104 protein-coding genes, 1 tRNA gene, 2 rRNA genes and 2 pseudogenes (2 of these 109 running past the window's edge) are annotated in these 107,012 nt (G+C 60.6%); 44 read left to right on the forward strand and 65 right to left on the reverse strand.

The genetic code is table 11. The features are described 5' to 3' along the window. A protein-coding gene (locus tag D1820_RS07030) for a YHS domain-containing (seleno)protein (protein WP_118068345.1) crosses the window boundary here: on the reverse strand, positions 1-224 show its start. 295 nt of this gene lie to the left of the window's left edge; 224 of the gene's 519 nt are visible here — the first part of the coding sequence; it begins with the start codon at positions 222-224; its stop codon lies beyond the left edge, outside the window. Between the two features lie 392 nt (positions 225-616). Here D1820_RS07030 and yghU point away from each other — a divergent pair, with 392 nt between their 5' ends. Then, positions 617-1,498, forward strand: a complete 882-nt coding sequence (gene yghU / locus D1820_RS07035) for a glutathione-dependent disulfide-bond oxidoreductase (RefSeq protein ID WP_118068346.1) — start codon at positions 617-619, stop codon at positions 1,496-1,498. A gap of 98 nt (positions 1,499-1,596) precedes the next feature. On the opposite strand, the gene D1820_RS07040 is transcribed toward yghU, so the two are convergent. Further along, positions 1,597-2,394, reverse strand: coding sequence for an SseB family protein (locus tag D1820_RS07040; protein WP_118068347.1), 798 nt, complete (start codon positions 2,392-2,394; stop codon positions 1,597-1,599). Continuing rightward, positions 2,391-2,984: a uracil-DNA glycosylase family protein gene (locus D1820_RS07045; RefSeq protein ID WP_118068348.1), complete on the reverse strand. Its 594-nt coding sequence runs from the start codon at positions 2,982-2,984 to the stop codon at positions 2,391-2,393. Before D1820_RS07045 ends, D1820_RS07040 begins: the two co-directional genes overlap by 4 nt. Before the next feature lie 279 nt (positions 2,985-3,263). On the opposite strand from D1820_RS07045, the gene D1820_RS07050 reads away from it, so the two are divergent. From D1820_RS07050 to D1820_RS07065, 4 genes are read left to right on the forward strand one after another with little or no spacing between them, the layout of a single operon-like run. Further along, positions 3,264-3,923: an ABC transporter ATP-binding protein gene (locus D1820_RS07050; protein WP_014875338.1), complete on the forward strand. Its 660-nt coding sequence runs from the start codon at positions 3,264-3,266 to the stop codon at positions 3,921-3,923. Then, entirely contained in the window at positions 3,901-5,607 is a 1,707-nt protein-coding gene (locus D1820_RS07055) for a capsule biosynthesis protein (RefSeq protein WP_118068349.1), read from the forward strand. The genes D1820_RS07050 and D1820_RS07055 overlap by 23 nt, the downstream gene beginning before the upstream one ends. A gap of 4 nt (positions 5,608-5,611) precedes the next feature. Continuing rightward, the gene (kdsA, locus tag D1820_RS07060; protein ID WP_118068350.1) at positions 5,612-6,445 is read left to right on the forward strand and encodes a 3-deoxy-8-phosphooctulonate synthase; all 834 of its coding nucleotides are present in this window, start codon (positions 5,612-5,614) and stop codon (positions 6,443-6,445) included. Between the two features lie 21 nt (positions 6,446-6,466). Next, a complete protein-coding gene (locus tag D1820_RS07065) occupies positions 6,467-7,963 on the forward strand; it encodes a phosphomannomutase/phosphoglucomutase (RefSeq protein ID WP_118068351.1) in 1,497 nt (498 codons plus the stop codon). A gap of 78 nt (positions 7,964-8,041) precedes the next feature. Here D1820_RS07065 and D1820_RS07070 read toward each other — a convergent pair whose 3' ends face one another. Continuing rightward, entirely contained in the window at positions 8,042-9,994 is a 1,953-nt protein-coding gene (locus tag D1820_RS07070) for an AsmA family protein (RefSeq protein ID WP_118068352.1), read from the reverse strand. Between the two features lie 411 nt (positions 9,995-10,405). Between D1820_RS07070 and rimO the strand changes: the two genes are divergently transcribed. Continuing rightward, the gene (gene rimO, locus D1820_RS07075; RefSeq protein ID WP_118068353.1) at positions 10,406-11,827 is read left to right on the forward strand and encodes a 30S ribosomal protein S12 methylthiotransferase RimO; all 1,422 of its coding nucleotides are present in this window, start codon (positions 10,406-10,408) and stop codon (positions 11,825-11,827) included. A gap of 19 nt (positions 11,828-11,846) precedes the next feature. Here the strand turns inward: rimO and D1820_RS07080 are convergent, their stop codons facing one another. Continuing rightward, complete coding sequence (locus tag D1820_RS07080) at positions 11,847-13,199, reverse strand: hypothetical protein (protein WP_254683374.1); 1,353 nt, start codon at positions 13,197-13,199, stop codon at positions 11,847-11,849. A gap of 296 nt (positions 13,200-13,495) precedes the next feature. On the opposite strand from D1820_RS07080, the gene D1820_RS07085 reads away from it, so the two are divergent. Beyond that, positions 13,496-13,885 (forward strand): thiol-disulfide oxidoreductase DCC family protein, encoded by a 390-nt coding sequence (locus tag D1820_RS07085; protein WP_118068355.1) that lies wholly within the window; start codon positions 13,496-13,498, stop codon positions 13,883-13,885. Here D1820_RS07085 and D1820_RS07090 read toward each other — a convergent pair. The 4 genes from D1820_RS07090 to D1820_RS07105 all read right to left on the reverse strand — a co-directional run bounded on the left by D1820_RS07090 (position 13,882) and on the right by D1820_RS07105 (position 15,797). Then, positions 13,882-14,148 (reverse strand): DUF6455 family protein, encoded by a 267-nt coding sequence (locus D1820_RS07090; protein WP_118068356.1) that lies wholly within the window; start codon positions 14,146-14,148, stop codon positions 13,882-13,884. The genes D1820_RS07085 and D1820_RS07090 overlap by 4 nt on opposite strands. 96 nt (positions 14,149-14,244) lie before the next feature. Continuing rightward, positions 14,245-14,526 carry a DUF6455 family protein gene (locus tag D1820_RS07095; RefSeq protein WP_052463921.1) on the reverse strand — a complete coding sequence of 94 codons (282 nt, stop codon included), beginning with the start codon at positions 14,524-14,526 and terminating at the stop codon, positions 14,245-14,247. A 162-nt stretch (positions 14,527-14,688) separates the two neighbouring features. Next, a complete protein-coding gene (locus tag D1820_RS07100) occupies positions 14,689-15,075 on the reverse strand; it encodes a YigZ family protein (protein WP_254683375.1) in 387 nt (128 codons plus the stop codon). Continuing rightward, the gene (locus D1820_RS07105; protein ID WP_096869186.1) at positions 15,072-15,797 is read right to left on the reverse strand and encodes a M48 family metalloprotease; all 726 of its coding nucleotides are present in this window, start codon (positions 15,795-15,797) and stop codon (positions 15,072-15,074) included. The genes D1820_RS07100 and D1820_RS07105 overlap by 4 nt, the downstream gene beginning before the upstream one ends. A gap of 149 nt (positions 15,798-15,946) precedes the next feature. Between D1820_RS07105 and D1820_RS07110 the strand changes: the two genes are divergently transcribed. Beyond that, positions 15,947-16,195 carry a hypothetical protein gene (locus tag D1820_RS07110; RefSeq protein ID WP_024096422.1) on the forward strand — a complete coding sequence of 83 codons (249 nt, stop codon included), beginning with the start codon at positions 15,947-15,949 and terminating at the stop codon, positions 16,193-16,195. Between the two features lie 64 nt (positions 16,196-16,259). Here the strand turns inward: D1820_RS07110 and D1820_RS07115 are convergent, their stop codons facing one another. Next, on the reverse strand, positions 16,260-16,556 hold the full coding sequence (locus tag D1820_RS07115) for a DUF167 domain-containing protein (RefSeq protein ID WP_102896583.1): 297 nt from the start codon (positions 16,554-16,556) through the stop codon (positions 16,260-16,262). Between the two features lie 213 nt (positions 16,557-16,769). Here D1820_RS07115 and D1820_RS07120 point away from each other — a divergent pair, with 213 nt between their 5' ends. Both D1820_RS07120 and D1820_RS07125 read left to right on the forward strand, forming a co-directional pair. Then, the gene (locus D1820_RS07120; protein WP_118068357.1) at positions 16,770-17,348 is read left to right on the forward strand and encodes a nitroreductase family protein; all 579 of its coding nucleotides are present in this window, start codon (positions 16,770-16,772) and stop codon (positions 17,346-17,348) included. Beyond that, on the forward strand, positions 17,345-18,049 hold the full coding sequence (locus D1820_RS07125) for an EI24 domain-containing protein (RefSeq protein WP_118068358.1): 705 nt from the start codon (positions 17,345-17,347) through the stop codon (positions 18,047-18,049). Before D1820_RS07120 ends, D1820_RS07125 begins: the two co-directional genes overlap by 4 nt. Before the next feature lie 91 nt (positions 18,050-18,140). Here D1820_RS07125 and D1820_RS07130 read toward each other — a convergent pair whose 3' ends face one another. Next, complete coding sequence (locus D1820_RS07130) at positions 18,141-18,416, reverse strand: DUF1467 family protein (RefSeq protein ID WP_014875353.1); 276 nt, start codon at positions 18,414-18,416, stop codon at positions 18,141-18,143. 57 nt (positions 18,417-18,473) lie between these two features. Further along, entirely contained in the window at positions 18,474-18,878 is a 405-nt protein-coding gene (gene mce, locus D1820_RS07135) for a methylmalonyl-CoA epimerase (protein ID WP_014875354.1), read from the reverse strand. 222 nt (positions 18,879-19,100) lie between these two features. Here mce and D1820_RS07140 point away from each other — a divergent pair, with 222 nt between their 5' ends. Together D1820_RS07140 and D1820_RS19100 are read left to right on the forward strand one after the other, a co-directional pair. Further along, positions 19,101-19,820 carry a response regulator gene (locus D1820_RS07140; RefSeq protein WP_118068359.1) on the forward strand — a complete coding sequence of 240 codons (720 nt, stop codon included), beginning with the start codon at positions 19,101-19,103 and terminating at the stop codon, positions 19,818-19,820. A gap of 1 nt (position 19,821) precedes the next feature. Continuing rightward, entirely contained in the window at positions 19,822-19,962 is a 141-nt protein-coding gene (locus D1820_RS19100) for a hypothetical protein (RefSeq protein WP_158524467.1), read from the forward strand. Between the two features lie 154 nt (positions 19,963-20,116). Here D1820_RS19100 and D1820_RS07145 read toward each other — a convergent pair whose 3' ends face one another. The 5 genes from D1820_RS07145 to D1820_RS07165 form a co-directional block, all read right to left on the reverse strand. Then, entirely contained in the window at positions 20,117-21,358 is a 1,242-nt protein-coding gene (locus D1820_RS07145) for a DUF1501 domain-containing protein (RefSeq protein WP_118068360.1), read from the reverse strand. 13 nt (positions 21,359-21,371) lie between these two features. Beyond that, entirely contained in the window at positions 21,372-22,769 is a 1,398-nt protein-coding gene (locus tag D1820_RS07150) for a DUF1800 domain-containing protein (RefSeq protein WP_118068361.1), read from the reverse strand. A 217-nt stretch (positions 22,770-22,986) separates the two neighbouring features. Beyond that, on the reverse strand, positions 22,987-24,765 hold the full coding sequence (gene aspS / locus D1820_RS07155; protein WP_118068362.1) for an aspartate--tRNA ligase: 1,779 nt from the start codon (positions 24,763-24,765) through the stop codon (positions 22,987-22,989). Positions 24,766-24,933: 168 nt separating this feature from the next. Further along, complete coding sequence (locus tag D1820_RS07160; RefSeq protein ID WP_118068363.1) at positions 24,934-25,587, reverse strand: aminotransferase class IV family protein; 654 nt, start codon at positions 25,585-25,587, stop codon at positions 24,934-24,936. Continuing rightward, the gene (locus tag D1820_RS07165; RefSeq protein WP_118068364.1) at positions 25,530-26,681 is read right to left on the reverse strand and encodes an aminodeoxychorismate synthase component I; all 1,152 of its coding nucleotides are present in this window, start codon (positions 26,679-26,681) and stop codon (positions 25,530-25,532) included. The genes D1820_RS07160 and D1820_RS07165 overlap by 58 nt, the downstream gene beginning before the upstream one ends. Positions 26,682-26,869: 188 nt before the next feature. On the opposite strand from D1820_RS07165, the gene carB reads away from it, so the two are divergent. Continuing rightward, the gene (carB, locus tag D1820_RS07170) at positions 26,870-30,229 is read left to right on the forward strand and encodes a carbamoyl-phosphate synthase large subunit (RefSeq protein ID WP_118068365.1); all 3,360 of its coding nucleotides are present in this window, start codon (positions 26,870-26,872) and stop codon (positions 30,227-30,229) included. Positions 30,230-30,311: 82 nt separating this feature from the next. On the opposite strand, the gene D1820_RS07175 is transcribed toward carB, so the two are convergent. Then, positions 30,312-31,193, reverse strand: coding sequence for a LysR substrate-binding domain-containing protein (locus tag D1820_RS07175; protein WP_118068366.1), 882 nt, complete (start codon positions 31,191-31,193; stop codon positions 30,312-30,314). A 118-nt stretch (positions 31,194-31,311) separates the two neighbouring features. Between D1820_RS07175 and glyA the strand changes: the two genes are divergently transcribed. Further along, positions 31,312-32,619, forward strand: a complete 1,308-nt coding sequence (gene glyA, locus D1820_RS07180) for a serine hydroxymethyltransferase (RefSeq protein WP_118070090.1) — start codon at positions 31,312-31,314, stop codon at positions 32,617-32,619. Positions 32,620-32,747: 128 nt separating this feature from the next. On the opposite strand, the gene D1820_RS07185 is transcribed toward glyA, so the two are convergent. The 4 genes from D1820_RS07185 to D1820_RS07200 form a co-directional block, all read right to left on the reverse strand. Next, positions 32,748-33,461 (reverse strand): serine protease, encoded by a 714-nt coding sequence (locus D1820_RS07185; protein ID WP_118068367.1) that lies wholly within the window; start codon positions 33,459-33,461, stop codon positions 32,748-32,750. Positions 33,462-34,051: 590 nt separating this feature from the next. Then, positions 34,052-37,096, reverse strand: a complete 3,045-nt coding sequence (locus D1820_RS07190) for an efflux RND transporter permease subunit (protein ID WP_118068368.1) — start codon at positions 37,094-37,096, stop codon at positions 34,052-34,054. Between the two features lie 11 nt (positions 37,097-37,107). Continuing rightward, positions 37,108-38,151: an efflux RND transporter periplasmic adaptor subunit gene (locus D1820_RS07195; RefSeq protein WP_118068369.1), complete on the reverse strand. Its 1,044-nt coding sequence runs from the start codon at positions 38,149-38,151 to the stop codon at positions 37,108-37,110. 3 nt (positions 38,152-38,154) lie between these two features. Further along, positions 38,155-38,652: a MarR family winged helix-turn-helix transcriptional regulator gene (locus tag D1820_RS07200; protein ID WP_118070092.1), complete on the reverse strand. Its 498-nt coding sequence runs from the start codon at positions 38,650-38,652 to the stop codon at positions 38,155-38,157. Between the two features lie 211 nt (positions 38,653-38,863). On the opposite strand from D1820_RS07200, the gene D1820_RS07205 reads away from it, so the two are divergent. Then, positions 38,864-39,988, forward strand: coding sequence for a beta-ketoacyl-ACP synthase III (locus tag D1820_RS07205; protein WP_118068370.1), 1,125 nt, complete (start codon positions 38,864-38,866; stop codon positions 39,986-39,988). Positions 39,989-40,087: 99 nt separating this feature from the next. On the opposite strand, the gene arsH is transcribed toward D1820_RS07205, so the two are convergent. Together arsH and D1820_RS07215 are read right to left on the reverse strand one after the other, a co-directional pair. Further along, positions 40,088-40,837: an arsenical resistance protein ArsH gene (gene arsH / locus D1820_RS07210; protein WP_118068371.1), complete on the reverse strand. Its 750-nt coding sequence runs from the start codon at positions 40,835-40,837 to the stop codon at positions 40,088-40,090. A gap of 1 nt (position 40,838) precedes the next feature. Next, positions 40,839-41,300 (reverse strand): hypothetical protein, encoded by a 462-nt coding sequence (locus D1820_RS07215; protein ID WP_040173954.1) that lies wholly within the window; start codon positions 41,298-41,300, stop codon positions 40,839-40,841. Between the two features lie 387 nt (positions 41,301-41,687). Here D1820_RS07215 and D1820_RS07220 point away from each other — a divergent pair, with 387 nt between their 5' ends. Next, positions 41,688-42,287 carry a thymidine kinase gene (locus D1820_RS07220; protein WP_118068372.1) on the forward strand — a complete coding sequence of 200 codons (600 nt, stop codon included), beginning with the start codon at positions 41,688-41,690 and terminating at the stop codon, positions 42,285-42,287. A 61-nt stretch (positions 42,288-42,348) separates the two neighbouring features. Here D1820_RS07220 and D1820_RS07225 read toward each other — a convergent pair whose 3' ends face one another. From D1820_RS07225 to D1820_RS07245, 5 genes are all read right to left on the reverse strand, one after another. Further along, positions 42,349-43,275: a D-glycerate dehydrogenase gene (locus D1820_RS07225; RefSeq protein WP_162894127.1), complete on the reverse strand. Its 927-nt coding sequence runs from the start codon at positions 43,273-43,275 to the stop codon at positions 42,349-42,351. Positions 43,276-43,301: 26 nt separating this feature from the next. Beyond that, positions 43,302-43,640, reverse strand: coding sequence for a tRNA-binding protein (locus tag D1820_RS07230; protein ID WP_040173948.1), 339 nt, complete (start codon positions 43,638-43,640; stop codon positions 43,302-43,304). Beyond that, entirely contained in the window at positions 43,633-44,460 is an 828-nt protein-coding gene (gene proC, locus D1820_RS07235) for a pyrroline-5-carboxylate reductase (protein WP_102896570.1), read from the reverse strand. The genes D1820_RS07230 and proC overlap by 8 nt, the downstream gene beginning before the upstream one ends. A gap of 57 nt (positions 44,461-44,517) precedes the next feature. Then, positions 44,518-45,018 carry a YbjN domain-containing protein gene (locus tag D1820_RS07240; RefSeq protein ID WP_014880732.1) on the reverse strand — a complete coding sequence of 167 codons (501 nt, stop codon included), beginning with the start codon at positions 45,016-45,018 and terminating at the stop codon, positions 44,518-44,520. A 374-nt stretch (positions 45,019-45,392) separates the two neighbouring features. Beyond that, a complete protein-coding gene (locus D1820_RS07245) occupies positions 45,393-45,641 on the reverse strand; it encodes an accessory factor UbiK family protein (protein ID WP_014875376.1) in 249 nt (82 codons plus the stop codon). Positions 45,642-45,737: 96 nt separating this feature from the next. On the opposite strand from D1820_RS07245, the gene lgt reads away from it, so the two are divergent. From lgt to D1820_RS07265, 5 genes are all read left to right on the forward strand, one after another. Beyond that, a complete protein-coding gene (gene lgt, locus D1820_RS07250) occupies positions 45,738-46,640 on the forward strand; it encodes a prolipoprotein diacylglyceryl transferase (RefSeq protein ID WP_040180228.1) in 903 nt (300 codons plus the stop codon). Next, entirely contained in the window at positions 46,637-47,704 is a 1,068-nt protein-coding gene (locus tag D1820_RS07255) for a class I SAM-dependent methyltransferase (protein ID WP_118068374.1), read from the forward strand. The genes lgt and D1820_RS07255 overlap by 4 nt, the downstream gene beginning before the upstream one ends. Then, positions 47,701-48,468 (forward strand): peptidoglycan editing factor PgeF, encoded by a 768-nt coding sequence (pgeF, locus tag D1820_RS07260; protein ID WP_118068375.1) that lies wholly within the window; start codon positions 47,701-47,703, stop codon positions 48,466-48,468. Before D1820_RS07255 ends, pgeF begins: the two co-directional genes overlap by 4 nt. Before the next feature lie 205 nt (positions 48,469-48,673). Further along, a complete protein-coding gene (locus D1820_RS19105; protein ID WP_162894080.1) occupies positions 48,674-48,826 on the forward strand; it encodes a hypothetical protein in 153 nt (50 codons plus the stop codon). Between the two features lie 251 nt (positions 48,827-49,077). Continuing rightward, positions 49,078-49,854: a Hint domain-containing protein gene (locus tag D1820_RS07265; protein ID WP_118068376.1), complete on the forward strand. Its 777-nt coding sequence runs from the start codon at positions 49,078-49,080 to the stop codon at positions 49,852-49,854. A gap of 98 nt (positions 49,855-49,952) precedes the next feature. Here D1820_RS07265 and D1820_RS07270 read toward each other — a convergent pair whose 3' ends face one another. After that, complete coding sequence (locus tag D1820_RS07270) at positions 49,953-50,453, reverse strand: Lrp/AsnC family transcriptional regulator (protein ID WP_024096392.1); 501 nt, start codon at positions 50,451-50,453, stop codon at positions 49,953-49,955. A gap of 242 nt (positions 50,454-50,695) precedes the next feature. Between D1820_RS07270 and trxB the strand changes: the two genes are divergently transcribed. The 3 genes from trxB to D1820_RS07285 all read left to right on the forward strand — a co-directional run bounded on the left by trxB (position 50,696) and on the right by D1820_RS07285 (position 54,238). Further along, complete coding sequence (gene trxB / locus D1820_RS07275; RefSeq protein ID WP_118068377.1) at positions 50,696-51,637, forward strand: thioredoxin-disulfide reductase; 942 nt, start codon at positions 50,696-50,698, stop codon at positions 51,635-51,637. Between the two features lie 5 nt (positions 51,638-51,642). Beyond that, a complete protein-coding gene (locus tag D1820_RS07280) occupies positions 51,643-51,978 on the forward strand; it encodes a ribonuclease E inhibitor RraB (RefSeq protein WP_118070094.1) in 336 nt (111 codons plus the stop codon). 184 nt (positions 51,979-52,162) lie between these two features. Beyond that, the gene (locus tag D1820_RS07285) at positions 52,163-54,238 is read left to right on the forward strand and encodes a bifunctional sulfate adenylyltransferase/adenylylsulfate kinase (RefSeq protein ID WP_040173937.1); all 2,076 of its coding nucleotides are present in this window, start codon (positions 52,163-52,165) and stop codon (positions 54,236-54,238) included. Between the two features lie 71 nt (positions 54,239-54,309). On the opposite strand, the gene D1820_RS07290 is transcribed toward D1820_RS07285, so the two are convergent. The 4 genes from D1820_RS07290 to D1820_RS07305 form a co-directional block, all read right to left on the reverse strand. Further along, positions 54,310-55,170, reverse strand: coding sequence for a hypothetical protein (locus tag D1820_RS07290; RefSeq protein ID WP_118068378.1), 861 nt, complete (start codon positions 55,168-55,170; stop codon positions 54,310-54,312). Positions 55,171-55,188: 18 nt separating this feature from the next. Then, on the reverse strand, positions 55,189-56,070 hold the full coding sequence (locus tag D1820_RS07295) for a PhzF family phenazine biosynthesis protein (protein ID WP_118068379.1): 882 nt from the start codon (positions 56,068-56,070) through the stop codon (positions 55,189-55,191). Positions 56,071-56,319: 249 nt separating this feature from the next. Then, positions 56,320-56,544, reverse strand: coding sequence for a DUF1150 family protein (locus tag D1820_RS07300; RefSeq protein WP_014875387.1), 225 nt, complete (start codon positions 56,542-56,544; stop codon positions 56,320-56,322). A 5-nt stretch (positions 56,545-56,549) separates the two neighbouring features. After that, complete coding sequence (locus D1820_RS07305) at positions 56,550-56,963, reverse strand: Hsp20 family protein (protein ID WP_024096385.1); 414 nt, start codon at positions 56,961-56,963, stop codon at positions 56,550-56,552. A 178-nt stretch (positions 56,964-57,141) separates the two neighbouring features. On the opposite strand from D1820_RS07305, the gene D1820_RS07310 reads away from it, so the two are divergent. From D1820_RS07310 to D1820_RS07320, 3 genes are all read left to right on the forward strand, one after another. After that, positions 57,142-57,366 (forward strand): YdcH family protein, encoded by a 225-nt coding sequence (locus tag D1820_RS07310; RefSeq protein WP_014875389.1) that lies wholly within the window; start codon positions 57,142-57,144, stop codon positions 57,364-57,366. A 129-nt stretch (positions 57,367-57,495) separates the two neighbouring features. Next, the gene (gene purE / locus D1820_RS07315) at positions 57,496-57,996 is read left to right on the forward strand and encodes a 5-(carboxyamino)imidazole ribonucleotide mutase (protein ID WP_118068380.1); all 501 of its coding nucleotides are present in this window, start codon (positions 57,496-57,498) and stop codon (positions 57,994-57,996) included. Next, positions 57,989-59,077 carry a 5-(carboxyamino)imidazole ribonucleotide synthase gene (locus tag D1820_RS07320; protein ID WP_118068381.1) on the forward strand — a complete coding sequence of 363 codons (1,089 nt, stop codon included), beginning with the start codon at positions 57,989-57,991 and terminating at the stop codon, positions 59,075-59,077. The genes purE and D1820_RS07320 overlap by 8 nt, the downstream gene beginning before the upstream one ends. Before the next feature lie 179 nt (positions 59,078-59,256). On the opposite strand, the gene D1820_RS07325 is transcribed toward D1820_RS07320, so the two are convergent. The 4 genes from D1820_RS07325 to D1820_RS07340 all read right to left on the reverse strand — a co-directional run bounded on the left by D1820_RS07325 (position 59,257) and on the right by D1820_RS07340 (position 63,040). Next, positions 59,257-60,405 carry an alpha-D-ribose 1-methylphosphonate 5-triphosphate diphosphatase gene (locus D1820_RS07325; RefSeq protein WP_118068382.1) on the reverse strand — a complete coding sequence of 383 codons (1,149 nt, stop codon included), beginning with the start codon at positions 60,403-60,405 and terminating at the stop codon, positions 59,257-59,259. Then, positions 60,402-61,220, reverse strand: a complete 819-nt coding sequence (locus D1820_RS07330; protein WP_118068383.1) for an alpha/beta hydrolase — start codon at positions 61,218-61,220, stop codon at positions 60,402-60,404. Before D1820_RS07330 ends, D1820_RS07325 begins: the two co-directional genes overlap by 4 nt. A gap of 102 nt (positions 61,221-61,322) precedes the next feature. Beyond that, complete coding sequence (locus D1820_RS07335) at positions 61,323-62,204, reverse strand: DMT family transporter (RefSeq protein ID WP_118068384.1); 882 nt, start codon at positions 62,202-62,204, stop codon at positions 61,323-61,325. A gap of 257 nt (positions 62,205-62,461) precedes the next feature. Next, the gene (locus tag D1820_RS07340; RefSeq protein ID WP_254683376.1) at positions 62,462-63,040 is read right to left on the reverse strand and encodes a GNAT family N-acetyltransferase; all 579 of its coding nucleotides are present in this window, start codon (positions 63,038-63,040) and stop codon (positions 62,462-62,464) included. Here D1820_RS07340 and D1820_RS07345 point away from each other — a divergent pair. Continuing rightward, positions 62,999-63,985 (forward strand): IS1595 family transposase, encoded by a 987-nt coding sequence (locus tag D1820_RS07345; protein WP_118068385.1) that lies wholly within the window; start codon positions 62,999-63,001, stop codon positions 63,983-63,985. The genes D1820_RS07340 and D1820_RS07345 overlap by 42 nt on opposite strands. Positions 63,986-64,113: 128 nt before the next feature. Then, positions 64,114-64,530: a hypothetical protein gene (locus D1820_RS07350; protein WP_118068386.1), complete on the forward strand. Its 417-nt coding sequence runs from the start codon at positions 64,114-64,116 to the stop codon at positions 64,528-64,530. A 300-nt stretch (positions 64,531-64,830) separates the two neighbouring features. On the opposite strand, the gene groL is transcribed toward D1820_RS07350, so the two are convergent. The 3 genes from groL to D1820_RS07365 form a co-directional block, all read right to left on the reverse strand. Continuing rightward, positions 64,831-66,483 carry a chaperonin GroEL gene (gene groL / locus D1820_RS07355; protein WP_102896556.1) on the reverse strand — a complete coding sequence of 551 codons (1,653 nt, stop codon included), beginning with the start codon at positions 66,481-66,483 and terminating at the stop codon, positions 64,831-64,833. Positions 66,484-66,558: 75 nt separating this feature from the next. Then, entirely contained in the window at positions 66,559-66,846 is a 288-nt protein-coding gene (locus D1820_RS07360; RefSeq protein WP_027234856.1) for a co-chaperone GroES, read from the reverse strand. 169 nt (positions 66,847-67,015) lie between these two features. After that, positions 67,016-67,726 (reverse strand): DUF2161 domain-containing phosphodiesterase, encoded by a 711-nt coding sequence (locus tag D1820_RS07365; protein WP_118068387.1) that lies wholly within the window; start codon positions 67,724-67,726, stop codon positions 67,016-67,018. 200 nt (positions 67,727-67,926) lie between these two features. Between D1820_RS07365 and D1820_RS07370 the strand changes: the two genes are divergently transcribed. Further along, the gene (locus D1820_RS07370; protein WP_118068388.1) at positions 67,927-68,847 is read left to right on the forward strand and encodes a manganese-dependent inorganic pyrophosphatase; all 921 of its coding nucleotides are present in this window, start codon (positions 67,927-67,929) and stop codon (positions 68,845-68,847) included. Between the two features lie 705 nt (positions 68,848-69,552). Here the strand turns inward: D1820_RS07370 and D1820_RS07375 are convergent. After that, a complete protein-coding gene (locus tag D1820_RS07375; protein WP_118068389.1) occupies positions 69,553-71,523 on the reverse strand; it encodes a methyl-accepting chemotaxis protein in 1,971 nt (656 codons plus the stop codon). Between the two features lie 139 nt (positions 71,524-71,662). Here D1820_RS07375 and D1820_RS07380 point away from each other — a divergent pair, with 139 nt between their 5' ends. The 5 genes from D1820_RS07380 to D1820_RS07400 all read left to right on the forward strand — a co-directional run bounded on the left by D1820_RS07380 (position 71,663) and on the right by D1820_RS07400 (position 75,641). Beyond that, positions 71,663-72,538, forward strand: coding sequence for a TIGR01459 family HAD-type hydrolase (locus D1820_RS07380; RefSeq protein WP_118068390.1), 876 nt, complete (start codon positions 71,663-71,665; stop codon positions 72,536-72,538). Between the two features lie 143 nt (positions 72,539-72,681). Continuing rightward, positions 72,682-73,125, forward strand: a complete 444-nt coding sequence (locus D1820_RS07385) for a MaoC family dehydratase (protein ID WP_024096372.1) — start codon at positions 72,682-72,684, stop codon at positions 73,123-73,125. Positions 73,126-73,206: 81 nt separating this feature from the next. Further along, the gene (locus tag D1820_RS07390) at positions 73,207-74,139 is read left to right on the forward strand and encodes a bifunctional riboflavin kinase/FAD synthetase (RefSeq protein ID WP_118068391.1); all 933 of its coding nucleotides are present in this window, start codon (positions 73,207-73,209) and stop codon (positions 74,137-74,139) included. Then, positions 74,136-74,606, forward strand: a complete 471-nt coding sequence (locus D1820_RS07395; RefSeq protein ID WP_040173908.1) for a YcgN family cysteine cluster protein — start codon at positions 74,136-74,138, stop codon at positions 74,604-74,606. The genes D1820_RS07390 and D1820_RS07395 overlap by 4 nt, the downstream gene beginning before the upstream one ends. Further along, positions 74,607-75,641: a low specificity L-threonine aldolase gene (locus tag D1820_RS07400; protein ID WP_118068392.1), complete on the forward strand. Its 1,035-nt coding sequence runs from the start codon at positions 74,607-74,609 to the stop codon at positions 75,639-75,641. Positions 75,642-75,677: 36 nt separating this feature from the next. On the opposite strand, the gene D1820_RS07405 is transcribed toward D1820_RS07400, so the two are convergent. Next, positions 75,678-76,553: a LysR family transcriptional regulator gene (locus D1820_RS07405; protein ID WP_118068393.1), complete on the reverse strand. Its 876-nt coding sequence runs from the start codon at positions 76,551-76,553 to the stop codon at positions 75,678-75,680. 91 nt (positions 76,554-76,644) lie between these two features. Between D1820_RS07405 and D1820_RS07410 the strand changes: the two genes are divergently transcribed. Beyond that, positions 76,645-77,079: a hypothetical protein gene (locus tag D1820_RS07410; RefSeq protein ID WP_024096368.1), complete on the forward strand. Its 435-nt coding sequence runs from the start codon at positions 76,645-76,647 to the stop codon at positions 77,077-77,079. Positions 77,080-77,180: 101 nt separating this feature from the next. On the opposite strand, the gene D1820_RS07415 is transcribed toward D1820_RS07410, so the two are convergent. Further along, positions 77,181-78,044, reverse strand: a complete 864-nt coding sequence (locus D1820_RS07415) for an alpha/beta fold hydrolase (RefSeq protein WP_118070096.1) — start codon at positions 78,042-78,044, stop codon at positions 77,181-77,183. Positions 78,045-78,259: 215 nt separating this feature from the next. Here D1820_RS07415 and D1820_RS07420 point away from each other — a divergent pair, with 215 nt between their 5' ends. Beyond that, positions 78,260-79,279 (forward strand): ribose-phosphate pyrophosphokinase, encoded by a 1,020-nt coding sequence (locus D1820_RS07420; RefSeq protein ID WP_040173904.1) that lies wholly within the window; start codon positions 78,260-78,262, stop codon positions 79,277-79,279. Between the two features lie 139 nt (positions 79,280-79,418). Further along, positions 79,419-79,814 carry a GFA family protein gene (locus D1820_RS07425; protein ID WP_118068394.1) on the forward strand — a complete coding sequence of 132 codons (396 nt, stop codon included), beginning with the start codon at positions 79,419-79,421 and terminating at the stop codon, positions 79,812-79,814. A 6-nt stretch (positions 79,815-79,820) separates the two neighbouring features. Here D1820_RS07425 and D1820_RS07430 read toward each other — a convergent pair whose 3' ends face one another. From D1820_RS07430 to D1820_RS07460, 7 genes are all read right to left on the reverse strand, one after another. Then, the gene (locus D1820_RS07430) at positions 79,821-80,171 is read right to left on the reverse strand and encodes an H-type lectin domain-containing protein (protein ID WP_118068395.1); all 351 of its coding nucleotides are present in this window, start codon (positions 80,169-80,171) and stop codon (positions 79,821-79,823) included. A 134-nt stretch (positions 80,172-80,305) separates the two neighbouring features. Then, the gene (locus D1820_RS07435) at positions 80,306-80,719 is read right to left on the reverse strand and encodes a F0F1 ATP synthase subunit epsilon (protein ID WP_024096363.1); all 414 of its coding nucleotides are present in this window, start codon (positions 80,717-80,719) and stop codon (positions 80,306-80,308) included. Positions 80,720-80,730: 11 nt separating this feature from the next. Further along, a complete protein-coding gene (gene atpD, locus D1820_RS07440; RefSeq protein WP_040173897.1) occupies positions 80,731-82,155 on the reverse strand; it encodes a F0F1 ATP synthase subunit beta in 1,425 nt (474 codons plus the stop codon). Positions 82,156-82,175: 20 nt separating this feature from the next. Further along, on the reverse strand, positions 82,176-83,057 hold the full coding sequence (locus D1820_RS07445) for a F0F1 ATP synthase subunit gamma (protein WP_118068396.1): 882 nt from the start codon (positions 83,055-83,057) through the stop codon (positions 82,176-82,178). A 14-nt stretch (positions 83,058-83,071) separates the two neighbouring features. Continuing rightward, a complete protein-coding gene (gene atpA, locus D1820_RS07450) occupies positions 83,072-84,610 on the reverse strand; it encodes a F0F1 ATP synthase subunit alpha (RefSeq protein WP_096871960.1) in 1,539 nt (512 codons plus the stop codon). Continuing rightward, positions 84,611-85,171, reverse strand: coding sequence for a F0F1 ATP synthase subunit delta (locus D1820_RS07455; protein WP_040173895.1), 561 nt, complete (start codon positions 85,169-85,171; stop codon positions 84,611-84,613). A 553-nt stretch (positions 85,172-85,724) separates the two neighbouring features. Beyond that, positions 85,725-86,471 (reverse strand): class I SAM-dependent methyltransferase, encoded by a 747-nt coding sequence (locus tag D1820_RS07460; RefSeq protein ID WP_040180261.1) that lies wholly within the window; start codon positions 86,469-86,471, stop codon positions 85,725-85,727. A 65-nt stretch (positions 86,472-86,536) separates the two neighbouring features. Between D1820_RS07460 and gloB the strand changes: the two genes are divergently transcribed. The 4 genes from gloB (at position 86,537) to D1820_RS07480 (ending at position 91,556) form a co-directional block, all read left to right on the forward strand. Continuing rightward, entirely contained in the window at positions 86,537-87,310 is a 774-nt protein-coding gene (gloB, locus tag D1820_RS07465; RefSeq protein WP_118068397.1) for a hydroxyacylglutathione hydrolase, read from the forward strand. 182 nt (positions 87,311-87,492) lie between these two features. After that, positions 87,493-89,814, forward strand: coding sequence for an ATP-dependent Clp protease ATP-binding subunit ClpA (clpA, locus tag D1820_RS07470; protein WP_024096356.1), 2,322 nt, complete (start codon positions 87,493-87,495; stop codon positions 89,812-89,814). Between the two features lie 4 nt (positions 89,815-89,818). After that, positions 89,819-90,784, forward strand: coding sequence for a M23 family metallopeptidase (locus D1820_RS07475; protein WP_118068398.1), 966 nt, complete (start codon positions 89,819-89,821; stop codon positions 90,782-90,784). 187 nt (positions 90,785-90,971) lie between these two features. Then, positions 90,972-91,556 (forward strand): DUF2087 domain-containing protein, encoded by a 585-nt coding sequence (locus D1820_RS07480; protein WP_102896543.1) that lies wholly within the window; start codon positions 90,972-90,974, stop codon positions 91,554-91,556. Positions 91,557-91,566: 10 nt separating this feature from the next. Here the strand turns inward: D1820_RS07480 and D1820_RS07485 are convergent, their stop codons facing one another. The 3 genes and pseudogenes from D1820_RS07485 to D1820_RS07495 form a co-directional block, all read right to left on the reverse strand. Further along, a complete protein-coding gene (locus D1820_RS07485; RefSeq protein WP_118068399.1) occupies positions 91,567-93,534 on the reverse strand; it encodes a peptidoglycan -binding protein in 1,968 nt (655 codons plus the stop codon). Positions 93,535-93,537: 3 nt separating this feature from the next. Beyond that, entirely contained in the window at positions 93,538-94,719 is a 1,182-nt protein-coding gene (locus D1820_RS07490; protein WP_096871971.1) for a biopolymer transporter ExbB, read from the reverse strand. A gap of 78 nt (positions 94,720-94,797) precedes the next feature. Next, positions 94,798-95,327, reverse strand: a pseudogene (locus tag D1820_RS07495) (gamma-glutamylcyclotransferase). A gap of 67 nt (positions 95,328-95,394) precedes the next feature. Here D1820_RS07495 and D1820_RS07500 point away from each other — a divergent pair. Next, entirely contained in the window at positions 95,395-96,396 is a 1,002-nt protein-coding gene (locus D1820_RS07500; RefSeq protein WP_254683377.1) for a DUF2125 domain-containing protein, read from the forward strand. Here the strand turns inward: D1820_RS07500 and D1820_RS07505 are convergent. Genes D1820_RS07505 through hisC form a run of 3 tightly spaced genes read right to left on the reverse strand, consistent with a single transcriptional unit; the run spans position 96,393 to position 99,255 of the window. After that, positions 96,393-97,256 (reverse strand): extensin family protein, encoded by an 864-nt coding sequence (locus D1820_RS07505; RefSeq protein WP_118068401.1) that lies wholly within the window; start codon positions 97,254-97,256, stop codon positions 96,393-96,395. The genes D1820_RS07500 and D1820_RS07505 overlap by 4 nt on opposite strands. After that, positions 97,253-98,173 carry a prephenate/arogenate dehydrogenase family protein gene (locus tag D1820_RS07510; protein WP_118068402.1) on the reverse strand — a complete coding sequence of 307 codons (921 nt, stop codon included), beginning with the start codon at positions 98,171-98,173 and terminating at the stop codon, positions 97,253-97,255. The genes D1820_RS07505 and D1820_RS07510 overlap by 4 nt, the downstream gene beginning before the upstream one ends. Then, positions 98,170-99,255, reverse strand: coding sequence for a histidinol-phosphate transaminase (gene hisC / locus D1820_RS07515; protein ID WP_118068403.1), 1,086 nt, complete (start codon positions 99,253-99,255; stop codon positions 98,170-98,172). Before hisC ends, D1820_RS07510 begins: the two co-directional genes overlap by 4 nt. 156 nt (positions 99,256-99,411) lie before the next feature. Between hisC and D1820_RS07520 the strand changes: the two genes are divergently transcribed. Further along, a complete protein-coding gene (locus tag D1820_RS07520) occupies positions 99,412-99,873 on the forward strand; it encodes an Lrp/AsnC family transcriptional regulator (protein ID WP_014875429.1) in 462 nt (153 codons plus the stop codon). A 42-nt stretch (positions 99,874-99,915) separates the two neighbouring features. Here D1820_RS07520 and D1820_RS07525 read toward each other — a convergent pair whose 3' ends face one another. The 8 genes and pseudogenes from D1820_RS07525 to D1820_RS07560 all read right to left on the reverse strand — a co-directional run. Further along, positions 99,916-100,488 (reverse strand): PA14 domain-containing protein, encoded by a 573-nt coding sequence (locus tag D1820_RS07525; RefSeq protein WP_118068404.1) that lies wholly within the window; start codon positions 100,486-100,488, stop codon positions 99,916-99,918. A 207-nt stretch (positions 100,489-100,695) separates the two neighbouring features. Continuing rightward, positions 100,696-101,316 carry a 30S ribosomal protein S4 gene (gene rpsD, locus D1820_RS07530; RefSeq protein WP_014875431.1) on the reverse strand — a complete coding sequence of 207 codons (621 nt, stop codon included), beginning with the start codon at positions 101,314-101,316 and terminating at the stop codon, positions 100,696-100,698. Positions 101,317-101,563: 247 nt separating this feature from the next. Further along, positions 101,564-102,640, reverse strand: coding sequence for a Hint domain-containing protein (locus D1820_RS07535; RefSeq protein ID WP_118068405.1), 1,077 nt, complete (start codon positions 102,638-102,640; stop codon positions 101,564-101,566). A gap of 135 nt (positions 102,641-102,775) precedes the next feature. Further along, positions 102,776-103,861, reverse strand: a pseudogene (locus D1820_RS07540) (IS3 family transposase). 52 nt (positions 103,862-103,913) lie between these two features. Beyond that, positions 103,914-105,040, reverse strand: a protein-coding gene (locus D1820_RS07545; RefSeq protein WP_118068317.1) for an IS3 family transposase whose coding sequence is annotated in 2 segments (ribosomal slippage) — positions 103,914-104,776 and positions 104,776-105,040 — 1,128 coding nt in all. Because the reading frame shifts where the segments join, the coding sequence is not laid out codon by codon here. Between the two features lie 262 nt (positions 105,041-105,302). Then, positions 105,303-105,379: transfer RNA gene (locus tag D1820_RS07550), tRNA-Met, on the reverse strand. Between the two features lie 146 nt (positions 105,380-105,525). Further along, positions 105,526-105,640 (reverse strand): 5S ribosomal RNA (gene rrf, locus D1820_RS07555). A gap of 118 nt (positions 105,641-105,758) precedes the next feature. Further along, positions 105,759-107,012, reverse strand: a 23S ribosomal RNA gene (locus tag D1820_RS07560); it runs 1,574 nt beyond the window's last position.

A 107,012-nucleotide genomic window follows, 5' to 3' on the forward strand; every position in this document is an offset into this window, starting at 1 on the left:
CTGGAGAAGGCGAAGGTGGCGCCGTTATGATCAGCCGTGTAGGCCGCATTGCCCGGTACCGCTGCGGGTTGGGCGCTGCCAACGGGGTTCTGCGCCAGATCGCGGTAGGCCACCACGTCATAGCCGGAGACCGCAAAGCCGGTGCTGTCGATATACTGATCCCCGGCAAACGCAGGCAAACCAAAAGAGGCAGCGGCAAGGGCGGCAAAGAGAACGCGTTTCATAGACTATCCTTTCAAGGGCATGGGTCGAAGGACCCCCAGGCAAAACTGGACACCGACCATAACAGCCGGGCTGGCTAGACAATATTCAGATCCGCCGCGATGCGAAGGGGGGCTCACGTCCCTGTGTCCGATACGGAGCCGCTGTGATCAGAGGCGCATGTTTTGTTACAGGCTGGTTCTGGATGAGGATATTTGCCGTGGCATCATGACATCAACGCCGCCTACTCTGCCCGGGGGTGGTCAACAAAAAGTGTAGGCCGCAGACCTTCCAGTCATTGGAATTTTGCGCGGCCTGCTTATGTTTTGCACAATGCCGCGTCGCCCCCTGCATCGGAGCGGCGCAACATGACCGCCTGACACATTCAAAAACCGTTTCAAAACAAGGCCAACAGATGAGTGACACAACTTACACCCCGCCAAAAGTCTGGACCTGGGAGCAGGAAAGCGGTGGCCGCTTTGCCTCGATCAACCGTCCTATTGCCGGGGCCACCCATGACAAAGAGCTGCCGGTGGGGGAACATCCCTATCAGCTCTATTCGCTGGCCACACCCAACGGGGTGAAGGTCACGGTGATGCTGGAGGAGCTGCTGGCCGCCGGCCACAGTGGCGCCGAATATGACGCCTGGCTAATCAATATCGGTGAGGGGGATCAGTTCGGATCCGGTTTCGTCGAGGTCAATCCCAACTCCAAGATCCCGGCATTGATGGACCGCAGCGGCGATGCGCCGGTGCGGGTGTTTGAATCCGGCTCAATCCTGATGCATCTGGCGGAAAAATTCGACGCCTTCCTGCCCAAGGAAGGAGCCGCCCGCGCCGAGGTGATGAACTGGCTGTTCTGGCAGATGGGCAGCGCGCCGTATCTGGGCGGCGGTTTTGGTCATTTCTATGCCTATGCGCCGGAGAAATACGAATATCCGATCAATCGCTTCTCGATGGAGGCCAAACGCCAATTGGATGTGCTGGACCGGCAACTGGCCGACAACCGCTATATCGCGGGAGAGGATTACTCCATCGCCGATATGGCGATCTGGGCCTGGTACGGCCAGCTGGTGCTGGGCCGTCTTTATGAGGCGGCAGAGTTCCTGGACGTGGAGAGCTACACCCATGTGCTGCGTTGGGCGAAGGAAATCGACGCGCGTCCGGCGGTGTCACGGGGCCGCATGGTCAACCGGGCCTTTGGTGAGCTGCACACCCAGCTGCGCGAACGTCACGATGCGTCCGATTTTGAGACCAAGACGCAGGACAAGCTGGAACCAGCTGACGCGGACAGCTGACCGCGTGCGGGGCCTGCCCCGCCTGTCACCACGGCTGAAAACACTGGACATCGCGGCCCCGAACAGGGCCGCGATGTTTCTGTTTGAGACCTACTGCCTCAGCTGAGCCGGGGCGGATTTTCCGGGTCGCGCCCGGGGGGCGACGGCAGCACCGGTTCCGCCGGTTGCGGCAGATCAAACCGCAGCCCGGCCTGCGCCAGACGCGCGGCCATGGCATCGCTGCTGGCAAAGAAGCCGACATCCAGCGCGCCCGCCTCAACCCCGGAGAAGGTCAGCGCCTCTCCCACTGCCTTGGCCAATGCGGATTGCGCAGCCTCCTTGGCATCAACAAACCCCAAAAGGTGGCCCTGCCCGCCGCCACGATAGTGCAGTCCCACCAGGTAGGCGGATTGTGCCAGCCCCACAGCCGTGGCGAGTTTCGTGTCAAGCGCCGTGATCAGCATCTCCGGCAGGCCCTTGGGCGCGGTGATCGCCTCAATCTCGGCATCGACCTCAGCCGGGGTCTGGCCCAGCGTGTCATGCAGCCAGGCCACCGCCTCAGCCGGGATCAAGATCGCGGACGGCGCCACATCAAGGTTAACACCAAGGCCAATTTTGGCCCCTGCCCCCTGCCCCGCCAGCATTTGCACCACGACCCGACCCGACAAAGCGGCATAAGGAACAATGCGCCCGGCGAATTCTGCCAGCCGGTCCTCGCGATCAAACACCAGTGCAAAGGTGCCATCGGAGGTCTCAAACAGCTCCGGCGCAATGGTGTCGCCCTCGGGTTCTTTGGTCAGCATCAGGAATAATTCGCTGTCCGCCAGCCGCTCGTAGAACCGCAGGCGGGCCGCATCGTCCTGGGGGGCGGCCAGCATTGCGGCGTGGCTGTGATCCAGAGGGGTGGCGTCAGTCATGATATCAGCTCCTGAACCCGGGCGCGCAGGACCGGCAGCAGATCGGTCTCAAACCAGGGATTGCGTTTCAGCCATGCGGTATTGCGCCAGGACGGATGTGGCAAGGGAAACTCTTGCGGCGCATGATCTCGCCAGCCCTCGACCCGCGCCTGCACCGACTGTTTGCCGCCCAGATGATAGCTGTGGGCATAGCCGCCAACCAGCACGCGCAGACCGATATTGGGCAGGCTGGCCATCACCCGATCATGCCAAGTGGTGCGACAGATCGCGGGGGGCGGCAGATCGGCCTTCTTCGCGGAGTATCCCGGAAAACAGAAGGCCATCGGTACGATTGCCACCAGCGACTGGTCATAGAATTGCGCCTCACTCAACCCCAACCACTCACGCAGGCGATCCCCGGACGGATCGGTGAAGGGGCGACCGCTGGCGTGAACGCGCGCGCCCGGTGCCTGACCGGCGATCAGGATACGCGCGGCACTGTCGAACCAGGCAACCGGGCGCGGGCTGTGCCGGGTCACGGTTGCGGCAAACCGTTCCGCACATAGCCGACAGGCGCGAATCTCCTGCCTCAGATGCTCGGTTGTGGTCATCTCTGCCCCCTGTTATCTGCCCGTTCGCAGCCTCGTGGCACCCTGTCCATTCACCTGCTACGCAGCCTGCAAGAACGCCGCCACGTGATCAAAGCCGCGTCATCTGGTTAACGGAGCGTTGATAAATCCCATAACAATTGGACATAATATGGTCCAAATAGCAGCCTATATCGTTAACACAAATCTGTTAGTGCAGGCATAAGGCCGTCGGGATCCGCCTGACGCATCATGAGGACCAGAGGCCCCTGAACGGGGCCGAGAGCAGCACCGGAACACGCGATGCTTGAGTTTGAAAACGTGAGCAAGTCCTTCTGGACCGGCACCCAGCGCAAGGTGATCCTTGACCGGGTGTCCTTTCGCGTTGATCTCGGCAAATCGATGGGGGTGCTGGCGCCCAATGGCACCGGCAAAACCACCCTTATCAATATGATGGCCGGGCTGGAGAAACCTGATGAGGGTGAAATTCGCCGCGGCTGCCGGATCTCGTTTCCGCTGGGGTTTATGGGCGGGGTGATCAACCGCCTGTCGGCGATGGCCAATGCCCGCTATATCGCCAATCTCTACGGGCTGGATCCTGATTACGTCGAAGCCTATTGTCGCTGGCTCTGTGGGTTGGGCGAGTATTTTGACCAACCTGTCGGCACCTATTCCTCCGGTATGCGGGCGCGGTTCAGTTTTGCGCTGATGCTGGCGCTGGATTTTGATATCTTCCTCATCGACGAGGGGATGCCCAGCACCACCGATGTGGAATTCAACAAGAAAGCCGGGTCAATCCTGCAGGAACGGCTTGAGACCACCACCATCATTATGGTGTCGCACCAGCCCAAGACGCTGGAGAAATTCGTCCGTTCTGCGGCTGTTCTGGTGGATGGCCAGTTGCATATGTTTGAAACCTTGGAAGAAGCGAAACAGCTCTATGACTACCAAACCCAAGGCTAAGAAATTCCGGGTCCGCCGCAGTGGTGGCGCCGCAACGCAGCCCGCGGCTGCACGCCCCGTCCCGCCGCCCAGCGCCGCTGACGCGGCCCAGGCTGTTCCGCCCATTGCATCGGCGACAGCTGCAGGCAAGACTCGCGCCGGAGAGGCAGGTTCCGGGGCGCCTGGCGGCGCTGGGACCTCACCTGCGGATGAGGCCATCTCCATCAAGGAGCCGTCAAAAGCAAAGACCGGCAAACCCTCCACCGATCTGGATGAGATCCGCAAGGAGGGGCTAACGGGACGCCAATTGCGGCTGGCCCGCCGTATCGCGCAGAAAAACAACCTGCCCGCCACCTCCGATTTTGATGCTGTGCGTCAGCTGCGACTGAAGGGGATCGACCCGTTCCAGCGCGCCAACATGCTGGAGCTGGTGGTGCAGCCCAACACGGCCCAGCCCGCGGGTGCGCCGCAGGCGCCGGGCAGCGTACAGCTGCCGCAAACGGTGCCGTCCGACAAGGTGTCCCTGCCCGCAACCGAGCTGAGCCCGGCGGAGCGGCGCAACCGCGAAATTCAGCAAATTCAGCGCGATATCGCCCGTCGCCGTCGTCGCAAGCTCTTGCTGCTCGGCGCGCGGCTGGCGTTTTTCGTGATGCTGCCAACGGCACTTACGGGCTATTATTTCTATGGCGTTGCGACGCCGATGTACGCCGCGAAATCGGAATTTCTGGTGCTCAAGGCCGACAGCGCCGGCGGCGGCGGCGGGCTGGGCGGGTTGTTGAGTGGCACGCAGTTTGCCACCAGTCAGGATTCGATCGCGGTGCAAAGCTACCTGCAATCGAAGGAGGCGATGCTGCGGCTGGATCGGGAGGTCGGGTTCAAATCCCATTTCACGCAGGAGTGGATCGACCCGATTCAACGGCTGGAAGACAACCCCACCAACGAGGAAGCCTATAAGACCTATTCACGCAACGTGAAGATTGGCTACGACCCGACGGAGGGTGTCGTCCGGATGGAGGTCACCGCCGCCGACCCGCAGGTCTCGGCCGAGTTTTCCCAAAAGCTGATCAGCTATGCGCAGGAAAAGGTGAACCAGTTGTCGGTGCAGAAACGCTCTGATCAGGTGGGCGATGCCGAAACCGCGCTGGAGATGGCGGAGGACAAACGCCGCAATGCCCAGGAACGGCTGGTCAAGCTGCAACAGCGTGGCACCGTGCTTGACCCAGAAGGCGTGATCATGTCGCTGCGCTCACAGATCAGCACCTTTGAACTGCAGCGTCAGGAAAAGGAGCTGGAGCTGGCTGCCCTGCTGGACAATGCCCGCCCCAACCAGGCCAAGGTGGATGGCGCGCGTGCAGACATTGCGCGGCTGAACAGTCTCATTCAGCGGCTGAATGACCGCATGATCGACGCCTCAGCCGGCGAAAACTCGCTCGCCAGCCTGACGGTGCAGATCCAGATGGCGCAGGCCGATCTGGCCACCCGTGACATGATGCTGCAATCGGCCCTGCAACAGGTGGAGCAGACCCGGATGGAGGCAAACCGTCAGGTGCGCTATCTGACGACAGCGGTGGAACCCGTCCCAAGTGAGGAAGCGTCCTATCCCCGCCGATTTGAAAATACGATTTTGGCATTCCTGATCTTTTCCGGTATCTACCTGATGTGCTCGCTTACTGCGTCCATCCTCCGAGAACAGGTTTCGTCATAACGCCATGAAAAATATCTCCGTCGCCGACCTCAGCATCGGCAATGACCGCCCGCTGACCCTCATTGCTGGCCCCTGCCAGCTGGAAAGCCTAGATCATGCGCGCATGATCGCGGGTCAGATGAAAGAGGCCTGCGCAAAATATGGCGCGCAATATGTGTTCAAGGCCTCCTACGACAAGGCCAACCGCACCTCGCTGTCCGGCAAACGTGGGCTGGGCGTGGATGAGGGGCTGAAGGTCCTGCAAACCATCGCCAAGGAATTTGACGTGCCTGTGCTGACCGATGTCCACACAGAGGCGCAATGTGCAGTGGCGGCCGAGGCCGTGGATATCCTGCAGATCCCGGCCTTCCTGTGCCGCCAGACCGATATGCTTCTGGCCGCAGGCAACACCGGCAAGGCCGTAAATATCAAGAAGGGTCAGTTCCTGGCCCCTTGGGATATGGCCAATGTCGTCGCCAAGGTGGAAAGCACCTGCAATAAGAACATCCTGCTGACCGAGCGCGGCACCTCATTTGGCTACAATACACTGGTCGCCGACATGCGGTCGCTGCCGCAGATGGCGCAGGGCGGCTACCCGGTGGTGATGGACGCCACCCATTCTGTCCAGCAACCCGGTGGCAAGGGCGGCTCCACTGGTGGACAGCGCGAATTTGCGCCGCTGATGGCGCGTGCGGCAGTGTCGCTGGGCATTGCATCGGTGTTTATTGAAACCCATGAAGACCCGGACAACGCGCCATCTGACGGGCCAAACATGATTTATCTGGACCAGATGCCAAAGCTGATCGAGAGCCTGATGCGCTTTGATGCGCTGGCCAAGGCCGACCCTATCCGCATCTGATCGACAAGAGAGCGTAATCCCATGACCAAACCCGTCCCCGAGGTGCGCCCGAACACCTGGAGCTTTCTGCGCGATCCGATGATCACACCCACCGGTTTTCGCGAATATGACGCGCGCTGGAAATACCCTGAGGAAATCAATCTGCCCGGCATGACGGCGCTGGGGCTGGGGCTTGGCACGCAAATGCACAAGCGCGGCATCCCGCCGGTGATTGCGGTGGCCAATGACTACCGCGACTATTCGGTTTCTATCAAACACGCGCTGATCATCGGCCTGATGCAGGCCGGTATCGAGGTGCGCGACATTGGCCCGGCCCTGTCGCCGATGGCCTATTTTGCGCAATTCCATCTGGATGTGCCTGCGGTGGCCATGGTCACGGCCTCGCATAACCCCAACGGCTGGACCGGGGTCAAGATGGGCTTTGAGCGCCCGCTGACCCATGGGCCAGACGAGATGGGTGAACTGCGCGATATCGTGTTGAATGGTGAGGGCGTCGCCCGCCCCGGCGGTTCCTATCAGTTTGTGGATGGTGTGAAAGAAGCCTATCTCGACGATCTGGTCGGCGATTTCAAAATGTCCCGCCCGCTGAAGGTGGTCTGCGCCACCGGCAACGGCACCGCCTCCGCCTTTGCACCGGAGCTGTTTGAACGGATGGGGGTCGAGGTGGTCGATAGCCACAATGCGCTGGACTACACCTTCCCGCACTACAACCCGAACCCCGAAGCCATGGAAATGCTGCACGATATGTCCGACAGCGTGAAGGCCTCTGGCGCCGATATGGCGCTGGGGTTTGATGGCGACGGCGATCGTTGCGGCGTCGTGGATGATGAGGGCGAAGAGATCTTTGCCGATAAGGTCGGTGTCATCATGGCCCGCGATCTGTCCAAACTGCACCCGAATGCGACCTTTGTGGCGGATGTAAAATCCACCGGGCTGTTTGCCTCCGATCCCGAACTGAAGGCCAATGGCGTGACGGCGGACTACTGGAAAACTGGTCACAGCCACATGAAACGGCGGGTGAAAGAAATCGGCGCGCTAGCAGGGTTTGAGAAATCCGGCCACTATTTCCTCGCCGAACCTGTGGGCCGGGGCTACGACTGCGGCATGCGCGTGGCGGTGGAAATCTGCAAACTGATGGACCGCAACCCGAACAAGAGCATGTCGGACCTGAGGAAGGCGCTGCCCAAGACCTGGGCAACGCCCACGATGTCGCCCTATTGTGCCGATACCGAGAAATACACCGTGCTGGAGCGTCTGGTCGAGAAGCTGGTTGCCAAGGCCGAGGCTGCCGAGACGCTGGCAGGCCGTCCTATCAAGGAGGTCGTCACCGTGAACGGTGCGCGTGTGATCCTTGAGAACGGGTCCTGGGGGCTGGTGCGGGCCTCGTCCAATACGCCAAATCTGGTGGTGGTCTGCGAAAGCAGCGAGAGCGAGGCGGAACTGCGCGAGATCTTTGCCGAGATTGACGCGGTGATCCGCACCGAACCGCTGGTCGGTGACTATGATCAGACCTTCTGATCATCCTCAGAGTTGATGCAAAAACGCCCGCCATTGGCGGGCGTTTTCTGTTGTAGGGCACGTGATCTCGCCGCAGCATCAATCGCCGCCGAGAAGCCGCAGCAACTGGTCCTTTGCTTCTTTCTCGATCCGGTCGCGGATCGCCTCATTGATGTCCTGCTCAGGCGCGATCTCTGTATCCAACTCTTCGCTCAACTTCTCGCGCAGGCGATCCTTGGCCTGTTGTTCCACCGCGTCGATTTCCGGCTCCAGCGCCCGTTTCAGGTCGGGGCGGATTTTCGGATCACTCCAGGGGCCAGTGATGGCCACGGGGATCGACAGGCGGGTGCTGCCATCCCCGCGCTGGATGCTGGGGGTAAAGAGATAGTCCAGATCCTGCGCCCCAAGCCCGATGCGGCCCTCCCCCTCGGCGCGCAGCCCGCGCAGGGTCAGCAGCAGATCCCGGTTAAGGAGATTGCCACCTTCCATCGTGTAGCTGGCGGTCAGCTGATCAAACACGGTGCTGCCGCCATTGCCACTGCCGCTGCGCATCAGCTGTTCCAGATCAAAGCCGGTAAAGAACCCTTTGCCGACCTCCAGCCAGCCTTTGCCGCTGAGCGAAGACATGATCTCCGCCACTGAATTGCCGACACCCAGATATTCCAGTTCGCCCAGCGCCTCACCGTTAAGGCGATCATATCCCATGGTCTGCCCCAGCGCCTGTTCCAGCCGGATGTCCTGAAAATTCAGCTTGCCACCAACCGACAGACCGTTGCGATTGTTGACCACCAATTGCCCCTGCACCTGACCGTCAAAGACGCTGGCAGGCAGGAATTTCAGAACCGCACGAGAGTTGTCCAGCGCGAGGTCCAGCTTGCTTGGCCCCAGTTTGACGGAGCCGGTGTCGACCCCCTGAACATCCAGTGCAATCGCCGCATTCAGCGCCGCCAGCCAGCCGAAATCCATGCGCTCGCGCGACCAGCCGTCGCTGACCGGATCGGTACCCGTGCCAGCTGCAGCCGCCGCAGGCAGGTCCGCATCGCCCGCGGGCAGCAGCGCCGAGAAATCCAGCTGGTCACCGCTCAGACGCGCGGTCACCTTGGGCACGTCGCCGAGTACCACATCCGCTGCGCCGCGCAACCGATTGGCATCTGCCTCCAGTGTCAGATCACGCAGCGCCAGACGCCCATCGGTGGTATAAGTGAGATCCGACCCGATGAGCCAAGTCTCCACCGCGGGTGTGTCAACGCCCTCAGCGCCGCCCAAGACCGCAAGGCTGCGCGCCAAATCAGAGCTTTTTCCAGTCAGGCGACCCGTCGCAGCGCCAGTGATATTGGCCCGCCCGTCAAACCGCAGTTCGGTCTCATCAGCGGTCACACTGGCCCCGACCGAGGCAACCTGCCCTGCCAGAAATGCCTCAAACGTGCCGATCTCCGCCGCGATCTGCACCGGCGCGCCAGCCGGGCGCAGCGTGATATCGGCCAGCACAGTCCCGTTAGGCTCAGGCCACTGCAGCGCCAGATCAACTTGGGTCAGCTCAATCGGAGTCTCGCCGTGGGGGGCGTAGCGCAGGCTGGCGCCAGTGAGGTTCAGCGCCTCAATACTGACCGGCAGGCTTTCCATGCGGCCCTCTGCGGCTGGCGCGGCCCCGGTCTGGCCGTCGTCAATGGGATCCAGCACCCAGTTGCCGGTGCCATCCGCGCGGGTGCTGAGATTGAGCTGTGGCAACACCGCCGAGAGTTCGGTCACCCGAACCTTACCCCCGATCAGATCCGCTGCGGCAATACCAATGGTCAGTCGCTCTGCCGTCAGCATCGGCTCAGGACCAGCCCAATCGGCATTGGACAGCGCCACCCGGTCTGCCTTCACCCCCAGCGTCGGCCAGAGCGTGTAGCCAACACGCCCGCCAAAGGTCACCGTGCGCCCGGTCTGCTTCTCGATCTGGCTCGCGGCCAGCTGGGCCAGTTTCTCGCCCGGCAGCACCAGCAGCGCCCCCAACAGCAGCACCACGGCCACCACCAGCGCTATTACAACCCGGATTATCAGCTTCATCACCGCACCTCTTGCCTTGCCCCCTGTTCCCGCGGGGTTTTGCGCAGCTTACCGCGTGGGCGGGCGGGTGCAATGCGCGAAGCCCTCGCCCGGTATCAAAGCATTGCGTGTTTGCGACTGTTGGTCCGCGCAGCCGGTGCCGCTGACCGTTCCTCTCAGAGAGATCATGCGCCATTCCTAGGGCTATCCATGGTCGGTGGTCTTATTCGGCCTCCGAGGGCAGCGTCGTACCTAGAGGAGGTGCAAAGCGCCTTCCCAGGGAGAAAGTCAGGTGCTGCTCGGCCTATCGTCCGGGTACTCGGGAAATGCAGCCTCTGACGAACGAGGGAGGCACAGGGGGCGTACAGCGGGTGCACGGCCAACCCCTCCGTTTTCCTTGCCTCCTGCCCCAGTCCTGATATATGCGCGCGCATGACACAGACACCCGGTTCCGCCAATCCGCCCAGCCTTCGCCCCGATCTTGCGCCCAAGCCCCGGCTTGGCGAGGCGCCCCGTGAGGGGCAGCCGACCCTTGGCATGGTGTCCCTGGGCTGCCCCAAGGCGCTGGTCGACAGTGAGCGGATCCTGACGCGGCTGCGGGCTGAGGGCTACGGCGTGTCGCCGGATTACTCAGGGGCGGATGCGGTGATCGTGAACACCTGCGGCTTTCTCGACAGTGCCAAGGCCGAAAGCCTTGAGGCCATCGGTGAGGCGCTGAAGGAAAACGGCAAGGTGATTGTCACCGGCTGTCTGGGCGCAGAGCCGGATTATATCCGCGAACACCACCCCCGCATTCTGGCGGTGACCGGCCCGCATCAATATGAGCAAGTGCTGGATGCGGTCCATGCCGCCGTGCCGCCCTCACCCAACCCTTACGTAGATCTGCTGCCAGCAGCGGGTGTGAAGCTGACGCCGCGCCACTTCAGCTATCTGAAGATCTCCGAGGGCTGCAATCACAAGTGCAAATTCTGCATCATCCCCGACATGCGCGGCAAACTGGCGTCCCGCCCAGCCCATGCGGTCCTGCGCGAGGCGGAAAAACTGGTGGATGCTGGTGTGCGCGAGTTGTTGGTGATTTCGCAGGACACCTCCGCCTATGGGCTGGATCGCAAATATGATGTGAACCCGTGGAAAGACGGTGAGCTGCGCAGCCATATTCAGGATCTGAGCCGCGAGCTGGGCAAACTGGCCCCCGCGGATGAGCTGTGGGTGCGGCTGCACTATGTCTACCCCTACCCGCATGTGCGTGAGCTGATCCCGCTGATGGCGGATCCGGACAACGCGCTGCTGCCCTATCTGGATATCCCGTTCCAGCACGCCCACCCGGATGTGCTGCGCCGCATGGCGCGCCCGGCGGCTGCAGCCAAAACGCTGGATGAGATCAAGGCCTGGCGCGCAACCTGCCCGGATATTACCCTCCGCTCCACCTTCATCGTTGGCTACCCCGGCGAGACGGAGGCGGAGTTCCAGCATCTCCTCGACTGGATGGATGAGGCACAGCTGGATCGTGTGGGTTGTTTCAAATACGAAAACGTCGATGGCGCGCGGTCAAACGACCTGCCGGGTCACGTCGCCGAAGAGGTGAAACAGGAGCGCTGGGACCGGTTCATGGAGAAAGCGCAGGCGATTTCCGAGGCGAAGCTGGCGGCCAAGGTCGGCCAGACCCTACAGGTGATCGTGGACGACATCGACGAGGACGGCATCGCCACCTGCCGCACCAAAGCCGACGCGCCTGAGATCGACGGCAACCTGTTTATTGACGAGGGCACCGAAGGGTTGCAGGTCGGCGAGCTGGTCACCGTTGAGGTTGATGAAGCGGGAGAGTATGATCTGTGGGGCGTCAGGGCTGGCTAGGCCGCTGAAGCCCCGATACTCACTGCGCCCGCAACGCCACCACTTCCGCTTCGTCTTCAATCGATTGAACGCTGGCGTCTGTCTGAGACTCTCGAATTCTTGGTGCAGGTTTTCGCCATGACGTTAGATCTTGGCCAACCTCGCGGTAAAAGTCCGGGACAATCGTCTCAAGCTCAGCGATGAAGTTTGTTTGCTGGGTGAACTTTCCGCCCAAGCGCTTTGCGACATAGATATGAAAACTAACGACTTGAAGTCCGTTTTTATCCTTTTCGCAAAGATCCGGATCCGTCACCAACTCCACCAAGGGGAAATGGGTATCTTCACTGCGCCCGGGCCAAGTCATACGAACAAACAGATCACTGCTGGCTTCGCTCTTCAATTGACGGAGCAGCCAATTCAATCGCGATTTTGATGATTTCTTGTCCTCAGGTGCCCGGAGTGTCATTCCAGCTTCGATCGTTCGACGGTTGAGATCCGCGACAACCTCCAAAGGGGCAGCAGCATTTGGTATATCAAAGCTGACTTGCAGCTGATGAGCTTCTCTTAGCTGGTTCAATTCATCTTTGTGACGATCTGCAGGATTCTTTGCGTGCTTCCTGTTCAAGCGCTCTCTGACACTTGCTTCCGTCTGCCTGCTTATAATCAAAGACAGGTCCTTGGTTTCTTGATGCCAAGCGTCCAATACACAAATAGCCTCTGGTGATTTCGCAAGTATCTTACCACCAGCAGAGACAAGTTTGTTTAGCTCACTCCATTCTGGCGGCATGCGATCGAACCCACGAATGCCTGCACTTTCATGAGTCAAAAAGCGTCTCAGTTCATTCAGCAACACACGTTGATCATCGTCGGCCACACCATCGTTGCTGATCAACAAATCCACGGCCGTTAGGACAAACATCCATGACCAGTGGAAAACAGGAATCTTTGACCGGCTTTTACGGACATCTTCCAGTGGATGGCTCGCGGGCAAAGTCGCAAACTGGTTGGAAATCGTAATGACGCAGTCAATCCCGTTGTCCTTTGACAAGCTGCGGTATTTTTCAATTTGCTCTGCGGTCAGAGGGTTATTGCCAATCTTTGCCTCCACCATGGCCCGCCATTCACGAGAACCGTTTTTAACGATGATCAACCCGTCAGGACGATCTTTGCACGCCTCTTTTTGACCATCAAAAACCACTTCAGTGAACGTCTCTACCGTGGTGCGTTTGCCAGTCCGTTGCCCCAACGACGCCAGTAACTCTGATGCCAGTTCCTCAACTTTGGAAAGGCATGCCAAGAGAATTGAAGTTGTTCGCCCCTCTTTGGAGTTATTGGACAAAACCGGGAAAAGACGCGCAGGCTCTCCTTGTTTCAGATATTCTGGTCTTTCCATGATGCGTCAAAGCCCCTCTTGCCAATACGATAAAAACTCATAGGTCATACAATCATACGCTGATTTTGCACAACTTATGAGGCATTGCAAAGGTTGTGATAGAAAGTGTCACCATCCTAGACGTCTCAGCACAGGCAGCACCCGCCTGACTGCAGCGCCCGCCCCGCCGGTCCAGCACGGAGTGAGAGAGTATGGCATGGTCCAAGCCAAGCGCAGGTGTGACCATCTGCCTCTCGCCATGCGCCCGGTCGACGTTACATTTCTTAGGTAATGATTCAACTAGGAGGCATCCAACCATGCCGACCCCTCAGGACGACAGCACCGAGATCCTCTATAACGGAGATTGCCCGGTGTGCAGTATCGAGATCCGCCATTACGCCAATCTGGCGGAGCGGCGGGAGCTGCCGTTGCGTTTTGATGACCTCAACTCAGAAGATCTGGCGCGCTGGGGTGTTGATGCGGATCAGGCCGCACGGCGGCTGCATGTACGCCATCAGGGCAAGGTGCTGAGTGGCATCCCGGCGTTTCTGGTGCTTTGGGCGCGGATGCCGGGGTATCGCTGGGTGGCGCGTGTGGTTGGGCTGCCGGGGCTGCGCCAGCTGGCCTCCGCCCTCTATGATTATGTACTGGCGCCGGTGCTCTATCGCTGGCACCGGCTGCGTCAGCGGCGCAGCAGCCACGCTTAGTCCCGCAGCCGGAGCAGCGCATCGCCATTGCGGCAACCCTGCAGTGGTGCCTTGGGCATGGTGTCTGCGGTGCGGTCGATCTGATCCAGAAACGCCTCGCAACGGGCGACCTCGCGACAGCCACGGCAGCGGGTCACCATATCGGCCCAATCCGTCTGTGTGATCTGCCCCGCCGCAAAACTGGCAGATAGATCAACGTCGCAGGCCTGCCCCATCCGTTTGATCAGACGCAGGTGATGCAGCGGGTGGCCCAAGGGGTGCATGTCAGGATCTCCTGTGAGGATCGGATAAGAGGGGCGGAATATCGGGCTGGCGGCCCGATTGAGAGGCCTCGCCCAATGCACGCCTGGGATCAGACTTTAGACCTCATCCTCGTTCAGGTAGGCCAAGAGGTCGCGGTTGCGGCAGAAGTCGGGCGCCTCGGCCCCCGGGCGCAGCCCCTTGTCGAGCCATTTGTGGCAGGCGCCGACGCCGCCGCAGCGGGTGCAGCGCAGCACCGCCTCACTGATCTCATCAAATCGCAGCCGCCCGGAGATCGCTTCCTCCTGAAGATCAAGGCCCACGGTCTCTGCCATGCGGTCAAACAGGGCGGCGTGGGTTTTCAGATCTCGCCTGCTGGTCTCGTTGGTTTGGCTGGTCATCGCGCTGTCCCCGGAAATCATTCATCCTGCGGGCAACTTAACCTCAGTCAAAGCGGGGCGACTTGATGCAGGTCAAACAGCCGGTAAACAGAGACGCCGGACGCCCAAAACACCGGACGCACAAAACACTGGGCCAAACAGCCCGGCATATGGGATCTCGGTTCAGCTGGCGGTCACCTGATCGAAATAGGCGCGCACCGCATCCTGAACCCGACGAAACCGGTCGCCGCCCAGCTTCTTGCCGCCATACCAGCGGGTGACGATGATGACATGGTCGCGCAGCCCCTCCCGCTCCATCATGCGCAGGATCACCATACCGGCGCCGCTCTCTCCATCATCGGCTTTGAGGCCACCGCTGGGCAGTTGCGCCGCCCAGGTGTTGTGGGTCGCCTTGGCATAGCTACGGTCGGATTTCAGCTCTGCCAGCACCGCGTCGATCTGCCCCCGGCTGGTGACCTGCGCGCCGCTGACCGCGTAGCGCGAGCCACGGTCGCTCAGCACCACGCCAAGCTGCCTCAGGGAGGCGACGGACTGCGCCAAATCGGTCAATTCAGGTTGTATTTCTGGATCGTCTGATTGACCACGCGCACCCGGTCCGGGTTGGCGGGGTGGCTGCCGAGGAAACGATCACCGGGATCGGGCAGACGATAGAAGAATTTCACCCCGACGCTGGGACGATACCCGGCCTTGTGGGTGATGATGGTGCCCAGCTCATCCGCCTCCAGTTCAAAATTCTTGGAATAGGTTCGCGCGCCCACAGCGGCGCCAAGATCCTGCGCGCGGGCCACATCAGCGGCACTGGCACCGGAAACGCTCGCAAGCCCGGCCAGCAGGATCGAGCCTGCAACCGCGCTTTGGCGTTTGCGTGCCAGATGACCACGGATATGGTGTGCGGCCTCGTGCGACATCACAAAGGCCAGTTCGTCGCGATTGGCAATCTGCCCCAGCATCCGCTGGGTGAAGGTGATCACAGGGCGCCCCGACCGGTCCTGGCTCTGATAGGCATTTGGCGGTGCCTTGGGGTTGGGATCAATCCGGATCAGGAAGTCGCAGTTCAGGCCTTGCGTCCGGGCACGGCATTCACGTTCTGAAACCGGTTCCACCACGCGGGTGACCGCCGCAAAGGCGCTGCGCCCTTCAGCCGGGGACATGCCCTGCGCCGGTGGGCCGGAGGGCCGCGCGGCGGGCGCGGTCCCGGTGTCGACCACGGTATCACAGGCTGCCAGCCCCATGGTGAGCGCACATCCCATCATCAGCAAGACTCGACGCATGACATCTCCTTTGCTTTGCCAGTGCCATCTTATCGCGACAGCAGACATAGGATCAATCGCACGAAGCTCCGGCGGCTGCAATGTGCCGCAAGAATACGTGATGCGACAAAGCCTTGTCAGCGGGGGCGGCCCGGTGGCAAGCTGGACATATGTTTACCATTGAGCATGAATTCGACGCCACAGTCGTGACCCTCGTCGATGACGAGACCGCCCAGCTGATGGAGGATGTTTCCATCAATATTTTCACCGAATGTGTCACGGTCGAGCAGTTGGACCCGCGCACCGACCGGGTGCAGAAAATCACCCTCTCTCACAGTCAGGTCCGGGATTTGGCTGCGGCGCTGGACCTGCCCGAAGGGGTCTACCGATTTACCCGCGAGGATGAGGGGGAGAGCTAGCGCTCTGAAGAAGAGCGCCGTCAGCCTGCGTTGAGGTCGTGATAATTCATGGCGGACGCCGCCGTCAGGGACGGTAGGCAAACACCTTGTCGCGAGAGGTCGCGCCACGCAGCAGTTCCAGGTCCGAGGGCGCAATCCGCATGGCGCGCGCCAGAAGCGCCTGAACCGCAGCGGTCGCCTTGCCGTTTTCCGGCGCCGCCGTCACCGTGATCTTGAGTGATGCCCCCTGCCCGCTTTCAGCCTGCGCAGCTGGAAGCACCGCATTGCGCGCGGCCTTCGGAGTGACACGTACGGCAATCTCGCCGCCAGCGACGGCCAGATGACTCAGATCGGGGAGGTCTTTCTGCTTTGGCTTGCCCATATTCGCAGTGATGGCGCGAATTAGTGGCGGATTCCATAGACTTTGCACGGGCGTCCGGGATATTTCCTGCCACAGACCCCGCGTTCGGACCGCAGATGCCGCCAGCCCTCATGCCCGCGCCAGTCAGGTAAATTCCGCTGCCCTCCCGGATCGCCCCTTGAAAACCCGCGCCGCCCTGCCGACATGGGCGGTAGATGTAAAAAGGTTTCACATATGCCCCCTCGCAATGATGCTGCCCTGACGTTTCTTCTGTCGCGCCGCTCCCGCCCGGCCAAAACACTGGTCGCCCCGGCGCCAGACCGCGCCGCGCTGATGCCGCTGCTGCGTGCCGCCGCGCGCACCCCGGATCATGGCAAGCTCGAGCCCTGGCGCTTTGTCGTGATCGAGAAACCCGCAATGGCGCGGCTGGCAGATCTGACCAGCAAGGCCGGTGAGCGGCTTGGCAAATCGGCGGAGGACATCGCAAAAGCCCGCAGCCAGTTTGAGCTGGGCCATTTGGCCGTCGCCGTGGTCGAGGTGCAGAAAGCCAGCCCAAAGATCCCAGCCATCGAACAGACCTACTCCGCCGGGGCGGTCTGCCTGGCCCTGTTGAATGCGGCCCTTGCTGCCGGTTGGGGGGCCAATTGGCTGTCGGGCTGGGCCAGCCATGACGCCGAATTCTGCGCCGAAGCCTTTGGCCTGCGCCCGCATGAGCGGATCGCTGGGCTGATCCATATTGCAACAGAAGCCTCGGCCCCGCCGGAACGGCCCCGCCCGGATCTGGACGCGCTGACAACCTGGATGGATCAATGATACTGACCGATTTCACCAAAGCGCTGAGCCAGCTCGGCGATCCCCGTTTCCGCAAGGTCCTGTTTCTGGGCGTCGGTCTGACCGTGGCACTGCTGGTGGTGACCTATGCGGCGTTTCTGGCGCTGATCCAATGGCTGGTCGGTCCCGATGCCAGCCTGCCACTGATTGGCCCTGTCACCTGGATCGATGATCTGCTGTCGATCACCTCTCTGGTGCTGATGCTGGTTCTGTCGGTGTTCCTGATGGTGCCTGTGGCCTCGGCCATCACCTCGATGTTTCTGGATGAGGTCGCGCAGGCGGTGGAGGATCGCCACTATCCGGGCCTGCCCCCCGCAATCAAGACACCATTCTGGGATGGGGTGCGCGACACCATCAATTTCCTCGGCGTTCTGGTGGTGGCCAATGTACTGGCGCTGGTGCTGTATTTCATGTTTGCCCCCTTTGCGCTGTTTATCTTCTGGGGGCTGAACGGGTTTTTGCTGGGACGTGAATATTTCACGCTGGCGGCGGCCCGCCGCCTGGGTCTGCCAGAGGCAAAGCGGTTGCGGCGCAAACATCTGGGCACCGTCTGGATGGCAGGCGTGTTGATGGCAATGCCGCTGTCGATCCCGCTGGTGAACCTGCTGATACCGATCATCGGGGCGGCGACATTCACCCATCTGTTCCACCGATTGGCCCGGCAGGAGGTGGCTGCGCGCTGATCCCTGTCACCGACTATCGCAACAGTCATACATGAATGCAGGCGGGCCTATGCCCGCCTGTTTCGCTATTATCGTTGTCTAAGGCGCGCGCCTATTGCGGATCAGGCAGCCGGTCAAACCAGTCGAAGTCATTCACCGTGATCCAACCACTGAGGATGATCGTCGCGATGATCGCCCAGAGAACGGCCGCGGCGATCGTTGTGATCACTGCCTTCTGCTTCAGATAATGATGCTCCGGCGCCCCGGCATGCGTGCCCGGCACGATCTCGCCACGGTCGCCCTGCGTCTCAATGCGGATCGGGATCACGATCAGAAAGGTCATGAACCAGATCACCGCATAAAGAACCAAACCGGATGTCACACCCATGATAACTGTCCTTCTGATACCCCCGCCCCACTGCGAGGGGTTAAGGGGCAGATAGCGTCAAACCTGTTCCAATTCCACCAGGCAGCCGTTGAAATCCTTCGGATGCAGGAAAAGAACCGGTTTGCCATGGGCGCCAATCTTGGGCTCACCGGAGCCAAGCACCCGCGCGCCTTCCGCCTTCAGCCGGTCGCGCGCGGCAAGGATGTCGTCGACCTCATAGCAGATGTGATGAATGCCGCCCGCCGGGTTCTTCTCCAGAAACCCTGCGATGGGCGAGGCCTCGCCCAACGGGTAGAGCAGCTCAATCTTGGTGTTGGGCAGTTCGATGAACACCACGGTGACGCCGTGATCCGGCTCATCCTGCGGCGCGCCCACCTTGGCGCCCAGGGTGTTGCGGTACTGCGCCGAAGCGGCATCTAGGTCGGGCACGGCGATTGCGACGTGGTTGAGGCGGCCAATCATTTTGCGGTCTCCTGAGTGATCTGTCTGCCCAGACTTATCAAAGAGCTGCTGCCTGTGGGCAAGTGCGCCAATCCGCGCGGCAGAAAATTCACTGCAATAACGCCCCGTTGCATCGATTTACCCCAGTGAATTCGATTCAACCTAAAGGCGCGCCTGGAATGTTAACCAGCTGTTAGCCCCGTTTCCCTAGCGTTGAGTCGTATCCAGCCAGGAGCCTTAGCCATGGACGATTCGGAACTGTTTGCTGCCGCCCACCGCCTGCCCACGACGAAACGACCGTTGCTGGGGCTGACAATTCTTGTGGTGGAAGACAGCCGATACGCCTGCGAGGCGATGCGCCTGCTGTGCCTGCGCAGTGGCGCCCGGATCCGGCGCGCTGACTGTCTCAAATCTGCCCATCGGCACCTGAAAGTTTATCGTCCCTCCGTGGTGATTGCCGATCTTGGCCTGCCGGATGGCTCCGGTGCCGATCTGATACGCGCCATGGCGGAGGCCAGCCCGCGGGTTGGCGTGATCCTTGGCATTTCCGGTGATGAGGCAGGAGAGGCGATGGCGATGGCAGCCGGGGCCGATGGGTTTCTGGCCAAGCCGATCACCTCGCTTGCGGCCTTTCAATCCGCGATCCTGTCGCGCCTGCCCGCCGAGCGCCAGCTGTCTGGCCCAAATGAGCTGACCGATGAGGTGATTGAGCCTGATCTCCTCGCCTTTCAGGATGATATGTCCCACGCCGCTGAGGTGCTGAACGAAGCTGAGGAGGGACAGACATTGGACTATGTCGCGCAGTTTCTTGGGGGTGTCGCCCGCAGCGTTGGCGATTCCCATCTGGCCGGGGCCGCCGCCGATCTGGCGGACGCCCGTAGCACCGGACGCCCCGTCGCCGCTGTTGCCGCGCGTGTTGCCGGGCTGGTGCAGGAACGTCTGAAACAGAAGGTCGCCATCTGAGATGATCGAAGTCGTCCTTATCGCATCCGCCACTTTGGGCATCGTTTTATACCTGCAGGCGCGGTTCTCTGCCCGAGAAATCCGCCGCAACCGCGATCGCAGCCTGGGATCTCTGGTCATCCTTGAACGCAGCGACCGCTGATCCGTCTGCGCTGACACAGCGCCACCGCGCCCGATGTCATCACAGCGTGGCCTGCTGGTGATTTCGCTGGCAAGCGCCTCATATCCGAGACGGTACAATACCGTGCAACAGCTCGAACTCGCCTGATCTCAGTCGACGGTTCTGCGAGATCTCCCTAGCGCCGCACCAAACCCGGATCCGATCCCATCTCGACGCCGGGGAAAATCACATCCGAAATCGCCTGATGGTCGGTGCCGATCATGCCCCGCATGATCCAGCCCATCTGCGCGCGGACATCGCCGGTGGGCATCAGATCGCGGCGATCAAACAGCGCGGCCTCGGTCAAACCGGGCCAGTGCCCGTGGACCCGACCGCCCCTGATCGCGCCCCCGGCCAGTACCATGGCACCGCCAGTCCCGTGATCCGTCCCGCCAGTGCCGTTTTCCCGCACGGTGCGCCCAAATTCTGTCATCGCCACCACCGCCGTCTTGTCCCAGATGGCCGGCCCCAGATCGCCATGCAGTGTCAGAATCGTATCGGACAGACGGCGCAGCGCCCGTGTCAGCGCGCCTTTCTGGCGATTATGCGTGTCCCATCCGTTGATCGAAAAGGCGGCAATCCGGCTCTCCCCACGCAGCTGCTGCGCCGCGTAGCTGGCGATCCGCTGGTGGGGCGGTGCACGACGCGGACCCTGCCCTGTGGTTCCGGCGCGCCCAGCGGCTGCGTCCGCCTTTGCGCTGTCAGCCAGATCCAGCGCTTCGGCCAACGCGGCGTGAAACAGCGGATCCCCTTCCATCATCAGCCCCGCCAGGCGTTCCGCCTGCGGACTGAGCGCGATCTCGGCATCCGGCGACCAATCAGAGACTGGCGCCGCCCCCTGCAACAGTTTCATCTCCCCCTGTCCGATGGCAAAGGCGGTGCGCGCCTCCGCCCCTGGGGTCACCTGCAGCAGCCGATTGAGCCAGCCGTCGCGGCGTTGATGCAGCCCCGGCGTACCCGCCTCCAGGAGATCCTGACCATCAAAATGGCTGCGCTTGTTGCGATACGGGGTGGAGACCGCTTGCACAAACCCCAGCTGCTCGGCCCTCCACAGCGGCATCAACGGCGCCAGCGCCGGATGCAGCGCAAAGAAACCATCAAGGTCCGCCGCCCCATTCTGCGGCCCGCCCAGCAGGGTTTGCCGCAGCCCGGCATAGGCCGGATCGCCATAGGGCTGTACCACATCAATGGCATCCATGCCGCCGCGCAGAATGATCACCACCAGCCTTGTGTCCCAGGGGGCAGCGGCAAAGCTGACAGGTGTCAGCAGCGGGCTGGCCGCCATCGAACAGCCGATCAGGCCGGAGCGCGCCAGAAAGCTGCGTCGGGACAGGCTGGCAGGCGGGCTGGTAGAGGGGGTCGGCGGTATATTTGTCATCGAGCTTTCCCTTTCACCGGCGCTGGAAGGCGGGCGCGGCCAGGATCAGCCCCACCGCCTCCCGCTCGGTCTCGGCTGCGGTTGCAACAAACTGCAGCTGCGCGGTGGCGCGATTGCCAAGCGCATCTTGCAGGGCCTCCAACGGCGCAGGCAGCGTTTCCATCAGCTGCACCGGCACCGACATGCACCAGCGCAACCGCTCCGCCAATCCCTGCGGTGTGATCCAGTCGCCATCCGCCTCCGGCCAGCCGTCGGGACCGCCCGCAAACTCCCAGCGTTGGCCCATGCGCTGCATTGGACGCAGAAAGAACCGGTTCACCTGAGGGCGGCTGAGTTTGGTCAGGGCCGCAGGTGGCATCGCCAGCGCCCGACAGGCGGAGGCAAGATAGGCAAAAGGCGGTTTCACGTTGCCCAGATCCGTCTCCCATGCAGCAGGGTGCTCCAGCAGTGCCGCATAGACCTGTATCAGATCGCCGGAGGTCGCCCGGTAGCGGTCTGCCAGATGCGCCACCAGCGTCGGGTCCGGCGTATCGCTGGTAAAATGCACCGCAAGCTTCCCCGCCAGATGATCCGCCGTCGCCGGATGCCGGGCCAGATCCCGTAACGCCTGTTTGATCGCCGCGAGCCCCGTGATTTCCGCATCGTAGCGCTGCCCCAGCACGATCTCTGCACCGGGTTCCGCCCAACCCGGCGCGAATTTAAAGCCATCCTCAATGTTATAGATCATCCCGGTGAACAGCTCCGCCAGCTGGCGCACATCCTTTTGCCCGTAAGGCGCCCCCACCCCCAACGTATGCAGCTCTAGCACTTCGCGCGCCAGATTCTCATTGAGGCCAACCACGCGCCCCTGCCGCCGGGCCACGCGCCGCGCGCGGCGACTATTGGGACCGGTGGAGCGGTGCTGGTCCAGATAATGCAGCATCAGCGGACTGGTCACCGCCGCAATCAGCAGATCCTCAAACCGGGCCGCGATATTGGGGCGGATCGCACTCTCCACATAGGGGGTCGCCCCGTAGCGCAGGGCGGCAATCTTGCCCTGCGCAGTAAAGTGATCGGCCCAGAACAGCGTGAGGCGTTCGCGAAACCCGTTTGCCGTTGTGATACAGCGCAGGAGCCGCTGGGTGAACCATGCCGCCTGATGATCCCGCATCCGGGCACGTTGGCGTTTCAGATCCTTGTCCCGCGCCTCAAACTGCGGACCTGCGATGGCCGCCTTACGGGCACGGCGGGCGGCAGAATAGTCACGTGCATCGGCCAAGGCACCGTCGAACCCTGGTATCGGCCAGTCAGCCGCTGCCCGATCCGGGGCCTGCAGGGCTGTGAGCATTTCGTCTGGCCCCTTCGGTGGCACGTGGCGTGGCGACAGACCGCAACCAAAGCGGATCTCTGCCAGTTCAGGATCAAAGCGCATCGTGTTCGGGCCTTTCTCAACTGATATCGCCGTTGAACGGTCGTGCATTGCGGCGCCGACCCACAGGTCAATTTTTGGGCGACCTGCGGCGCCCTGCAAACCTATGCACTGCAGGCGCGTTTTTCCACCTTCTCCGCTGGGGAGGCCGCAGCGCCCTTCCAAAAGCAAACAGGCCCGGACAATTGCCCGGGCCTGTTCGTATCATATTTTGATCGGATTACTGATCCTGCGGGATCACCCGCAGGCCCAGCTCCATCAATTGTTCGCTCATCGGCTCAGAGGGCGCCGCCATCATCAGATCTTCGGCACGCTGGTTCATCGGGAACATGATAACCTCGCGGATGTTGGCCTCATCAGCCAAGAGCATCACCATACGGTCGATGCCGGCCGCGCAGCCCCCGTGCGGCGGGGCGCCGTACTGGAACGCGTTGACCATGCCGCCGAAACGCTTCTCAACTTCTTCCTTGCCGTAGCCCGCAATTTCAAACGCCTTGAACATGATCTCCGGCTTGTGATTCCGGATCGCGCCCGAGACCAGTTCGTAGCCGTTGCAGGCCAGATCGTACTGATAGCCTTTGACCGCCAGCGGATCGTCCAGCAGCGCGTCCATGCCACCCTGAGGCATGGAGAAGGGGTTGTGCTCGAAATCGATCTTGCCGGTTTCTTCGTCCTTCTCGTAGATCGGGAAATCCACGATCCAGCAGAAGGCAAAGCGGTCTTTGTCGGTCAGACCCAGCTCTTCGCCGATCACGGTGCGGGCGCGGCCTGCAACGCTTTCGAAGGTCTTTGGCTTACCACCGAGGAAGAAGGCCGCATCGCCGACACCCAGACCCAGCTGCTGGCGAATGGCTTCGGTCCGCTCCGGGCCGATGTTCTTGGCCAGCGGGCCGGCGGCTTCCATGCCTTCGCCCTGATCACGCCAGAAGATATAGCCCATGCCCGGCAAGCCTTCGCCCTGGGCAAATTTGTTCATCCGGTCGCAGAATTTGCGGGAGCCACCCGTGGGGGCCGGGATGGCACGGATTTCGGTGCCTTCGTTTTCCAGAAGGTTCGCGAAAATCGCAAAACCAGACCCGCGGAAATGCTCGGAGCAGTCCTGCATCTTGATCGGGTTGCGCAGGTCCGGCTTGTCTGTGCCGTACCATTTGGCGGCATCCTTATAGGAGATCTGCGGCCATTCACTGTCGACCTTGCGGCCCTTCCCGAATTCCTCAAACACGCCCTGCATCACCGGCTGGATGGTGTCGAACACATCCTGCTGGGTGACAAAGGACATCTCCAGATCGAGCTGGTAGAAATCGGTGGGTGAACGGTCAGCGCGCGGGTCTTCGTCGCGGAAGCAGGGCGCGATCTGGAAATATTTGTCAAAGCCCGACACCATCATCAGCTGCTTGAACTGCTGCGGCGCCTGCGGCAGCGCATAGAATTTGCCCGGGTGCAGGCGCGACGGCACCAGGAAGTCACGCGCGCCTTCGGGGCTGGAGGCGGTGATGATCGGCGTCTGATACTCGTTGAAGCCCTTGTCCCACATGCGGCGACGGATCGACTGGATCATGTTGGAGCGCAAGAGCATGTTCTTCTGCATCTTCTCACGACGCAGGTCGAGATAGCGATAGCGCAGGCGGGTTTCTTCCGGGTATTCCTGTTCGCCAAACACCATCAGCGGCAGCTCTTCGGATTTGCCGAGCACTTCGATGTCACGGATGAAGACTTCGATCTCACCGGTGGGGATCTTGTCGTTCACCAGGCTCTCGTCGCGCGCCTTCACGTTGCCATCAATGCGGATACACCATTCGGAGCGCACCTTCTCGATCTCGGCAAACACCGGACTGTCCGGGTCGGCCATGACCTGGGTCACACCGTAATGGTCGCGCAGGTCGATGAACAGAAGGCCGCCGTGGTCGCGCACCCGGTGGACCCAGCCCGACAGGCGGACGGTCTCACCGACGTTGGATTTGTTGAGTTCGGCGCAGGTATGGCTGCGATAGTCGTGCATGGGGTGACCTTTCGTTATACCGGTCATATGACCGGGCGGGCCGTCAATCGGGAGATGCGCCAGAACGGCGCGGAATTCGTCCGGGGTGGTACACTAGGTTGCGGCGGCGTTGTCAAGCAAACTGGGTGATTTCCACGTAGTCTGACGCCTGAAACCCCCAGTTCGCTGCTATACCAGCCGTGCCGGGATCAGCCCCCGCAGAGAGTTGCCCATATGGATGGCTTTTGCCTGCTTCAGATCCTGAAGCCGCAGCACAGCCTCCTCGCACCTCCCCTGCGCCAGCAGCACCTGCCGCAGGATACCCGGCAGCAGGCCGCAAGACAGCGGCGGAGTGACCATCTGCCCGTCCGGGCGAGTGACAAAGAGATTGGTGATCGTGCCCTCGCAAAGCTCACCGAGCGCGTTCAGAAACAGCAGCTCATCCACCTCCTCCGGCAGGGCGGCGCGCGCGGCGTCATAGAGCGCGCGGCGGGTGGTTTTGTGCTGCAACCAAATATCCCCCGCGTCCAGCAGGGTCTCCGCGATGCCCAGACGCCATTGCGCCGGTGTCTGGCCAAGCGGCGCTGTGACCAGCGCCAGTTGCCCATCCACGCCCAGCGTGAGCCGACAGCGCAGCGGTGCTGTGCCGGTCACCTCAGCCAATACGCGCGCCGCCTCCTCAGGATCAAAGGCAAGGTCAAAGGCTGCCGCACTGCGCGCCAGTCGGGCCAGATGCTGCGACAGATGCCGGAACCCCTGCCCCGGATGCCAGCCCAGCGTCTCGATCAGGCGGAAAGCGGGATCGTTCTGGATGGCGTCACGCGGGCGAACCGGGCTTTCCATAGCGCTTCCTCATATTCGGATTCTGCGGTGCTGTCCCAGACCACGCCACCGCCCACGTTGAGCGTCGCGCGGCCCTCGTCGAGCATCAGCGTGCGGATGGCCACGTTGAATTCGGACGACCCATCCGGTGCCGCCCAACCGATTGTGCCGCAGTAGATATCGCGCGCCCAGGGTTCCAGATCGGCCAATATCTCCATCGACCGAATTTTCGGTGCGCCGGTAATGGACCCGCAGGGAAACAGCGCCGCGAAGATCTCTGCCAACCCGGCGTCGGGGCGCAATTTGGCGCGCACCATGGAAACCATCTGATGCACCGTCGCATAGCTCTCGACGGCAAACAATTCGGGCACATGAACCGAACCGGTCTCAGCCACGCGAGAAATGTCGTTGCGCAAGAGATCAACAATCATCAGGTTTTCAGCGCGGTTTTTCTCATCCTGACGCAGGAAGTCGCGGCGGCGGGCATCCTCCACCGGATCAACGCTGCGCGGCTGGGTACCTTTCATCGGGCGGGTCTCAATCACGCCCTCCGCATCGGTGCGGAAAAACAGCTCAGGCGAGCGGGACAACAGATCCGGCAGGTCGTTCTGTTCGATCAGGGCGCCGTAGCCGACAGCCTGTCTGGCTCTCAACGCTGCATAAAGTTCCTCGGCAGAACCATAGGCATCCGCATCAATCGGAAAGGTCAGGTTGGCCTGATAGATGTCGCCCTTGCCGATATTGCGGTTCACCTCGGCGAAGGCCTGGGCATAGCGGTCATAGGTCCAGCGGGGGGTGATGCCCTCCAAACCCGCATCGCCAGGGGGTAGGTCAGGCAATGCCCGATCCGTTTCACCAGAGGGCTCATCATAGACCCCGAAGCAGATCAGCGGCAGCCGCCGCTCCCTTGGCATCCGGCTCGCCAGTTTCGGTTCAAGCGCATAGCCCAGCTCATACGACGCGTAGCCCGCCAGCCAGTGCCCGGCATCGCGCGCCGTATCCAGCGCCGCCAAGGCCGCGGGCACATCGTCCGGCCCGTCCGCGCGAATGATGCGCAGCGGGGTGTCAAAACATGTGGCGGCCCCCTTTGGCCCCTGATCAAAGCGAATCCGCACGTCTGCCTGCTCCGTCTATCTTGCCTCTCCACATATATCCGTTCGCTATGCGAACAAAAGGCATGGATGCGGCATTTCCAATTCGGTTTCCGATCCCCCTTGAACCTTTCGGCGCGGTCCCTATAACGCAGGACAATTTGGGCGCACGGGGGTGCCCATGACTCGCGCAAATCAGAGGGATTCAGGCCATGCCGAAAAGAACCGATATCCAATCGATCATGATCATTGGTGCGGGGCCGATCATCATTGGCCAAGCCTGTGAGTTTGACTACTCAGGCGCGCAGGCCTGCAAGGCACTTCGCGAAGAGGGCTACCGGGTCATTCTGGTGAATTCGAACCCGGCGACGATCATGACTGATCCGGGTCTGGCGGATGCCACCTACATCGAGCCGATTACGCCCGAAGTGGTTGCCAAAATCATTGAAAAAGAACGCCCCGACGCACTGCTGCCGACGATGGGTGGGCAGACCGGTCTGAACACCGCGCTGGCGCTGGAAGAGATGGGCGTGCTGGCGAAATTCGACGTTGAGATGATCGGCGCCAAGCGCGAAGCCATTGAAATGGCAGAAGACCGCAAGCTGTTCCGCGAGGCGATGGATCGGCTTGGGCTGGAAAACCCCCGCGCCACAATCATCACAGCGCCGAAGAAAGACAACGGCAGTGCCGATCTGGACGCCGGTGTTCAGATGGCTCTGGATGAGCTGGAAGACATCGGCCTGCCCGCAATCATCCGCCCGGCCTTCACCCTTGGCGGGACCGGCGGTGGGGTCGCCTATAATCGCGAAGATTACATCCATTTCTGCCGCTCCGGCATGGATGCCTCACCGGTCAATCAGATCCTTGTGGATGAGAGCCTGCTGGGTTGGAAAGAATACGAAATGGAGGTGGTGCGCGACACCGCCGACAACGCGATTATCGTCTGCTCGATCGAGAATATCGACCCGATGGGCGTCCACACGGGTGATTCGATCACCGTGGCCCCGGCGCTGACGCTGACCGACAAAGAATACCAGATGATGCGCTCAGCCTCGATTGCGGTGCTGCGCGAGATTGGCGTGGAAACCGGCGGATCCAACGTGCAATGGGCGGTGAACCCTGCTGATGGCCGCATGGTGGTGATCGAGATGAACCCGCGCGTGTCGCGCTCCTCGGCGCTGGCCTCCAAGGCGACCGGCTTCCCGATTGCCAAGATCGCCGCCAAGCTGGCGGTTGGCTTCACGCTGGATGAGCTGGACAATGACATCACCGGCGTGACCCCGGCATCGTTTGAGCCGACCATCGACTATGTCGTCACCAAGATCCCGCGCTTTGCGTTTGAGAAATTTGCAGGCTCAGAGCCTTATCTGACCACCGCGATGAAATCTGTGGGTGAGACCATGGCCATTGGCCGTACCATCCATGAGAGCCTGCAAAAGGCGCTGGCCTCGATGGAGACCGGGCTCACAGGTTTTGATGAGGTGGCCATCCCCGGCGCCGAGGATGAGACCGACGGCAAAGCCGCAGTGATCAAGGCAATCAGCCAACAGACCCCGGACCGGATGCGCACCATCGCCCAGGCGATGCGCCACGGCTTGTCCGATGATGACATCCACGCAGTCACCAAATTCGACCCCTGGTTCCTGGCCCGGATCCGCGAAATCGTTGACGCGGAAGCCAAGATCCGCGCCGAAGGCCTGCCCCAGAACGAGCATGGTCTGCGCGCGATCAAGATGCTGGGCTTCACCGATGCGCGTCTGGCCAAACTGACCGACCAGAGTGAGAGTGACGTGCGCCGCGCCCGCCGCAACGCTGGCGTCACCGCCGTCTTCAAGCGGATCGACACCTGTGCCGCCGAATTCGAGGCCCAGACCCCCTACATGTATTCCACCTATGAGGCTCCGGCCTTTGGCGATGTGGAATGCGAGGCGCGCCCCTCGGACAAGAAAAAAGTCGTCATCCTCGGCGGTGGCCCCAACCGGATTGGTCAGGGGATCGAGTTTGACTACTGCTGCTGTCACGCCTGTTTTGCGCTGACCGATGCGGGCTATGAGACCATCATGATCAACTGCAACCCGGAGACCGTGTCGACCGACTATGACACCTCCGACCGGCTGTATTTCGAACCGCTGACGTTCGAACATGTGATGGAGATCCTGACTAAGGAACAGGAAAACGGCACCCTGCATGGCGTCATCGTCCAGTTCGGCGGCCAGACACCGCTGAAGCTGGCCAATGCGCTGGAAGAGGAAGGCATTCCGATCCTCGGCACCTCACCTGACGCCATTGACCTGGCCGAGGACCGCGAGCGGTTCCAGGCGCTGGTCAACCAGCTGGGTCTGAAGCAGCCGCGTAACGGCATTGCCTCCACCGACGCACAGGCAATTGAGATCGCAGAAGAAATCGGTTTCCCGCTGGTGATCCGCCCGTCCTATGTTCTGGGCGGCCGCGCAATGGAAATCGTGCGCGATATGGACCAGTTGAAGCGCTACATCGCGGAGGCGGTTGTGGTCTCCGGGGACAGCCCGGTTCTGCTCGACAGCTATCTCTCCGGTGCGGTGGAACTGGACGTTGATGCAATCTGCGACGGCACGGATGTGCATGTGGCCGGCATCATGCAGCATATTGAGGAAGCAGGCGTTCACTCCGGCGACAGTGCTTGCTCTCTGCCGCCCTACTCGCTGTCGAAAGAGGTGATTGCAGAGGTCAAGACCCAGACCAATGCGCTGGCCAAGGCGCTGAATGTGGTCGGCCTGATGAACATCCAGTTCGCGGTGAAACCCGATGCCGATGGCAATGAGGTGATCTACCTGATTGAGGTGAACCCGCGTGCCTCGCGCACCGTGCCGTTTGTGGCGAAATCCACCGACAGCGCCATCGCCTCCATCGCCGCCCGCGTGATGGCCGGTGAACCGCTGTCGAATTTCCCCAAGCGTGCGCCGTATGAGCCGGATGCCGGCTATGACGTCAACGTGCCGATGGCCGACCCAATGACGTTGGCGGATCCCGACATGCCCTGGTTCTCGGTGAAAGAAGCCGTGCTGCCCTTTGCCCGCTTCCCCGGCGTCGATACGCTGCTGGGGCCGGAGATGCGTTCCACCGGTGAGGTCATGGGCTGGGACCGCAGCTTTGCCCGCGCCTTCCTCAAAGCGCAGATGGGGGCCGGTATGGTGCTGCCCTCCGAAGGGCGCGCGTTCATTTCGATCAAGGATGCCGACAAGGGCACATTGATGCTGGATGCGGCGAAAATTCTGGTGGAACAGGGCTTTACCCTGGTCGCAACACGCGGCACCCAAAGCTGGCTGGACGGCCATGGCGTGCCCTGCGAGCTGGTCAACAAGGTCTATGAGGGCCGCCCTCATGTGGTCGATATGCTGAAGGACGGCAACGTCCAGCTGCTGATGAACACCACAGAAGGCGCGCAGGCCGTGCAGGACAGCAAGGACATGCGGTCCGTCGCGCTCTATGACAAGATCCCCTATTTCACCACCGCTGCCGGCGCCAATGCCGCCGCCCGCGCGATCAAGGCGCAGGCTGAGGGCGATGTTGAGGTGAAGAGCCTGCAGGGCTGATCAGCCGACATTGGCTGAAAACGAACCATTCAAAAGGCCCCGACAAACGTGTCGGGGCCTTTTTGCTATCGCAACTGCCGCTCTATTTCAGTAGCCCCAATATGGTCTCATGCGCCGGGCCTCTTCTGGCGCGCGGTGGCTGGACAAGGATAAGCTGGCGCCCGCTGTCCGCGATAAGATCCTTGAACGGACACATCAGGCTGCCCTGATCCAGCGCATCAGCAACCAATGCCTCATGCCCCATCAGCACACCGACTCCGGCAATCGCCTGCTGCAGGGCCAGGCTGTAGAGCGAATAGGCTGGGCCGCTGTCGGCATTTGGCAAAACCAGTCCGGTGCTCTTGCGCCACTGCGTCCAATCCCCGGCCCAGGTCTGATCCTGCAACAGCGCGACCTGTGACAGGTCTTCCGGATGGTTCAGCCCCGCAGCAACCGCCGGAGCGCAAACCGGAAAGATCCGGTCTCCCTGCAAGACCCGCGCTGCCTCCGGGCGCTCCTCAGGTGAGGCGTAGAAAATCGCAAAATCAAAGAGCTCACGGTTGAGATTTGGAGGTTCCTCCATCGCCGTGACGGAGATTTTCAGATCTGGCAGCGCCCTGCGCAAACGGTCGAGCCTCTGCGGCAACCACAGTTGCGCAATGGAAGGCAGGGCGGCGATATGCAGCTCCTGCACCGGTCGTAGCGATCGTAAGGCCTGCGTCGCGGCACCCAGCGCATCAAACGCGTCCACGAAGCTTGGCAACAGCGCCTGCCCCGCCGCGGTCAGCAACACCCCCTGCGGGTTGCGCTGAAACAACGGCGTGCCCGTCCAGTCCTCCAGCGCCTTTACCTGCTGGGACACCGCGCCGGGTGTCACCCCCAGTTCCTGTGCCGCAGCGACGAAACCATTGAGACGCGCGGCGGCCTCAAACGCCCGCATCGCGTTCAGAGGTGGGCCCTTGGGGCGTGGAGGAGAAACAGACATGGCAACTCGCTTCAGGCTTAGTTTTTCTACGCCAACAAATAGCAAATCTGGTTTGCCCGGTCACGCCCATCGGGCGCAAGGTGAGCACAGACAGAGCTATCCATAGATGGAGGATCAGATGCCCCAAGCGCCCAACAGCTGGCTTCCCGAAGCGAGTATCACCCGGATCGAGGACATCACCCGCGCCACGGCCGGTGCAGCGTCCGATCAATTGCTGGATCGTATCGCGACCCTGGTCGAAGAAAACCGTGTGATCCACGAGGAAGACTGCTTCAACCTCAACCCTGCCACCAATGTGATGAACCCAAAGGCGGAAGGCTTGCTGGCCTCGGGTCTGGGATCGCGACCGTCGCTGGGGCACCCCGGCGATAAATATGAGATGGGTTTAGAGGCCATTGAGGAAATCGAGGTCATTGCAGCGCGTCTTGCCTGCGAGGTCTTTGATGCGGAATTTTCAGAAATCCGGGTGCCATCCGGCGCGCTCGCCAATCTCTACGGCTTTATGGCGACCTGCCGCCCCGGCGACACCATCATCGCACCGCCTGCCAGCATCGGTGGACATGTGACCCATCACGCCGCCGGCTGTGCCGGGCTTTATGGGCTACGCAGTATCGAGGCGCCGGTGCTCGAAGATGGCTACACCGTCGATCTGGAGGCCCTTCAGCAGCTCGCAGAGCGGGAACGCCCCAAGCTGATCACCATCGGCGGCAGTCTCAACCTGTTTGAACATCCCGTTGCAGGCGTGCGTGCGATCGCGGATCAGATTGGTGCCAAAGTCATGTTTGACGCGGCCCATCAATGTGGGATCATTGCCGGGAAGGCCTGGGCCGATCCGCTGGCCGAGGGCGCCCATTTCATGACCATGAGCACCTACAAGAGCCTTGGTGGTCCTGCCGGTGGGCTGATCGTCAGCAACGATGCCGAAATCGCCAAGGCGCTGGACAGCATCGCCTTTCCCGGCATGACGGCGAACTTTGATGTGGCAAAATCCGCAGCCCTCGCGGTGACCCTGCTGGACTGGCGCGATCACGGCCGGGCCTATGCGTCCGAAATGATTGCGATGGCAAAGAGCCTTGCGATGGCGCTGGAGGCAGAAGGCCTGCCGCTGTTCAAAACAGCAGACGGCATCACCATGTCCCATCAGTTTGCGCTGCGCGCCGAGACCTATGGCGGCGGGCAGGCTGCATCGAAGCTACTGCGGAAGAGCGGATTTCTGGCCTGCGGTATCGGCCTGCCCCTGCCTGCGGTTAAGGGCGACATGAACGGTCTGCGGATCGGCACGCCAGAATTGGTGCGCTGGGGCATGACGAGCAAGGACTCCGCTGCACTGGCTGCACTGATCGCGGCAGCTCTGCGCGGGGAGGCGGTGCTGGATCAGGTTTCGGCTTGGCGGCGGCAATTTGATCGGCTTCATTTCATTCACTGACGTGGTTCCCGATCTCCAAAAAGCAAACCCCCCGAAGCAGATGCTCCGGGGGGTTTGTCTGACTGGACGCTGCCCACCTCCCACAGACGCTTTTGTGGGAAACGGAGCGGAGGCTGGGCAGGCCCAGCTCAGCCTGCGCGGCGCATTAGCCTGCGCAGTGATCCATCAAAGGTGGTGGCCAGCGACACCCGCTTGCGGCCGATCTGAGCCTTGGCCGAGATCACCGAAACCAGCAGCGGCGCTCCGCCTTTGCGCATCTGCAGCACAGGCGAGCCGGAGGCGCCGTATTCTACCCGACAAGAGGTCACCAGTGTTTCGCTTCTGGTCGACAGGATCCGGCAGCCTTGTTCACGGGCCGGGCGGGTGGCCTGATTGACGGTGTAGGAGAGCACATCAACACTGTCGCCCGGTGTTGGGGCTGCGGCCAATACGAAGGGTCGGATCTGGCTGCCTGCAATCGGACGATCCAGACGCAAGACCGCGATATCGCTGCCCGCTTCGCTGCGACTGGACCAGTTGTGACGATATCCGGGATGGACGACGGCTTTGACAACACGGCGCGATGCCTTGGCCCGGCGACCATTGAGACCGGCCTCGAATTTGATGTTTCGGGGGTTCACGGCCTGCCCGGTTTGCGGATTGTAGAGACAATGCGCAGCTGTCAGCACCAGATTGGGCGCGATCAGACTGCCGGTACACATATTGCGCCCAGCGATGTTGAGCCGTCCGACGGCTTCCCACCCCTGCACGGCCCTGACCCCTGAGGACTGCGCCTCGGCAGAAGGACTAAAGGTTGTACTTGAAATAATAGCGGCGGCGATAAGCCCGATAATGCGTTTCATGGTCCACTCCTATATTTCCCACATCGCCATCTTCGGGGTCGGCTGAGGCTGGAATGCGGCTTGGAGTTGTGGAGAGCTGTCAGAAAGGCGCGCAGAATGTGACATGTTTAACAATCAGTTAACGCGCACAGCGACTGCGGTCATAGGACTGCCACAGCACTATATTTTCCTTAACCTCTCTGAACATTTTTAGGGAAATTTCGCTCAAACATCGGAAAAAATGTCATTTTTCCAGCAAGGATTTCAGTGCGATTTTCCCTGTGGATACGGGCCTGGCGCTGAGATCTGGAAAGGAATCGCGGGGATTAAGGCGGAATTTGGCCCGCCAAACTGGCAATTGGGGCGAATCCTGTCGGTGCTTTGCCACCGCATAAGTCTTAAGAGATCACGCTCGGGTCATCGCCGGGTTTTGGGGCCGAAATACCAACCGCCACACCGGGATCCGCCTTGGACAGGGACCTTGCCGCGTAGCCTATGCCGGTCCAACACCTATCCAGCGGAGCCAACCCCGCAATCAGAAGGTGATCTGCACAACAAAAGAGCCCCGGTTCTGCAACCGGGGCTTTCTCTTGAAATATCAGGCGCCGTGGTCAGGCTGCTGCGGCCTGCTCGCGTTTTTCATCCCGCCCGAAGAAGATCAGATAGAACACAGGCGCGGCCACCAAGGTCAGGACAGTGGCAAAAGCCAGCCCCCCCATGATGGTGATTGCCATCGACACAAAGAAGGCATCGGTCAGCAGCGGTGCCATGCCAAGGATGGTGGTAACCGCCGCCAGCATGACCGGGCGCAGACGCGACACGGACGCCTCGACAATGGCCTCACGCAGCGGTTTGCCTTCCGCCCTGACCAGATCGATTTCCTCAACCAAGACAATACCGTTCTTGATCAGCATGCCAGAGAGGCTGAGCAGACCGAGAAGCGCGGTAAAGGTGAAGGGCATACCAGTTCCAAGGAGGCCAATCACCACCCCGTTCACCGACATCGGCACCAACAGCCAGATGATGATCGGTTGGCGGATCGCATTGAACAGCAGCACCGAAATTAGCACCATAATCAGGATCGTGACCGGCAGCTGCTTACCAAGGCTGGCATTGGCGTCGGCAGAGTTCTCATGCTCCCCGCCCCATTCCATGGTGTAACCCGCAGGCAGCTGGATCTCCTCAATGGTATCCTTGACTTGCGAGAACACGCTGGCTGCGGTCAGGTCTGCCGGAATGTCTGCACCAACGGTCAGCGTGGGCACACGATCACGGCGATGGACAAGAGTGTTTTCAACCACCACGCCAATCCCGTCGACCATCTGCTCAAGCGGCACAAATTTACCTGCCGCCTCAGAAAACACCAGCTGATCCATCAGATTATATTCACCAACCTCGGCACGGCGCAGAACGATTGGGATCAAGCGATCCCGCTCGCGGAACACACCCGCCCGCAGACCATCGGTGGAGAATTGCAGCGCATCCGCGATAGCCTCCCGCGTGACACCGGCGGTCTGCGCCCGGTCCGTGGCATAAATCGGCTTCAGCGTGATTTCCTGCTCGCGCCAGTCCTGACGCACACTCAGAATATCTGGTGTCGCCTGTTTCAGACGCTGCATTGCCTCCTCACCCAGCTGACGCAGCACCCGGGGGTCAGGCCCGGCAAACCGCACCTCAATCGGGGCGCCACCCCCGGGGCCAAAGACCAGCCGTTTGGTGCGGAATTCGCCCTCAGGGAAGCGCCCCTGACCAAAGGCCTCCAGATCCGCCTGCAGCGCCGGGATCGCCTCAAGGCTGGTGGCCCGGATGATGAGGTGCCCATAGCTGGGGGTTGGATCTTCGGAATCATAGGTCAGCATGAAGCGCGTGGCCCCCTGCCCGACAAATGTGCTCGTCGTTTCCACATCGTCCCGCTCTGCCAGCCATTCCTCAAACACACGCATATGCTGTGAGGTGGTCGTGATCGACGTGCCCTGCGGCAGCTTGTAGTGCACGAAGAACAAGGGCGTGTTGGAGTTGGGGAAGAACTGCTGCTTTACCTGGCCAAAGCCTATGAAGCACAGCACGGTGATCGCAATGAGTCCCGGCACCACAAACCAGCGCAGTGTCAGCGACAGCCGCAGAATCTTGCTGTAGGTGCGGAACAGGATCCCGGAATAGGCATCATGATCGTCACCGCTCCCCTGTTTGAAGAAATAGTGAGCCAGAAGCGGCGTTGCCGTCAGCGCCAGAAGCCAGCTGAGCAGCAGCGAAATACCAATCACCGCAAACAGCGAGAACATGAACTCACCGGTTGAATCCGGGCTGAGGCCGATACCGGCAAAGGCCATGATGCCAATGACGGTTGCCCCCAGCAGCGGGATCTGGGTTTTCGATGCCGCCTCATGCGCAGCCTCGCGAGAATTCCGCCCGCGCGCCATGGAGATCTGCATACCTTCCGCCACAACGATGGCGTTATCCACCAGCATCCCCATCGCGATGATCAACGCGCCAAGGGAAATCCGCTCCATTTCAATGGAGAAGAAATTCATGAACATCAGCGTTCCGACAACCGTGAGCAACAGCGTGGTGCCCACAACGATGGCAGCCCGCCAGCCCATGAAGATCGCCAGCACGATCACCACGATGCCGACCGACATCGCAAGATTCACCAGAAAGTCATTGGACGCCTGATCGACGACGACATGCTGCTGGTAAATCGGCTTCAGCTCAACACCGTAAGGGATCTGACTGTCCAGCTCAGCCAGACGCGCGTCCACCCGCTGGCCCACCTCAACGATATTTTCTGTCGCCAGACCTGCAACCCCGATGGTGAATGCCTCGACACCGTCAAAGCGGATGATCTGGGACGGATCATCCACCCGGCCACGATGGACATCGGCCATGTCGATAATATTGATGACCTCGCCCTGAGACCCCACGGTAAGACCCGCAATTTCCGTCACGGAGTCGGAGCCTTCCGGAGCGCTGACGCGCGTCTGCACCGGCCCATTGTCAACTTGGCCCGCAGAACGCACCGAATTGGCCGTGGCCAGAGCGTTCGACACTGCATTGATCGGAATGTTCTGGTTTACGGTGATCGCCATCTTCGGTTCGACAAAGATCGCCTCTTCCGGCAGGCCCGCGATTTCGACATCGGCCACGCCATCCACCGCCAGCAGTTCACGGCGCAGGAAGGTCGCCAGTTCGTGGCGCTCTGCATCAGTGTACCCCTCGGCTGTCACCGCATAGAAGACGCCGAACACATCCCCGAACCCGTCATTGACGAACGGCGCGCTGACCCCCTCAGGCAGTTCGCGTGCCGCATCTTCGACCTCGCTGCGCAGCTTGGTCCAGAGGGCCGGCAGCTCACTTCCGTCAAAGGTGTCCTGCATCTCAACGTCGATGCGCGAAAGCCCAGGCTGGTTCATTGAGGTGATCTGTTTCACCTCTCCCATTTTCTGGATCGCCGATTCCAGCGGTTCAGAGACTTCAAGCGCCACCTGCTCAGCGCTGGCACCAGGATATTGGGTGATGACCACCGCCTGTTTGATGGTGAAGGCCGGGTCTTCGAGCCGTCCGAGGTTCAGGAACCCCCAGATCCCACCAAACAGCGCGGCAAGCATGATGAGCCATGTATAAAGCGGCCGATTGATCGACCCGCGTGCAATGTCCATGAGATCCGCCCTCAGTTGGTGAAGCCGGTGAAGCGGCGCACAGCCTCACCATCGGCGAGCGCGCCGCCACCGGTCAGCACGATTTCTTCACCGCCCTGCAGACCGGAGGTGATCTCAATCTGGCCACCATCGGTGGCGGAGGTTTCAACCTTGGTCCAGGTCACGGTGCCCTCATCCCCACCTTTGGGTGAAAACAGCATCAGGCCGGGCTCCCCATTGGCGGCGGGCACAATTGCGGTCGGTGGAACCACGATGGCTGATAACCCGGTATCCACAGTGACCCGTACGGTCGTGGACGCGCCGGGGAAGACCTGGCGGTCCTTTGGCGGATCCAGGCGGAAGGTCACGCGATAGGTCTGGCCAACGCTGCTGGCCTCGGCATCGAATTCCAGAATTTCCAGCGGATATGCGGTATCGCTGTTTGGAAAGGTTGCGGTGATCGTCAGGGCGTCATTGTCTTCCCCCTGCTGGAACAGCACTTCAGGCACATCGACCTCAATGTGGAGTTCCGACATGTCGTGCAAACGCACAACCGGCGCCCCAGCGCTGACGGTGCTGAACAACGCTACCTCACGGCTGGAAACCAGCGCATCAAAAGGGGCGTTCAGAGTTGCATGTTCCAGCGCGTAATCCGCATCCCGCAGGGCAATCCGCGCCAGACCCGCCTGGGTCTCGGCATCGTCGATAGAGACCTGGCTGACGGTGCCAGTCAGTTTTTCCAGACGTGTGACCGTGCGATCTGCCTGTTCCTTCTGCAGCTGCGCCTGACCAAGTTTCAGCTCAAACGGTTCAAGGTCCAGTTCAGCAACCAGCGCCCCCTTTGGCACAAAGGCACCTTCGGTCACCGGAAACTTCACCACCTGACCGCCAACCTGGAACGCCAGATCAACCGTTTCCTTGGCGGCGACCTGACCGTAGAACTCGCGGTGGATTGGCATCGCACCGGACTGTGTTTCCATCAGTTTGACCGGTTTCAGGACATCCGCGGCAAGTGCCGGTCCCCCCGCCAACATCAGCGCGGCGATACCAGCGATGACTCTCGAACTCAGCTGCATAAGTTACTCCTTCCGAAGCGGATTCGCGTCCGCCGCTACAACAGTGTCATGGATTTTGGCCGAAAAGGCCGCAAATTGTTGGATTTCGTCCCGATCAAGCCCGGAAATGCGCTGAAACAGCTCAGACATCGCCGCCACCAGGCGATCTCGCTTGATCAGGCCATCTGGCGTTAGTGACAAAAGCCAGGCGCGCCGGTCCTGAGGATCGCGGCTGCGCCGGATCAACCCTTGCCGTTCCAGACGGTCTGCTGCCGCGGTCACCGAAGAGGGAACGGTCTGCAGCATTCGTGCCAGCTCCCCCATGCGGGATGGGGTCCCAAGACGCACCAGGATGTGACATTCCATCCGGCTCAATTCGGGCATGTCAACGCTGTCTTCGATGCAGGCCTCAATGCGCCAATAGAGCGCAAAAACACCCAACATCGCGCTGACCTCCGGACGGGTCCCACGTGCATGCTGGGCTGTGTCATCGTCAAAAATCTTGTCGGAGTCTCGAATCATTCCGCCACCGCCTTCAGGGGGCATATACTTCAAAATTCGAACTATTCAAGGAAGGAAGTTTCCTGAGGGCCTCAAACCGGCTGCGGCCCCCTGCCTGTGGCGTTGACGTAGGAGCAGCTATTGCCATGAGCAATGGCGCCAGACTTGACCTGACAGGGGGAAGATGCCCAGATATGCAGCACTTTTTGAAAACCACCCGAAGGTCCAGCGCATGTTCACACCCGCCATCACCGGCACGGGCGTCTTCACCCCGTCACAGACGATCACCAACGCCGAGCTGGTCGCGGCATTCAATGCCTACGCAGACAAGACCAATGCCGAAAATGCCGAGGCGATTGCCGCTGGCGAGATGGAGCCGTTGGCGCATTCCTCGGAGGAGTTCATCCTCAAGGCGTCCGGCATCGAGCAGCGCTATGTGATGGACAAAAGCGGCGTTCTGGATCCCGAGGTGATGCACCCGCTGTTGCGTCAACGCAGCGATGATGAGCCGTCCATCATGGCAGAGATGGCGCTGGATGCCGCCAAAAAGGCGCTGGCGCAGGCAGGCAAGACCGCTGCCGATGTTGATGCGGTAATCTGCGCGGCCTCCAATATGGAACGCGCCTACCCTGCGCTGGCAATCGAAATTCAGGATCTGTTGGGTATTGAGGGCTTTGCCTTTGACATGAATGTCGCCTGTTCCTCGGCCACCTTTGGCATTCAGGCCGCCGCAGATATGGTGCGGTCGGGGTCAATCCGCGCGGCATTGGTGGTGAACCCGGAGATCTGCTCCGGCCACCTGGAATGGCGCGACCGCGATTGTCACTTCATCTTTGGCGATGTGGCGACAGCGACCCTGATCGAGCGCAGCGAAGACGCATCGGGAGCCTATTTCGAGATCCTGTCGACCCGCTGTGCCACCAGTTTCTCCAACAACATCCGCAACAACAACGGCTACCTGCGCCGCTCCCGCCCGGACGGCGTCGAGGATCGCCGCGACATGCAGTTCATGCAGAACGGGCGCAAGGTGTTTAAGGAAGTGCTGCCGATGGTCAGCCAGCACATCGCCGAGCACATGGAGGCTGAAGGGGTTGCAAACACCGACCTGAAACGGCTCTGGCTGCATCAAGCGAATAAGACGATGAATGATTTCATCGGCAAGAAAGTCCTCGGCCGCACGCCGGAGGCCGGTGAACAGCCCAATATCCTGCAGGATTACGCCAATACATCCTCAGCTGGGTCGATCATCGCTTTCTCGAAATACTCAGACGATCTGGCCGCGGGGGATCTTGGGCTGATCTGTTCGTTTGGGGCAGGCTATTCCGTGGGCTCCGTGATCCTGCGCCGCGTTGCCTGAACCTTCGCAGGTTCGCCCTAGTTTAGAATATGAGCCATAGAAAAGGGCCTGCCGAGTGTGGCAGGCCCTGTTTTATAACGGAGCACCTGACGATCCGGGTTATTTCTGCGACACCCGCTGATGCACGGCTTCGACATCTTCAACCCGCTCGGAATAGCGGTCGACCAGGTAGTCCTTGCGGCCACGGGTCAGCCAGGTGAATTTCACCAACTCTTCCATCACATCGACAACCCGGCGATAGAACGGACCGTCAGGCAGTCGCTCGCCCTCGCCAAATTCCAGCCAGGCCCGGGGAATGGAGGACTGGTTGGGGATGGTGATCATCCGCATCCAGCGGCCCAGAATGCGCATCTGATTGACCGCATTGAAGGATTGCGACCCACCGGAGACCTGCATCACCGCCAGCGTCTTGCCCTGCGTGGTGCGGATGCCGCCCTTCAGCGACAGCGGCAGCCAGTCGATCTGTGTCTTCATAATGCCGGTCATTGCGCCATGGCGTTCGGGGCTGGACCAGACCATGCCATCGCTCCAGACCGCCAGATCACGCAGTTCGGTGACCTTGGGATGTCCCTCGGATCCTTCGTCATCCGGCAGGGGCAATCCGCTCGGATCAAAGATCCGCGTCTCACAACCCAGCGCGCGCAGGATCCGCGCGGCCTCCTCGGCGACTTTTCGTGAATAGCTTACAGACCGCAACGACCCGTAAAGGAGCAGAATGCGCGGTGGATGCTGCGTATCGTCCGCCGCTGCCAGACCAGCAACATCAATCTGCGGCAATGCAGCGTCAACGAGCGCAGGCAGATCCTCGGCCGCTCGTGTCTCAGGTGTCGCGGCCTTCCCCGTTGACATCTCAGCCACTCTCTTCTTCCAGATGCAGTTTCATATCCAGCAGCACCTGCTGCAACATCACCGTTTCGCGCAGCAGTCGCTTGGCCTCGTTGATGGTGATAATTCCATCGGCCATCGCCTCCTGATATTCACTCATCAAGGTGGCGAAACGCTGGCTCAGTGCAATCACATCGGCATTGACGCCACCGCTGCGGGCCTCTGACGCCGCGCTTGCCTCACAATACGACAGGGTGATGTTCTTCAGATCCGCCAGACCGGAGGTCACATGCGGAAAGGAGGCCGCCGCCTCAAGCTTGGCCACCGCATCAACCGGCATGAAGCGATCGGCGTGTTCGGCATTATCCGAATAATACCGGCCAAGCGTCGCCTTGGATTTCCCTGTGATCTGGCAGGCCGCCTCGATCCCCACATCCTTGACCAGCGCCTCGGTGTGTTTTTTTAGATAAGTACCTATGTCTGCCATATAAATTCTACCTGCATATGACCGCTTCCCCATTGGGGAAGAAACGCGTTAATTTCCCATTCACGACACTTAAAGGAAATGCGAACCTATTTCTATCCCTAAGGTTTTAAGGGACTTACAGCGCTGATCCAGGTCTTACGACAGGGAAATGTGTTGGGGGCGGAGGCGTGTTTCGTGGGCCTTCGCTGGTGGGCAATTTCCGTCCAGTTTGCGCCCTGCCGCGGGTGTCGTGTGGTTCGTTTCTCGGGTTGTTTCGCCTCGGACCGACATCTGCGTGCAGGGTGCTTCATGGATGGCTCACCCAAGCCCGCCCTACCATTCCACATCTGGCCGCATCTGGTGAAGAAAACCGTTTCCTCCGGGGGGCACTGCAGCTAAATCAGCCCCATGGCCAAGCTTTACTTTCATTACTCCACCATGAATGCCGGCAAATCGACGGTGCTCTTGCAAGCCTCGCATAACTACCGCGAGAACAATATGGACACCTATCTGCTGACTGCGGCGTTGGATGACCGCGCCGGTCAGGGGCAGATTGCCTCCCGCATCGGGATCGGCGCCGAGGCGGATATGTTTCGCCCTGGCGAGAACCTGTTTGACAAGGTGGCCAACCGTCTGTCGACGGGCCCGGTCGCCAGTATCTTTGTCGATGAAGCGCAGTTTCTGTCGCCGGATCAGGTCTGGGATCTGGCACGGGTGGTGGATGATCTGCGGGTGCCGGTGCTGTGCTACGGGCTCAGGGTCGATTTTCAGGGCAAGCTGTTTCCGGGATCGGCGACGCTGCTGGCGCTGGCTGATGAAATGCGCGAGGTGCGCACCATCTGTCACTGCGGCAAGAAGGCAACCATGGTGATCCGGCAGGATGATCAGGGGCGGACCATCACCGAAGGGGCCCAGGTGCAGATCGGCGGCAATGAAACATATGTGTCGCTCTGCCGTCGCCACTGGCGACAGGCCACGGGCGACCTGCCTGCGGAGACGTCTGACTGACGCACTCAGACCAAAACTATGGCGGGGCGCATACTCTCCGCGCCCCGCCCTTTGCATTTTATCAAACCGGCGAAATCAGCGGCTTCCCAGCCAGGAAGGCCGCCACATTGTCCAGCGCCAGATGTCCCATATCGCTGCGCACCTCTTCCGTGGCTGTGCCCAGATGCGGCAGGAGCGTGACCTGCTCCATCAGCCGCAGCGCCAAAGGCACCTCTGGTTCGAACTCATAGACATCCAGCCCGGCCCCGGCGATCTGCCCCGTCTGAAGGGCCGAAATCAGCGCCGCCTCATCCACGACCTCGCCACGGGCGATATTGATCAACAGCGCCTCAGGGCGCATCGCCGCCAGGACCTCCGCATTGATCAGATGCCGGGTCTCAGCACCGCCCGGTACTGCCAGCACCAGCACATCGACACTTGCCGCCAAGGCAGTCAGACTGTCGGCCCGGACCGCCGGAAAGCCCGGTGATTTCTCACTGCGCGCCAGATAGCTGACCGACATGCCAAAACCGAAGTGACAGCGCCGCGCGATGGCCTCACCAATGCGACCGAAGCCGACGATACCCACATGTTTGCCGGTCATGTGCAGCCCCAGCATCTGGGTTGGATGCCAGCCCTGCCATTGACCGGAGCGGACCAGTCGCTCCCCCTCGCCCGCCCGACGCGCGGTCATCAGCATCAGCGTCAGCGCGGTATCGGCGGTGGCATCGGTGACCGCGCCCGGTGTGTTGCTGACCGCAACGCCCGCAGTTTTCGCGGCGTCGGCGTCAATGTGATTGTAGCCGACGCCAAAATTGGCCAGCAGCCTGCACCGAGGGGCGGATATCCCGGCAAAACTCGCCGCGTCGAACTGATCGCCAAGGGTGGGCATCACGATATCAAACTCACGCAGCGCCCGCTGGCGCTCCTCGGCACTCAATGGCGTTGTCTCCTGCCGGATCTCAACATCGAATTCCGACCGGGCCCGCGCCTCAACAGCCGCGGTCATCGGGCGGGTAATCCAGAGTTTCCCGCTCAATGCATCCGCCCCCCAAGTGGTACAGCCCCATCCGGGCCGATCAACATGATTTCGCCCGCCTCATCCGGCAGCCCCAGAACCAGCACTTCTGACATGAATTTGCCAATCTGCCGGGGCGGGAAATTGACCACCGCCATCACCTGTCTGCCCAAGAGTTTTTCCGGGGTGTAATGTGCCGTGACCTGCGCCGAGGTTTTCTTGACGCCGATCTCGTCGCCGAAATCCACCCACATCTTGATCGCGGGTTTGCGGGCCTCGGGGTAGTCCTCAGCGCGCACAACCTCGCCGACACGGATATCGACCTTCAGAAAATCGTCGAAACTGATGTTATCCACGCGACAGCTCCTTTGACCGGTGGGAGGCCGCCGCTACCGCCCGCCGCAGCAAGGGTGGGAAGCCGTTGTCCGCGTCCATCAGCACCTCCAATGCGGCCTGCGTGGTGCCATTGGGGCTGGTCACATTGACGCGCAGCTCTGCTGGGGTTTCCTCTGCTGCTTCCGCCAGCGCGCCTGCCCCCGCCACCGTGGCCTTGGCCAACTGCATGGCAAGATCCGCCGGAAGCCCCTCGGCCTCCCCGGCGGCCGCAAGGGTTTCAATCAGGTGAAAGACATAGGCCGGACCGGAACCGCTGACCCCGGTGACCGCGTCCATCTGCGCCTCAGCTTCCAGCCGGACGGTCTGACCGATGGCCTGCAGCAGCGTCTCCGCACGGGTCACATCGTCCGCAGCGGCACAGGCGTTGCCGATGATCGCGGTGATGCCACGCCCGACCGCCGCCGGTGTGTTCGGCATCGCCCGCACAATCGGCGTTTTGGCGCCAAGCAGGTTTTCGTAGGTGGCGATTGAGGTCCCGGCGGCCACGGAAATGAACAGCGTCTCGCCATTGCCGAGCTGTTGCAGCTGCGGCAATGCTTCGCCCATCATCTGCGGCTTGACCGCGATCAACACGATCCCCGGCGCATCGGCACCCGCCTCAGGCAGCGGCGCGTTGATGTGAACACCTGTCTGACGCAGCCAATCGGACGGGTTGGGGTCGATTACCCAGACAGCCTCCGGGGATACCCCCCGGTCAAGCCAGCCCGCCAACATGGCCGAGCCCATCTTGCCACAGCCCAAAAGCGCGATGCCGCGCGCTGCGATCTCTGATACCTGCATCTTTCCCCTCCCCTGATCGGATCTCCGGCCCCATACGGGACCGGTTCGGGGAAAGGTTTACGCGCGCCCGTAAGCCTCTGCAATGGCGACCTGAAGCGCGTCACGCGGCGACTGCCCGCCCCAGACCATCAGCTGGATGGCCGGGTAGTAGCGTTCGCAATTGGCGACAGCGGAGTTGATCATCGTGTCGATCTGCTCCGGGCTGGCCACCTGCCCGCCGGTCAGCACCAACCCATAACGATAAAGCATCAGCTTATGATCGGGCCAGAAGGTAAAACCGCCCGCCCAGCACTGATCGTTCATCTCGTTGATCAGCTCATAAAGCCTTGGCAGCTGGTCCTTCGGCGGCTCCATCTCAAAGCTGCACACCATCCGCAGGGTTTCTTCATAGCCGGACCACGCCAGTGTCAGCGAATAAGTTCGCCACTGACCTTCCACCGCCATCGCGATCTGATCGTCACCTATGCGGTCGAAATCCCAATCATGGTCCGAGGCCAGATGTTCGACGATGTCGATAGGGTGAATTTCGTCTTCCAGAAAATGTTCGGAAAGAGCCATGTTGCCACCTCTCTGATCTCTAGCAAAAGAGATGCGGGGCACCCCCAATTGCTAGCGGCCTGCTCAATAAGGAGAGGAGACTTTCCTCTTCTCCTACTAGATATGGTGGAGGCAGCGAGAGAGTCTGGCAACCCTTTATTTGGGGATAACTGCAATAAGTTGTGGACGAACCGCCCATACCCTCAAAATATCGTGACAGCGCCGTGAGTTCGAGATCGGACGCGGTTGCAGGCATCAAGATCGCGCACTGTGCCCCACATGCCGGCAGAAGAATGGCGCACAGCCCAGACGGGGCCGTGCGCCAATGAATGTTGCAGATCGGATATTTCAGCCATTACCTGGGTGTCTCCCCCAGGAAAAGCACCGGGAGAGCGTCAGTCGGATTTACCCGCCTCCAGCGCATCAAGCCGCGCTTTCAGCGCCTCATTCTCCTCGCGGGCTTTCTGCGCCATGGCGCGCACCGCGTCGAACTCCTCGCGGGTCACGAAATCGCGATCCGCCAGCCAGCGGTCGATCAACCCCTTCATCGCGGTCTCTGCCTCTTCCCGCGCGCCATGGGCCACGCCCATGGCATTGGTCATCAGCTGAGAAATATCATCCATGATCTTGTTGCGCGTCTGCATTGTCTTCTCCATGTCTGCCTTGCCCCCTATATGGGCATCAACACCGGCGGCGGCAAGCCGTTGACACTGCAGCCCCTGCAAAGGCATTGACGGCATATGCACGCATTCTTCCTCCAGTTCCCCGATCTGACCCCGGAAATTTTCACAATTGAGCTGTTTGGCAGCCAATTCGCTCTGCGCTGGTATGCGCTGGCCTACATCGTCGGCATTGTCATTGCCTGGCGGCTGGCGGTGGCGGCGCTGCGACGCCCCGCCCTTTGGCCCGGCGCGCAGCCGCCAATGAAAGCGGCACAGGTTGAGGATTTGCTGACCTGGATCATCCTCGGTGTCATCCTGGGCGGGCGGCTGGGCTATGTGCTGTTTTATCAGCCGGGCTATTACCTTGCGAACCCCACCGAAATTCTGCGCATCTGGCAGGGGGGCATGGCGTTTCATGGCGGTCTGCTCGGCGTGATTCTGGCGACTTGGCTTTACGCGCTGCGCCACAATATCCCGCGCCTGCAGATTGCCGATCTGGTGGCCCATACGGTGCCGCCGGGGCTGCTGCTGGGGCGGCTCGCAAATTTCAACAATGCCGAACTCTGGGGCCGGGCAACTGATCTGCCTTGGGGCGTGGCCTTTCCGGGACGCGCGGCGCAGTCCTGCGGCCAGGCGCTAGGGGAGATCTGCGCGCGCCACCCCTCGCAACTTTATGAGGCGCTGCTGGAGGGGTTGATCCTGGGCGCGGTTCTGCTGTGGCTGGTCTACCGGCGCGCTGCGCTGCGCCAGCCCGGCTGGATCACCGGTGTGTTTCTTGCAGGCTATGGTGCGGCGCGATTTGCGGTCGAATTTGTACGCCAACCGGATGCGCAATTCGTAACAGCCGAGAACCCGCTTGGCCTCGCCTGGGAGATCAGCGGATATGGGCTGACTATGGGGCAGCTGTTGTCCTTGCCGATGATTGCCATCGGTGTCTTTTTGGTACTGCGCCGCCGCTCCACCACTGAGGTCCCCGCATGAGCCTGAGCAACCATATCGCGACTCGCATCCGCGCCGAGGGACCGATTTCGGTTGCGGACTACATGGCGGAGGCGCTGCTGCACCCGACCTATGGCTACTACACAACCCGCGACCCGCTGGGCCGCGCGGGGGATTTCATCACCGCGCCGGAGATCAGCCAGATGTTCGGAGAGCTGATCGGGCTGGCATTGGCGCAATGCTGGCTGGATCAGGGCAGCCCTAACCCGTTTATTCTGGCTGAGCTTGGCCCCGGTCGCGGCACATTGATGGCGGATCTGCTGCGCGCCACCAAACAGGTGCCGGGGTTCCACGACGCCATGCAAATCGCGCTCCTCGAGGCCTCCCCCACCCTGCGCGCCCGGCAGGCGGAGACCTTGAGCGATTACGCCCCTCTTTGGCACGACACCATCACAGCGCTGCCGGAGCAGCCACTGTTTCTGATCGCAAATGAATTCTTCGATGCGCTGCCAGTGCGTCAATTTCTGCGAGATGGCGACGGCTGGCGCGAAAAATCCGTCGGGCTGCAGGACGGCATGCTGAGCTTTGGCCTTGGCGCGGTGACACCGCAACCGGCGCTGGCGCATCGCATTGAGGACACCCGCGATAATGATCTGGTGGAACTCTGCGAAGCAGCGCAGCCCATGGTGCAGACCATCGCCGCCCGGATTGCAAGTCACGGCGGTGCGGCGCTGATCGTGGACTATGGCGACTGGCGCTCCCTGGGGGATACGCTGCAGGCCTTGCGCGCCCATGCACCAGGCGACCCGCTGGACGCCCCCGGCAGCGCCGATCTGACCACCCATGTTGATTTTGAGGCACTGGCACTGACCGCGAAGGCCACCGGTTGCAGCCATAGCCGGCTGACCCCACAGGGCGTGTTTCTGGAGCGTCTGGGCATCACCGAACGCGCGCAGACGCTGGCCGCGCGGCTGGAGGGGAACGCCCTGCAATCATTGATTGCTGCACATCGGCGGTTGACGCACCCTGAGGAAATGGGAAACCTGTTCAAAGTGCTGGGGATTTTCCCCATGCAGGCCTCACCTCCACCGGGATTGAACGCATGACGCTGGAAATTCTCATCTCCGACTTGTTGAATGGCACCAAACATGGGTTTTTCACCCGTCGTGGTGGCGCGTCTTCAGGGATCTTTGCGGGGCTGAACTGCGGGCTTGGTTCGTCCGATCAGCGGGAAGCCGTGCAGATCAACCGGACCCGAGCTGCCGCCGCGATGGACGCACCGCCGGAGGCGCTCGGCCGGGTAAATCAGGTGCATTCGGCCAATGTCCTGACCATCTCCGATGTGCGACAAGACAATATTCAGGGCGACATTCAAGCCGACGCGATGGTCACGAATGTGCCCGGTGTGGTGCTGTCCATCCTGACTGCTGATTGCCAGCCGGTGCTGTTCCACGACGCCGAGGCAAAGGTGGTCGGCGCCGCCCATGCGGGCTGGCGCGGCACGCTGGACGGCGTTCTGGAAGCCACATTGGATGCCATGGAACAGCTGGGGGCGAGCCGTCAAAACACCCGCGCGGTTATTGGCCCCTCGATCTCGCAGCGCGCCTATGAGGTCGGCCCGGAGTTCTTTGATGACTTCATGATGCAGGATGCGGACAACGCCCGGTTTTTTGCCAATGGCGAGGGTGACCGGTATCTCTTTGACCTGCCATCGCTGGGCCTGCAAAAACTCCGCACCGCAGGCGTGGCAGAGGCGGCCTGGACCGGTCATTGCACCTATTCCGACCCGGAACGGTTCTACTCCTACCGCCGTGCGACCCACCAGAAAGAGGCAGACTATGGTCGCCTGATTTCCTGTATCCGCCTGTAATCACAGCGACCCCCATCATGTGACACAGCATTGAATTCCGGTGCAAAACAGCGCCGGAATATCGTGTTATAGCGCGCGCAGATCTGGCGAAGTTCCGGTGAATTCCACAGATCGGCCACATTGCTGGCGCATTGGCAGGCGACAAAGGTCGGGACTACAGCGTGCGGGCGACAGGAGGTTGCCCCGCCCCGACAGGAGACGCCTCATGAAACCGAAATCGCGCTTCATCAAATCCATTGTGGCCGCCGCCAAGACCGAAGAGGTCCGCCTGCCCTGGACCCGTGGCGCCACCCGGCAAACCGCGATTGAACGCCGTCATCAAACCCCGTCGCAGCAGACAGCTGTCAAAAGCGCCTGAACTGCACCCCGGCTCACAACAAGCCGGGAACCATGAATACCGGCCTGACATCGTCCACCAATGTTCAGGCCAGGCGGCGACCTCTGCCCAAGCGGGACCCGCCGCGATTATCTGCCCTGCTGGGCGCATACCCCGAACCGTGCGTATTGCGGATGGGGCACCCGGCAGGGATCAAACGGCTTTAGCGCGCTTTCTGCTCATCGCGCTGCCAAAGTCGACGTCTGTACAGTCATGAGAGAGGCAAGTTAGCCATGACCATACCTCAGTCGCTGCGACGCGCAGCTGCCAATGCGGTCGAAGCGAACGCCCTGTTGAAAGATCCAGCCGCCCAGCGCGGCGGCGCGCGGCCCCAGCTGCGCCGTTATGACGTCTGCAGCCTGTTACCCAATGGATCCATCGCCGAAACCCGCCACGTGGCGCCTTCGCTGCCGCTATTTGAGGAGGCCTTTACCGCCTTCTGCCGCGGCTCGTTGATCGAGACCTCCCAAGGCCCTATCGCCATCGAGGATCTGCTGCCGGGTGATGAGCTGATGACCTTTGACGGAGAGACCCAGCCGTTGGTGTGGAAAGGCTGTACCAGCCTGTTTCCCGCCCGCAGCGGCCAGAACGGACGCAGCCATCGGCTGACTAGCTTCACTGCCGATAGCCTGGGCGAAGCCAAACCAATGTCAACAGTTGTCACGGGTCCAGCTGCGCGGCTGCTGCAGCGCGCCCCCCTGCCAGGTCTTCAGCTGGAAAACGGTGCCTCACTGGTCCCGGTACAGCAGTACCACGACGGCATGAGCATTGTGGAAACCGCGCCCCCGACGGCAGTAGATCTCTACCATATCTGCCTGCCCCGGCATGCGGTGATCAATGTCGGCGGTCTGCCGTTTGAGACCTATCATCCGGGTCCCGAGGCCCTGAAATTGGTGAGCCACGCAATCCGCACGCTCTACCTCAACATGTTTTCCCATGTCGAGACGATTGCAGGCTTTGGTCCGCTGGCCTATCCGCGTGTTGCCCCCTCCGACCCGGATATGATCTGAGGTCCATTTTCGCGCGGCAGGGATGGTCAAACCTACGTAAAAGGCGCCCACTCGCGCGGCGCCTTTTTTAGGGTCGCAGCCAAGGTTATCGGCCTTGATCAGGCCTCACGTGCGAGGCGCTGCTCCAGCACGTCAAATGGCACACCCGGCTCATCCTTGGCGCCACGGATGACCAGCGATGTCTTGACGCTGGCCACATTCGGAGTGGTCAGCAGATCACTGGTCAGAAAGCTCTGGAAGGTGCTGAGATCGGGGGAGACGCATTTCAGGATGAAATCCACCTCACCGTTCAGCATATGGCACTCCCGCACCAGCGGCCATTCCCGGCATTTTGCTTCAAACGCGCTCAACTCGGCCTCGGCCTGACTCTCCAGCCCCACCATGGCGAAAACCTGCACCTCGAACCCCAGTTCGCGGGCATTGACTTCAGCGTGATAGCCCCGGATCAACCCCGCCTCCTCAAGCGAACGCACGCGGCGCAGGCAGGGTGGTGCGGAAATACCGACACGCTTGGCCAGCTCAACATTGGTCATGCGACCGTCGGCCTGCAATTCCGACAAAATCTTGCGATCAATCGGATCAAGGCGTGTTGTGACCATCTGGAAGCTCCTGTTGAAATTTCCGTTTGTTATACCAGCATCCAAAGCGCACGCAATATTATTTCAGTTGCGCGCAACAATATTTGCCAATGATAAGATGAAACCTCAGCATCTTAGTAAAACCGCTGAGGTCAGGACCGCCCATCTTCGCCCAAGCCAGGGCTTTAAGACGCCGCCGGGTGCAGTTATATGCATTGCCTGACGGCGGCAAGACCGCCCTATTCATCTACTGGGGAAATGAGATGAGCGACACGCGCCACACCAAGGTTCTGATCATCGGGTCCGGCCCGGCAGGCTATACTGCCGGTGTCTATGCCAGCCGCGCCATGCTGGAACCGATCCTGGTTCAGGGCATCGAGCCGGGTGGCCAGCTGACCACCACCACCGAGGTCGAGAACTGGCCCGGCGATACCGAGGTTCAGGGCCCGGATCTGATGGTGCGGATGCAAGACCACGCCAAGGCGATGGGCTGTGAGATCATCGGCGACATCATCACCGACCTCGACACCACCTCGCGCCCGTTCGTGGCCAAGGGTGACAGCGGCACCACCTATACAGCGGATGCGGTGATCCTCGCGACCGGCGCGCGCGCAAAATGGCTGGGCCTGCCCTCTGAGGAGAAATTCAAAGGCTTCGGCGTCTCCGCCTGCGCCACCTGCGATGGGTTCTTCTATCGCGGTCAGGAAATCGTCGTGATCGGTGGCGGCAACACCGCCGTGGAAGAGGCACTGTTTCTGACCAATTTCGCCTCCAAGGTGACGCTGATTCACCGCCGGGATGAGCTGCGCGCAGAGAAGATCCTGCAAGACCGCCTGATGAAAAACCCGAAGATCGAGCCGCTGTGGTTCCATCAGTTGGAAGAAGTGGTCGGCACCGAGAACCCGCTGGGCGTTGAAGCGGTACGGGTGAAGAACGTCAAAACCGACGAGATCACCGAGATCCCCTGCAAGGGTGTCTTTGTCGCGATTGGTCACGCCCCGGCAACTGAGCTGGTGAAGGATGTGCTGGAAACCCACAATGGCGGCTATGTGAAGGTGACCCCCGGCACCACCGAAACCTCGATCCCGGGTATTTTTGCCGCTGGTGACTTGACCGACCACAAATATCGTCAGGCTGTCACTTCCGCTGGTATGGGCTGCATGGCCGCGCTGGATGCCGAACGCTTTCTGGCAGAACAGGAGTGAGCGCCGTGGCGCATGATTTCAACATCCAGAAGGCCGAGACATTCTCGGCCTTCTCAGATCTGCAAGCGGAGGGCGATCTGCCGTTTGAGGCCGATCTGGACCTGTTCTTTTTGCCTGGCAGCACCGACAAAGAATGGATGCCGCTGGCCGAAGCGCTGGCCGATCTGGGGTTCCATACCCAATGGGCCGAGGCAGAAGGCGACGAACCTGCAACGCTCATTGCGACAATGCCGGATCAGATCCTGTCAGCCTCCGCGATCTGGATGGTCGAAGAGGTGGCAACTCGTGTCGCGATCGACCACGGCTTTCAGCCCGATGGCTGGGGGTTTGCAGAGGGTTAACGCCCCCGCCACCCTAGACGTTTAAATCCCTGTTCCCGAGCAGGGATTTCACAGGACCGTCCGTTCCACTTGCGTTGCAATTTGGGAACGGCGGTCTTTTTCACTAAAAGCGCAGTGGTTTGGGCTTTGCTGCGACTGCAAACCATGAGATGTGTTCACGCGTGAACACACTTTGAGTCGGACAATGCCACCCGTATCAGCATCTCTCAGCCATGAGGAGGAAGACCTGCTCTTTCGCATCCTCAGCCAGCTCGACAAGGCGCCTGACGCCTCGCAGCGGGCAACGGCGGCGGCTGTGGGCATCTCTCTGGGTCGGCTCAATGCGCAGCTGCGTGCAGCTGCTGAGGCGGGGCTTGTCAAGGTCAGCGAACGCGCCGGCCCTGATAAACGCCAACGCTTTGCCTATGCCCTCACCACCCGCGGTGCCGCCGAGAAGATCCGGCTCACCGATCAATTTCTCACCCGCAAGTTCGCCGAATATGACGCGCTGCATGCGGAACTCACCGGAACCACCAGTGGCCTCGTCCCATTTAAGTACAGGACCAAGTTGATGCAAAATAACCTTGCCCCCATCCCGGAGCTTTACGTCTCCTATGACTCCGCACAAAAGCTGAAGGTCGAAGCCGCAGAGCTGAAAAGCCACGACCTGAGCCCGCGCCAGATCTGCGATTTGGAACTGCTGATGAACGGTGGTTTCAACCCGCTGAAGGGTTTTCTGAACGAAGAAGACTACAACAGCGTCGTCGATACCATGCGGCTGGCCGATGGTACCCTCTGGCCGATGCCGATCACGCTGGATGTTTCTGAGGACTTCGCCGCCTCGCTGGAGATTGGCGAGGATATCGCGCTGCGCGATCAGGAAGGTGTGATCCTCGGCACCATGACTGTGACCGACCGCTGGGAGCCGAATAAATCGCACGAAGCCGAGAAGGTTTTTGGCGCCGATGACGACGCCCATCCGGCGGTAAACTATCTGCACAACACCGCAGGTAAGATCTATCTCGGTGGTCCCGTGACCGGCATCCAGCAGCCGGTCCACTATGATTTCCGCGGCCGTCGCGACACCCCGAACGAGCTGCGCGCCTATTTCCGCAAGCTGGGCTGGCGCCGTATCGTGGCCTTCCAGACCCGCAACCCGCTGCACCGTGCGCATCAGGAACTGACCTTCCGCGCCGCGCGTGAGGCTCAGGCCAACCTGCTGATTCACCCGGTCGTTGGCATGACCAAACCCGGCGATGTTGATCACTTCACCCGCGTGCGCTGCTATGAGGCGGTGCTGGACAAATACCCGGCGGCCACCACCTCCATGTCGCTGCTCAATCTGGCAATGCGCATGGCGGGCCCGCGCGAGGCGGTCTGGCACGGGTTGATCCGCAAGAACCACGGCTGCACCCATTTCATCGTTGGTCGTGATCACGCAGGCCCCGGCAAGAACTCCGCCGGTGAGGATTTCTACGGCGCCTATGACGCGCAGGACCTGTTCCGTGAGCATCAGGAAGAAATCGGCATCGAAATGGTCGACTTCAAGCATATGGTCTATGTGCAGGAGCGCGCCCAGTATGAGCCGAATGACGAGATCGAAGATCGCGACAATGTCACCATCCTGAACATCTCCGGCACCGAGCTCCGTCGCCGTCTGGCCGAAGGATTGGAAATCCCTGAGTGGTTCTCCTTCCCTGAGGTGGTGAATGAGCTGCGCAAGACCAAGCCGCCGCGCTCCAAGCAGGGTTTCACCGTGTTCTTCACCGGCTTCTCCGGCTCCGGCAAATCCACCATTGCCAACGCGCTGATGGTCAAGCTGATGGAAATGGGCGGTCGCCCGGTCACCCTTCTGGATGGCGATATCGTGCGCAAAAACCTGTCTTCCGAGCTGGGCTTCTCCAAAGAGCACCGCGACCTCAACATCCGTCGTATCGGCTATGTGGCGTCCGAGATCACCAAGAACGGCGGCATCGCCATCTGCGCGCCGATTGCGCCTTATGCCACCACCCGCCGCGCCGTCCGCGAGGATGTGGAACAGTTCGGCGCCTTCCTTGAGGTGCATGTTGCCACCTCGATCGAGGAATGCGAACGCCGCGACCGCAAAGGTCTCTACAAGCTGGCGCGCGAAGGCAAGATCAAGGAATTCACCGGGATCTCCGACCCCTATGATGTGCCGACAGATCCCGAGCTGCGCGTCGAGACCGAGAATGTCGACGTGGACAACTGCGCCCATCAGGTGCTGCTGAAGCTGGAAAACATGGGGCTGATTGCAGGCTGATCGCCCGCCCCGAGCAAAACACGACAGAGGCCGCCTTTCCGGGCGGCCTTTCTCTTTTGCGCTAAGCTGTCTCAGAGGTTTGTTAGCAGCGCCTCCGCCGCGCGCCGCTCGATCTCTCCATAGCGCGCAGCCTCGGACTTGATCGCCCGAAGCGCTGGCAGCCGCGCGGCATAGTCCCCTTCTGAAATCATCGCGATGGCAGCGCGCAGCTCCTCCGCCGAGGCGCAGACCATCATGCCGGTCGGATCAAGGAAATCGCTGATATTCGGGCACCCCCAATAGATCGGCACCGTTTCGCACAGGATCGCATCGATGAGTTTTTCGGAGAAGTAATTCCGCTCACGTACATTCTCGATCACCACGCTGTACCGATAAGGCGCCAGCCCGTCGGACTTTGCTTCAAAGGGCTGGTATCCGCGCCCCAGAATGGCGGTTGCGGGCTTTGTGCTTTGCAGGTGCGCGACTACCTCATGGCGCAGCTTATGTCCTGGATGATCCCGTTTGGCAGAGGCGATAACCGAAAGATCCGCGCATTTCTCGGCGGTCAGATCCCGCCACTCCGGCACCCAGGTGGTGCCAAACGGCAGGAACACCCCATTGCCGATCCGGCCCAGCAGATCATCGTCATAGCTGAACACCCGGAAAAACCGGCGGCACGTCCAGGGCAACAGTCGATGATGCAGCGCCGACATGATCTTTGGCTCCATAACCATCATCGAAATCTGCGCAGCACAGGGCCAGCGCGGCTGGAAATGCATGGCAGTTTTGGCCCAGACGATCAGGTGGTCCCGCGCTGTCAGGTCTGCGACCTGCCCGCCGAGCAGCGCCTCAGGGCAGCCGAGCGGCCAATGCAAAGTGGAGAGGTCACGGCTGGCAAAGCTGCGGCTCAGTCTGGCCCCGTAAGGCACAACCGCAATCGCAGGTTCCCGCATCAGGTTCCGGCCTTTCTGTCAGCTGGCGTCAGGCAAATCGACAGTGCCGCGCATCAGCACATAGCCCCGTCCTGCAACCCGGATACCGCTGGGTGCATCTGCCGGACCCACCCGGGTCACGACGGCCTGCCCCGGCCGCCCCAGCCCATGCCCCTGCTCCGCGATGAAGTGGTCAGGCTCCATCAGCCCGTGACGCCACAGGTAGGCTGCCATCGCCCCGGTTGCCGAGCCGGTGAACGGATCCTCCGGCGGACTGGGCGGCGCCATCAGCAGCCGTGAAAACGTATCCCCCTCCGCCGTGGCGCCCTCAAGGGTCACCAGAAACGGCTCCATCATGTCGATACCCTCAGCACCCATCGTCTCCCCCAATCGGGTGAGCGCCGGGATGTTCAGCTGCGCCGCCTCCAGCGCCGCGCGGTCGCGCAGCACTGTGATGCAGAAGGGCAATCCGGTGGATACTCGTTGTGGTTGCCCGACAATCGCATCCACCGGCAAAGAGACCGCCGCCGCCACCAGTTTCGGATCGGCAAAGGCGCCGAACTCAGGCGCGACCTGCGTCATTTCTATGAGACCATCGGCAATCGTGACCCGAACCAGCCCGGCACCTGTGTCCAATGTGATCGCATCCCCGGTCATCAGCCCGCGGTCTCGCAGCGCTGCAACAGTCGCGATGGTCGGATGGCCCGCAAAGGGGATCTCCCGGCTGGCCAGAAAATAGCGCACCCGCACATCCGCCACCTCAGATGGTCCGGTGAACGTACATTCCACCAGAGAGGTTTCCCGCACATACGCCATGCAGGTCTCATCGCTCAGCTCCGCACCACCGTGCACGACCGCACAGCCGTTGCCGCCAAAGGCCCGCGCGGAAAACGCATCAACCCAATCGAAATCGTAGCGCATCGATCCCTCCCGCAATCAATCCCGTCACCTTTAAGCAAGACCACGCCGATGGCCGCATCGCAAGGGGCATTTGCTTAGCGCTTCCGATATAGCGCTACTGATGAGAACGTCTTGATTTCTGGCACTATCATCAGGCCTGAGTGCCTTTACAGGCATGAAAAAGGGCGCCACGAGGGCGCCCGACCGATGAGCTGCGACAAGGTTGGCAACAGCGATACCGCTCTCACCCCCTGCCCCTCAGCAATGATGTCAGTGCACAGGCACCGGTGCATAATCATGTTGCCGCGCCAGCACAAAGGCCATCTTGCGGTCACTGACCAAGGCCAACTGCTCCCCCGCCGCATCATGCACTGCATAAAGCTGTGTGCGCCCGTCGGCACCGGCCTGAACCTCAGCAGGGAGATCGGCCACATCAACGGCCTTCACGTAGACAATACGGCTGTCCGCATCGTTGAACTGGTAGGCTGTGTGCATCTGTCTTACCCCTTCTTGATGTTGATTGTCTGAACAACAGTTTCCGGTCGCGCCCGGGTCAGATCGACGTGCAGCAGTCCGTTTTCCATGACCGCCTCGCCAACTTCGACACCATCCGCCAATACAAACATGCGCTGAAATTGGCGCGCGGCAATACCCCGGTGCAAAAACACGCGGCCATCGCTGTCATCACTCTGCCGACCCCGGATGACCAATTGGCGGTCCTCCACGGTGATCGCCAGATCTGCCTCGCCGAAACCGGCCACGGCCAGCGTGATACGGTAAGAATGATCTGAGGTTTGTTCAATATTGTAAGGGGGGTAGCCTTCATTCCCGGATTTGGCCGAGCGTTCCAGAAGGCGTTCCAATTGCTCAAATCCCAACATATGCGGATACGAGCCGAGTGTGAGTTTAGACACAGGTTTCGTCCTTGATTCTAAAGCGACGTATGGTGGCGGCCCCATTATGGCGACCGCTTTCCTAAGAATATGGGTGTTTTATGCGTTTTCACAAGCCCAAGGCACAGCAGCGCTGGCGCAAAAGCCCCTAAAAGCGTAATATTCGCCAAGTCTTAACCCGCCAGCAGCCGAGTCGCCAATGAACGCACCAACCGATATCTCCATGAAAACCGACGATGTTTTACAGGTGGAGCTGGAGGTGTTTCGCAGGCAACACCGCGATCTGGATGAGGCAATCACCGCCCTGCAGGACCGTGGCACCAGCGATCAGCTGACCATTCAGCGGCTGAAGAAGCAGAAGCTGATCCTGAAGGACAAGATCGCGCTGATCGAAGACCGGCTAACACCGGATATCATCGCCTGATCCCGACCTCCAAACACTGCGCCCCAAAGGGTTCATTGCCGCATTGCGTGATGCACAGGGTTCTCTATAGTGCGCGCTTCCTCCAACCCAGCGGGTTCGCAGGCCCGCGGCATGACAGGATCTGAGCCTATGCCAGAGCACACCGCCAACATCAAAGTGGGCATCATCATGGGCAGCCAATCGGATTGGCCCACTATGAAAGAGGCCGCCACCCTCCTGGATGAACTGGGCATTCCCTATGAGGCAAAGATCGTCTCAGCCCACCGGACGCCCGACCGGCTGTGGAGCTACGGCAAATCCGCTGCCGAACGCGGCTTGCAGGTGATTATCGCTGGCGCCGGTGGTGCCGCCCACCTGCCTGGAATGGTCGCCTCAAAAACCCGCGTGCCCGTGGTTGGCGTGCCGGTCCAGACACGCGCCCTCTCCGGTGTCGATTCGCTCTATTCCATCGTGCAGATGCCCAAGGGATTTCCCGTGGCCACCATGGCCATCGGTGCCGCCGGGGCGGCCAATGCAGGCCTGATGGCTGCTGGTATTCTGGCACTGCAGGACGCAGATCTCGCCCAACGCCTCGACGACTGGCGCGCTGCCCTCTCTGCCTCCATCCCAGAGGAACCTGTCGATGACTGACCTGTCTGAAAACGCTCTGAAACCCGGCGCTATTATCGGCATCCTCGGTGGGGGTCAGCTGGGGCGGATGCTCTCGGTTGCGGCCTCGCGCCTCGGGTTCAGAACACATATCTTTGAGCCCAGCGCCACACCGCCCGCAGCCCATGTTGCCGACCAGGTCACAACCGCCAGCTACGAAGACGCCGAAGCACTGGCCGCCTTCGCCGCCGCCGTCGATGTGATCACCTATGAGTTTGAAAACATCCCGACCTCGGCCCTTGATCTGCTGGAAACACTGAAGCCGATCCGCCCTGGCCGCGAGGCACTGCGCATCAGTCAGGATCGCCTGACCGAGAAGACCTTTCTGCAGGATCTGGGCCTGCAAACTGCCGCTTTTGCCGATATCTCCGATCAGCCCAGCCTCGAAGCGGCGCTGACACAGATCGGCGCCCCGTCGATCCTGAAGACCCGCCGTTTTGGTTATGACGGTAAGGGGCAGGCCCGTATCAAAACACCTGAAGACGCGGCCGTCGCACTGGCTGCCATGGCAGGCGCGCCCTCAATCCTAGAAGGGTTCGTGAATTTCAGCCATGAGGTCTCAGTCATCGCAGCCCGGGGCGTCAGCGGTGAAATCGCCTGTTTTGATCCCGGTGAGAACATCCACCGCGACGGTATCCTGCATACCACAACCGTTCCTGCCCGCCTCAGTGCAGGGCAGCGCATGGATGCGGTGCTGATGGCAGGTAAGATCCTGAATGCACTGGAATATGTCGGCGTTCTTGGGGTCGAGTTGTTCGTCACACCCCAGGGTTTGATCGTGAACGAGATCGCCCCGCGCGTCCATAACTCTGGCCATTGGACCCAAAACGGCTGCGCCATTGATCAATTTGAGCAGCATATCCGTGCGGTTGCGGGCTGGAGCCTTGGCGACGGGCAGCGGCATAGCGATGTTGTGATGGAAAATTTGATTGGCGCCGATATGGACCGGGTGCCCGAACTGGCAAAAGAGGCCGACTGCGCTCTTCACCTCTACGGCAAGACCGAGGCAAAGCCGGGCCGCAAGATGGGCCATGTGAATCGGGTGCAAAAACCGCAGACCTGAGATGCGGGGCTGAGATCTTGGGGCGCTGCCCCAAACCCCGTGATATTTTCAGCCAGAAGATGCCCCGGTAGCGGCGACCGGGGCAGTAAAAGCGACCCCGCCGGTTTTACGCGCTGCGCAGAGGGCCATCCGGCCTGATGGGCAGCGCCGCGCCCTTGCCTGCTGTAGTGCTGCTGCAGTCAGATGAGAAAACGGGCGGCCACATCGCCGCTCATATAGCTGACCCGACCGCCTGAAAAAGTCGCAGCGATCTGATCGTCAGCATCAAGGATCACCAGATCGGCGCGCAGCCCTGCCGCCAGGCGTCCCCGATCCTCAAGCCCGAGGATCTGCGCTGGCCCCTCCGACACCAGCCGCCACGCGCCTGCGAGATCCAGCAGGCCGGAGCGCTCCAGCATCAACGCGGCCCGGCGCGGGCTGGGATAGTGGTAATCCGACGCAAGCGCATCGCATAGCCCCATGGTAATAAGGTCCAGCGCTGAGGCATTGCCCTTATGCGAGCCGCCCCGCACCGCATTGGGCGAGCCGAGGATAACAGCATCGCCTGCGGCTTTGGCCGTCTCTGCGGCCTCCATCGTTTCCGGGAATTCCGAAATCCGCGCACCGCGATTGCGCCACGTGATGCGGTCCCCGGCGCTATGGTCATCATGGCTGCCAAGGCGGACCCCAGCAGCGTCCAGCGTCGCAGCCAGCTTATCGAGTGCTGCGGGCACTTCCGGTCTGCGGGCATGCATATCCTTCAGCATCTGCCAATGGACGTCCGGATTGCGCCCCGCTTTCAGCGCCTGCCCGGTGAGGCGCGGCGGTTTTTTCCCCTGTGCCAGCCGGTCATGCGGCAGATGGTCGTTGAACACCACATAAGGCACCTGCCACCGCGCGATCTGAGAGGGCAGCTCATCATAGGCATCCAGCAGATGGATTTCGAACCGCAGTTGTGGAACCAAGTCTGTCACCACCCGGGACCGAGCCGCTTTGATCCCCTCAAACACCTGGCCCGCAAAGTCCGGGCCACGCAGCCCACCTTCCCAGGAATAAAACTGCGCCAGCACAGCCGTGGTGATGCCATTGGCGGCCAGTTCCGCCTCGGCGGCAATCACGCCCTCGGTCATCTGCTTCATCGCGCCACGACGCGGCGCCAGATGACGTTCAAATCCGTCGCCGTGCAAATCCACGATGCCGGGCAAAATACGGTAGCCTGACAGATCAATCGCCCGCCCGGCGCGCGCTGTCTGGATCTCACCTCCTGCGAAGGTCAACTCCCCACCGCGTTCCACGCCGTCCGGGCGCAGCACATCTGCCCCGGTCAATGTCAGTTCGAGCGCGCTCATGGCTGTGCCTCCCCTTGCGGCTGATTTCCATCATCACTGCACCGGCCTTGCGCGCAGGCCTCCTCAATCTGTCCCGTGATCGAGTCGAGCCACGTGATATCCGGATCAAAGCGCCCGGCATCGAGGAAATGCAGCGCCTGCGCGATAACCTGAGGGTTGTTCATCATAAACGTATGGGTGACGGGCAGCACGATGTGATCTGCCATCCCCTCCAGATAGGTACTCTTCACGGAGACTTTACCATCATCTGCTCCCGGTATGATCGCCGAGAAAATCGGATTGAGCGACAGATCACCGGCAATCACACCAACGGGGAAACTGGCCGGTGGCAGCTGGCTGGGCAGGCTGTCCGCATCCGTCCCCAGCTGCAGGCCAGCGGGGCCGTTCAGAAGGCCAAACACCTCCCAATCGCCCAACTCATCCACCAGCTCACTGCCGTGGTTGGGCGGAGCCAGCATGACCGTGCGACCCAACGCGTCCGGTCGGTGGCTCTGAAGCCAGTGACGCAGCAGGATGGCTCCCATGGAATGGGTGACAAAATGGATACGCTCACCTTCTGAGATGAGGGCTGTGCAGTGCTCAACTGCATCGGGCAGCGTCTCGGCCGCAAGATCCGCCACCGCTTTGTCGGTCGAGGGGTAGCCGGGGATAACGACGTGGACATCGCGCGCCTCAAGCACCTGCCCCATCACCGCCAGCGAGATTTCACTGCGCGCCAGTCCATGCAGCAGAATGGTGCAATCCGCGCGCGCCATAGCTGCGGAGAAGCACAAAACCGCGCCCGCCAGCGCAGAGGGGATAAAAGAACCGATCATGGTGTTTCGCGACCTCACTGGGATCATGGAACACTGCACATAGGGCCAAAGCCCTGCAACGGGAAGGGTGGACCGCAAATGGGTCTGCTGTGACGCGACGTGTCAGCGCTCCGCCACTGTCTTGCTGTGCGCAGCCGTCCTGCGACCGGGAGCGGACAAGACAACAGCAGCGATCCCGCCCAAAACAGCTGCCGACCCGATCACCAATGGAACCGTGATCGCCTCTCCCAGCAGTGCGGCACCTGCGAGGATTGCAATCACCGGCACGGACAATTGAACCGTCGCCGCCACCGCAGGCGACAATTTGGGGAGCACATGATACCAAAGCGCATAGCCAAGTCCGGAAGTCACTGCCCCTGACAGGACCGCCAGAAGCCCCCCTGTTCGCGTGACCACGATATCGCCACCAAACAGCACGACCCCTGGCACCATCATCAGGCTTGCCACAGCGAAATTCACTGCCGTTGCCGCGAGCGGCGCCCGCGCCCCGCGCCCCAGCAGACTATACGCCGCCCAACCAAGCCCGCCCAAAGCCATCAACAGCGACGCCCCCAGCGGCGCGGCGGATGCGCCATCGCTGGGCCAGACCACAAACGCAAGCCCGGCCAACGCAAGCCCTGCCCCACCGATTTGCCCCCAAGACACCGGGCTGCCACTGAAACTCCCCCAGAGAAACATCGACACCTGCACAACACCAAACAGGATCAGGGCGCCAAGCCCCGCATCAAGATCCTGATAGGCCACAGAAAACCCGACGATATAGATCGAAAGCGCCGCCGCGCCCCAAAGCGTCTGCCGCAGATCGCGCCGCACCGACAGCCCGCTAGATAAGCAAAGCGCACTCAGCGTCACCGCCCCGGAAAACAGTCGCAGCAGACCAAAGCTGGTTGCTTCCATATAGCCCCCACCAATGGCCAACCGGCCCAGAATGGAATTCGCAGCAAAGGCCACCATGGTGAGAGAGACAAGAAAAATCAGACGCATGCGCTAGGGCTACCCTGCCGGGATGCCTAGGACCACTGATATTTTTGTGTCAGAGGTCCGAGAAGGCCCGTGGGTAAACCAGCTCTGCTTCTGGCACGTCATCGCCCCGGCGTAAGATTAGCATGGATGCCAATGGATAGGGGCTCTTGAGCTTCTGAGCCCGCTGCCAGCTGAAACCATACCGGCCATAAAAGGAGGGCTTACCCAGAACCACAATGGTCTCGGGCACATTGGCAGGCAGTCTTTCAAGTGGAATTTCATAAATGGCTGCCAACTCCTGCAGCATTCGCGAGCCAAACCGCCAAGGTCCGCGGCACATGCCTTCCTTTGGTCCGCCCACAGACATGTTCGGGTTGCGCTCCGCCACCCTGCCATTCCGGCCGCACCGCCATCGGCGCCAGACAGGCCCATCCTTCAGGCGCAGACATCCGGCTCAGCGCAAGATAGCCACCGACCTTTCCATCCCAAGGCTTACGAGACTCAAAAATCATGTCCCCATCGGCCCGCAACTGCCGCACGAGCCGCGCTTCGGCATCAGTTGGGAATGCCGACTTCAGCAACCTATCCACTTCTTCATAGTGTTCTTCGTTGACGCTGGTCGAAAAATCCGGCCCCACAACCATCGCAAACCTCCCGGCAGTCACCTTTCTAAAAATACTCGCGCCGCAGGCAGGTCCGCAAGGCGGGCCTTCGCTGTCCAAAATGAAAACGAAATGTCTTTGTAGCGTGTTGGTTGGATTCAGATTTTGAGAAAAAGGCCAATATAGCCTCTGCAATTTACATGCAGAGGCTATATGAAACAGAAATCCTTCGAAAATCTGCTGAAACAACTGCATGGCCTCACGCCCGATCAGGCGGAAGATTTGGTGCGGTCAGTGCAGGACATGACGGCGCAGAATGCCGCCCTTGGGGTAATCGACCAAAAGGCAAGAGAAAGCAGCTGCCCCCATTGCTGCGCCACAGATAAACAGAAATGGGGGCGCACGCGAACCGGAGCACAGCGATATCGTTGTTCCCAATGCCGCAAGACCTACAACGGTAGAACAGGCAGTTCGATCGCCCGTATTCAGCGGCTCAATCTGTTCTACCGTGTTGTCCGGGACATGTTTGTCTCGCCCATCCCTGACTCCGTGCGCCAACTGGCCAATGAGCTGGGCATAAGCAAGGATACGGTCTGGCGTTGGCGGCAGATCATCCTGCGCTCTCTATCTCAGAGCATCGAACCGCTCACCGGAATTGTAGAGGTGGATGAGACCTTCGTCCGCGAGAGCCGTAAAGGCAGCCGGGAATGGGTGCGCCATCAGCAAGATCCCACTCAATACCCCAAGCCGCCTCGACTGCGTTGGTATGAATACAAGCTGACCGGCGCGTTAATGAAACGCGGCCTCAGTAAGTGGAGACTGCCAGTCCTGACGGCCATGGACCGGTCCGGGAACCGCTTTGCCGAACGGCTTCCTGATCGCCGGGACCGGACGATCTACCAATGCCTGTCCCCCATCATTCGTCGGGATGCCGCTCTCTGCTCGGATGGTTTGGGGGCTTATGCCAAATTCGCCCAAGCCTCCGGAATTTCCCATTTTGTCTTGGGCACCAAACCAGGCAGCCGCAAGATAGGGCAGAGCTTTCACATCCAGAATGTCAATGCACTGCATTCGCGCATGAAAGACTTCCTACGCCCTTTCAAGGGGCCTGCGAAGAAGTATCTGGATGGCTACGTGGACTGGTATATTGTGAGGATCGGCATGGAGCCTGAAACAGCGCTCGGTAGCCTTCTGAAGTAGTCACCAGAGCCGTCAAGCAAGCTCTTCTGTTGCTCTTCCTGAGGCGCCAATCGACCCGGAAAAAGGATGCTGCGCGCAGGACGAAAGCCTGCTATGCGATTTGTTATTAGAGGAAAAATTGTGACTGCATGACTGAGCTGAACACATTAGAAGAACATGACGTATTTCTTGTTCGGAAATTGCCTCTTTGGGTGAAGTTACGTTTTGTGCGCCACGAGGCTTGGGTGCTCAAGGTCGCAAGGAGAGTGCCTCTCCTGGCTATATTCGCCTTCGGAACGCTGTGGATTTGGTTCTTTTTACCCATGATCCCTGTTGGCATTCTGTCCGTCCTCCTGCTTGAGAAAACGGGTATTTTCGGAGCAATCGTCAACATGGTTCTGGGCATCGGAGTGTTGGTGCTCTTTGCCCCATGGTTCTTTCGTTGGTATTTTATCTGTGCAGGCTTGATGTTGGGGCGCACCAGGATGGCGCAATCAAAAGAGGATGAGGTTTCAGATCGCATTATGCGGCTCACAAGATCGAAAGCCGCACGAGAAACCTGGTGATTGCTTTTCAGCCAAATGGTCGATGCAACTAAGGTTGCAAAGTTGTGGCAATCAATCAGGACTGCAAGCGCTTTTAACCTCCAAAGCTATCGAACTGAAAAATAAATGATTCTTGCGGCGCAAAACATCTTCGCGGCGGCAAAAATCAAACGCCCAACACGCTTTACAGACATTGCTAATGAAAAAGGGCCGCCCGAAGGCAGCCCAAATTCCTAACATCATAAGCGGCGGACGTCTGGCAGATTGGCCTATGCGGCCAATCGCCTTTTGTCGCATCCCAAATCCCAACGGGATTTGTGATTACATCATGCCGCCCATGCCGCCCATGCCGCCCATGTCGGGCATGCCGCCGCCTGCCGCCGCGCCTTCTTTGGCGGGCTTGTCAGCAACCATGGCTTCGGTGGTGATCAGAAGGCCAGCAACCGATGCCGCATCTTCCAGAGCGGTGCGGGTCACTTTGGCCGGGTCGATCACGCCGAAGGAGAACATGTCGCCATATTCATCGGTCTGGGCGTTGTAGCCGAAGCTGTTGTCCGCGGATTCGCGGATCTTGCCTGCAACCACGGCACCGTCGACACCTGCGTTTTCAGCGATCTGGCGCAGCGGCGCTTCGATGGCTTTGCGCACGATGGTGATACCGGCGTTCTGGTCAGAGTTTGCACCCTCGACACCGTCCAGTGCCTTACCAGCCTGAACCAGAGCAACACCACCACCAACGATGACGCCTTCCTGCACAGCTGCGCGGGTTGCGTTCAGGGCATCGTCGACGCGGTCTTTACGCTCTTTCACTTCCACTTCGGTCATGCCACCGACGCGGATCACGGCAACACCGCCTGCCAGTTTGGCAACGCGCTCTTGCAGCTTCTCACGGTCATAGTCGGACGTGGTTTCTTCGATCTGGGTGCGGATCTGTGCAACACGTGCTTCGATCTCGGCCTTCTCGCCAGCACCATCGACGATGGTGGTTTCGTCTTTGGTGATTTCGATTTTCTTGGCGGTGCCCAGCATGTCCATGGTGACGGACTCAAGCTTCATGCCCAGATCTTCGGAGATCACCTGACCACCGGTCAGAATTGCGATGTCCTGCAGCATGGCTTTGCGGCGATCGCCGAAGCCCGGTGCCTTGACAGCAGCAATTTTCAGGCCGCCGCGCAGTTTGTTGACAACCAGAGTTGCCAGCGCTTCGCCTTCAACGTCTTCCGCGATGATCAGCAGCGGCTTCTGCGACTGGATCACCTGCTCCAGCAGCGGAACCATGGCTTGCAGCGAGGAGAGTTTCTTCTCGTGCAGCAGGATCATGCAGTCGTCGAGCTCAGCAATCATCTTGTCAGGGTTGGTGACGAAGTAAGGCGACAGGTAGCCACGGTCGAACTGCATACCTTCGACAACGGTGGTCTCGGTTTCCAGACCTTTGTTTTCTTCGACGGTGATGACACCTTCGTTGCCGACTTTCTGCATCGCGTCTGCAATCTGACGGCCGATCTCAGCTTCGCCGTTGGCGGAGATGGTGCCAACCTGCGCAACTTCGTCGCTGTCTTTTACGTCACGGGCCGATGCTTTGATCGCTTCGACGACCTTGGAGGTCGCGAGGTCGATGCCGCGCTTCAGATCCATCGGGTTCAGGCCCGCTGCAACCTGCTTCAGGCCTTCTTTGACGATGGCTTGCGCCAGCACGGTTGCGGTGGTGGTACCGTCACCGGCTTCGTCGTTGGTGCGGGAAGCAACTTCCTTCACCATCTGGGCGCCCATGTTTTCGAACTTGTCTTCCAGTTCGATTTCTTTGGCAACCGACACACCGTCCTTGGTGATGCGCGGTGCGCCGAAGGATTTGTCCAGAACCACGTTGCGGCCTTTGGGGCCCAGGGTCACTTTCACGGCATCAGCCAGAATATTGACGCCGTTCAGCATACGGTTGCGGGCATCGGTGTCGAATTTGACGTCCTTAGCAGCCATTGTTCACTCTCCTAGAGAAAATCTGTAATTGTCAGCGAATGGGATCAGAGAAGATGTCGGGAAAATCCCGGCGTCTTACTCGATGATGCCCATGATGTCGCTTTCTTTCATCATCAGCAGCTCTTCGCCGTCGACGCTGACCTCGGTGCCGGACCATTTGCCGAACAGGATCTTGTCGCCAGCAGACACAGCCATCGCGATCAGCTCGCCGCTGTCCTTGCGTGCGCCTTCGCCGGTTGCGACGACAACGCCTTCGCTCGGCTTTTCCTTGGCGGAATCAGGAATGATCAGACCACCGGCGGTTTTTTCTTCGCTCTCGGTGCGACGGACCAGCACGCGGTCATGAAGCGGTTTCAATGCCATCTTTGTAGCTCCTTAAAGGCTCAAAGGTTGTTGTCTCGCCCCCCTGCTCCCCGCAGGAGGTGTTAGCACTCAACGTATCTGAGTGCTAACGATGGAATAGCTAGGCAGGGTGCGCGCGCCTGTCAACAGGTTGGTTGGGAAATTTTGTGGCAATTTTCTGCCCTGGACGTCAGCCCTGACCCGCGTCGGATTGCGTCGCATCAATCGGCTCTGTCGGCTCCCAGCTATGCGCCCAATGGACCAGCCCTGCCTGGCCAGCCTCCGTCAGTTGATAGACACCGGTTTGCACCCGCATGAACCAGCCGTAGTGATTGCTTGCCATGATCCGCGTTGCCCGGGGAACGTTGGCCATCTTGGCCACGACCGCGCCTTTGCTCGGCCCGCATTCAGCCAGATGGGCGGCACAGCGCAGCGCATCCTGACGATAGGCTGTGACAATGCCGTGCCGTGTGGCGCCGCCTGCGTTGGGATCGCCCTGAAGGCGCTGAAACTCGCGCAGCAGACGCGTCTGTTTCTTCGCCGACTTTCGCGGCGCATACGGCCCCGGATCACATTGCACCTCAACCCGCCCATCCGGCAGTACCGTGATCAGCCCCAATCCCAGACGTCGGCACATCGACAGATTGTCCTTGAGCATGCGCCGCGCCTGACGGCCCGATGGTTTGGGCACCGCGATATAGACCAGATCACTCAGCGCGAGCCGTGTGATCGCCTGATGAAACAGGGAGAGTGAAAACCGCAGTTTCAGTTCCACAATGACCGGAGGCTCATCACCGCGACAGGCTACAACGTCAGCGGCGCCGACCTCACCCTTGACGGTGTAGCCCTGGCTTTCGAACAGGGCCTTAACAGGCGGATAGAGCTGATCTTCTCGGTCCATAGCGCGATGGTAGCCGCGACCGCGCCGAAGGAAAAGCAATTCGCCACGATCGCCTGCCCGGTGCCTTAGATCCGTGCCGGTCAGCGTAAATCTGCACAAACGACATAGCCGCCTTGATCAGTCACCGGTCCGGGGTGACAAGTCTTTGCCCCATGCCTATAAGACGCGCAAAATTCCGGCACCTGCATAGGACACACGTCATGACCACCTTCGTCTTCGGCCATAAATCTCCCGACACCGATTCCACCGGCTCCGCGATCATCTGGTCCTGGTACCTGAACCAGATCAAAGGCGTCGACGCCGCGCCGAAACTGCTGGGCGAGCCCAACACCGAGGCGGCCTTCATGCTGCAGCACTGGGGTCTGGACAAGCCGGAGATCATCGCAGACGTCGCCGATGACCAGCCTGTCGTGATCGTCGACACCAACAATCCCGCCGAATTGCCAGCCAATATCAATGGCGCCGATATTCAAGCGATCATTGATCACCATAAGCTGGTTGGCGGCCTTGAAACCAAAGGCCCTATCAACATCCGCATTGAGCCGGTCGCCTGCACCGCGACCATCATGTGGAAGATGATCGGCGCCGATCTGGCCCAGGCCCCGCGCGACATCAAAGGCGCGATGCTGACCTGCATCCTGAGCGACACGTTGGAATTCCGCTCCCCCACCACAACCCAGGAAGATAAGGCCGTGGCTTATAGCCTGGCAGAAGATCTGGGCGTGGATATCGCCGCTTATGCCGCCGATATGTTTGCTGCGAAATCCGACGTGTCGGCCTTCTCCGACGCGGAACTTCTGCGGATGGATTCAAAAGAGTATGCCATCGACGGCACCAAGTTCCGCGTCTCCGTTCTGGAAACCACCGCTCCCGGCGTGGTTCTGGATCGCAAGGCGTCCTTGATGGAAACCATGACATCGGTGGCCAAAGAAGACGGTGTCGATCAGGTTCTGCTTTTCGTCGTGGACATCCTGAAGGAAGAGGCCACATTGCTGGTCCCCAATGATCTGGTGCGCAGCCTCGCCTCCAAGAGCTTTGATGCCACAGCTGAGGGCGATACCGTCGTTCTGCCTGGCGTGATGAGCCGTAAGAAACAGATCATCCCCAATCTGGCGATCTGAGGTCGCTAGATCTCAATGCGCTAAGGTTGAGGCGGCTTTCTATTGCTGCCGCAATCTGATTGTTGAAATGCGGGGCTTATACAGAGCCCCGCATTTTTGATTTCCGAACGATCCCCGCAGAGGGGTCACTGTCAGCAGCGCTCTGCCAGTTGTCCTTGCAGCGGCGAACGCCTGTGCCCGGGGTTCCCATGCTGCATCGGGTTGGCAGCCTGCGCCTGAGGTCTGCAACCTCACATGCCCCTTTCCGGCGACAGGGCCAGCGCGCCGTGAACCTGATATGCAATCGTGCAAGCAAGTTTGAAACGGGCTGGCTCTTCTTTTGCGCTGCACGGCTTTGCCTTATATGCCAACTGCGGCCGCGCCTAGCCTGCCTACAGCGACGCGCAAAACCTGCCATGACTATCACGCTGCTGACCAGCCCGCCGTTGCTTGGCAGGTAATACGGCCCGATAGAACCGCGCAGAATCTGTCGGCAGAGTACATCGCGCGGTCAAGAGGATCAGACACGCCCTCCGGATTGCCGTAACCCGCCATCCCCAGGCCTCATATAGACTGGGCTCATCCTTGCCACCCCGATGCTGCCCACCTTGATATCTGCATCATGTGAAGCGCCTTTATCTGAAGCCCTGTATCTGAAGCACCGTGATCACTGAAGTTCACAACCAAGGCACGCCATGTCAGCCGCGCGCCTTGGTCCGATCCGTGTTATGCGAAATTTGCCACCGCATCGTCATCCGCCCAGCCGTCACGGTTCCCGGCATCGCCTGCCGACGCAGCGGGTTTCTGCGATGACGGGCTGTGATTGTCCCAATCATCAATGCCGTCCCCTGAAACGGGTCCATGTGCAGAGACCTCATTGTAGTCTTCCCAGCGTTCCTCATCGGGATGGCCAGCCTCGACCACTTCCGCTGCGCGCGTGGCTGCAGAGACGGATCCGCCTTCGACCCCATCGGATGACAGCAGGATAAACTGGCTGACAATCTGATTAAGTCCGTAGGTCTCACTGTTCATCTTCAGAATGGCTGCACCGGATTCCTCAACCATTGCGGCATTCTGCTGCGTGACATTGTCCAGCTGAGCAACCCCGATATTGATCTCGTTCAGCCCCTGCGCCTGTTCCCCGGACTCCGAAGAGATTCCGGAAACCAAAGTCGCGATATTGACCACTTCTCCGACAACCTGCGAGAGGGCCTTGCCGGCGCTATCGACCTTTTCGACGCCTTCCTCGACAGTTCTGGTGCTGGCTGTGATCAGCGTTTTGATTTCATTGGCCGCATCCGATGACCGTTGCGCCAATGCACGCACCTCGGACGCCACCACAGCGAAACCACGACCGACCTCACCCGCTCGGGCGGCCTCAACACCTGCATTCAGGGCGAGCAGATTGGTCTGGAAGGCGATATCGTCAATGACGCCGATGATTTGGGATATCTGGCCTGAGGAACGCTCGATCTCGTTCATCGCCTCGATTGCACCTTCGACAACCCGGCCACTGTTCTCAACATCCTTGCGGGCGGAATCCACCGCACCTTCTACCGCTTTGGCGTTCTTCGCGGAATTGCTGACGCTGACGGTCATCTCTTCCAACGCAGCTGCGGTTTCTTCCAGAGTGGCCGCCTGGCTTTCGGTACGGGCAGACATATCCTCGGACCCGCTCCGGATTTCATCGGACTGGGTCTGAATCGCTGCACTCGCCTTGACCACCTGCGCCATAACCTCGTTCAGCTTGTCGACGGTTTCGTTGTAGTTGATCCGCAGCGGATCATAGTCGGAACCAAAGCTGTCGTTGATCTGATCGCTGAAGTCGCCCGCCGCAAGCCGCTGCAAGCCCTGACGCAAACGGTCGATGACCTTTTCGCTTTCATCGCGCAGTGCGTTCTGTTTTTCCAACTCGTCGATGACACGGCCCGACACACGGTCAATGTCATGGGCAATCTGCCCGAAATCATCGCCGCGCATGCGGGCTTCGACCTTCAGGCCAAAGTCGCCTTCAGCAACTTCGCGCAGGGCCTCGCGCATACGGCCAATCGGGCGCACGATATTCAGGGTCATTTTGCGGGCGTTGTAGATGGTCACCAAGATCAGCAGGGCCGATGTGCCGAGAAGCATGTACAGCAGGGCCATATCATGCGCCCGCGCAGCGGCTGCGGTTTCGATTGCCGATTCCTCGATCCAGTCACTCAGCGGGTGGAGTTTTTTGTTGAGGGCCTTGTAGCTTTGTTCAAACGCGTCAACCTTGGCCTCCGCCGCAACCGGATCCTCAATCGCCAACTCAGCAAGCGCGACGCCTCGCTCTAAAAACACATTGACCTCTGGCACCATACTCTCAACTTGTGTCAGGGCTCTCGGCGGCAGCGTGTCCCCTTTCAGCAATTCAAGGTTCTTACGCAACTCCTCGCCAGCTTCAGAGACCCGCAGGCGCAGCTGCTCCTTCTCTTCGGCGGTAGCGTGGTCACCCGCAAACACCAGATAGATCACCTCGGCATGCAGTTCTTCATGCAGCAGGTCAATTTTCAACTCATGCCGAACCGTTTTGGTCACATCAATCTGACGTTCCAATTCCAGTTCGCTCTGCCAGAGGCTGTAAACAGATATGAGAGCAAGCACCAGGATCGTAAAAACCGATACAGCTCCCGAAATCATAAATCGGGTTTTCGTGGAAATCGTTCGAAACATTACAGCACACCTCAGGGTTGAAACTCACGACCGTTCTACGCCTCGGTTATTAAAAAACTGGAAATAGGGCCGATCTGGTCAAATACCGCCTGCTCTGCCATAGCTTGGGCAACCGGAATTCCACGCGAAAGATCAGCCCATGTCTCAGATCATTTCCTCGCTCGCAGAGGTCTCAACCCAGTACAAAGCCCTGTTCGTCGATCTGTGGGGCTGTGTTCACAACGGAATCACCGCCTATCCAGAAGCAGTCGCAGCGCTGCAGGCCTATCGCAAGGACGGCGGCATCGTTGTGCTGCTGACCAACTCCCCCAAACCCCGCGCCGGGGTTGCGGCTCAGCTGGGTGACTTTGGTGTGCCGGATGATGCCTATGACACCATTGCCACCTCCGGCGACTCCGCACGGGCCGCGATGTTCAATGGCGCGGTCGGAAGCAAAGTCTATTTCATGGGCGAATGGGAGCGCGACGCCGGGTTCTTCGAACCGCTGAAAATGCTCGACGATCCGCTCGACGTTGTCCGGGTGCCGCTCAAAGAAGCCGAAGGCATTGTCTGCTGCGGTCCCTTTGACACCCAAGCAGACCCTGATGTGAACCGGCCCGACTTTCTCTATGCCAAACAGATGGGCTTAAAGTTGCTTTGCGCGAACCCCGATATCGTGGTCGATCGTGGCGAAACCCGCGAATGGTGCGCCGGCGCGCTGGCGCGGCTTTATACCGAAATGGGCGGCGAGAGCCTCTATTTCGGCAAACCCCATCCGCCGATCTATGATCTGGCGCGGCGGCGTCTGGCGGAACTGGGTCAGGACATCGCCGACCGCGACATTCTGGCGATCGGCGATGGGCCGCATACGGATGTCGCCGGCGCCATGGGGGAGGGTCTGGACTCACTGTTCATCACAGGTGGACTTGCCGCAAAAGAGACCCAAACCGATCACCAACCGGATGAAACCGCGCTAACCCAATACTTGGAAAAGGAAAATTCCGCGCCAACCTATTCCATCGGCAAATTGCGCTAAGCCAGAAAACGCTTGCTTTTCTGCGGTTGCGAAGTAATAAAGTTGCCGCAAAGAGTTAATATTTGCCCGATTGTTTCCAGCCCATACCAGGCGGACCGCCAAAAAACAATCGACTGCAAATCTACGGCAACCGGGAGAGGCACATGTTGGACAATTTTCCACGCGGGACCATCTGCATTGAAGATATCGAAATGGGGATGGTCCGCTATCTGCGCAAAGAGGTGACAGATAAGGACATCGAGATGTTCGCCGAAGTCTCGACCGATCATAATCCTGTGCACCTGGATGAGGATTACGCTCAGGACACCATGTTTCAGGGGCGCATTGCTCATGGGATGCTGACAGCCGGGCTGATCTCTGCGGTGATCGGCGAGCAGCTGCCCGGCCATGGCACCATCTACATGAGTCAATCGCTGAAGTTCCTCGCCCCTGTGCGCCCCGGCGATCTGGTTCTGGCCGAGGTCGAAGTCACTGGCATCGAAATCGACAAGCGGCGGGTCAAGCTGGATTGCCGCTGCATGGTCGACGGCAAGAAGGTGTTGGTCGGTGAGGCCATGGTGATGGCGCCGTCCCGCAAGTTTGACTGAGCCAAGGCGGCCCCGCAGCAACCGGCACCAACCCGCGGCATGGCCCTTGCAAGCGCGCGTCGGCGCGGCTAGGCAGTGGCCATGCGCATTATCCGTGACTTTCAATTCGTAGATCCAAAGGATCGTGGAGCCGTCGCCGCCATCGGCAATTTCGATGGTGTTCATCGCGGCCATCAATCGGTCATCGACCTGGCCCGCGAGGCAGAGCCGCAAGCGCCGCTGGGGGTGATGACATTTGAGCCGCACCCACGTGAGTTCTTTGCCCCAGATGCCCCACCGTTCCGGCTGATGTCAGCCGAGGCGCGCGCGTCGCGGCTGGAAAAACTGGGAGTCGAGCGCCTCTATCAGCTGAACTTCAACGCGGCGTTGTCTGGCCTCACACCCGAGGCTTTTGCGCGCAAGGTCATCGCTGACGGGTTGGGGCTGCGGCATGTGGTTGTCGGTTCCGACTTCTGTTTCGGCAAGGGGCGTGCGGGCACTGCCGAGGATCTCAAACGCTTTGGCGAGGATATGGGGTTTGGCGTGACCATCGCCCCGCTGATGGAATACTCCGAGGACACAGTGTCCTCCACCGCCATTCGCCGCGCATTGAGTGAAGGACGCCCGCGGGATGCCGCCAACATGCTGGGCCATTGGCACCGGATTGAGGGCGAAGTGATCGGCGGCGAACAGCGCGGCCGCGAATTGGGCTATCCCACCGCCAATATGTCCATCGACGGGCTGCATCAGCCTGCTTTTGGCGTCTATGCGGTGCTGGTTGACGTGCTCGATGGGCCGCATCAGGGCAGCTATCACGGGGCGGCCTCCGTTGGTGTGCGTCCGATGTTTGACGGCAGCCATCCCAACATCGAAACCTTCCTGTTTGATTTCACCGGCAACCTCTATGGTGCGACGCTGTCTGTCGGTCTGGTAGAATACCTGCGCCCGGAAATGACCTTTGACGGGCTCGGCGGGTTGCTGGCGCAGATGGACGCGGATTGCACACAGGCGCGCAGCCTTTTGGCGGCCCTATGAGCGACGGTATTGATCGCAACGGACTGGCCAAACGGTTCTGGGAAAAGAAACCACTGGCGAAGCTGAACAACCGTGAGTGGGAGGCGCTTTGTGACGGCTGTGGCAAGTGCTGCCTCAACAAGCTGGAGGACGAGGACAGCGGCGAGGTTGCGCTGACCCGTGTTGCCTGCCGCCTGCTGGATGATGCCACCTGCCGCTGTGCCCATTATGAGAACCGCCACCAGTTTGTTCCAGAATGTATCGTGCTGAAACCGGACAATCTGGACACGCACGCCTATTGGATGCCGCAGACCTGCGCCTATCGCCTGCTGTGGGAGGGCAACCCCCTGCCCGACTGGCATCCGTTGATCACCGGTGATCCGGCCAGCGTGCATGAGGCGGGTGTCTCGGTGCGCGGCTGGACCGTTTCCGAATTCGACACCCCCGAAGAAGACTGGGAAGAGCATATTATCGAGGAGCCGCTCTAAATGCATTTCGCCTCTGACAATTCTGGCCCGGCCAATCCCGAAATCCTTGCAGCGCTGAATGCCGCGAACACCGGCTACGCCATGGGCTATGGCGCTGATGAGGAGATGGCCAAGGTCACGGCCCGCATTCGCGAGATCTTTGAAGCCCCGGAGGCTGCCGTCTATCTGGTGGCAACCGGCACGGCGGCCAATGTGCTGGCGCTGTCAACTCTGTCGCAGCCTTGGCAGACGCTGTTTTGCAGCGCCCCCGCCCATATCAATATGGACGAATGCAACGCGCCGGAGTTCTACACCGGCGGCGCCAAGCTGACGCTGGTCACAGCAGCCGACAAGATGACTCCCGCCAATCTGCGCGCTGCGATTGAGGGCGAGGAAACCCGTGGCGTACACGGGCCGCAACGCGGACCGGTCTCGATCACCCAGGTGACGGAATTCGGCACGGTCTACACAGTGGATGAGCTGGCGGCCCTTGGCGATGTGGTCACATCCTATGGCCTAGCAATGCATCTGGACGGGGCGCGTTTTACCAACGCGCTGGTCTCTCTCGGCTGCTCCCCGGCGGAGATGACATGGAAAGCAGGCGTCGATGCGGTCTCTTTTGGAGGCACCAAGAACGGCTGCATGGGCGTCGAGGCGGTGATCTTCTTCGATCCGGCAAAGGCCCAGGAGTTCGAATATCGCCGCAAACGCGGCGCGCATCTGTTCTCCAAACACCGCTATCTGTCGGCGCAGATGCTGGCCTATCTGACCGACGATCTGTGGCTGAGAAACGCCCATGCCGCCAATGCAAAAGCCGCGCGTCTGGCGACAGGGTTGCGCAATGCCGGGGCCCATTTCAGTCATGAACCGCAGGCCAATATGATCTTTGCCACGCTGCCCCGCGCGACCCATCAGCGGCTGTTCGATGCGGGCGCTGTCTATCATCTCTGGGACGGAACCCTGGACGGCGCCGCAAAGGAAGAGCTCACAGCGCGCTTTGTCTGTGACTGGTCGATCGGCGACGATCAGATCGACGCGTTTCTGGCGCTGCTATAGATCATATCCTGAGGGCGGCGGTTCCAACGGCTGCCTTCAGACTGCCGCGACCGAGGCCAAAGACATGGTACCCACGACGCTCTCACGGTTGAGAAAATGCCGGGCCATGTCGCCCGCAAACCCGGTCTTGCGGTAACCGACACCCACCACCCGCGTCACCGGGTCGATGTCCGAAATGTCACGCAACACAATGCCACGATGGGCCTCACCATGGGACATCGGCATTAGCGCCACCCCCAACCCGGCGGCCACCAGATCCATCAGCTGGGCATCATGGATCGCGCTGGCCGCCACCCGCAGCCCCGCCAATGCCGCCTCCCCCTGCGCCAGCGAAGTCAGAAAGCGATCGGCGCTGGGACAATAAGGGCGCGCAATCAGCGCCTCCCCGGCCATATCGGCGAGGGTCAGCTTTGCCTTCGCCAACAGCGGATGCGCGCAGTGAAGCGCAAGGCCGTAACGCTCCTGCCAGAGCGGGTGATACCCGCAGCCACGCGGCAGGCAGCTTTCGGCGACAAACTGCAGATCGGCCTGCAGCGCATCATCGGTGAATAGAAACTGCGCCCGCGGCACCGCACGGCGGATCCGGGCCAACCCGGCCTCAAACGGCGCCATCATCACATCAGGCGCACAATATACCCGCACCATACGCGCCACATGGCCTTTCAGCCGTGCCTCAAGCTGGCTCACCTGTGCCAGAACCCCACCGGCCTGGCTGTACAGCTCATGGCCGAGCGCGGTTGGCGTCAGCCCATCCCTGCCGCGGTGAAACAATGGCCCGTCATAGCGATCTTCAAGCCGGGCAATCGCGGCAGAGACCGATGGCTGGCGTACATCGCAGGCGCGAGCTGCAGCGCTAAAGGTTCCCAATTCATAGGCGGCGCGAAAGTACCGAAGCGGTGTGAGATCATCCATAGTTCAAAACTATACCAAGGATAGATGACAGAGCAATTCCCTATACTCGATTTCTTTGCGATCCTGACTTCACACCCAACAGGAGAACACCATGCCCGCAACCAATCTGGCCACCGCCCCCGGTACCGACACCACATCGCAACCTGCCATCGAGCAATTGCTCCGGCTGTTCGAAGCAGGCGATCCGGCTCTGATGGGCTTTATCGCGCCGGACATTGATTTCCGCATTGACCACTACCGCGACAGCGACGGTGTCGACGTCAGCTGGCAACAGGCCACGGATATTGAAGGCTTCGGCGTGATCCTGTCCCGGCTTGGGCCGGAGGTGTTTCCCCAGGGCACCAAAATTGTCGGACTCAGCTCACAGGATCTGGGCGATGGCTGGTACAACACCCGCTTTCATCAACGCTATCACTATGCTGTGCGTGGCCGCATGGTGGAAAGCGTCACCTTCATCCTGTCGCATCAGGCGGATGGCAAAATTGACTATTTTCGCGAAACCGTCACCACGGTGAACGATATCTGACCGCCCTCTCACCCCAGGACCCTCAAAACGCAAAGTCGAGGCGCAGTGCCGCCTCGGCTTTCTCTGGTCAGACAGCCCCGGCAAGGGACATGATGGATAGCTTAGACCTCAGCTGGTGCCGGTATGACCTCCGGCCAGAACCCCTGCAGCAGCGCGGCGGTTTCAGCAGGATGGGTGATCGGCAGCATATGTCCGGCGCTGTCAATTCGGCGGCAGGTCACATCCGGCAGCCGTGCAGCCAGCGCACGAATGACCTCATGCATAATGGGCTGGCTCTTACCGCCATCAATCAGCAGACAGGGCATCGTCACGCGTGCCAGCTTCTCCGGTGTCAGCACCCCCAGCATATCCTCATAGACTTGTGTATCGCAGGCCATCACGGCTGGAAAACTGCGCACCATAGCGTCCCGGGCGCTTTCGGGCAGATCGTTCCACTTTGGGTGGCCCGCCCCCCACGCCCGGTTGAACAGCCGTGTCGCATGTTCAACGTCGCCGTTCAGATATGTTTCGCGCACCGTCATGTGATCCCTGCGCAGCGCCTCCAGCGCCTCGGGGTCGGTGGTCTCCGCTGCGCTCGCCAGCGAGAAGAAAACCGGCTCAACCATCACCAGCGAGCGCACCAGATCCGGGCGTATCTGGGCCATTGCCAGAACGACCGTGGCACCAAAAGAATGGCCGATCAGATCAATCGGACCGTCTTTGGCGAGGTTTTCAGCCTCAATCAGAGCCAGCCCCGCCTCGGCGTTGCGCAGTTGCAGCAGCCCTTCACCATCCCAGTCCGGGCTTCGGCCGTGGGACAACATGTCAAAACTGGAGACCATCACTTGTTCTTCCAGAATGGTAGCCAATCCGCGCCAGGCACCGGAATGTGCAAGCGAGCAGTGAACGGCCATCACCTTTCTGGGACCACATCCAAAAACATGGCTGGCAACAGGCTGCGCCAGCCCCGTAGACATCGCCCCCATCATTGCCACCCGGTTGTGCCGGTTCGGCCACCTTCAACCAATGCCACCATCTTCCGCTCTTTCCTGCAACCCCAGCAGGTTTCTCCTGCTCTGTCGTTCGCCACCATGGGCCTGTTCTCCCGCATTAAATCTAGGCGCGAGGGTACGCCCATGCTAAGCGGGGTTCAACATCACGAATCTGTCACACTGCCATTGCTGCCTGGGGATAACAGCCAATGCCGACCTTGAACGAACCCAAGCTGATTGCTGGGAACGCCAATCTTCCGCTTGCCGAAACCATTACCCGCCGCATGTCGATGCACCGCGGAGTCGATCAGGGCCTCGTTGATGCCCGGGTCGAGCGGTTCAACGACGGCGAGATCTTCGTCGAAGTCTATGAGAACGTCCGCGGCGAGGACATGTTCATCATTCAGCCGACCTCAAACCCGGCCAATGACAACCTGATGGAGCTGTTGATCATCGCTGATGCACTGCGCCGGTCTTCGGCCCAGCGTATCACCGCAGTGATCCCGTATTTCGGCTACGCCCGTCAGGATCGCCGCACCAAGGCGCGCACCCCGATTTCGGCCAAACTGGTTGCCAATATGCTGACCGGCGCGGGCATCGAACGGGTGCTGACCATGGATCTGCATGCCGCTCAGATTCAGGGCTTCTTTGATATCCCGGTCGACAATCTCTATGCCTCGCCGATCTTTGCGCTGGATGTGAAAAACCAGTTCAAGGACAGCATGGACGAAATCATGGTGGTCTCGCCCGACGTCGGCGGCGTGGCCCGCGCGCGTGAGCTGGCCAAGCGGATCAATGCACCGCTCTCGATCGTGGACAAACGCCGCGAAAAGGCAGGCGAAGTGGCCGAGATGACTGTGATTGGCGATGTGACCGATAAGATCTGTCTCATCATCGACGATATGTGCGACACCGCCGGCACCCTCTGCAAGGCCGCTCAGGTCCTGCTCGACAATGGCGCCAAGGAAGTCCACGCCTATATCACCCATGGCGTCATGAGTGGCCCCGCAGTGGAGCGCGTCAGCAACTCGGTGATGAAATCGCTGGTGCTGACCGATACCATTCAGCCCACCGAAGCCGTTCTCGGCGCGCCAAATATCCGCATCCTGCCGACAGCGCCCCTGTTCACTCAGGCGATCCTCAACATTTGGCACGGCACCTCGGTGTCCTCGCTGTTTGAAGACAAGACACTGGTCCCGATCTACGAATCGCTGTCGCGCAACGGCTAAGCCGCGCGCGCAAACACTGAGGAATTAGACCCCACGCCCGGCACCCGGCGCGTGGGTTTTTTCGTGGCGCGGGCTCCCCTGTCTCCGCCCCCCCTAAAACTGCTATGCTGCGACACATCGCAATGCAGGAGGCAGCGGCATGGAACACTATCAGGGGGGGTGCCTGTGTGGGGCCGTCAGGATCACCACATCCGGTCCGCCGCTCAGGGTTGGGATCTGCCACTGCCGGGACTGCCGCAGACATCACGGGGCACTGTTTTACGCCGCCGCGATTTTTCCCGCGCAGGCGGTCCACGTTGATGGCAGGCCACACCACTATAAAGGCCGCCATTTCTGCGGCATCTGCGGGTCCTCCGTCTTTGCCCAAACCGGGGATGAAATCGAGGTGCATCTGGGCAGCCTGGACGACACAAACGGCCTGACGCCTGAGTATGAGGTCTGGTGCCGCCGCCGCGAGGACTGGTTGCCACAGTTCACGGGCACAGCCTGCCACGACAGGGATAGGGACAGAGACGGCGACGTCGACGTCGACTAGAGCCGCCTAAGGCACGTCCCAGTCATCTGCAAAGGGCAAGCTGCCAATCGCCAACCAGGAGGCGCGAATACGCGCGATACGGCTGTCGTTCCAGGTGCGGAAGACCACATCAAACCCCTCTGTGGTGATGCTATCGGCGACCAGCTCAGCCCGGATCGCGGCGCCGGAATCAATATCCATCAGCGAACTGGAAAGATGCACCGCAGGCAGCTCGGCAAAGGGCTGAGAAAACCGCACGCTGCGCCGCCGCTCCCGGGGGCCTGCCCCGGTCCACATGGTGCCGCCATTCTCAAACTCCGAGAAAATCTCGATGTCGCCCTGATCCACCCCAAGCCTGGGACTGTGTACCCGTTTCATACTGCGTGCCTGCCCCCGGGACTGCGCCCGGCCTGTTTTTTTGCTCTTTGCATGATCTACGCCGCAAGAGTGCCAAAAAACAAAACCGGCCCGCAAGGGGCCGGTTTGAATTCTTGTGCCATGGCTCTGACAGGTCAGAGGCTCATATGGGTGCCCAGGGCTTCCATATCGGCGAGCAGCTTCGCCGCATCTTCAACGAGCCCATGCGGTTGATCGGTGTCCTGCACGGCCTTGTAGGTCGTGCGGGCCTCTTCAATCAGCTCGTCCAGTTGCGCGCGCGTCAGCTGGTCCATGGGGATTGCCTTCTCAGCAAGGACAGACAGACCGTCAGCGCCGATTTCAGCAAAGCCACCGGTGACCAGATATTCCGATGTGCCTTGCGGGCTTTCGACCCGCAGGACACCCGGACGCAGCGTGGTGATGGTCGGCGCATGATTGGCCATAGCCGTCATATCGCCTTCCGCGCCGGGGATCATTACCGCGGTCACCGGGAGCGACGCCAGGCGGCGCTCCGGGCTCACGAGGTCGAATTGCATCGTATCAGCCATCAGGGCCCTCCTTAGGCCGCGTCAGCAGCCATTTTCTCGGCTTTTGCGATCACTTCGTCGATGCCGCCAACCATGTAGAAGGCGCCTTCGGGCAGGTGATCGTATTCGCCGGCCACAACGGCCTTGAACGACTTGATGGTGTCCTCAAGCGGAACCTGCTTGCCGTCTGCGCCGGTGAAGACCTTCGCAACGTCGAACGGCTGCGAGAGGAAGCGCTGGATCTTACGTGCACGGGTCACGGTCAGCTTGTCCTCTTCGGACAGTTCGTCCATGCCGAGGATCGCGATGATGTCCTGAAGCGACTTGTAGCGCTGAAGGATCTGCTGAACGTCGGACGCCACGGCATAATGCTCTTCGCCAACGATGGAGGGATCCATCAGACGCGATGTGGAGTCGAGCGGGTCAACAGCCGGGTAGATACCCAGTTCCGAGATCGAACGGTTAAGAACGGTGGTCGCGTCCAGGTGGGCAAAGGTGGTTGCCGGTGCCGGGTCGGTAAGGTCATCCGCGGGAACATACACAGCCTGGATCGAGGTGATCGAGCCGTTCTTGGTCGAGGTAATACGTTCCTGCATCGCACCCATGTCGGTCGCCAGCGTCGGCTGGTAGCCCACAGCCGAAGGAATACGACCGAGCAGAGCGGACACCTCGGAACCCGCCTGAGTAAAGCGGAAGATGTTGTCCACGAAGAACAGAACGTCGGTGCCGGACTGGTCACGGAACTGTTCCGCCAGGGTCAGACCGGTCAGAGCAACACGGGCACGCGCACCCGGAGGCTCGTTCATCTGGCCATAGACCAGAGCAACCTGCGACTCTTCCAGGTTATCGGGTTTGATAACGTTGGATTCGATCATCTCGTGGTAGAGGTCGTTGCCCTCACGGGTCCGCTCACCAACACCCGCGAACACGGAGAAGCCCGAGTGCACTTTTGCGATGTTGTTGATCAGTTCCATGATGAGAACGGTTTTGCCAACGCCGGCGCCGCCGAACAGACCAATTTTACCACCCTTGGCGTAGGGGGCCAGCAGGTCGATCACCTTGATGCCGGTCACCAGCACTTCGGATTCGGTGGACTGGTCGCTGAACTCAGGGGCGGGCTGGTGGATGGCGCGGGTTTCCGCGGCCACAACAGGGCCCTGCTCGTCAACGGGCTCACCCACAACGTTCAGGATGCGGCCCAGGGTTGCGTTACCGACGGGGATCGAGATCGGTGCGTCGGTGTCAGCCACGGCCTGACCACGAACCAGACCTTCGGTCGCATCCATCGCGATGGTACGGACGGTGTTTTCGCCCAGGTGCTGAGCAACTTCCAGAACCAGCGTCTTACCGTTGTTGTCGGTGGTCAGCGCGTTCAAGATCGCCGGCAGGTGGTCGTCGAATTGAACGTCCACAACGGCGCCGATGATCTGGGTCACCTTGCCTTTTGCATTTGCCATGTTTCGTCTCCGGTTTTCTTTTAGAGCGCCTCAGCGCCCGAAATAATTTCAATCAGCTCGTTGGTGATCACGGCCTGACGCGAGCGGTTGAACTCAATGGTCAGCTTGTCGATCATCTCACCCGCGTTACGGGTGGCATTGTCCATCGCGCTCATCCGGGCACCCTGTTCGGAGGCCCCATTTTCCAGCAGCGCTGCAAAGATCTGCGTCGCGACACCGCGCGGCAGCAGGTCGGCCAGAATGGCCTCTTCGCTGGGCTCGTAGTCGTAGACGGCAGAGCTGGCCGCAGCGTCGTCTTCCTTGGCATCAAAGGACGCCGGGATCACCTGCTGGGCAGTCGGCACCTGGGTCACAACATTCACGAACTTCGCGTAGAAGAGCGTGGCAACGTCGAAATCCCCGGCATCAAAGCGGGCCAGAACATCCTTGGCGATGTCCTGCGCGTTGGCGTAGCCAAGGCGTTTGACTTCGCTCAGATCCACATGCCCGACAAAATAGTCACCAAGGTCGCGTTTCATCGCGTCCCGGCCTTTTTTGCCAACCGTCAGGATCTTGACGGTCTTGCCCGCCGCGACCAGCGCCTGGGCCTTGGCCCGTGCCAGCTTGGCGATGTTGGAATTGAAGCCCCCGCAAAGCCCGCGTTCGGCGGTCAGTACGACCAGGAGATGAACCTGGTCGCTACCGGTGCCGGCAAGCAGCTTGGGTGCAGAATCGCTGCCACCGACAGATGCGGCCAGCCCGGCCATAACGGCGTTGAACCGTTCGGCGTAGGGACGCGCATCCTCGGCAGCCTCTTGGGCGCGGCGCAGTTTTGCGGCCGCGACCATCTGCATGGCCTTGGTGATCTTGCGGGTCGATTTGACCGACGCGATCCTGTTTTTAAGGTCTTTAAGGTTAGGCAACGCCTGATCCCCCCTTAAGCGAAGTCAGCTGCGAACGCGTCCAGAGCTGCTTTGATCTTGTCGGCTGCGTCACCCTTGATCTTCGGATCTTCGGTGGTGATCCAGTCAAGCAGGTCCTGATGCTTGCTGCGCAGATGCGCCAGCAGGCCAGCCTCGTAGCGGCCAACTTCTTTTACGTCGACTTTGTCGAGGTAGCCGTTGGTGCCTGCGAAGATCACACAGACGATCTCTGCGTTGGTCAGCGGTGCATACTGGGGCTGCTTCATCAGCTCGGTCAGACGCGCACCACGGTTCAGCAGCTGCTGGGTTGCGGCGTCCAGATCGGAGCCAAACTGCGCAAAGGCTGCCATTTCGCGGTACTGAGCCAATTCCAGTTTCACCGGGCCAGCAACCGATTTCATCGCGTTGGTCTGAGCCGAAGAGCCCACACGCGAAACCGACAGACCGGTGTTCACAGCAGGACGGATGCCCTGATAGAACAGCTCGGTTTCCAGGAAGATCTGACCGTCGGTGATCGAAATCACGTTGGTCGGAATAAACGCAGACACGTCGCCGCCCTGGGTTTCGATCACGGGCAGCGCGGTCAGCGAGCCTGCACCGAATTCTTCGTTCAGCTTCGCGGAACGTTCCAGCAGACGGGAGTGGAGGTAGAAAACGTCACCAGGATAAGCTTCACGGCCCGGCGGACGACGCAGCAGCAGGGACATCTGGCGATAGGCCACAGCCTGTTTGGACAGGTCATCATAGATGATCAGCGCGTGCTTGCCGCTGTCGCGGAAGTATTCGGCCATTGCGGTCGCGGCATAGGGGGCCAGGAACTGCATCGGGGCCGGTTCGGACGCGGTTGCAGCAACCACAATCGAATATTCCATTGCACCGGTTTCTTCCAGCTTCTTCACCAGCTGGGCCACGGTCGAGCGCTTCTGGCCGACAGCAACATAAACACAGTACAGTTTCTTGGACTCATCATCACCAGCGGCGTCGTTGTAGACTTTCTGGTTCAGGATCGCGTCCAGAGCAACGGCGGTTTTACCGGTCTGACGGTCACCAATGATCAGCTCTCGCTGGCCACGGCCGATCGGGATCATCGCGTCAACGGACTTGAGGCCGGTTGCCATCGGTTCGTGAACCGATTTACGCGGGATGATGCCGGGTGCCTTTACGTCAGCAACTTTGCGCTCTGCCGCGTTGATCGGGCCCTTGCCGTCCAGCGGGTTGCCCAGACCGTCAACAACGCGACCCAGCAGCTCGGGGCCAGCGGGAACGTCCACGATGGAGTTGGTGCGCTTGACGGTGTCACCTTCTTTGATGTCACGGTCGGAGCCGAAGATAACGATACCGACGTTGTCGGCTTCGAGGTTCAGCGCCATGCCCATGATGCCGCCGGGGAATTCGACCATCTCGCCGGCCTGGACATTGTCGAGACCGTACACACGGGCGATACCGTCACCAACGGACAGCACGCGGCCAATCTCTGCCACCTCAGCTTCTTGACCAAAATTCTTGATCTGGTCTTTCAGGATCGCAGAAATCTCTGCTGCTTGGATACCCATTTATCCGACCTCTTTCATTGCGTTCTGTAGGGAGTTGAGCTTGGAGCGGATCGAGTTGTCGATCATCTTCGAGCCCACTTTAACGACAAGACCGCCAATGATGCTTTCATCGACGGTTGCATTGATTACGACCTTTTTGCCAGTGCGCTCGGCCAGTGTTTTGGCCAGTTTTTCGCTCTGGGTCTTGGTCAGCGCCTTGGCCGATGTGACATCGGCGGTGATCTCACCACGGGTTTCGGCCAGACGTGCGCGCAGAGCGTCAAGCAGCGCAGGCACCACGAACAGGCGGCGCTTTTCGGCCATCAGCGTCAGCGCATTGCTCAGAACCGGGTCCAGGCCCATTTTCTTGGCAATCGCGGTGATCGCTGTTCCCTGCTCCTGACGCGACACCAGGGGTGACGTGATCAGGTCGCGGAGATCTTCGCTATCCGCCAAAGCGGCAGACAGGTCATTGATGCTGGTTTCAAGGCTATCAAGCGCCTTGCTCTCTTCGGCGATCTCAAAGATCGCGGTGGCATAGCGCGCGGCAATGCCTGCGGAGATCGAAGCTGGTTCGGACACGTCCACCCTTCCGATATTGGCCCCGGTTGGCTGACCTAGTGCAGGCGGCGTCCGGGGGCGTGAGGTCTCCCCACAATTTGGTGGGGCGTCAAAATCAGCGTGGATGTAGCAGAGCGTTGGCAACCTATCAACTGCCTTGGACGGCAAGGTGAAAAAGGAAGTTACAAGCGTTTTCAAATGATTAGGCGATAACACCCGATGAAACGACAGAACATGCGTCAAAAAAACCAACTTTAGGGGTCAATTTTGCGATTCCAAATCAGCAAAAAACGCGCCTTGCAGGTGAAAAAACCTCCAAACCGTCGAAAATGAGCGCTGAAAGCGCGATTTTGAACCATCGGCGGGGAATCAAGCAGCCAACTGCCCAGCCCCGGCTCCCGTAACGTCACGCCCTTCGCCGCACCAAGATTAAGACCTGCCTATTTGAGACCGCCCGAATTTGCGCCGCCTGTCCAGCCCAGGGCGCCCGCGACGCAGCGTCCTGCGCTGGCGACCCTTGGTCAAACGGGGCAGACACCCGCCCCGACGCTCACGTCTGAAACACCGCGCAGGTTCAGGCCGGTTCCGGCATCGGGTTGGACAACCCTTCCAGCACCCGGATCGGACTGGGCGGTCGCAGCCGGGTCATCTCACCACGCTGGGAATGCACCTGCTTGCTCACTTCGACCAAAAACACCCCGCCCCCCAGCATCGCCGGCAACCGGTCCCCCATACGCTCGAACAACGGGCCGGATTTCAGCCAGAAGCGGCGCTGGCTGGGCGGCAGGTAGAGCGCCGCAGAATGCCGCTCGACGGTGAACTGATGCAAGCGCAGCTGATTTTCCACCTGACTGAGCGTATAGGGCCGCCCAAACCCGAACGGTGTCACATCCGACCGCGCCCAAAGGCCTGCGCGATTGGGCACAACAAACACGGCCCGCCCGCCGGGACCAAGCACCCGCCAGCATTCCTCCAGAAGATGCGACGGCCGATCCGAGGTTTCAAGCCCGTGCAGCAATACCAGCCGGTCGACATGTCCGGTTTCAATCGGCCAAGCGGTCTCCTCGCAGAGGACCGAGACATTGGGCAGTCCCGCAGGCCACTGCATCACCCCCTGCGGTCCCGGCATCAGCGCAATCACCCGCCGCGCCTCGGCCAGATAGGGGCGCAGCAGCGGCGCGGCAAAGCCAAAGCCTGCAACTGTCTGTCCCGCCGCTTCGGGCCACAACTCCAGCAGCCGCCCACGGATTGACGCCTGCGCCGCCCGCCCCAGGGTGCTGCGATAATAGAAATTCCTCAGATCCTGAACATCAAGATGCATTGCGGGCGTCCGTTGCTTGGGCCAATCTGAGGCCAGTCGCCGTCAGTTTACCCATCGAGAAGCGAATGACCATGCCCCTTGAGATCGTTACCCTGCCCTGTCTCTCCGACAACTATGCCTTTTTGCTGCACAATGTCGAAACCGGTCACACCGCACTGGTCGATGCCCCCGAAGCCGCAGCCATTCGCGCCGAACTGGACCGGCGTGGATGGGGGCTGGACCAGATCCTGCTCACGCATCACCACTGGGATCACATTGATGGCGTTGCGGAGCTGCAAGCTGCCTATGATCCGCAAATCATCGGTGCCAAGGCTGCCGCCCACCGTCTGCCCGATCTGGATCTGGCAGTGGCAGAGGGCGACAGCTTCACCTGCCTTGGCGAGGACGTCCGCGTGCTGGATGTTTCCGGGCATACGATCGGCCATATCGCCTTTCACATCCCAAATGCCGCCGCGGTGTTCACCGCAGACAGCCTGATGGCGCTGGGATGTGGGCGCTTGTTTGAGGGCTCCCCCGAACAGATGTGGCAGAGCCTGCAGAAACTCGCAGCCCTGCCGGGAGAAACAACGGTCTATTCCGGCCATGAATACACCCAGTCCAATGCCCGTTTCGCACTTACGATCGAGCCGGACAACGCCGCGCTGCAACACCGCTGCAAAGCTATTGATGCCGCCCGTGCCAAAGGAGAAGCAACCGTGCCCTCGCAGTTGCAGGAGGAGCTGGACACCAATCCTTTCCTGCGGGCCCATCTCGACAGCCTCAAACAGGCGGTTGGCATGACGGGGGCCTCCGCTGCGGAGGTGTTTGCCGAAATCCGGGCGCGAAAGGACAAGTTTTGACCGCGCAAGGCCCCTTTTCACGGCACAGTCACGATAAATGTGACAAGAAATTGCAAGAAAGAACTTGAAGCCGGGCACGTATCAACCAAACTCTAATACTATCAGGACATGGTTGGACTGTGGAAGGCTAGGCATCCGTCCCGCAGCCTCACCGCCAACCCAAGACCAAGAGGAGCACGCCCGTGCCTTCATTCTCGAGCACTTTGGAACAGGCCATTCACGCCGCGCTTGCGCTGGCAAACGAACGGCGTCATGAATTTGCAACCCTGGAACACCTGCTGCTTGCCCTGCTGGACGAGCCTGAGGCGTCGCGCGTCATGCGCGCCTGCAGCGTGGACCTCACCGAGTTGCGCGCGACCCTTGTCGAATTTGTCGATGAGGATCTCGCCAATCTGGTCACTGATATCGACGGCTCAGAAGCGGTTCCAACCGCTGCCTTTCAGCGTGTGATCCAACGCGCCGCCATCCACGTACAAAGCTCCGGCCGGACCGAGGTCACGGGTGCCAATGTTCTGGTGGCCATCTTCGCAGAGCGTGAGAGCGACGCCGCCTACTTCCTGCAGGATCAGGACATGACCCGCTATGATGCGGTGAATTTCATCGCCCACGGCGTGGCCAAGGATCCGGCTTTCGGTGAATCCCGCCCGGTCTCCGGCTCTCCGGAGGTCGAGGATGAACCCCAGCCCACCACCGAGGGCGACAAGAAAGAGAGCGCGCTGGCGAAATACTGCGTCGATCTCAATGAGAAATCCCGCGAGGGTGACATTGACCCGCTGATCGGCCGCAGCCACGAGGTTGAGCGCTGTATTCAGGTGCTGTGCCGCCGTCGCAAAAACAATCCGCTACTGGTCGGCGATCCCGGCGTTGGCAAAACCGCCATCGCCGAAGGTCTCGCGCGCAAGATTGTCGCTGGTGAAACCCCTGAGGTCTTGTCGGAAACCACCATCTACTCGCTCGACATGGGCGCGCTGCTGGCAGGCACCCGCTATCGCGGCGACTTTGAGGAACGCCTGAAAGCCGTGGTGACCGAGCTGGAAGATCACCCCGACGCAGTGCTGTTCATCGATGAGATCCACACCGTGATCGGCGCCGGGGCGACCTCCGGCGGGGCGATGGATGCCTCAAACCTGCTGAAGCCCGCGCTTCAGGGCGGCAAGCTGCGCACCATGGGATCCACCACCTACAAGGAATTTCGTCAGCATTTCGAGAAGGACCGCGCCCTGTCGCGCCGGTTCCAGAAAATCGACGTGAATGAGCCTTCGGTTGAGGATTCCATCGAGATCCTGAAAGGGCTGAAACCCTATTTCGAGGAACATCACGGCATCCGCTTTACTAGCGATGCGATCAAATCTGCGGTCGAACTGTCGGCCCGTTACATCAATGATCGCAAACTGCCGGACAAGGCAATCGACGTCATTGATGAGGCCGGCGCCGCCCAGCATCTGGTGGTGGAAAGCAAGCGCCGCAAGACCATCGGCGTCAAGGAGATCGAGGCCGTTGTCGCCAAGATCGCCCGAATCCCGCCGAAGAATGTCTCCAAGGACGACGCCGAAGTGCTGAAGGATCTGGAACGCTCACTGAAGCGGGTGGTGTTTGGTCAGGACGCTGCAATTGACGCCCTGTCCAGTGCCATCAAACTGGCGCGGGCGGGCCTGCGTGAGCCGGAAAAACCCATTGGCAACTACCTCTTTGCAGGCCCCACCGGTGTCGGCAAAACAGAAGTGGCCAAACAGCTTGCAGATACGCTTGGCGTGGAGCTGCTGCGGTTCGACATGTCGGAATATATGGAGAAACACGCGGTCTCCCGCCTGATCGGCGCGCCTCCGGGCTATGTCGGCTTTGATCAGGGTGGCCTGTTGACCGATGGCGTCGACCAGCACCCCCATTGTGTACTGTTGCTTGATGAAATCGAGAAGGCCCACCCGGACGTCTTCAACATCCTGTTGCAGGTGATGGACAATGGCCAGCTGACCGACCACAACGGTCGCACGGTGAATTTCCGCAATGTGGTGCTGATCATGACCTCCAACGCCGGCGCATCTGAGCAGGCGAAGGCTGCCATCGGCTTCGGCCGTGACCGGCGCGAGGGTGAGGACACCGCCGCGATTGAACGGACGTTCACGCCGGAATTCCGCAACCGTTTGGACGCGGTCATCTCCTTCGCACCGCTGCCAAAGGATGTGATCCTGCAGGTGGTCGAGAAATTCGTTCTGCAGTTGGAAGCCCAGCTGATGGATCGCAATGTCTCGATCGAACTGACCCGCAAGGCCGCCGAATGGCTGGCGGACAAGGGCTATGATGACCGGATGGGGGCCCGTCCCCTGGGCCGCGTCATTCAGGAGCACATCAAGAAGCCGCTGGCTGAGGAGCTGCTGTTCGGCAAACTCGCCAAAGGTGGTCTTGTCAAGGTCGGCATCAAGGATGGCAAACTGGATCTCCGGATCGAAGGCCCAGCCAAACCGCGCATCTCTGGAGACAAGCCGCCCCTTCTGACGGCTGAGTAACCCCATGCGGCTCCTGCCTTTGGCATTTATCTCATCGCTCGCCGCGCCCGTCGCGGCGAGCGATCTTGTTCTGGATTGGCCCGTCGACTGCACCTTGGGTGACAGCTGCCAGATCCAGCAATATGTCGACCGCGCTTTGGGGCCGGCGACACAGGATTTTACCTGCAATCCGCTTACCTACGATGGGCACAAAGGGACTGACATTGCCCTGCCCTACCTCAGCGACATGGATGCTGGCGTCACCATCTTCGCCGCCGCAGACGGCACCGTGGCTGGCAGCCGCGACGGGATGGAAGACCGCTATTCCACCGGCCCCGGCGATCCGGCCATTGAAGGGCGCGAATGCGGCAACGGGGTTCTGCTGCGCCATGGCGACGGTTGGGAAACCCAATACTGCCACATGAAACGCGGCTCCATTCTTGTGCAGTCCGGCGACAAGGTGACCGCAGGCACTCCCCTGGGGGAGATCGGCCTTTCCGGCAACACCCAGTTCCCGCATCTGCACCTTTCCGTGCGCAAGGATGGCAAGACGGTCGATCCGTTCGGCCCCCGCATGGAGCAGGGTTGCGGATCTGATATCGGTGAACCGCTCTGGGCAGACGACATCACCTATCAGGCTGGCGGGTTTCTTGGCAGCGGGTTTGCCGATCATGTCCCGAAATTCGCCGCGATCAAGGCCGGGACCGCAGATCAGGCCCCCCTGCCCGCCGGATCAGGCGCATTGGTCTTTTGGGCCTATGCCTTCGGGGCGCGCAGTGGCGATCAGCTGATGCTGCGGATCGACGGGCCTGGCGGCCCCTTCCTGGAGCAGACAGAGCGGCTGGAGAAGACCCAGGCGCAATTGTTCCGCGCATCTGGCAAGAGGGTCCGCGGCGCCGGGCTATCCCCCGGTCGCTACATCGCCACGGCGACGTTGATGCGTGACGGAGAGGTCATTGATCAGCACCAGCAGGACATGACGGTGGACTAGACCAAAGCCTCTTGGCCTCGCCTGACGTACCCGCTAGGCTAGGGTCACGGTCGGCAGACACCGAGGCGTCGCTGTTCCCGCATGGGAGAGCTAAACCTGCCATCCAATCGAACGGTTTCCATTGCAGATGGCGCCGCGTCGTCAAGCCAGCGACCAACGACCAGGACGGGCGCCAATTGGATGCAATATGACCCGCAAATCTCTTCCCTTACAGGTCGATGACCTGTCGCATTTCTCCCGCGCTCTGGCCCGTCAACTGGGGGAGGCCAGCCCACCCCACCTGACGCTGATGAATATGCTGGCGCGCGCGGCCGGGTTTCAGAACCTGCAACACCAGCGCGCCGTTCAGGCCGCTGCCGGACGTCTGGCGCAGGCCAACACGGCCGCCCCCGCTGACCACCGGCTGATTGAACGCACACTCACCCAATTTGACGCTTCAGGACGACTGCTGCGCTGGCCCTCCCGACGGGCGGTACAGACTCTTGCGCTCTTTGGTCTATGGGCGGTGTTCCCGCCTGACACGTTGCTAAGCGAGACGGAGGTGAACAGGATCCTGCTGGCAGAACATGAGTTCAAGGACCCCGCGACCCTGCGCCGGACCATGATTTCCTGCGGCCTGCTGACGCGTCAGCGAGATGGCAGCAACTACAGGCGGATTGAGCAGGAACCACCGACCGAGGCGAAGGCGCTGATATCCCGCCTATCAGCGCGGCGAAAACAACGCTCAGCGCTCGCGACTGCGGGACCAGAGGGCAGAACGCCAAGGCGATAACACAGCCCCGTCAGCGTTCGGTGAACTTCAGCTCAATCCGGCGATTTTGCGCCCGGGCCGCTGCGGTCTGTGCAGGGTTCACCGGCTGATACTCGCCAAACCCATTGGCAGACAGGCGCTCGGGCGGGATGCCCAGCGCCTGCACCATATAGCGCACAACCGACAGGGCGCGGCCCTGGCTCAACTCCCAGTTGTCGGCAAATTTCGGGTGGATACCAAGCGGCGTATCATCCGTGTGACCGTCCACACGGATGATCCAGTTGATCTCGGGCGGGATTGCCGCCGCAACAGCCTGCAGGATACCGGCGACCTTGCCAATCTCGGCCCGCCCGGCCGGTGACAGATCCGCGCTCCCCGGGGCAAACAACACCTCAGAGGCAAAGACAAAGCGATCGCCCTCAATCCGCACCCCCTCCTGATTGCCCAGTACATCTCGCAGGCGGCCAAAGAATTCCGAGCGGTATTGCTCCAGATCCTGGGCCTTGCTGCTCAGCTGTTCTGCTTCGGCTTCCAGTCGTTTGCGCTCACTTTCTTCCAGCAGACGGCGGCGGCGTTCCTCCGCAGCGGCCCGTGCCAGTGCGGCGTTCAGATCCTGACCGAGATTTTGCATCTGCACCGATTGAGCAGCGTCGCGGGCCTTGTAGTCATCCAACAGCGCCTGCAACCCGCCGAGCTGCTCTCGCAGCGCCGCAACCTGCTGGTTGAGAAGTGCCGTCTGTCGCTGCGCCTCCTCCGAAATCGCCTGCTCCGTGCTGAGGCTTTCGCGGGCCTGGGCCAAGAGGGCCGCGCGCTGTTCGGCGAGGCTGGCCAGATCTGCGGTTTCCACGGCGCGCTCTTCGCCCTCAGTCAGCGCCGCCAGCAGGCGTTGTTGCAGCACCTCCCGGTCAGCAGCTGCTGCATTGGCCTGTTCCAGCTTAGACAGCGCCTCCAGCAGACGCTGTTCCGTCTCGGCCTGTGCTGTCGCCGTGCTTTCCAGCTCAGACGTTGCCGCGTCGCGGCTCTCGCGCAGCTGCTCCAGCTCTGCCTGCAACGCGGCAACCTGTGCATCCGCACTGGTCTGCGTGGTTTCCAACTGCGCCAGAACGCGGGTCAGGCGCTCGGCCAATGCGTCACGGTCCGCGTTAGTGGCCTTCGCGACGTCTAGCTTCTCCAAGACGTCCGCCAGCTGCGCATCCAGTTGCCCCTTGGCGGTTTCCGCTGCCGCCAGCAAAGTCAGCGTATCTTCAGCCGCCTGACGCTGTTCTTCCAGCGCCAGTGTCATCGCCGTCAATTCCGCATCTGCCGTCTTCAAGCGATTTCGCAGCGCCTCTGCGGCAGCCGCCTCGGCAAGACGCGCCGCCTCGGCATCGGTCAGCTCCGTTTCTAATTGCGAGACTGCTGCACTTGCCTCAGACGCCTGCCCTTCGAGGTCGGCAACAAGCGCTTCCAGCGCCTCCCGCTTGGCTGCGGCAAGGCGCGCAGCCTCTGTCTGGGCATCAATTTCATCGCGACTGGCCGCAAGAGCCTGCGCCAGCGTATCCCGCTCCCCTTCCAGATCGCTCTGTGCCGCCTGCAGCGCTGCGCGCTCTGCGGTCAGATCACGAATGGTAGCGTTGGCGTCCTGCTGTTGCAGCAGCAACTGGGCGACCTGCGCCTCAAAATCGCTGATCTCGCCTCGCGCAGCTGCAAGGTCTGCTTCTGCAGTTTCCAACGCACCCTGGGTGGTTCCAAGCGTGGCCGACAGCGCCCCAAGACGCGCCTGCAATTGGCTGTTCGCACGCTCTTCGAGGCCGAGAGCATCAGCAAGCGCCCCAACTTCCGCTGCCAGCTCATCCAGCTGGCTTTCCTGTCCGGAAATCGTCTCCCGCAGGACAAATTGAACCACCATGAAAATAGTCAGGAGAAACATCAGAACCAGCAGCAACCCGGTCATCGCATCTACGAATCCCGGCCAGATCGAGGCCTGAAAACGCTGTCCGGTGCGACGTGACAGGGCCATCGCTTAATCCTCGGATCCGCGCGCGCTGCGGCCCAATCCACGTGGTCTGGCAAAGGCCTTGACCAAGAGGTCGATATCTTTGCGCAACTCGGCCAGGCTTTCCTGACGACCGGCGGAGATTTCTTCAAGAATACGCAGCATCTGCACATCGATGGAGCGCAGCCGCATCCGGCTTTCGGCGTCCAGCCCAACATCCCCCTGAGCACGCATCAGCTCGGTCAGGGCTTCCTGCCCGACAGCCACCCGTTCAAGCGCGCGCGCGGTGCCTTCGGACTGATCCTGCCGCCGGTTCATATCCGTGATCGCATCAACCAGCGCGGACAGCTTCTGATCCACCCCGGCGCGCCCTTCGGAGGATTGGACGAACATCGCCTGCAGCGCATCCATTTGCTCGGTCATACTGTCCAGCACCCCGGCAAGCGCGCTGTTGTCGCCGCCGCCTGTCTCCTCGCCGGAGGAGAAACTGACCCGCGTGAAAGAAGAAAGCCATTCCTCAAGCTCGCGGTAGAACCGGTTCTGACCATGGCCTGCAAACAGCTCCAGCAAGCCGACAATCAGCGATCCTGCCAGCCCCAGCAATGATGAGGCAAAGGCAACGCCCATGCCACCCAGCTGCGCCTCAAGCCCGGTCATCAGCCGGTTGAACACCGCAATACCTTCTTCCCCCTCCTGCGGGGCAAGGCTGCGGATGGTGTCCACCACCGCAGGCACTGTGGTGGCCAGACCGTAGAAGGTTCCCAAAAGGCCAAGGAAAATCAGCAGGTTCACGATATAACGCGTAATTTCGCGCTCTTCATCGATCCGCGTGGCAACGGAATCCAGGATCGACCGGGTCGAAGAGGACCCAAGCTGCATCCGCGCCCCGCGTGAGCGCAGCAGAGAGGCCAGCGGCGCCAGCATCGACGGCGGGCGATCATCGTCACTGGTCACCCCGGCGGCGAACCCTTCGATCCAGCGCACCGAACCGATCAGCTGCAGCACCTGCCAGAAACAGGCCATCACACCAAAGACAAACACCAGCAGGATGAACCCGTTGAGCCAGGGATTGGCCTCAAACACCGGCAGGACCCGCGGCAGCGCCACAAAGGCCCCAAACCCCGACAGCCCAAGGGCAATCAGCATCATGATGATCTGGCGTACCGGTTGGGAAAACTGCGGCCTGCTTTCGCGGTCTGGCTGCGCCATGGTCTGTGGCTCCTGACACTTTTTTGGTGCTCTTGCAGAACCGGAGCCTATAGGCAAAACCTCAAAAGAGCCAAGGCTTTATGATGCAAGATCCCGCACACGCGCCGACAGCCAATCCAAATCGGCATCGCGCAACCCGATCTCGGCCAGATGCTCCGCCGTATTGAAGAGGTATTCGGTATTGGGGCCACGTCCGCCCACCGCCTCCGCAATGATCCGCGCCTGAGTTTCCAGACTGATGCCGCCGCAATATTGATTGTGGTCCGGGTCAATCACATAGGTGACCGCGGTCACGTCCCCCCGCTGGCCAGCTGGACGGTCAGATCTTTCTCCACATAGGCCGAGGAGATCAGCTCCCGCGCCCGCAGCTCCTGCAATGTCTGTTCCTCGTGGCCCGCCTCAACCGCCAGCGCGATCCCGGTGCAGGCGGCGCCATCTATCGCGTCCAATGCCAGAACCAGCCCCGGCTTCTCCTCGCTGCCGCGATGATGGATGGATTTCATGCAGAAGGACCGGGCATAGCCCGGCAGTGTCGCGACTTCGCGGCGGGCCACCGGAAAGCCCGGGTTCCACAACAAAGATCCGTATCCAAATACCCACATGGTCATGACGCTGGCCCTTTTTTGATCGCGGTCTATAAACATCAAATTCAACGTCCAGAAAAGAGGCCGAATGATGATCCGATGGACAAAACTGCTGTTGATGGCCGCCTGCGTCTGGAGCCTTTACTGGGCCATCGCGGGCTGGGGCCTGCGTCAGGGGCTTGATGGTTGGTTTGCCGAGCAACAGCGACAGGGCTGGCAGGCCGATTACGGGTCGCTGCGCACCTCGGGCTTTCCGCTGTATCATCATCACCGGATCACCACCCCTACCCTCGCCGACCCCGGCACCGGCACCGCATGGCGTGCCGACTGGCTGGATATCCGCAGCCTGGCACTCTGGCCCGGCACCCTGTCACTGCATCTGCCGCAGACACCACAGCGGCTGTCCTATTTTGATAAGACGGCGATCCTTCAGGCGGACGGGCTGCAGGCAGATGTGCAATTGGCCCCCGGATCCGCACGAGAACTGGAACAGCTACACATCACCGCTGGCCCCTGGACGGTACGGAGTGAGGACAATACCGACCTTGGTGGGCAGGCCTTTGTGCTGGAGATGGCTCAGACCGACGCGCCAAACCGCTACCAGATCCGCGCAGAAGGGACCGGCCTGACGCCACCTCCGCTCTTGCGCCAACATCTGGCCGCAACAGAGGGGCTGCCCGAACGGCTGGAAACGGTCGTTGCCGAGATGACGGTCACCTTCGACACGCACTGGGACCGCAATGCGATTGAACTGCGACGCCCGCAACCCCGCAATATCACGCTCCACCTCGCCGAAGCCCGCTGGGGACCGATGCGGATCAAGGCCACGGGTGAAATCCACCTTGATGAAACCGGCCTGCCGGAGGGCGACCTAGCGCTGCAGGTCGAGAACTGGCAGGACATTCTGCAATTAGCAGAGACCGCAGGCAACCTGCCGCCCCGCGTACGCGCGGGCATTGAACAGGTGCTGCAGGTCTTCGCCGGTCTTGGCGGAAATCACCGGGACCTTGATCTGCCGCTGACGCTCAAATCCGGTTATGTCGCACTCGGGCCGCTGCCCCTTGGCCCGGCGCCCCGTCTGGTCCTGCGTTAACGACAGTAAGGACCGCCGCGATGGCGCGCCACATCCAGATGGAAATGGTCCAGATGGTAGCGATCTGACAGCGGCCCCAGCACGGTACCAAATGGACCACAGGCGCCTTTCCACATCTTGCGCAGCCCCTTGCGCGTGGCACGCGCGGTCCAGCCTTTCAGCACGGTAATCACCTTGCCGCTCTCCAGAACAAAGCCTGAGATATCAATCGCCTTGCCGCGCCCGTGTTCGGAGATCTTGGCCCCCGGGCGGTTGTTGCGGGTGCGGCAGGAATAATGCGCAGCCACCCGCATGGAGACCACTTTGTCACGGCGGCCAAAGGCCTTGATCACATCCCGCTCGACCCATTTCTTGAGCGCGCGTGCCGTGTCACACGTCATCACCGACTGCTGGCTGAGCGTTACCCCCGCGACCGAGCGCACGCGCACGGCATTTTTTGCCCCGCAACCGTTCAGCCGACCGGGCACCGTGCCAACCTTGCTGCCCTGAATGTCGATATCACCGCAGACAGAGGTCTTGCGGCGTTTGCGTTTACCAAACAGGATCTTCTCCGCCAAATCACCGGGGCGCAAATGTGGGCGCAGAGAGGCATCAGGCCCCGCGGGCATCAGCGGCAGGCTCAACGCGGCCAGGGCGATAGCCTGCTCCGACTGCGGGCGCGATTGAGGCCGCAGCTCTGCCGTGGCAGGGAGCACAGCAGCCGCCACTGTCGCGCCTGACACCAGATCGGGGCGCGCATTGGGCCGTAGGGAACGCTCCGGTGCATTGGCTGCCGTGGCCCCCGCGCTGGCAGCGATCAGGGCGGTCAGCCCAGCTGCGATTGAGAGAGCCCGCAGTCCCGCCGCCCAGCCGCGGCTCATGATGTGGTCTCGCGGCCGAAGTTTGGTGCGGCAGTATCCTGCCCCGCCTCGATAATGCCACGGCGGATGGCGCGGGTGCGGGTGAAATACTGGTGCAGATGCTCGCCGTCTCCGGTGCGGATCGCCCGCTGCAGCGCAAACAGCTCCTCCGTGAAGCGACCCAATATTTCCAGCGTCGCATCCTTGTTGGTCAGGAAGACATCGCGCCACATGGTCGGATCGGAAGCCGCAATCCGGGTAAAGTCCCGGAACCCCGCAGCCGAATATTTGATCACCTCACTGTCGGTCACCCGGCGCAGATCGTCGGCGACCCCAACCATCGTATAGGCGATCAGATGCGGCGCGTGGGAGGTGACGGCCAGAACCAGATCATGGTGATCAGCATCCATCTCATCAACATTGGCGCCCATCCCCTCCCAAAGCTGCCGCAGGCGGTCCACCGGCGCACGATCACTGCCCTCCACCGGCACCAGCAGGCACCAGCGATTGTCATAAAGCTCGGCAAACCCGGCCTCTGGCCCGGAATGTTCCGTCCCGGCCAAGGGGTGCGCGGGCACAAAATGAACGCCCGCAGGGATATGCGGCTGCACCGCGTCGATCACATGGCGTTTGACCGACCCCACGTCAGAAACCGTGGCACCGGGTTTCAGCACCGGCGCAATGTCCGCCATCACAGCATCCATCGCCCCCACAGGCACACAGAGCACAACCAGATCAGCGTCCTGCACCGCCTCCGCAGCTGTATCGCAGACACGGTCACACAGGTTGATCCGACGCGCGGTCTCGCGGGTCTCGGCGCTGCGGGCATAGCCGGTGATCTCGCCCGCCAGCCCGCCACGGCGGATGGCATGCGCCATGGAGGAGGCGATCAGGCCAAGACCGATCAACGCGATGCGGGTGTAGATCGGCGCGCTCATGCTGCGTCATCCTTGAACGCTTTCATCGCCTTAACCAGCGCTTTGCAGGCGGTCTCATCCCCGACGGTGATCCGCAACGCTGCTGGCAGCTTATACCCCGAAACCCGGCGTACGATCAGCCCGCGCGACTGCAGGAACGTGTCACAGGCGCCGGCCTCTTCCGGGCTGGCAAACCGCGCCAGAATGAAGTTGGCGCAGGAGGTATCAGAGGGGATGCCCAGTTCCGCCAGAGCCTCCGCCAGCCAGCTCCGCCATTTGGCATTCTCCTGACGGCAATGTTCGGTGTAATCGGTATCGCGCACCGCAGCTTCGGCCCCAGCCAGCGCGGTGGAAGAGAGGTTGAACGGCCCCCGCACCCGGTTCAGCACGTCGATGATCGGCTTTGGCGCATAGCCCCAGCCAACCCGCGCGCCGCCCAGTCCGTAGATCTTGGAGAACGTGCGTGTCATCACAACATTGTCGCGGCTGGCCACCAGCGCGGCACCGGCGTCATACCCCTCGACATATTCCGCATAGGCCCCATCCAGCACCAGCAGCGCGCCCTGGGGCAGACCATCCGCCAGACGCGCCAGATCAGCGGCGCCGATCATGGTGCCTGTGGGATTGTTCGGATTGGCGATGAACACCAGCCGCGTACGCTCCGTGCAGCCGGCCAGCAAGGCGTCAACATCTGTGACACGGTCGCGCTCGGCAACCTCAACTGGTGTCGCCCCGGCGGCAAGCGCGCTGATGCGATACATGGCAAAGCCATGCTCGGTGAACAAAACCTCATCGCCCGGCCCCGCATAAGCCTGACAGAGAAAGGTGATGATCTCGTCACTGCCCGCCCCGCAGATGATCTGCTCCATGGGCAGGCCGTAGACCTCCCCGATGGCCTGCCGCAGGCCACTGTGATCCGAGCTTGGATATCGATGCATCTGGGAAACCGCCGCCTGCATTGCCTCAATGGCTTTCGGACTTGGCCCAAGCGGGTTTTCATTGGAGGAGAGCTTGGTCACATTGCTCATCCCCTTCACATGGGCAGCCCCACCCTCATAGAGAGCGATATCCAGAATGCCAGGCTGCGGCGCGATGTGGGTCATGATAGATGCTCCTTAGATGCCGCTTCGTAATAACCACCTTGACCGCAATGGGAAAGCGGCAAGACGTCCCGCCTTCGGTTGCAGGGGTCCGGTTCCGGGCAGCACCGCAACACTGAGCGATTGAACTCCCGTTTGCCCACTGCCTATGATGGCGCCATGACGCATAAGCTGGACCACATCGACCTTGCCCTACTGCGCGCGTTGCAGCGTGACGCAAGCCTGTCTCAACGCGATCTGGCGGAACAAGTAGGCCTGTCGCAGAACGCCTGCTGGCGACGGCTGAAAACCCTCGGGGAAAGCGGCCTGATGCAGGGCACCACCGCCCGGCTGGACCGCAAACAGCTGGGGCTGGATCTGGTGGTATTTGTCATGCTGCGCACACGGCATCATTCCGCGGACTGGCTGCAGACTTTCCGCCGCCATGTACTGACCATCCCCGAGGTGGTCGATTTCCACCGTATCGGCGGGGATTACGACTATCAGCTCAAGGTGGTGACCGAAGATATGGCGAGCTACGACAAAGTCTACCAGCGCCTGATCGAAGGGGTCGAGCTGGACAGCGTCACCTCATATTTCGCGATGGAAGCCATCGCAGAGGGACGCCCGCTGCCATTGTAGCGGCGGGCACCACCCCCGCGGCATCATGATCGCCGCCCGCAGTTACCTGCCGAAGGCCTTGTTCGGCATCCAGGAGACACGGCTGCCTTCCGGCCCCATCCGCATATGCAGGCAAGAGGTGTTCAACCGCTGGAAATACAGCACCTGCAGCGGATACCAGCCCGCTTTAGGCACTTCCACCTTCTGGGCAAAGGTCTCCTGACAGGTCTGGCGACCATCGAATTTGCCCACAACCTTACCGCCGATCACCGCGCGCATCCCGTCATTGGTCAAAAAATCAATGGTATAGATGCCCGGCGCATCAAACCGCACATAGCCGCGAATATCCGCCGCGACATTCTCAGAGCGTTTTGAGGTCAGCGCCTTCTGCCCAACGCTGGTATCGCGATAGTCCAGCCCTTTGAGCGGTGGACCAACTTCTGCTCCGGCTTCCAGCGCCTTGGCGGCGCTGCGCAGCGTTTTTACATCATCAGGATAGGCATAGCTCACCGACAGGCCGGGCTTCAGCCCGCGGGGCTGCGGATCCGCCGGTGTCAGGCGCAGGGGGGCCGCCCATGTCAATGTTGCCGTCACAGCCGCCATCGCAGCCAACCCCAGAATACGGGTCATCTTCATCGTCTACCTTCCTGTTCCATGGCCTCTGAACGGGCCTCTGGGGGCAGGATAGGTCTGCGAGGGGGCCGCTGACAATCGCTAATGCCAACGGTGCATGCCAGGCGGCGCGGCCGTTGGACAGCCGAAACCGCAGCAATGGCCCTCAAACGAAAAAAAGGGGCCGCCCGATGGCAGCCCCTTCTCTGTCTTGTCCGGTTCGGACAGGACTTAGTTCTTGGCGTAGAATTCGACGACCAGGTTCGGTTCCATGACAACCGGGTACGGCACGTCGGACAGGCCCGGTGCGCGCACGAAGGTGGCGGTCATTTTGGAGTGGTCGGCTTCAACGTAGTCAGGCACATCACGCTCTGCCAGCTGAACAGCTTCCAGCAGCGCGGTCATTTGCTTGGACTTCTCGCGAACTTCGATCACATCGCCTTCCTTCACGCGGTAGGAGGGGATGTTCACGCGCTTGCCGTTGACCAGCACGTGACCGTGGTTCACGAACTGACGAGCCGCAAAAACGGTTGCAACAAACTTGGCACGGTAAACAACCGCATCCAGGCGGCGTTCCAGCAGACCAATGAGGTTCTCACCGGTGTCGCCTTTTACACGCTCAGCTTCGGAGTAGATGCGGCGGAACTGCTTCTCGGTCAGGTCGCCGTAGTAGCCTTTCAGCTTCTGCTTGGCGCGCAGCTGGATACCGAAATCGGACAGCTTGCCCTTGCGGCGCTGACCGTGCTGGCCGGGGCCGTATTCACGACGGTTCACCGGGGACTTCGGACGGCCCCAGATGTTTTCGCCCATACGGCGGTCAATTTTGTACTTGGCAGACGTGCGTTTGGTCACGGCTGATCTCCTTCAGTTTATATCGCAACCAGATGGCTGCATCGAAGGGCGTTGTCCTCTTGCTCCGCGTTGCACTCACTCGCGCGCTTCGGGCATGACAGGCATTCCCTTGCGGGAGCCACCAACACCAATGAAGCCGCGTGTATAGACGAGGGCTGGAGAGAGTCAACCAGCTTTTCGGGCGCCATGTCCTGCGCCGAAAAACAAGGCAATATTCAAGGGCCCGCCGCCTCAGATCCGCGATGGATCAGGCGGCAGCGTGGCGCAGGATGGCCGCCTCCGGCTGGCTCAGATTGCGACGCGCAAAATCGCCATAGCGCATCGGATCCACCTCCAGATCCGGCAGCACCTGCAGCAGGCGCGTCCGGTCTTCGCAGCGCAGCGCGCTCAGCGCGGCCTGGGCTGGATGGAAACTCTCCGTCTCCACCCCATTCGCCCAAAGCACCTGATGATCCGACAGCAACAGATGAATATAAGTGACCTCGCGCAACTGGGTATCAACGGCAATATCCCGCCCGTTGACCAGATCCCGCGCCGCAACCAGCACCTCGGAGGTATTAAACAGGCTCTGCACGTGTGGCCCGCGCAACAACATGCGGTGGCTGGGAGAGACCAGAAGATCCGCATCCGGCCGCTGCATGCCAAGCGCGCCGCCCCTGATCCGCACCGGACGCAACTCAGGCGCCACAAACAGGCGCGCGCCCGTCATCCGCCGCGCACCGATCCACTGGATTTGCTGGGCACCACTGTCGCGGGTCTGGATCCAGTCCCCTTCCTGCAAGTGTTCGACCGGCACCCCGCCTGCGGGCGTCCGCAAGATCGTGCCGGGCGTAAAACAGATCACCCCGGTATGGGACGTCACATTCGCCCGGTCGCAGCCCTCAAGCCGCACATCTACAATCCAGAGATCCGTATCCTGCGGCGGCCGGCAATCCACGAACATCAACAACGGACGTTGCCCCTGCCCCACCTCGATCAGGGTGACAGTGTAATTACGCAACCCGTCCGTGACCACAAAATGGCGGTCACGCAGCACCGTCCCGGCGTCTGCCTCTGCAGCCTGCGACCCGGTTTCTTCAGCCTTGGGATCTATCGCCAGCCCCACCAACCGGCGCACGCTGCGCGCGGCGCTGCGCCGCAAATCGCGCGCTCTATCGCTCGGTTCCAACTGTAGAAGGTTCCCCGGCCCGTCAACACGCAAGGGCGCTCCGCCCCACCGCCAACTGGCCCCAGTCGCGACGGCGGATACCGGCGCGCCCGGCAGACCGTCAACCTCGGTCTGCCCCCACGAAATTACGTAGGTGCCTCGAAAGCCTGTGTGCATATGCTCGACTGCCTGCCTATGGCGTTTTTTTGTTAAGCCAACGTTAACAGAACCGGACCCGATGCAAAAGCATTGAAGTGGTCCCAGTATTTCGGACAGTTTTGCAGCTTCGCTAAGGTGTATCGGTTTTAGGTTTCACGCTGCTCTTTGCTCTTGCGAGCCGGACCAATATGCGTCGTCCGGCGTTTGCCGATCAAGCGCGGAATGGGGTCGCTCGGCATTGTAAAATGCCATCCAATTCTTAACGACACGTCTGGCCTGGAAGCCGTCGCTGATCTCCTCGAGATAGATCGCCTCCTGCTTCAATGACCGCCACAACCGTTCGATGAAGATGTTGTCGAGATAGCGGCCTCGACCGTCCATCGAGATGCGCACACCCGCCTCGGTCAGCGTCGTGCTCCAGGCCGAACCGGTGACCTGACTGCCTTGATCCGTATTCATGATCTCGGGCGGTCCGTGTTTGGCGATGGCCTCGTTCAGGGCATCGACGCAGAAGTCGACGTGCATCGTGTTCGAGAGCCGCCAGCTCAGAACCTTATGCGACGCCCAATCCATGATCGCCACCAGATACAGGAAGCCGGTGCGCACTGGCACAAAGGTGATGTCGGCGCACCAGACCTGGTTCGGCCGGTCGATGCATCTTTCTCAGCAGATACGGATAGACCGGATGCTGGGGATGCGGCTGGCTGGTTCTGGGACGTTTGTAGAGCGCTTCCAGGCCCATCTTGGCCATCAGCCACCTGACGCGGTGCCGCCCGACGACCGTGCCTTCTCTTCGCAGATAGGCCGCGATCTGGCGCGACCCGAAGATCGGGTCTCTGGTGAACACCCGATCGACCTCTTTCATCATCGCCAGAGTGTCAGCATCTATGCCGACAGGCGTGTTATAGAACGCAGACCGGCTGAGCCGGACCAGCTTGCATTGCTGGCTGATGCTCAGTTCAGGGTGTTCCCGTTTGATCATCGCGCGTTTCTTCTCCGGGCTCACCGCTTCAGCCCTTCGGACAAAAAATCGTTCTCGACGGCCAGCCTCCCGATCTTGGCATGGAGTTCCTTGATCTCGGCCTCGGTCGGCCCCTCTGGCTTACCGCCACGGGCAAACACATCAGCCATCCCCTCGACCGCTTGGCGTTTCCACGTGCTGACCTGGTTCGGATGTACCTGGTGCTGCGCCGCGATCTCCTGGATCGTCTTGTCGCCACGCACCGCTTCCAGCGGCACCTTCGCCTTGAACTGGTCTGAGCAGCCCCACTTGAGTGGTCCAAATTAAAAGTTAGTGCATAGTTGGCCTTTGGTCCATCGAGACGATGGTCTCTGGAGCCGGTGGGCGGTAGCCCAGAGCACTGTGGGGTCTTTTGGTATTGTAGTGTTTCCTCCAGCTTTCGATGATAATTTGCGCCTCACGCAGCGAGTAGAAAACTTCCCCGTTCAGCAGCTCGTCGCGCATTCGCCCGTTGAAGCTTTCGCAATAGCCATTCTCCCAAGGTGACCCTGGTTCAATGAACGCAGTTTTGGCCCCGACAGCTTTGATCCAACCCCTGACAGCCTCCGCGATGAACTCTGGGCCGTTGTCAGATCGGATATACGCTGGGACACCACGCAATATGAACAGGTCCGTCAGCGCGTCGATGACCTCGGTCGAGTTCAGCTTTCGCTTCACCCGGATCGCAAGACACTCCCGGCTGTGTTCGTCCAGGATGTTCAATGTCCTGAACGCCCTGCCATCATCTGTCCGGTGATGCACGAAGTCGTATGACCAAACGTGATTGCGATACTCTGGCCGCAGCCGGACACATGATCCGTCGTTGAGCCAGAGCCGTCCCTTCTTGGGTTGCTTCATTGGAACCTTTAGCCCCTCTCGCCGCCATAGACGTTCGACACGTTTATCGTTCACCTGCCAGCCTGCGTCTCTCAGCAGAGCGGCAATCCGACGGTAGCCGTATCGTCCATACTGGCGTGTCAGCTCGATCATGTCCGCAACCAGACGGTCTTCGTCAGCCCGACCAACCGGCTCTCGTCTCTGTGTGGATCGATGCTGGCCCAGGACGCGGCAAACGCGACGCTCGGAAACCTTCATTTGGCTGCGCACAAGATCGATGCAGGCGCGGCGGCGCGAGGGGCTCAGAAGTTTCCCTTTGCGGCCTCGGACAGGATCAATTTGTCCAACGTCAGGTCCGATACCGCCCTACGCAGGCGCTCGTTCTCCTTCTGAAGCCGCTTCAGTTCCTTAAGCTGCTCTGTACCCATGCCACCGTACTTCTTCTTCCAGCGGTAGTATGGTTGTTCAGTCACGCCGATCTGTCTGATTGCATCAATCCGGGGCATGCCTTGCCCCATCAGCACTTCAACCTGCCGCAACTTCACGACAATCTCTTCGGGCTTCGGTCTCTTATTGGCCATCTATGGTCCTCCGCTTTCCTAAACATAGGGGCGGACCACTTCATGGGGGGAGGCTCAGTATCCCTTCAAAGGTTTGGGATACACCTTAATCCGCTGTCCAGTTTGCTCGGACCACTTCAGCTGGACGCGCTGCGGGTTGGTGTTGGTGCAGCATAGGACCTCTCTTGGCTCTGTTTACATCCTTGTGCTTTCAGCGGGCTTGTCCCAAACGCAGGAAGCCGCCCGGAGGCGGCTGTAAGTATGTGTTATGTTTTGGTAATATTGGTTGCGGGAGTAGGATTTGAACCTACGACCTTCAGGTTATGAGCCTGACGAGCTACCGGGCTGCTCCATCCCGCGACAGTATAGTTTTGCCTCATTGCGTTTTGTTGCCTGAGGCTGCCGCTGCTTGATCACGCGTGTTGTGACTGAGCGTTTTTGTCTTCAGATGTTTGTGTCTGAAGGTATATTTTATTGGTATCGTTTGTGTTTATGGATTTTTCTAGGTTTGGCGGTGACCTACTCTCCCACGCCTTAAGACGCAGTACCATCGGCGCAACAGTGCTTAACTTCCGGGTTCGGGATGGGACCGGGTGTTTCACTTGCGCTATGACCACCAAACCGAGGAAAATCCATATTCGCGACGTTTCGGTTTTGAGACGTCGCGGAGATACAATCGACATGAAGTCCAAGTTTTGTGTTTTGCTTTTGGTTCTTGTGTCACTGACTGTTACTGGAACAGATCAAGCCTATCGGGCGATTAGTACCGGTCAACTGAATGCATTGCTGCACTTACATCTCCGGCCTATTGACGAGGTGGTCTACCTCGGCCCTCAGGGATACCTTGTTTTGAGGGGGGCTTCCCGCTTAGATGCCTTCAGCGGTTATCCTGTCCGATCATAGCTACCCTGCACTGCTGCTGGCGCAACAACAGGTCCACCAGTGGATCGTTCACCCCGGTCCTCTCGTACTAGGGGCAACTCCTCTCAAGTATCCTACACCCACGGCAGATAGGGACCGAACTGTCTCACGACGTTCTAAACCCAGCTCACGTACCTCTTTAAACGGCGAACAGCCGTACCCTTGGGACCTGCTCCAGCCCCAGGATGAGATGAGCCGACATCGAGGTGCCAAACACTGCCGTCGATATGGACTCTTGGGCAGTATCAGCCTGTTATCCCCGGCGTACCTTTTATCCGTTGAGCGATGGCCCTCCCACTTGGGACCACCGGATCACTATGGCCGACTTTCGTCTCTGCTCGACTTGTCAGTCTCGCAGTCAGGCTGGCTTCTGCCATTGCACTCAACGAGCGATTTCCGACCGCTCTGAGCCAACCTTCGCGCGCCTCCGTTACGCTTTAGGAGGCGACCGCCCCAGTCAAACTACCCGCCACGCAGGGTCCCGGATCCGGATAACGGACCGCGGTTAGACATCAAGAGTGCGAAGGGTGGTATCTCAAGGGAGGCTCCACCGGAACTAGCGTTCCGGTTTCGATGCCTACCACCTATCCTGCACATCACAATCCTGATGCCAGTGCGAAGCTGTAGTAAAGGTGCACGGGGTCTTTCCGTCTAACCGCGGGAAGCCTGCATCTTGACAGGCAATTCAATTTCGCTGAGTCGATGTTGGAGACAGCGGGGAAGTCGTTACGCCATTCGTGCAGGTCGGAACTTACCCGACAAGGAATTTCGCTACCTTAGGACCGTTATAGTTACGGCCGCCGTTTACCTGGGCTTCAATTCGGAGCTCTCACCCCTCCTTTTAACCTTCAGGCACCGGGCAGGCGTCAGACCCTATACGTCGTCTTGCGACTTCGCAGAGCCCTGTGTTTTTAATAAACAGTCGCCACCCCCTGGTTTGTGCCCCCAGCTCCAAGTTGCCTTGGAACCGGGCCTCCTTCTCGCGAACTTACGGAGGTATTTTGCCGAGTTCCTTCAACATCGTTCTCTCAAGCGCCTTGGTATTCTCTACCAGTCCACCTGTGTCGGTTTA

The organism is Phaeobacter sp. LSS9, from assembly GCF_003443595.1.
GTDB classification, from domain to species: Bacteria; Pseudomonadota; Alphaproteobacteria; order Rhodobacterales; family Rhodobacteraceae; genus Phaeobacter; species Phaeobacter piscinae.

Excerpts from the sequence above, each read along its gene's own strand:
- D1820_RS07080 (WP_254683374.1), bottom strand. The coding sequence starts at position 13,199 with ATGGAAAGACCAGAATATCTGAAACAAGGAGAGCCTGCGCGTCTTTTC.
- D1820_RS07340 (WP_254683376.1), bottom strand. The coding sequence starts at position 63,040 with ATGCAGTTGTTTCAGCAGATTTTCGAAGGATTTCTGTTTCATATAGCC.
- D1820_RS07310 (WP_014875389.1), top strand. The coding sequence starts at position 57,142 with ATGAACGCACCAACCGATATCTCCATGAAAACCGACGATGTTTTACAG.
- D1820_RS07535 (WP_118068405.1), bottom strand. The coding sequence starts at position 102,640 with ATGCACACAGGCTTTCGAGGCACCTACGTAATTTCGTGGGGGCAGACC.
- arsH (WP_118068371.1), bottom strand. The coding sequence starts at position 40,837 with ATGTCAACGGGGAAGGCCGCGACACCTGAGACACGAGCGGCCGAGGAT.
- D1820_RS07505 (WP_118068401.1), bottom strand. The coding sequence starts at position 97,256 with ATGAGCCGCGGCTGGGCGGCGGGACTGCGGGCTCTCTCAATCGCAGCT.
- D1820_RS07460 (WP_040180261.1), bottom strand. The coding sequence starts at position 86,471 with ATGCATCTTGATGTTCAGGATCTGAGGAATTTCTATTATCGCAGCACC.
- aspS (WP_118068362.1), bottom strand. The coding sequence starts at position 24,765 with ATGCACGACTATCGCAGCCATACCTGCGCCGAACTCAACAAATCCAAC.
- D1820_RS07345 (WP_118068385.1), top strand. The coding sequence starts at position 62,999 with ATGAAACAGAAATCCTTCGAAAATCTGCTGAAACAACTGCATGGCCTC.
- rimO (WP_118068353.1), top strand. The coding sequence starts at position 10,406 with ATGACACAGACACCCGGTTCCGCCAATCCGCCCAGCCTTCGCCCCGAT.
- D1820_RS07110 (WP_024096422.1), top strand. The coding sequence starts at position 15,947 with ATGTTTACCATTGAGCATGAATTCGACGCCACAGTCGTGACCCTCGTC.
- D1820_RS07410 (WP_024096368.1), top strand. The coding sequence starts at position 76,645 with ATGCCCGCAACCAATCTGGCCACCGCCCCCGGTACCGACACCACATCG.
- D1820_RS07215 (WP_040173954.1), bottom strand. The coding sequence starts at position 41,300 with ATGGCAGACATAGGTACTTATCTAAAAAAACACACCGAGGCGCTGGTC.
- D1820_RS07415 (WP_118070096.1), bottom strand. The coding sequence starts at position 78,044 with ATGGGGGCGATGTCTACGGGGCTGGCGCAGCCTGTTGCCAGCCATGTT.
- atpA (WP_096871960.1), bottom strand. The coding sequence starts at position 84,610 with ATGGGTATCCAAGCAGCAGAGATTTCTGCGATCCTGAAAGACCAGATC.
- D1820_RS07330 (WP_118068383.1), bottom strand. The coding sequence starts at position 61,220 with ATGATCGGTTCTTTTATCCCCTCTGCGCTGGCGGGCGCGGTTTTGTGC.
- D1820_RS07095 (WP_052463921.1), bottom strand. The coding sequence starts at position 14,526 with ATGACCAGCCAAACCAACGAGACCAGCAGGCGAGATCTGAAAACCCAC.
- D1820_RS07175 (WP_118068366.1), bottom strand. The coding sequence starts at position 31,193 with ATGTCTGTTTCTCCTCCACGCCCCAAGGGCCCACCTCTGAACGCGATG.
- D1820_RS07245 (WP_014875376.1), bottom strand. The coding sequence starts at position 45,641 with ATGCAGACGCGCAACAAGATCATGGATGATATTTCTCAGCTGATGACC.
- D1820_RS07150 (WP_118068361.1), bottom strand. The coding sequence starts at position 22,769 with ATGCGCTTTGATCCTGAACTGGCAGAGATCCGCTTTGGTTGCGGTCTG.
- D1820_RS07085 (WP_118068355.1), top strand. The coding sequence starts at position 13,496 with ATGCCGACCCCTCAGGACGACAGCACCGAGATCCTCTATAACGGAGAT.
- gloB (WP_118068397.1), top strand. The coding sequence starts at position 86,537 with ATGACCATGCCCCTTGAGATCGTTACCCTGCCCTGTCTCTCCGACAAC.
- D1820_RS07115 (WP_102896583.1), bottom strand. The coding sequence starts at position 16,556 with ATGGGCAAGCCAAAGCAGAAAGACCTCCCCGATCTGAGTCATCTGGCC.
- D1820_RS07300 (WP_014875387.1), bottom strand. The coding sequence starts at position 56,544 with ATGCACACAGCCTACCAGTTCAACGATGCGGACAGCCGTATTGTCTAC.
- lgt (WP_040180228.1), top strand. The coding sequence starts at position 45,738 with ATGCACGCATTCTTCCTCCAGTTCCCCGATCTGACCCCGGAAATTTTC.
- D1820_RS19105 (WP_162894080.1), top strand. The coding sequence starts at position 48,674 with ATGAAACCGAAATCGCGCTTCATCAAATCCATTGTGGCCGCCGCCAAG.
- purE (WP_118068380.1), top strand. The coding sequence starts at position 57,496 with ATGCCAGAGCACACCGCCAACATCAAAGTGGGCATCATCATGGGCAGC.
- trxB (WP_118068377.1), top strand. The coding sequence starts at position 50,696 with ATGAGCGACACGCGCCACACCAAGGTTCTGATCATCGGGTCCGGCCCG.
- D1820_RS07070 (WP_118068352.1), bottom strand. The coding sequence starts at position 9,994 with ATGAAGCTGATAATCCGGGTTGTAATAGCGCTGGTGGTGGCCGTGGTG.
- D1820_RS07420 (WP_040173904.1), top strand. The coding sequence starts at position 78,260 with ATGCCGACCTTGAACGAACCCAAGCTGATTGCTGGGAACGCCAATCTT.
- D1820_RS07195 (WP_118068369.1), bottom strand. The coding sequence starts at position 38,151 with ATGCAGCTGAGTTCGAGAGTCATCGCTGGTATCGCCGCGCTGATGTTG.
- D1820_RS07285 (WP_040173937.1), top strand. The coding sequence starts at position 52,163 with ATGCCACCCGTATCAGCATCTCTCAGCCATGAGGAGGAAGACCTGCTC.
- D1820_RS07490 (WP_096871971.1), bottom strand. The coding sequence starts at position 94,719 with ATGGCGCAGCCAGACCGCGAAAGCAGGCCGCAGTTTTCCCAACCGGTA.
- D1820_RS07145 (WP_118068360.1), bottom strand. The coding sequence starts at position 21,358 with ATGACAAATATACCGCCGACCCCCTCTACCAGCCCGCCTGCCAGCCTG.
- D1820_RS07270 (WP_024096392.1), bottom strand. The coding sequence starts at position 50,453 with ATGGTCACAACACGCCTTGATCCGATTGATCGCAAGATTTTGTCGGAA.
- D1820_RS07520 (WP_014875429.1), top strand. The coding sequence starts at position 99,412 with ATGACGCATAAGCTGGACCACATCGACCTTGCCCTACTGCGCGCGTTG.
- mce (WP_014875354.1), bottom strand. The coding sequence starts at position 18,878 with ATGATTGGCCGCCTCAACCACGTCGCAATCGCCGTGCCCGACCTAGAT.
- D1820_RS07385 (WP_024096372.1), top strand. The coding sequence starts at position 72,682 with ATGTTGGACAATTTTCCACGCGGGACCATCTGCATTGAAGATATCGAA.
- D1820_RS07140 (WP_118068359.1), top strand. The coding sequence starts at position 19,101 with ATGGACGATTCGGAACTGTTTGCTGCCGCCCACCGCCTGCCCACGACG.
- D1820_RS07125 (WP_118068358.1), top strand. The coding sequence starts at position 17,345 with ATGATACTGACCGATTTCACCAAAGCGCTGAGCCAGCTCGGCGATCCC.
- D1820_RS07040 (WP_118068347.1), bottom strand. The coding sequence starts at position 2,394 with ATGACTGACGCCACCCCTCTGGATCACAGCCACGCCGCAATGCTGGCC.
- D1820_RS07065 (WP_118068351.1), top strand. The coding sequence starts at position 6,467 with ATGACCAAACCCGTCCCCGAGGTGCGCCCGAACACCTGGAGCTTTCTG.
- D1820_RS07200 (WP_118070092.1), bottom strand. The coding sequence starts at position 38,652 with ATGATTCGAGACTCCGACAAGATTTTTGACGATGACACAGCCCAGCAT.
- groL (WP_102896556.1), bottom strand. The coding sequence starts at position 66,483 with ATGGCTGCTAAGGACGTCAAATTCGACACCGATGCCCGCAACCGTATG.
- D1820_RS07360 (WP_027234856.1), bottom strand. The coding sequence starts at position 66,846 with ATGGCATTGAAACCGCTTCATGACCGCGTGCTGGTCCGTCGCACCGAG.
- D1820_RS07220 (WP_118068372.1), top strand. The coding sequence starts at position 41,688 with ATGGCCAAGCTTTACTTTCATTACTCCACCATGAATGCCGGCAAATCG.
- D1820_RS07185 (WP_118068367.1), bottom strand. The coding sequence starts at position 33,461 with ATGAAACGCATTATCGGGCTTATCGCCGCCGCTATTATTTCAAGTACA.
- D1820_RS07480 (WP_102896543.1), top strand. The coding sequence starts at position 90,972 with ATGACCCGCAAATCTCTTCCCTTACAGGTCGATGACCTGTCGCATTTC.
- D1820_RS07225 (WP_162894127.1), bottom strand. The coding sequence starts at position 43,275 with ATGACCGCGGCTGTTGAGGCGCGGGCCCGGTCGGAATTCGATGTTGAG.
- kdsA (WP_118068350.1), top strand. The coding sequence starts at position 5,612 with ATGAAAAATATCTCCGTCGCCGACCTCAGCATCGGCAATGACCGCCCG.
- D1820_RS19100 (WP_158524467.1), top strand. The coding sequence starts at position 19,822 with ATGATCGAAGTCGTCCTTATCGCATCCGCCACTTTGGGCATCGTTTTA.
- D1820_RS07290 (WP_118068378.1), bottom strand. The coding sequence starts at position 55,170 with ATGCGGGAACCTGCGATTGCGGTTGTGCCTTACGGGGCCAGACTGAGC.
- D1820_RS07130 (WP_014875353.1), bottom strand. The coding sequence starts at position 18,416 with ATGGGTGTGACATCCGGTTTGGTTCTTTATGCGGTGATCTGGTTCATG.
- D1820_RS07485 (WP_118068399.1), bottom strand. The coding sequence starts at position 93,534 with ATGGCCCTGTCACGTCGCACCGGACAGCGTTTTCAGGCCTCGATCTGG.
- D1820_RS07055 (WP_118068349.1), top strand. The coding sequence starts at position 3,901 with ATGACTACCAAACCCAAGGCTAAGAAATTCCGGGTCCGCCGCAGTGGT.
- D1820_RS07320 (WP_118068381.1), top strand. The coding sequence starts at position 57,989 with ATGACTGACCTGTCTGAAAACGCTCTGAAACCCGGCGCTATTATCGGC.
- D1820_RS07105 (WP_096869186.1), bottom strand. The coding sequence starts at position 15,797 with ATGCGTCGAGTCTTGCTGATGATGGGATGTGCGCTCACCATGGGGCTG.
- yghU (WP_118068346.1), top strand. The coding sequence starts at position 617 with ATGAGTGACACAACTTACACCCCGCCAAAAGTCTGGACCTGGGAGCAG.
- D1820_RS07045 (WP_118068348.1), bottom strand. The coding sequence starts at position 2,984 with ATGACCACAACCGAGCATCTGAGGCAGGAGATTCGCGCCTGTCGGCTA.
- carB (WP_118068365.1), top strand. The coding sequence starts at position 26,870 with ATGCCGAAAAGAACCGATATCCAATCGATCATGATCATTGGTGCGGGG.
- D1820_RS07395 (WP_040173908.1), top strand. The coding sequence starts at position 74,136 with ATGAGCGACGGTATTGATCGCAACGGACTGGCCAAACGGTTCTGGGAA.
- glyA (WP_118070090.1), top strand. The coding sequence starts at position 31,312 with ATGCCCCAAGCGCCCAACAGCTGGCTTCCCGAAGCGAGTATCACCCGG.
- D1820_RS07350 (WP_118068386.1), top strand. The coding sequence starts at position 64,114 with ATGACTGAGCTGAACACATTAGAAGAACATGACGTATTTCTTGTTCGG.
- D1820_RS07375 (WP_118068389.1), bottom strand. The coding sequence starts at position 71,523 with ATGTTTCGAACGATTTCCACGAAAACCCGATTTATGATTTCGGGAGCT.
- proC (WP_102896570.1), bottom strand. The coding sequence starts at position 44,460 with ATGCAGGTATCAGAGATCGCAGCGCGCGGCATCGCGCTTTTGGGCTGT.
- D1820_RS07335 (WP_118068384.1), bottom strand. The coding sequence starts at position 62,204 with ATGCGTCTGATTTTTCTTGTCTCTCTCACCATGGTGGCCTTTGCTGCG.
- D1820_RS07160 (WP_118068363.1), bottom strand. The coding sequence starts at position 25,587 with ATGGAAAGCCCGGTTCGCCCGCGTGACGCCATCCAGAACGATCCCGCT.
- D1820_RS07265 (WP_118068376.1), top strand. The coding sequence starts at position 49,078 with ATGACCATACCTCAGTCGCTGCGACGCGCAGCTGCCAATGCGGTCGAA.
- D1820_RS07430 (WP_118068395.1), bottom strand. The coding sequence starts at position 80,171 with ATGAAACGGGTACACAGTCCCAGGCTTGGGGTGGATCAGGGCGACATC.
- D1820_RS07435 (WP_024096363.1), bottom strand. The coding sequence starts at position 80,719 with ATGGCTGATACGATGCAATTCGACCTCGTGAGCCCGGAGCGCCGCCTG.
- D1820_RS07090 (WP_118068356.1), bottom strand. The coding sequence starts at position 14,148 with ATGCACCCCTTGGGCCACCCGCTGCATCACCTGCGTCTGATCAAACGG.
- D1820_RS07255 (WP_118068374.1), top strand. The coding sequence starts at position 46,637 with ATGAGCCTGAGCAACCATATCGCGACTCGCATCCGCGCCGAGGGACCG.
- D1820_RS07365 (WP_118068387.1), bottom strand. The coding sequence starts at position 67,726 with ATGGACCGAGAAGATCAGCTCTATCCGCCTGTTAAGGCCCTGTTCGAA.
- D1820_RS07325 (WP_118068382.1), bottom strand. The coding sequence starts at position 60,405 with ATGAGCGCGCTCGAACTGACATTGACCGGGGCAGATGTGCTGCGCCCG.
- D1820_RS07190 (WP_118068368.1), bottom strand. The coding sequence starts at position 37,096 with ATGGACATTGCACGCGGGTCGATCAATCGGCCGCTTTATACATGGCTC.
- D1820_RS07205 (WP_118068370.1), top strand. The coding sequence starts at position 38,864 with ATGTTCACACCCGCCATCACCGGCACGGGCGTCTTCACCCCGTCACAG.
- D1820_RS07405 (WP_118068393.1), bottom strand. The coding sequence starts at position 76,553 with ATGGATGATCTCACACCGCTTCGGTACTTTCGCGCCGCCTATGAATTG.
- D1820_RS07295 (WP_118068379.1), bottom strand. The coding sequence starts at position 56,070 with ATGCGCTACGATTTCGATTGGGTTGATGCGTTTTCCGCGCGGGCCTTT.
- hisC (WP_118068403.1), bottom strand. The coding sequence starts at position 99,255 with ATGACCCACATCGCGCCGCAGCCTGGCATTCTGGATATCGCTCTCTAT.
- D1820_RS07240 (WP_014880732.1), bottom strand. The coding sequence starts at position 45,018 with ATGGCTCTTTCCGAACATTTTCTGGAAGACGAAATTCACCCTATCGAC.
- atpD (WP_040173897.1), bottom strand. The coding sequence starts at position 82,155 with ATGGCAAATGCAAAAGGCAAGGTGACCCAGATCATCGGCGCCGTTGTG.
- D1820_RS07400 (WP_118068392.1), top strand. The coding sequence starts at position 74,607 with ATGCATTTCGCCTCTGACAATTCTGGCCCGGCCAATCCCGAAATCCTT.
- D1820_RS07370 (WP_118068388.1), top strand. The coding sequence starts at position 67,927 with ATGACCACCTTCGTCTTCGGCCATAAATCTCCCGACACCGATTCCACC.
- D1820_RS07120 (WP_118068357.1), top strand. The coding sequence starts at position 16,770 with ATGCCCCCTCGCAATGATGCTGCCCTGACGTTTCTTCTGTCGCGCCGC.
- D1820_RS07390 (WP_118068391.1), top strand. The coding sequence starts at position 73,207 with ATGCGCATTATCCGTGACTTTCAATTCGTAGATCCAAAGGATCGTGGA.
- D1820_RS07425 (WP_118068394.1), top strand. The coding sequence starts at position 79,419 with ATGGAACACTATCAGGGGGGGTGCCTGTGTGGGGCCGTCAGGATCACC.
- pgeF (WP_118068375.1), top strand. The coding sequence starts at position 47,701 with ATGACGCTGGAAATTCTCATCTCCGACTTGTTGAATGGCACCAAACAT.
- D1820_RS07380 (WP_118068390.1), top strand. The coding sequence starts at position 71,663 with ATGTCTCAGATCATTTCCTCGCTCGCAGAGGTCTCAACCCAGTACAAA.
- D1820_RS07475 (WP_118068398.1), top strand. The coding sequence starts at position 89,819 with ATGCGGCTCCTGCCTTTGGCATTTATCTCATCGCTCGCCGCGCCCGTC.
- D1820_RS07510 (WP_118068402.1), bottom strand. The coding sequence starts at position 98,173 with ATGAGCGCGCCGATCTACACCCGCATCGCGTTGATCGGTCTTGGCCTG.
- D1820_RS07525 (WP_118068404.1), bottom strand. The coding sequence starts at position 100,488 with ATGAAGATGACCCGTATTCTGGGGTTGGCTGCGATGGCGGCTGTGACG.
- D1820_RS07050 (WP_014875338.1), top strand. The coding sequence starts at position 3,264 with ATGCTTGAGTTTGAAAACGTGAGCAAGTCCTTCTGGACCGGCACCCAG.
- D1820_RS07500 (WP_254683377.1), top strand. The coding sequence starts at position 95,395 with ATGATCCGATGGACAAAACTGCTGTTGATGGCCGCCTGCGTCTGGAGC.